General features: G+C 65.0%; 102 protein-coding genes, 1 tRNA gene, 1 pseudogene and 1 riboswitch (2 of these 105 only partly in view). Of the genes and pseudogenes, 31 read left to right on the top strand and 73 right to left on the bottom strand.

Annotated features, from left to right (window positions below; all coding sequences use genetic code 11):
• From ASF09_RS18460 to ASF09_RS18430, 7 genes are all read right to left on the bottom strand, one after another.
• On the bottom strand, window positions 1–1,070 hold the 5' portion of the coding sequence (locus tag ASF09_RS18460) for a helix-turn-helix domain-containing protein (protein ID WP_156359430.1). The gene continues 106 nt to the left of window position 1, outside the view; the window shows 1,070 of its 1,176 coding nt (coding positions 1–1,070); it begins with the start codon at window positions 1,068–1,070; its stop codon lies off the left edge, out of view.
• Between the two features lie 127 nt (window positions 1,071–1,197).
• Complete coding sequence (locus tag ASF09_RS18455) at window positions 1,198–1,713, bottom strand: hypothetical protein (protein ID WP_060527517.1); 516 nt, start codon at window positions 1,711–1,713, stop codon at window positions 1,198–1,200.
• A gap of 125 nt (window positions 1,714–1,838) precedes the next feature.
• Window positions 1,839–2,726 carry an RNA polymerase subunit sigma-70 gene (locus ASF09_RS18450; protein ID WP_056055638.1) on the bottom strand — a complete coding sequence of 296 codons (888 nt, stop codon included), beginning with the start codon at window positions 2,724–2,726 and terminating at the stop codon, window positions 1,839–1,841.
• 113 nt (window positions 2,727–2,839) lie between these two features.
• Window positions 2,840–3,844: a hypothetical protein gene (locus tag ASF09_RS18445; protein WP_060527516.1), complete on the bottom strand. Its 1,005-nt coding sequence runs from the start codon at window positions 3,842–3,844 to the stop codon at window positions 2,840–2,842.
• Entirely contained in the window at window positions 3,841–4,317 is a 477-nt protein-coding gene (locus ASF09_RS18440) for a hypothetical protein (RefSeq protein WP_060527515.1), read from the bottom strand. Before ASF09_RS18440 ends, ASF09_RS18445 begins: the two co-directional genes overlap by 4 nt.
• Window positions 4,314–5,687 carry a flagellar protein export ATPase FliI gene (fliI, locus tag ASF09_RS18435; RefSeq protein WP_060527543.1) on the bottom strand — a complete coding sequence of 458 codons (1,374 nt, stop codon included), beginning with the start codon at window positions 5,685–5,687 and terminating at the stop codon, window positions 4,314–4,316. Before fliI ends, ASF09_RS18440 begins: the two co-directional genes overlap by 4 nt.
• A gap of 10 nt (window positions 5,688–5,697) precedes the next feature.
• Complete coding sequence (locus tag ASF09_RS18430) at window positions 5,698–6,102, bottom strand: flagellar biosynthesis repressor FlbT (RefSeq protein ID WP_056056059.1); 405 nt, start codon at window positions 6,100–6,102, stop codon at window positions 5,698–5,700.
• A 237-nt stretch (window positions 6,103–6,339) separates the two neighbouring features.
• Here ASF09_RS18430 and ASF09_RS18425 point away from each other — a divergent pair, with 237 nt between their 5' ends.
• From ASF09_RS18425 to ASF09_RS18415, 3 genes are read left to right on the top strand one after another with little or no spacing between them, the layout of a single operon-like run.
• Entirely contained in the window at window positions 6,340–7,644 is a 1,305-nt protein-coding gene (locus ASF09_RS18425) for a flagellar hook protein FlgE (RefSeq protein WP_082444457.1), read from the top strand.
• 36 nt (window positions 7,645–7,680) lie between these two features.
• A complete protein-coding gene (gene flgK, locus ASF09_RS18420; protein WP_060527514.1) occupies window positions 7,681–9,774 on the top strand; it encodes a flagellar hook-associated protein FlgK in 2,094 nt (697 codons plus the stop codon).
• Between the two features lie 13 nt (window positions 9,775–9,787).
• Window positions 9,788–10,696, top strand: coding sequence for a flagellin (locus tag ASF09_RS18415; RefSeq protein ID WP_060527513.1), 909 nt, complete (start codon window positions 9,788–9,790; stop codon window positions 10,694–10,696).
• A 580-nt stretch (window positions 10,697–11,276) separates the two neighbouring features.
• Here ASF09_RS18415 and ASF09_RS18410 read toward each other — a convergent pair.
• On the bottom strand, window positions 11,277–12,947 hold the full coding sequence (locus ASF09_RS18410) for a hypothetical protein (RefSeq protein WP_060527512.1): 1,671 nt from the start codon (window positions 12,945–12,947) through the stop codon (window positions 11,277–11,279).
• Window positions 12,948–13,051: 104 nt separating this feature from the next.
• On the bottom strand, window positions 13,052–13,312 hold the full coding sequence (locus tag ASF09_RS18405) for a hypothetical protein (RefSeq protein ID WP_060527511.1): 261 nt from the start codon (window positions 13,310–13,312) through the stop codon (window positions 13,052–13,054).
• A gap of 112 nt (window positions 13,313–13,424) precedes the next feature.
• On the opposite strand from ASF09_RS18405, the gene ASF09_RS18400 reads away from it, so the two are divergent.
• Window positions 13,425–13,838 carry a hypothetical protein gene (locus tag ASF09_RS18400; RefSeq protein ID WP_060527510.1) on the top strand — a complete coding sequence of 138 codons (414 nt, stop codon included), beginning with the start codon at window positions 13,425–13,427 and terminating at the stop codon, window positions 13,836–13,838.
• A 77-nt stretch (window positions 13,839–13,915) separates the two neighbouring features.
• On the opposite strand, the gene ASF09_RS18395 is transcribed toward ASF09_RS18400, so the two are convergent.
• The 6 genes from ASF09_RS18395 to ASF09_RS18370 all read right to left on the bottom strand — a co-directional run bounded on the left by ASF09_RS18395 (window position 13,916) and on the right by ASF09_RS18370 (window position 18,527).
• Window positions 13,916–14,305: a hypothetical protein gene (locus tag ASF09_RS18395; RefSeq protein ID WP_060527509.1), complete on the bottom strand. Its 390-nt coding sequence runs from the start codon at window positions 14,303–14,305 to the stop codon at window positions 13,916–13,918.
• A 284-nt stretch (window positions 14,306–14,589) separates the two neighbouring features.
• Window positions 14,590–15,471, bottom strand: a complete 882-nt coding sequence (locus ASF09_RS18390) for a flagellin (RefSeq protein ID WP_056055662.1) — start codon at window positions 15,469–15,471, stop codon at window positions 14,590–14,592.
• A 170-nt stretch (window positions 15,472–15,641) separates the two neighbouring features.
• Window positions 15,642–16,424: a flagellar basal body L-ring protein FlgH gene (gene flgH / locus ASF09_RS18385; protein ID WP_156359429.1), complete on the bottom strand. Its 783-nt coding sequence runs from the start codon at window positions 16,422–16,424 to the stop codon at window positions 15,642–15,644.
• 67 nt (window positions 16,425–16,491) lie between these two features.
• Window positions 16,492–16,956 carry a flagellar basal body P-ring formation chaperone FlgA gene (gene flgA, locus ASF09_RS18380; RefSeq protein WP_235529888.1) on the bottom strand — a complete coding sequence of 155 codons (465 nt, stop codon included), beginning with the start codon at window positions 16,954–16,956 and terminating at the stop codon, window positions 16,492–16,494.
• On the bottom strand, window positions 16,953–17,741 hold the full coding sequence (gene flgG / locus ASF09_RS18375; protein WP_056055665.1) for a flagellar basal-body rod protein FlgG: 789 nt from the start codon (window positions 17,739–17,741) through the stop codon (window positions 16,953–16,955). Before flgG ends, flgA begins: the two co-directional genes overlap by 4 nt.
• A 42-nt stretch (window positions 17,742–17,783) precedes the next feature.
• Window positions 17,784–18,527, bottom strand: a complete 744-nt coding sequence (locus tag ASF09_RS18370; RefSeq protein WP_056055666.1) for a flagellar hook-basal body complex protein — start codon at window positions 18,525–18,527, stop codon at window positions 17,784–17,786.
• Window positions 18,528–18,620: 93 nt separating this feature from the next.
• Here ASF09_RS18370 and ASF09_RS18365 point away from each other — a divergent pair, with 93 nt between their 5' ends.
• Genes ASF09_RS18365 through ASF09_RS18350 form a run of 4 tightly spaced genes read left to right on the top strand, consistent with a single transcriptional unit; the run spans window position 18,621 to window position 21,218 of the window.
• On the top strand, window positions 18,621–19,253 hold the full coding sequence (locus ASF09_RS18365) for a flagellar basal body-associated FliL family protein (RefSeq protein WP_327196599.1): 633 nt from the start codon (window positions 18,621–18,623) through the stop codon (window positions 19,251–19,253).
• Entirely contained in the window at window positions 19,250–20,272 is a 1,023-nt protein-coding gene (gene fliM / locus ASF09_RS18360; RefSeq protein ID WP_056055669.1) for a flagellar motor switch protein FliM, read from the top strand. The genes ASF09_RS18365 and fliM overlap by 4 nt, the downstream gene beginning before the upstream one ends.
• Window positions 20,269–20,637 (top strand): DUF6468 domain-containing protein, encoded by a 369-nt coding sequence (locus ASF09_RS18355; protein ID WP_060527508.1) that lies wholly within the window; start codon window positions 20,269–20,271, stop codon window positions 20,635–20,637. Before fliM ends, ASF09_RS18355 begins: the two co-directional genes overlap by 4 nt.
• Window positions 20,634–21,218: a MotE family protein gene (locus ASF09_RS18350; protein WP_060527507.1), complete on the top strand. Its 585-nt coding sequence runs from the start codon at window positions 20,634–20,636 to the stop codon at window positions 21,216–21,218. Before ASF09_RS18355 ends, ASF09_RS18350 begins: the two co-directional genes overlap by 4 nt.
• A 95-nt stretch (window positions 21,219–21,313) precedes the next feature.
• On the opposite strand, the gene ASF09_RS18345 is transcribed toward ASF09_RS18350, so the two are convergent.
• From ASF09_RS18345 to ASF09_RS18275, 15 genes are all read right to left on the bottom strand, one after another.
• Window positions 21,314–21,991, bottom strand: coding sequence for a PilZ domain-containing protein (locus ASF09_RS18345; protein WP_060527506.1), 678 nt, complete (start codon window positions 21,989–21,991; stop codon window positions 21,314–21,316).
• 12 nt (window positions 21,992–22,003) lie between these two features.
• Window positions 22,004–22,447 carry a hypothetical protein gene (locus tag ASF09_RS18340; protein ID WP_060527505.1) on the bottom strand — a complete coding sequence of 148 codons (444 nt, stop codon included), beginning with the start codon at window positions 22,445–22,447 and terminating at the stop codon, window positions 22,004–22,006.
• 10 nt (window positions 22,448–22,457) lie between these two features.
• A complete protein-coding gene (locus tag ASF09_RS18335; RefSeq protein WP_056055686.1) occupies window positions 22,458–23,336 on the bottom strand; it encodes a flagellar motor protein MotB in 879 nt (292 codons plus the stop codon).
• 2 nt (window positions 23,337–23,338) lie between these two features.
• Complete coding sequence (locus ASF09_RS18330; RefSeq protein ID WP_200912592.1) at window positions 23,339–23,689, bottom strand: hypothetical protein; 351 nt, start codon at window positions 23,687–23,689, stop codon at window positions 23,339–23,341.
• A gap of 59 nt (window positions 23,690–23,748) precedes the next feature.
• On the bottom strand, window positions 23,749–24,273 hold the full coding sequence (locus ASF09_RS18325; protein WP_056055689.1) for a chemotaxis protein CheD: 525 nt from the start codon (window positions 24,271–24,273) through the stop codon (window positions 23,749–23,751).
• A gap of 5 nt (window positions 24,274–24,278) precedes the next feature.
• Window positions 24,279–24,668, bottom strand: coding sequence for a response regulator (locus ASF09_RS18320; protein WP_056055692.1), 390 nt, complete (start codon window positions 24,666–24,668; stop codon window positions 24,279–24,281).
• Between the two features lie 19 nt (window positions 24,669–24,687).
• On the bottom strand, window positions 24,688–25,704 hold the full coding sequence (locus ASF09_RS18315; protein ID WP_060527504.1) for a protein-glutamate methylesterase/protein-glutamine glutaminase: 1,017 nt from the start codon (window positions 25,702–25,704) through the stop codon (window positions 24,688–24,690).
• Window positions 25,704–26,582 (bottom strand): CheR family methyltransferase, encoded by an 879-nt coding sequence (locus ASF09_RS18310; RefSeq protein ID WP_060527503.1) that lies wholly within the window; start codon window positions 26,580–26,582, stop codon window positions 25,704–25,706. The genes ASF09_RS18315 and ASF09_RS18310 overlap by 1 nt, the downstream gene beginning before the upstream one ends.
• The gene (locus ASF09_RS18305) at window positions 26,579–27,070 is read right to left on the bottom strand and encodes a chemotaxis protein CheW (RefSeq protein WP_056055703.1); all 492 of its coding nucleotides are present in this window, start codon (window positions 27,068–27,070) and stop codon (window positions 26,579–26,581) included. Before ASF09_RS18305 ends, ASF09_RS18310 begins: the two co-directional genes overlap by 4 nt.
• On the bottom strand, window positions 27,067–29,235 hold the full coding sequence (locus ASF09_RS18300) for a chemotaxis protein CheA (RefSeq protein ID WP_060527502.1): 2,169 nt from the start codon (window positions 29,233–29,235) through the stop codon (window positions 27,067–27,069). The genes ASF09_RS18305 and ASF09_RS18300 overlap by 4 nt, the downstream gene beginning before the upstream one ends.
• Entirely contained in the window at window positions 29,232–29,597 is a 366-nt protein-coding gene (locus ASF09_RS18295) for a response regulator (protein ID WP_056055708.1), read from the bottom strand. The genes ASF09_RS18300 and ASF09_RS18295 overlap by 4 nt, the downstream gene beginning before the upstream one ends.
• Entirely contained in the window at window positions 29,594–29,950 is a 357-nt protein-coding gene (locus ASF09_RS18290; RefSeq protein ID WP_082444452.1) for an STAS domain-containing protein, read from the bottom strand. Before ASF09_RS18290 ends, ASF09_RS18295 begins: the two co-directional genes overlap by 4 nt.
• Window positions 29,925–30,809, bottom strand: a complete 885-nt coding sequence (gene motA, locus ASF09_RS18285) for a flagellar motor stator protein MotA (protein ID WP_056055714.1) — start codon at window positions 30,807–30,809, stop codon at window positions 29,925–29,927. Before motA ends, ASF09_RS18290 begins: the two co-directional genes overlap by 26 nt.
• 76 nt (window positions 30,810–30,885) lie before the next feature.
• Window positions 30,886–31,722 (bottom strand): class I SAM-dependent methyltransferase, encoded by an 837-nt coding sequence (locus ASF09_RS18280; RefSeq protein ID WP_060527500.1) that lies wholly within the window; start codon window positions 31,720–31,722, stop codon window positions 30,886–30,888.
• A complete protein-coding gene (locus tag ASF09_RS18275) occupies window positions 31,719–34,136 on the bottom strand; it encodes an HAD family hydrolase (protein WP_060527499.1) in 2,418 nt (805 codons plus the stop codon). The genes ASF09_RS18280 and ASF09_RS18275 overlap by 4 nt, the downstream gene beginning before the upstream one ends.
• Before the next feature lie 155 nt (window positions 34,137–34,291).
• On the opposite strand from ASF09_RS18275, the gene ASF09_RS18270 reads away from it, so the two are divergent.
• Window positions 34,292–34,654 carry a flagellar biosynthesis regulator FlaF gene (locus tag ASF09_RS18270; RefSeq protein WP_404969223.1) on the top strand — a complete coding sequence of 121 codons (363 nt, stop codon included), beginning with the start codon at window positions 34,292–34,294 and terminating at the stop codon, window positions 34,652–34,654.
• A 59-nt stretch (window positions 34,655–34,713) separates the two neighbouring features.
• On the opposite strand, the gene ASF09_RS18265 is transcribed toward ASF09_RS18270, so the two are convergent.
• From ASF09_RS18265 to ASF09_RS18240, 6 genes are all read right to left on the bottom strand, one after another.
• Window positions 34,714–36,135 (bottom strand): efflux transporter outer membrane subunit, encoded by a 1,422-nt coding sequence (locus tag ASF09_RS18265; protein WP_060527498.1) that lies wholly within the window; start codon window positions 36,133–36,135, stop codon window positions 34,714–34,716.
• Complete coding sequence (locus ASF09_RS18260) at window positions 36,128–39,178, bottom strand: efflux RND transporter permease subunit (protein ID WP_060527497.1); 3,051 nt, start codon at window positions 39,176–39,178, stop codon at window positions 36,128–36,130. Before ASF09_RS18260 ends, ASF09_RS18265 begins: the two co-directional genes overlap by 8 nt.
• 3 nt (window positions 39,179–39,181) lie before the next feature.
• Complete coding sequence (locus ASF09_RS18255; protein ID WP_082444448.1) at window positions 39,182–40,333, bottom strand: efflux RND transporter periplasmic adaptor subunit; 1,152 nt, start codon at window positions 40,331–40,333, stop codon at window positions 39,182–39,184.
• Between the two features lie 122 nt (window positions 40,334–40,455).
• A complete protein-coding gene (locus tag ASF09_RS18250; protein WP_060527495.1) occupies window positions 40,456–41,547 on the bottom strand; it encodes an AraC family transcriptional regulator in 1,092 nt (363 codons plus the stop codon).
• Between the two features lie 114 nt (window positions 41,548–41,661).
• A complete protein-coding gene (locus ASF09_RS18245; protein WP_060527494.1) occupies window positions 41,662–42,435 on the bottom strand; it encodes an SDR family NAD(P)-dependent oxidoreductase in 774 nt (257 codons plus the stop codon).
• Entirely contained in the window at window positions 42,432–43,856 is a 1,425-nt protein-coding gene (locus tag ASF09_RS18240) for a coniferyl aldehyde dehydrogenase (RefSeq protein WP_060527493.1), read from the bottom strand. Before ASF09_RS18240 ends, ASF09_RS18245 begins: the two co-directional genes overlap by 4 nt.
• A 165-nt stretch (window positions 43,857–44,021) precedes the next feature.
• Here ASF09_RS18240 and ASF09_RS18235 point away from each other — a divergent pair, with 165 nt between their 5' ends.
• The 6 genes from ASF09_RS18235 (at window position 44,022) to ASF09_RS18210 (ending at window position 53,148) form a co-directional block, all read left to right on the top strand.
• Window positions 44,022–45,257: an amino acid deaminase/aldolase gene (locus ASF09_RS18235; RefSeq protein WP_060527492.1), complete on the top strand. Its 1,236-nt coding sequence runs from the start codon at window positions 44,022–44,024 to the stop codon at window positions 45,255–45,257.
• Between the two features lie 70 nt (window positions 45,258–45,327).
• Window positions 45,328–47,595 (top strand): TonB-dependent receptor, encoded by a 2,268-nt coding sequence (locus tag ASF09_RS18230; RefSeq protein ID WP_060527491.1) that lies wholly within the window; start codon window positions 45,328–45,330, stop codon window positions 47,593–47,595.
• Window positions 47,592–48,758 (top strand): MFS transporter, encoded by a 1,167-nt coding sequence (locus tag ASF09_RS18225; protein ID WP_060527490.1) that lies wholly within the window; start codon window positions 47,592–47,594, stop codon window positions 48,756–48,758. The genes ASF09_RS18230 and ASF09_RS18225 overlap by 4 nt, the downstream gene beginning before the upstream one ends.
• Window positions 48,755–50,026 (top strand): D-arabinono-1,4-lactone oxidase, encoded by a 1,272-nt coding sequence (locus tag ASF09_RS18220; protein ID WP_060527489.1) that lies wholly within the window; start codon window positions 48,755–48,757, stop codon window positions 50,024–50,026. The genes ASF09_RS18225 and ASF09_RS18220 overlap by 4 nt, the downstream gene beginning before the upstream one ends.
• A 100-nt stretch (window positions 50,027–50,126) precedes the next feature.
• Entirely contained in the window at window positions 50,127–50,714 is a 588-nt protein-coding gene (locus tag ASF09_RS18215) for a TetR/AcrR family transcriptional regulator (protein WP_162237259.1), read from the top strand.
• A gap of 310 nt (window positions 50,715–51,024) precedes the next feature.
• On the top strand, window positions 51,025–53,148 hold the full coding sequence (locus tag ASF09_RS18210; protein ID WP_082444445.1) for a TonB-dependent receptor: 2,124 nt from the start codon (window positions 51,025–51,027) through the stop codon (window positions 53,146–53,148).
• Between the two features lie 295 nt (window positions 53,149–53,443).
• Here ASF09_RS18210 and ASF09_RS18205 read toward each other — a convergent pair whose 3' ends face one another.
• Complete coding sequence (locus tag ASF09_RS18205) at window positions 53,444–54,364, bottom strand: NAD(P)/FAD-dependent oxidoreductase (protein WP_060527487.1); 921 nt, start codon at window positions 54,362–54,364, stop codon at window positions 53,444–53,446.
• Between the two features lie 1,795 nt (window positions 54,365–56,159).
• Between ASF09_RS18205 and ASF09_RS19885 the strand changes: the two are divergent.
• A pseudogene (locus tag ASF09_RS19885) lies at window positions 56,160–57,292 on the top strand (IS3 family transposase).
• Window positions 57,293–57,332: 40 nt separating this feature from the next.
• Here ASF09_RS19885 and ASF09_RS18185 read toward each other — a convergent pair.
• From ASF09_RS18185 to ASF09_RS18150, 9 genes are all read right to left on the bottom strand, one after another.
• Window positions 57,333–58,664 carry a hypothetical protein gene (locus ASF09_RS18185; protein WP_060527485.1) on the bottom strand — a complete coding sequence of 444 codons (1,332 nt, stop codon included), beginning with the start codon at window positions 58,662–58,664 and terminating at the stop codon, window positions 57,333–57,335.
• On the bottom strand, window positions 58,661–59,143 hold the full coding sequence (locus ASF09_RS18180; RefSeq protein ID WP_156359426.1) for a hypothetical protein: 483 nt from the start codon (window positions 59,141–59,143) through the stop codon (window positions 58,661–58,663). The genes ASF09_RS18185 and ASF09_RS18180 overlap by 4 nt, the downstream gene beginning before the upstream one ends.
• 659 nt (window positions 59,144–59,802) lie before the next feature.
• Window positions 59,803–61,338: a PIN domain-containing protein gene (locus ASF09_RS18175; RefSeq protein WP_060527483.1), complete on the bottom strand. Its 1,536-nt coding sequence runs from the start codon at window positions 61,336–61,338 to the stop codon at window positions 59,803–59,805.
• Window positions 61,339–61,425: 87 nt separating this feature from the next.
• The gene (locus ASF09_RS18170) at window positions 61,426–62,265 is read right to left on the bottom strand and encodes a RusA family crossover junction endodeoxyribonuclease (RefSeq protein ID WP_060527482.1); all 840 of its coding nucleotides are present in this window, start codon (window positions 62,263–62,265) and stop codon (window positions 61,426–61,428) included.
• Between the two features lie 75 nt (window positions 62,266–62,340).
• Window positions 62,341–63,480, bottom strand: coding sequence for a hypothetical protein (locus tag ASF09_RS18165; protein WP_060527481.1), 1,140 nt, complete (start codon window positions 63,478–63,480; stop codon window positions 62,341–62,343).
• Between the two features lie 209 nt (window positions 63,481–63,689).
• Window positions 63,690–63,839 (bottom strand): hypothetical protein, encoded by a 150-nt coding sequence (locus ASF09_RS20480; protein WP_156359425.1) that lies wholly within the window; start codon window positions 63,837–63,839, stop codon window positions 63,690–63,692.
• Entirely contained in the window at window positions 63,839–64,510 is a 672-nt protein-coding gene (locus ASF09_RS18160) for a hypothetical protein (protein WP_060527480.1), read from the bottom strand. Before ASF09_RS18160 ends, ASF09_RS20480 begins: the two co-directional genes overlap by 1 nt.
• A gap of 572 nt (window positions 64,511–65,082) precedes the next feature.
• Window positions 65,083–66,666 (bottom strand): hypothetical protein, encoded by a 1,584-nt coding sequence (locus tag ASF09_RS18155; protein WP_060527479.1) that lies wholly within the window; start codon window positions 66,664–66,666, stop codon window positions 65,083–65,085.
• Between the two features lie 218 nt (window positions 66,667–66,884).
• Window positions 66,885–71,318, bottom strand: a complete 4,434-nt coding sequence (locus ASF09_RS18150; protein WP_060527478.1) for an NACHT domain-containing protein — start codon at window positions 71,316–71,318, stop codon at window positions 66,885–66,887.
• A gap of 129 nt (window positions 71,319–71,447) precedes the next feature.
• Here ASF09_RS18150 and ASF09_RS18145 point away from each other — a divergent pair, with 129 nt between their 5' ends.
• The 8 genes from ASF09_RS18145 (at window position 71,448) to ASF09_RS18105 (ending at window position 78,230) form a co-directional block, all read left to right on the top strand.
• The gene (locus ASF09_RS18145) at window positions 71,448–72,275 is read left to right on the top strand and encodes an HNH endonuclease signature motif containing protein (protein WP_060527477.1); all 828 of its coding nucleotides are present in this window, start codon (window positions 71,448–71,450) and stop codon (window positions 72,273–72,275) included.
• A gap of 87 nt (window positions 72,276–72,362) precedes the next feature.
• Complete coding sequence (locus ASF09_RS18140; RefSeq protein WP_060527476.1) at window positions 72,363–73,355, top strand: S1 family peptidase; 993 nt, start codon at window positions 72,363–72,365, stop codon at window positions 73,353–73,355.
• 1,098 nt (window positions 73,356–74,453) lie between these two features.
• Window positions 74,454–74,786 (top strand): ArsR/SmtB family transcription factor, encoded by a 333-nt coding sequence (locus ASF09_RS18135; protein ID WP_060527475.1) that lies wholly within the window; start codon window positions 74,454–74,456, stop codon window positions 74,784–74,786.
• Between the two features lie 11 nt (window positions 74,787–74,797).
• Complete coding sequence (gene arsC / locus ASF09_RS18130; RefSeq protein ID WP_235529887.1) at window positions 74,798–75,226, top strand: arsenate reductase (glutaredoxin); 429 nt, start codon at window positions 74,798–74,800, stop codon at window positions 75,224–75,226.
• The gene (locus tag ASF09_RS18125) at window positions 75,226–76,512 is read left to right on the top strand and encodes an arsenic transporter (protein ID WP_060527473.1); all 1,287 of its coding nucleotides are present in this window, start codon (window positions 75,226–75,228) and stop codon (window positions 76,510–76,512) included. Before arsC ends, ASF09_RS18125 begins: the two co-directional genes overlap by 1 nt.
• Window positions 76,509–76,832, top strand: a complete 324-nt coding sequence (locus ASF09_RS18120) for a YnfA family protein (protein ID WP_060527472.1) — start codon at window positions 76,509–76,511, stop codon at window positions 76,830–76,832. Before ASF09_RS18125 ends, ASF09_RS18120 begins: the two co-directional genes overlap by 4 nt.
• The gene (gene arsH / locus ASF09_RS18115) at window positions 76,832–77,590 is read left to right on the top strand and encodes an arsenical resistance protein ArsH (RefSeq protein ID WP_060527471.1); all 759 of its coding nucleotides are present in this window, start codon (window positions 76,832–76,834) and stop codon (window positions 77,588–77,590) included. The genes ASF09_RS18120 and arsH overlap by 1 nt, the downstream gene beginning before the upstream one ends.
• Before the next feature lie 451 nt (window positions 77,591–78,041).
• Window positions 78,042–78,230: a hypothetical protein gene (locus ASF09_RS18105; protein WP_041394287.1), complete on the top strand. Its 189-nt coding sequence runs from the start codon at window positions 78,042–78,044 to the stop codon at window positions 78,228–78,230.
• A gap of 243 nt (window positions 78,231–78,473) precedes the next feature.
• Here the strand turns inward: ASF09_RS18105 and ASF09_RS18100 are convergent, their stop codons facing one another.
• The 6 genes from ASF09_RS18100 to ASF09_RS18080 all read right to left on the bottom strand — a co-directional run bounded on the left by ASF09_RS18100 (window position 78,474) and on the right by ASF09_RS18080 (window position 85,915).
• Complete coding sequence (locus ASF09_RS18100) at window positions 78,474–79,160, bottom strand: ZIP family metal transporter (protein WP_060527469.1); 687 nt, start codon at window positions 79,158–79,160, stop codon at window positions 78,474–78,476.
• 3 nt (window positions 79,161–79,163) lie between these two features.
• Window positions 79,164–82,397: an efflux RND transporter permease subunit gene (locus tag ASF09_RS18095; RefSeq protein ID WP_060527468.1), complete on the bottom strand. Its 3,234-nt coding sequence runs from the start codon at window positions 82,395–82,397 to the stop codon at window positions 79,164–79,166.
• Window positions 82,398–82,400: 3 nt separating this feature from the next.
• Window positions 82,401–83,570, bottom strand: coding sequence for an efflux RND transporter periplasmic adaptor subunit (locus ASF09_RS18090; protein WP_060527467.1), 1,170 nt, complete (start codon window positions 83,568–83,570; stop codon window positions 82,401–82,403).
• The gene (locus ASF09_RS18085; protein WP_060527466.1) at window positions 83,567–84,832 is read right to left on the bottom strand and encodes a TolC family protein; all 1,266 of its coding nucleotides are present in this window, start codon (window positions 84,830–84,832) and stop codon (window positions 83,567–83,569) included. Before ASF09_RS18085 ends, ASF09_RS18090 begins: the two co-directional genes overlap by 4 nt.
• 65 nt (window positions 84,833–84,897) lie before the next feature.
• Window positions 84,898–85,233: a hypothetical protein gene (locus tag ASF09_RS20475; protein WP_156359424.1), complete on the bottom strand. Its 336-nt coding sequence runs from the start codon at window positions 85,231–85,233 to the stop codon at window positions 84,898–84,900.
• A gap of 19 nt (window positions 85,234–85,252) precedes the next feature.
• Window positions 85,253–85,915, bottom strand: a complete 663-nt coding sequence (locus tag ASF09_RS18080) for a cation transporter (protein WP_060527465.1) — start codon at window positions 85,913–85,915, stop codon at window positions 85,253–85,255.
• 69 nt (window positions 85,916–85,984) lie between these two features.
• Here ASF09_RS18080 and ASF09_RS18075 point away from each other — a divergent pair, with 69 nt between their 5' ends.
• Entirely contained in the window at window positions 85,985–86,389 is a 405-nt protein-coding gene (locus ASF09_RS18075) for a MerR family transcriptional regulator (RefSeq protein WP_060527464.1), read from the top strand.
• 185 nt (window positions 86,390–86,574) lie between these two features.
• Here ASF09_RS18075 and ASF09_RS18070 read toward each other — a convergent pair whose 3' ends face one another.
• The 5 genes from ASF09_RS18070 to ASF09_RS18050 form a co-directional block, all read right to left on the bottom strand.
• On the bottom strand, window positions 86,575–87,534 hold the full coding sequence (locus tag ASF09_RS18070) for an IS481 family transposase (protein ID WP_060527537.1): 960 nt from the start codon (window positions 87,532–87,534) through the stop codon (window positions 86,575–86,577).
• 235 nt (window positions 87,535–87,769) lie between these two features.
• Complete coding sequence (locus ASF09_RS18065) at window positions 87,770–88,252, bottom strand: c-type cytochrome (RefSeq protein WP_037529331.1); 483 nt, start codon at window positions 88,250–88,252, stop codon at window positions 87,770–87,772.
• Between the two features lie 12 nt (window positions 88,253–88,264).
• Window positions 88,265–89,500, bottom strand: a complete 1,236-nt coding sequence (locus tag ASF09_RS18060) for a molybdopterin-dependent oxidoreductase (RefSeq protein ID WP_060527463.1) — start codon at window positions 89,498–89,500, stop codon at window positions 88,265–88,267.
• 89 nt (window positions 89,501–89,589) lie between these two features.
• Window positions 89,590–90,741: a TDT family transporter gene (locus tag ASF09_RS18055; protein ID WP_055982116.1), complete on the bottom strand. Its 1,152-nt coding sequence runs from the start codon at window positions 90,739–90,741 to the stop codon at window positions 89,590–89,592.
• Window positions 90,738–91,610 carry a LysR family transcriptional regulator gene (locus tag ASF09_RS18050; protein ID WP_055982119.1) on the bottom strand — a complete coding sequence of 291 codons (873 nt, stop codon included), beginning with the start codon at window positions 91,608–91,610 and terminating at the stop codon, window positions 90,738–90,740. Before ASF09_RS18050 ends, ASF09_RS18055 begins: the two co-directional genes overlap by 4 nt.
• Before the next feature lie 146 nt (window positions 91,611–91,756).
• On the opposite strand from ASF09_RS18050, the gene ASF09_RS18045 reads away from it, so the two are divergent.
• Window positions 91,757–92,824, top strand: a complete 1,068-nt coding sequence (locus tag ASF09_RS18045) for a sulfite oxidase (protein ID WP_060527462.1) — start codon at window positions 91,757–91,759, stop codon at window positions 92,822–92,824.
• Entirely contained in the window at window positions 92,821–93,333 is a 513-nt protein-coding gene (locus ASF09_RS18040) for an MgtC/SapB family protein (protein WP_052149081.1), read from the top strand. The genes ASF09_RS18045 and ASF09_RS18040 overlap by 4 nt, the downstream gene beginning before the upstream one ends.
• A 51-nt stretch (window positions 93,334–93,384) precedes the next feature.
• Here ASF09_RS18040 and ASF09_RS18035 read toward each other — a convergent pair whose 3' ends face one another.
• The 4 genes from ASF09_RS18035 to ASF09_RS18020 are packed head-to-tail and all read right to left on the bottom strand — an operon-like array spanning window position 93,385 to window position 96,487.
• Entirely contained in the window at window positions 93,385–94,155 is a 771-nt protein-coding gene (locus tag ASF09_RS18035; RefSeq protein WP_060527461.1) for an anti-sigma factor family protein, read from the bottom strand.
• A complete protein-coding gene (locus ASF09_RS18030; protein ID WP_060527460.1) occupies window positions 94,152–94,661 on the bottom strand; it encodes an RNA polymerase sigma factor in 510 nt (169 codons plus the stop codon). The genes ASF09_RS18035 and ASF09_RS18030 overlap by 4 nt, the downstream gene beginning before the upstream one ends.
• A gap of 1 nt (window position 94,662) precedes the next feature.
• Window positions 94,663–96,102, bottom strand: a complete 1,440-nt coding sequence (locus ASF09_RS18025) for a YncE family protein (protein ID WP_055982125.1) — start codon at window positions 96,100–96,102, stop codon at window positions 94,663–94,665.
• A 1-nt stretch (window position 96,103) separates the two neighbouring features.
• Window positions 96,104–96,487, bottom strand: coding sequence for a DUF305 domain-containing protein (locus ASF09_RS18020; protein WP_235529886.1), 384 nt, complete (start codon window positions 96,485–96,487; stop codon window positions 96,104–96,106).
• A gap of 146 nt (window positions 96,488–96,633) precedes the next feature.
• Window positions 96,634–96,710: riboswitch (Fluoride riboswitch) on the top strand.
• A gap of 23 nt (window positions 96,711–96,733) precedes the next feature.
• Between ASF09_RS18020 and ASF09_RS18015 the strand changes: the two genes are divergently transcribed.
• The 3 genes from ASF09_RS18015 to ASF09_RS18005 all read left to right on the top strand — a co-directional run bounded on the left by ASF09_RS18015 (window position 96,734) and on the right by ASF09_RS18005 (window position 100,047).
• Window positions 96,734–98,092 carry a voltage-gated chloride channel family protein gene (locus ASF09_RS18015; protein ID WP_060527459.1) on the top strand — a complete coding sequence of 453 codons (1,359 nt, stop codon included), beginning with the start codon at window positions 96,734–96,736 and terminating at the stop codon, window positions 98,090–98,092.
• 26 nt (window positions 98,093–98,118) lie between these two features.
• A complete protein-coding gene (locus ASF09_RS18010; RefSeq protein ID WP_055982130.1) occupies window positions 98,119–98,502 on the top strand; it encodes a DUF190 domain-containing protein in 384 nt (127 codons plus the stop codon).
• Between the two features lie 651 nt (window positions 98,503–99,153).
• Window positions 99,154–100,047 carry a DNA N-6-adenine-methyltransferase gene (locus tag ASF09_RS18005; protein ID WP_082444441.1) on the top strand — a complete coding sequence of 298 codons (894 nt, stop codon included), beginning with the start codon at window positions 99,154–99,156 and terminating at the stop codon, window positions 100,045–100,047.
• Window positions 100,048–100,473: 426 nt separating this feature from the next.
• On the opposite strand, the gene ASF09_RS18000 is transcribed toward ASF09_RS18005, so the two are convergent.
• From ASF09_RS18000 to ASF09_RS17960, 9 genes are all read right to left on the bottom strand, one after another.
• Window positions 100,474–100,995, bottom strand: a complete 522-nt coding sequence (locus ASF09_RS18000; protein ID WP_060527457.1) for a hypothetical protein — start codon at window positions 100,993–100,995, stop codon at window positions 100,474–100,476.
• 31 nt (window positions 100,996–101,026) lie between these two features.
• On the bottom strand, window positions 101,027–101,653 hold the full coding sequence (locus tag ASF09_RS17995) for a MobA/MobL family protein (RefSeq protein WP_235529885.1): 627 nt from the start codon (window positions 101,651–101,653) through the stop codon (window positions 101,027–101,029).
• Between the two features lie 23 nt (window positions 101,654–101,676).
• Complete coding sequence (locus ASF09_RS17990; protein WP_235529884.1) at window positions 101,677–102,246, bottom strand: hypothetical protein; 570 nt, start codon at window positions 102,244–102,246, stop codon at window positions 101,677–101,679.
• Window positions 102,247–102,372: 126 nt separating this feature from the next.
• Entirely contained in the window at window positions 102,373–104,211 is a 1,839-nt protein-coding gene (locus ASF09_RS17985) for a site-specific integrase (protein ID WP_235529883.1), read from the bottom strand.
• A gap of 84 nt (window positions 104,212–104,295) precedes the next feature.
• Window positions 104,296–104,370, bottom strand: a tRNA-Glu gene (locus ASF09_RS17980).
• Between the two features lie 47 nt (window positions 104,371–104,417).
• Complete coding sequence (gene recJ, locus ASF09_RS17975; protein ID WP_060527453.1) at window positions 104,418–106,193, bottom strand: single-stranded-DNA-specific exonuclease RecJ; 1,776 nt, start codon at window positions 106,191–106,193, stop codon at window positions 104,418–104,420.
• Window positions 106,194–106,573: 380 nt separating this feature from the next.
• Complete coding sequence (locus ASF09_RS17970) at window positions 106,574–107,257, bottom strand: prolyl hydroxylase family protein (RefSeq protein WP_060527452.1); 684 nt, start codon at window positions 107,255–107,257, stop codon at window positions 106,574–106,576.
• A 102-nt stretch (window positions 107,258–107,359) separates the two neighbouring features.
• Window positions 107,360–108,313 (bottom strand): RcnB family protein, encoded by a 954-nt coding sequence (locus tag ASF09_RS17965; RefSeq protein WP_082444463.1) that lies wholly within the window; start codon window positions 108,311–108,313, stop codon window positions 107,360–107,362.
• Window positions 108,314–108,710: 397 nt separating this feature from the next.
• The gene (locus ASF09_RS17960) at window positions 108,711–109,256 is read right to left on the bottom strand and encodes a (2Fe-2S)-binding protein (RefSeq protein WP_060527450.1); all 546 of its coding nucleotides are present in this window, start codon (window positions 109,254–109,256) and stop codon (window positions 108,711–108,713) included.
• 103 nt (window positions 109,257–109,359) lie between these two features.
• Here ASF09_RS17960 and ASF09_RS17955 point away from each other — a divergent pair, with 103 nt between their 5' ends.
• Window positions 109,360–110,655, top strand: coding sequence for a sugar MFS transporter (locus ASF09_RS17955; protein ID WP_060527449.1), 1,296 nt, complete (start codon window positions 109,360–109,362; stop codon window positions 110,653–110,655).
• An 80-nt stretch (window positions 110,656–110,735) separates the two neighbouring features.
• On the opposite strand, the gene ASF09_RS17950 is transcribed toward ASF09_RS17955, so the two are convergent.
• The 3 genes from ASF09_RS17950 to ASF09_RS17940 all read right to left on the bottom strand — a co-directional run.
• Window positions 110,736–111,884, bottom strand: coding sequence for a CaiB/BaiF CoA transferase family protein (locus ASF09_RS17950; RefSeq protein ID WP_060527448.1), 1,149 nt, complete (start codon window positions 111,882–111,884; stop codon window positions 110,736–110,738).
• Window positions 111,885–112,011: 127 nt separating this feature from the next.
• Window positions 112,012–113,196: an acyl-CoA dehydrogenase gene (locus ASF09_RS17945; RefSeq protein WP_060527447.1), complete on the bottom strand. Its 1,185-nt coding sequence runs from the start codon at window positions 113,194–113,196 to the stop codon at window positions 112,012–112,014.
• Between the two features lie 67 nt (window positions 113,197–113,263).
• Window positions 113,264–113,550 carry the 3' portion of a hypothetical protein gene (locus ASF09_RS17940; protein WP_060527446.1) on the bottom strand. 34 nt of this gene lie beyond the right edge of the window, so only the last 287 of its 321 coding nucleotides appear in the window; its start codon lies off the right edge, out of view; it ends in the stop codon at window positions 113,264–113,266.

Raw genomic sequence — 113,550 nt, 5'->3', positions numbered from 1 at the left:
GGATCCAGCGAGACCGCCATCAGGCGGTGGCCTTCGCCCGATTTGACGAGTGCGATTCCGCCAGCTTGCGGATAGCGGTCCGGATCGACGATCACCGTCGCGTGTCCGGGCAGTCCGCTGCCGAGCGGGGCGCGGCCGACGCGGAGGCCGAACGCACGCGGCCCGGCGAAACTGGGCAACTCGACGGTGGCGCCGGTCGGCTGCATCGCGATCGCGCCGTCGGGCAGCGGCACGCCGTAGACCGTCGCGAGCCGGACCGAGGCGCCGACCGTCTGACCAGATGGCAATGCACTCCGGACGCTGGCCGGCGCGACAGGCGCGGAAATGCGTTCGGCGTGGGCAAGCTCCTGACGGAGCGCGGCGATGCGTTGCCGGGTCCGTGCCCTGCGATCCTCAGGGTCGCCGATCTCGTGCAGGAACTGGTCGAGCGCACCGCAGGCGTGCATCTGGTCGAGATGCGCGCGCAACGCGGTCTCGTCGGCGACGTGGAAGAACCGGCACAGCGAGGCGATTGTCGGTGCGCCCCAGCGAAGCAGGCCCTTCTGCGCGTTTTCGAGCCGCGACAGGATGACCGGCGCGATCCCGAAGTCGGAATCGATGACTGCGGGCGATAGCGTCGGGTCGCCGGCGCGCGTGGCGCGGATCGCCGCGGCCAGCGCGACCGCGGTCTCCGCTTCGCGCTGGTCGTCGAGCACCGCCGTATCGGCGAACGGGGCAAACCAGGTTTCGAGGTCGAACTGCGGCGATTGCACGTCGATCAGCAGATCTTCGGGCTCGACGTCCAGCGTTCCCGCGATCCGGACGAGTTCGATGGCGCGCGGGAAAACCTCGCCACGCTCGATCTTCGACAGGCGGATATACGGGATTTCGGGGATCGACCCTGCAAAGGCGAGGAGCTTGGGATGGCCGCGCTTCAGGCGATGGTCGCGCACACGATTGGGAAATACGACCGAACGATAGCGGTCGGCGACGATAACGCTTCCGCCGGTTCCGCCATGCGCCAGGACATCGGCAGCCAACGGCTTCGAATGCCCCTTACGCGGCCGATCCTGCCGAGTGAGGACGGTCACTCACGCTGCTCCACTGTTCAATTCCCCTATACGTCATCTTCCTATCAAGAATTACGGATCGATGACAACGGAAACGCAGCGGTATAGGATGTATCAAAGCGGGATATCGGACCGGTCGAGTGTCGGATCAGTTGAGTGGGGCGTAAAGACGGTCGGCGGCCATCAGCGTCCAGATGCTGTCGGGTGCTGGCGGAATGATGGCGACGGCCGTACCGCGCCGATCCGCGGCGGCGATCAGCGCGCTTGCGTCGCGCGGTGGCCGCCCCGTCATCAGGACCACGCCCGTTCCGTCGGTGACGATACAGGAGAAGGCGGCGCCGTGGCGTGCTGTCCGGATCGCGGCCAGTCGAGCGAACAATACGATGGAGGCTCGCTCGAGCGTGGCTACAGCGGGACCGAGAAGATGATCCGGGCGAGCGCATCGCGGATCGCGGTAGGGGACGAGGGTCTCGTCCCATAATGTGAGGACAAGCGCGCCCTCGCTGGTGTGGGCCGGTAGTGCCAGCGTCAACAGGACCGCACCCTGGCACTGCATCAATCCCGATCCGATCAACGCAATATCGCGGGCGGCACGGATCAGCCGTTCGTCGATGTCGGATGGACTGTCGATGGCCAGCAAATCCGTCATATCGTGCACCGGCATCTAAACCTCCCGTAAACCTTGTTCTATTTTAGGAGGGTTTAGGATGCCTGTGGCGCGGACGACACAAACTATCTTGGGCATGCCGAAAAAGCGTGGCCGGCGCGCTGTCGCCGGCCAGCGTCAGATTACAGCGCGACCGACCCGATAGATTCGCGGCGGGGGCGTGCTGGAACGGGCGTCGACAGTGCTGCGGCGAACCGTGGCGTGCGATCCGCCATTTCGGCGATCGCCGCGGTGGCGCGCTTGGCGACCTGGCGAGTCCGCTCGCGGACCGCCTCGTCGTCGATCCGGGCGTCCTGCTCGGCATCCTCGGACAGGCGGCGTTCGATCGCCTCGCGGTGGAGCGCGATCTTGGCCTCCAGTGCGGCGAGGTCCGAAGGATCGATCGGATGGACGGACGAGCGCAGGCGCGGCCCGGCGATCTCGCGTGCACGCTCCGGAGTCGCCTTGCGGGCGCGACGTGCGAGCTGATCGGTGCCGACGTCGCGCAGGTGATCGACGTAATCCTCGATCAGCTTGGTCCGCGTGAGCGTCGCCATGTGCGCGGATGCGCCCGACTCCGTCAGCTCCACCGCATTTTCGTCCATGATCATCGTCTCGAGCGTCATGTCCTCGCCATCGGCGTTCGACATCACGGCATGGAGCGACACGGTCGCGGCCGAGACCTTCTTCGCCGAGGGGCGCTGATCGGTCATCAGGCGGAAGCGGAGGCCCTGGAGCTCACCGCGGAGCTGCCAGTTCACGAAGGTCGTGAACTGCGCCTTGGTCGGGTCATAGCCCTGGATCGCACGGTGCACGCCGATCGCGCAGCACTGCTCGGCGTCCTCCCAATGCGAGACCAGCCCGTATTGGCGGATGAAGTGGCGGATGCGCGGGGCGATGAGCTTCAGGATCCCGGCAAACGCGCGGTCGCCATACACGCGCTGGCGGTTGGTCATCGCTGCGCCATCGGCCGGTGTGTTTTCGATAACGATTGCGACGGCGGCCTCTAGCGCGGCGGTGATCTTAGACATTGGTAGTCCCCAAACCTCGGTCGCTACAGCGCTTCCGAACAATCTCCTTTTGGGGTCAATTAGTTAACATCCTGTATCTCCCATATAGGATGTAATTGGATTGTACGGAATCGTCAGCCGGAAATGTTTGCGAACTGCTGCGGACGGATTTTGCGGTCCATGAAATCGAGCAGCCAGTTGCGATGCGCGACCGTGGCGTCGCCGGTCGAGGCGATTCGACGACTGCTGTCGCCGGCGCCGATCTGGGCATTGAGCAGCGTGTGCGCGCGCGATTCGGACAGCCCGCCATCGCGGACGAACCGCACCGCGTCGCCCAGTCCGAGATGGTGGCCGAGATAGGCGAGGCGTGCGGTTGCACCGACCTCGCCGTGCGCCGAAACGCCTGCACGATCGAGCCCGTCGAGATTGCGCCGGGCGAAGTCGGCGATGCCGTTGATCGCCGCGGTCGGATCGTAGCGCAGCGACAGCACCGTCGCCCGTGCGCTCGCGAGCACCTTGCCGTTGTCGCCGAGCAAGCCATTGGCGCGCGCGAATCCGTTCAGCCAGGTTCCGCCGGTTTCGGCCATGCCTTCCCAGGTCCGGCTGAGGAATTGACCGAGGCCGGCGGCGCTCGATCGTGGATTGCGCGAATAGGTCTGCCAGGTTCCGTCGCGCGCCTTGCCGGCTTCGGCGTCGACGATCGCGGCCAGTGCCGCTGCCGGAATACCGGTGCGCGCCGCTGCGGCCTGCAAGGTCGGCGCGTGCCGGGCATTGCGCCCGAGTCCGTCCACGGCAGCCACCCCCGTATGCGGGGCCGAATCGATTGCAGGACGATGGAGAGCGGGACCCAGGTCGGCCGTTGCAAAGCGGGCGCGAACCTCCGCGGTCCCGGCGACCGGATCTGGCGTCGTCGCAGGAACCTTGGCTTCCGGCATCAGCAGCGCGATCAGCGAATCGAGCGAGGTCGGCGACGATGCGTCGCGTGCGGTCACCGAGGCGGAGTCGTCGTGCGATCCGCTCCCCGATCCGCCGAGCGCGGCCTGCCAGAGATGCTTCGCCATCTCGGCTTGTGCTGCACCATAGATGATCGCGGCCCGGCGATCGCGCGGGACGCTCGCCAGACCTGTCGGATCGATCACGGCGTGGGCATCTTGCTGGTCGGAGCGAGTCGGGCGTTCGCGACATGGGCCGCAAATCTGCGGCCGCGCCGTGACGCGCGACGGGCCGCGGTGAGGTCGTCGAGCATCGCCTGTTCGGCGGCGGCGAGACTGCGGGCCTCGGCCTCGCGGTGCGCGCCGACGGCACCTTCGATCGCGGTGCGCGAGCCATAGACTTCGACCGCCTTGCGACGCAGCGACTCGAGATGCAGGTGCGCGGCGGCACGGTGCTCGGCGAGCTGGCGACGATGGTCGCGGGCGCGGACGAAGTAGCGATCGGTGGTCAGGCGGGGTTCGCCGAACGCGACGAGACCTTCGCGGATCATCGCGTTTTCGACCGCGATATGCGCTTTTTCGATCCGCTCGAGCTCGTCGATCGCAAGGCCGATCGCGGCCCGAACCGCGTCGAGCTTGCGTTCGACGACGCGCAACGCGGTATCGTAAGGCGTCGTCATGCTGCCATCTCCAGCGTGGGTTCAGGGCGCGCGTCCGCCGTCGCTGCAGGCTCGACCGCCAGCAACTCGGCCAGGATCGCGAAGGTCTGTGCGGCGTTCGCCTGATCCTGCTTGCCCTGGGTCAGCAGTGCCTCGATCTGCGGCGCGAGGCGGATCGCCTCGTCGACTTCGGGGCTCGACCCAGGCTTGTACGCGCCCAGCCGGACCATCTCCTCCATGTCGCCATAGGTCGACAGGATGCGGCGCGCGGCGAGGCGGATGTCGTTCTCTTCGGGCGTGTGGCAGCGCGGCAAGGTGCGCGACACCGACTTGAGCAGGTCGATCGCCGGATAGCGGCCGCGCTCGGCGATTTTCCGCGTGATCACGACATGGCCGTCGAGGATACCGCGCACCGCATCCGCCACCGGTTCGTTGTGATCGTCGCCATCGACGAGGACGGTGAACAGACCCGTGATCGTACCCTGACCCGGAAGACCCGGACCCGCGCGTTCGAGCAACCGCGGCAGTTCGGCAAAGACGGTCGGGGTATAGCCCTTGGTCGCGGGCGGTTCGCCCGAGGCCAGACCGATCTCGCGCTGCGCCATCGCGAACCGCGTGACCGAATCCATCAGGCACAACACCTTGAGACCCTGGTCGCGGAAATGCTCGGCGATCGCGAGCGTCGTCCAGGCGGCTTGGCGGCGCATCAGCGCGGGCTCGTCCGAGGTCGCGACGACCACCACGCTGCGCGCGAGACCCGCAGGCCCGAGATCGTCCTCGACGAATTCCTGGACCTCGCGGCCGCGCTCGCCGATCAGCCCGATCACCGCGACGTCGCAGTCGGTCCAGCGTGCCAGCATCGACAGCAACACCGATTTGCCGACGCCCGACCCGGCGAACAACCCGAGCCGCTGGCCTTCGCAGAGCGGCGCGAAGACATCGAGCGCACGCACGCCGGTCTCGACCTTGGCACCGACGCGCGCACGCCCGGCGGCGGGCGGGGGCGTCGCGCGGATCGGCCGCGGTACCAGCCCGGTGGGCAACCCGCCCTTGCCGTCGACCGGGCGGCCGAGGCCATCGACCATCCGGCCGAGCCACGCGGCGCAGGGGCGGATCGCGAACTCACCTGCCGCGACGACCGCGCGGGCGCCCGCCGCGACACCCTGCGGGTCGCCGAACGGCAGGCACAGCGCGCGGCCATTCTCGAGCCCGGTGACTTCGGCATCGATCGTGCCGGTGCGGATGGCGATGCGGATCCGCGAGCCGATCTGCGCGGCGTTGCCAAGCCCGTCGACTTCGATCAGCGCCCCGCGTGCAGCCACGACGGTGCCGTAGCGCTCGTCGAACGGCATCTCCGCCAGGGTGGCGGTCGCCGCCGCAAGGACCTGCATCGTCCGCATCTCAGGCGGCGCGGCCGGCGAGACGATCGAACGCCGCGGTCTCGTAGTCGATCAGCCGGCGGCAGATGCCGAGCGCGCGATAATATTCGGCGGTGGCGACGCAGTGCGCGAATTCGAGGCACAGCATGCGCGCCGCGGCGGTTTCGAACGCCGACAGCAGTTCACCGAGCAGCACGACGATGCGATCCTGATGCGCGTCGCGTGCCGTATCGTCGATATAGGCCATCATACAGGCGAGGTAGAGCCGCCGGGCGGGCGTGGTCGCCTCGTCCGGCGCCATGATCTCGCGACCGCGGAGCAGCGCGACCTGGTTCTCGACGATCAGCTCCACGCGACCGTTGGCGCGCAGCACTGCGCCGTTGACGATCATCTTTTCCCCGTCCCGCAAGGTTATCCGCAACGTCATCCAACCACCCTTCATGTGTCTGGATCGTTATAGGATGGATTAACGAAGTCCGGTCGCGACCCGGCAAGATTTGCCGCCTTGCGAGCCAGGGGCACGTCCCCGCGATGCTGCGTCGCCGGCATCTTCACGAAACCCGCGCGCTCCCGACCGGCGATGCGTGGACGCCCCTATAAAGTGACGAGAAGGGGCGCGTATCCGCCCACCCTGTCGTCGATGTCCGCTTGGAGACGTATTCGCATGAGCCTGTATTCAGCCCTGTTTTCCGGCGTGTCCGGCCTGTCCGCCGAAGCCAGCGCGATGGCCGCGGTCGCGGACAACATCACCAACGTGAACACGGTCGGCTACAAGGCCGTCGAAACCCAGTTCAGCACGCTCGTCGGCGACGGCCGCGCCTCGAACAGCTACACCGCGGGCGGCGTGACCGCGCAGCCCAAGGCGCTGATCTCGAATCAGGGCCTGTTGCAGGCGTCGAGCAACTCGACCGATCTCGGCATCGAGGGGCAGGGCTTCTTCATCACGCGGTCGAGCAGCGACGCGAAAAGCGGCGTGTCGCTGACCCGGTCGGGCTCGTTCTCGCCGGACAAGGACGGCTTCCTCAAGAACACGTCGGGTCAGTATCTGCAGGGCTGGCGGCTCGATACGAAGGGTGCCTACGTCAACACGGGCAGCGTCAATGCGCTCGAACCGATCCGCGTCAGCGATCTGACCGGCACCGCCGCCGCGACCAGCAAGATCCAGATGCGGGCGAATTTCCAGTCGACCACGGCAGCCTATACGGGCGCCTATACCGCGGGCGACATGGCCAACGGCACGGTGGCGGAACCGAGCTTCTCGCGATCGGTCGACGTCTACGACCAGCAGGGCGGCGCCCACCGTGTCGCGCTGAGTGCGATCAAGACCGGCCCGAACAGCTGGAAGGCTGAAATCTACGCGCAGCCCGCAACCGACGTGACCGCGGCAAACGGCCTGCTCGCCAGCGGCGACATCAAGTTCAACGCCGACGGCAGCCTCGACCGGGCGAACAGTTCGCCGGCGCTGTTTTCGTCGGTCACGCCGACCTGGACGAACGCGGCGGGCGCCGATCCGATCGCGCTGTCGCTGGGCACCGACGGCAAGGTCGACGGGCTGACCCAGTTCGGCACCGAGTCTTCGTTGGTATCCTCGTCGGTCGATGGCGGCATCCTCGGCAACGTGGCGTCGGTGTCGGTGTCGAACCAGGGTGTCGTCAGCGCGACCTTCGACGACGGCCGCACGCGGGCGATCTTCCAGCTGCCGGTCGCAACGGTGCCCAATCCGAACGGCCTGACGCGCATCAGCGGCAACGGCTATAGCGCCTCCAGCGTGTCGGGCGCCTATGCGATCAACGCACCGGGGTCGCTCGGCGCGGGCAACATCAAGGGCTTCGCTCTGGAGGCCTCGACCGCCGACCTGGCGCAGGAGTTCACCAACATGATCCGCTTCCAGCGTGCCTACAGCGCGTCGTCGAAGATCATCACGACGGTCGACGACATGCTCCAGGAAGCAAGCAACCTGAAGCGATAAGCCCGACTAGCACCCGGCTCAACAAAGGTACTGCGCGTGTCGCTCAGCGAAATCCTGTCTTCCGCCCTGTCCGGCCTGAACGCCACGCAGGCGGCCATGCGGACGGTGTCCAACAACATCGCCAATGTGAACACCGCGGGATACGCACGCGAAAAGGTGTCGCTGACGACCGGGGTCACCGCGGGTCGGGTCTCCGGCGTCGTGGTGGGCGAGCCGAGCCGCGTCGCCGACAAGTATCTGGAGACCACCGTCTATGCGCGATCGGGCGATGCCGGTCGCGCCGAAGTGGTCTCCACCTATCTCGATCGGTTGCAGTCGGTGCTGGGTGCGTCGGATTCGGATTCGGGCATCTCCGCGCGGCTGAATGCGGTCGCATCGGCGGCGACCGCGATGACCGGCAGCGCGGGCGGTCCGCAGACCAGCGCGGCGTTCGTCGGATCAGTTGCCGATGCGGTCGGTACGATTCAGCAACTCGGCACCGACGTCTCGGCGATCCGGTCGGACGTCGAAGGCGAGGTCGGCTATTCGGTCGACCGCGCCAACACGTTGCTGCGCAATATCTACGACTTGAACGATTCGGTCGCGCGGCTCGAGGGGCTGGGGCGGAGTTCGGCCGGCGTCGCCGACCAGCGCACCAGCGCGATCCAGGAATTGAGCGGACTCATCGGCGTGAACGCGCGCGAACAGTCCGATGGTCGCGTGACGATCGAAACGACCACCGGCGTCCAGCTGGTCGATCGGCGGCTGCGTCAATTGTCCTATGCGGACAGTGGTGCCGGATCCTCGCAGCCGATCTATGCGCCGATCGAGGTGCGGTTCGCCGCCGCCGACGGATCGCCCGGCGCCACGACCGGCGAGAAGATCGACAGCCCGTCGATCGGTGGCAAGCTCGGTGGTCTGCTCGATCTGCGCGATCATCAGCTTCCGGGGTTTTCGGATCAGGTCGCCGACGTGTTCGCGGGGATGGCGCAGGTGCTCAACACCGCGTCGAACGCGGGCACCGCAGTGCCGCCGCCGGCGACGCTGGAGGGGCGCGCGACGGCGTTGACCGGCAGCGACCGGCTCGGCTTCACCGGCGCGGCGACGTTCGCGGTGACCAAGAGCGACGGTACGCTGGTGGTCAAGACCAAAATCGATTTCTCCGCACTCGGGGCGAACGCAACCGTCGACGACGCGGTCGCGGCGATCAATGCGGGCCTGGGTAGCGCGGGTACCGCGAGCTTCGTCAGCGGCAAGCTGACGATCGCGGCGAGCGCGAGCGGTAACGGCGCCGCGATCGGCCAGGATGCGACCAGCCCGAGCGCCCGCGCGGGGATCGGGTTTTCGCAATATTTCGGCCTGAACGACATCGTCCGCAGCGACACGGCGATGCTCGCGCCGTCGGGCTTCAAGTCGGGCGACGCGCATGGTTTCGCCGCGGGCCAGTCCGCCGACCTCGCATTGCGCGATACATCCGGGCGGGTGCTGGCACGGTATACGCTGGGCGCGACCGGCTCGACCTTCGGCGATCTCGTCACCAATCTGAATGCGAGCCCGCTGGCCGGCTATGGCAGCTTCGCGATGGACGATGCGGGGCGGATCCGGTTCTCGCCGACCGCCAGCAACGCAGGGGCTGCCTTGTCGGTGGTTTCGGATACGACCGATCGCGCGGGTACCGGCCGCAGCCTGTCCGAGATCACCGGGCTGGGCGGTGCGACCGCGAGCCTTGCTGGTGCCGAGGTGCGCCGCGATATCGTCGCCGATCCGAGCCGCCTTCCGCTCGCCCGTCTCCAGGACGTCGCGGTCGGGGCGAAGGCACTCGGCGCGGGCGATCGTCGCGGCGCCTCGGGGTTTGCCGATGCCACCGAAGCGGTCGTCGATCTCGGCAGGAACGGCATGACGTCGGTGTCGCGGCTGACCGCGAGCGTGCTCGGCAATGCCGCCACCGCCGCGTCGCGCGCGCAGACGATGCAGACGACGACGACGACGCGCCGCGACGACGCGGTCGCCAGCCGCGACAATTTTTCGGGCGTCAGCATCGACGAGGAACTCGGCCAGATGGTCGTGCTCCAGAACAGCTATTCGGCCGCAGCCCGCGTGATGAGCACCGCCTCGGCGATGTACGACACGCTGCTGGCCATGGTGAGATAAGAAAGATGAACCGATGATCCGCGTCGCCACCCTTCCGTTCCAAAACACCCTGTCGCAGGCCATCCAGCGTGCGCAGAGCAAGCTGGCCGCGACCCAGACCCAGCTCAACACTGGCAAGAAGGCGTCGACTTTGGCGGGGCTTGGCACCGATGCCGCGCGGACTCTGTCGGCACGTACCGTACTCGCCCGCCAGGAATCGCAATCGGCATCGGCGACGCGGCTCGGGACGACCTTGTCGTTGTACGATGCCAACATCACGTCGATCGATACCGGCGCGACCGATCTCCGCCAGAGCATCCTGACCGCGATCGGCACCGGGAGCGGGGCGGGGCTCCAGGCCTCGATCGACAGCGCATTCGGGCAGTTCCGGACCGCGCTGAATGCGACCGACGGCAGCGGACCGCTGTTCGGTGGCTCGCAGACCGGCGACGTGCCGTTCAAGCCCGCGACGCTTGCCGACACGATCGGTGCCACCCCCGCGACCGCGTTCGCCAACGATCTGGTCCGCGCCTCGGCGCGCGTCGCCGAAGGCACCGACCTGACGTACGGCGTCGTCGCCAGTGATCTTGGCAGCACGATGCTTGCGGCGTTCCGGACGTTGGCGGAGGCGGGGACGATCGGCGACAAGATGACCGCGGCGCAAAAGGATGCGCTCGGCACCGCGGTCAACCAGATCGCGACCGCGCTGACCGGTGTGCGTGCCGTCAATGCCGAGAATGGCCGCAAGCAGTCGCAGGTCGAGACGCTGGCGACGCGCGGCGAAGAGCGCGCGACGCTGCTCAAGGATTCGATCTCGCGCGTCGAGGACGCCGATTTCGGCCAGATCTCGACCGATCTCGCGCAGCAGCAGAGCGTCCTGAAGGCGAGCTATTCGGTGTTCGGCCAGCTGACCAGCATGAGCCTGGTCGACTATCTCAAATAGGGCGGCGCGACGGTTAGAGACTGAATGCCGATCCTCCCCCTGGCGGGGGAGGTGCAGGCGTCAGCCTGACGGAGGGGGAGGCACGCGGCGACCATCGTTTCGCGTGCCGCCCCCTCCGTCGCCTTTCGGCGCCACCCCCTTAGCGGGGGAGGATACTGAGGCGGTCGACATTCAGATCGAAGCGCCAGATCAGTTCTTTTCTCCGTCGTGCCGGACACTTCGGCTTTGCTCAGGAGAGCCTGGTTCCAGCATCTAGGGTACGGCATCCTCGATAGGCTGGAGGTTGCGGAACGGTGAGCTGCGAAACCAGTCGGTGATGATACTCTGAAGCAGATAGCCGTCATTCCCGCGCAGGTGGGAACCCATACCGGCAAACCTCGCGATGAAATCGCCGACGCCCGAGCATATGGATCCCCGCCTCCGCGGGGATGACGATGGTCACACGTCGGATGGGGATAAGCGCAGAACCAGTCCGGGGTGACGGAATGATTTCACGGCCGGCATGCGCCCTCACACGCTAAATATCGATCCGTCTTGGTATGACGTGGCGGCCGGGTTCCGCTTTAACGGGCCTTCCGTATCAGCCCGCCTTCGTCGGATGGCTCATCGCCGCGCTGCCTTGATCGAGCAGGTCGCCGAATGCGCCGGCGGGGCTGGCGGCTGGGAGGGCGGCCATCGCGTTGCTGAGCGTCGCCGGATCGATCGAGCCCGACTGCGCGGTCAGCGTCGCGAACGCCGAGCCGGTCGGCAGCGTTTCGAACGCGCGGCCATACCGGCTGCGCAGCGCGGCGAGTTCGGATTCGCGGCCGAGCATCGCGAGCGCGATCGCCTGGCGCAGGACGATCGCCTGACCGACTTCGCTCAACGCGCTACGACCGGCACCGGGCAGCGATTTCGGCAAGGCCTGCTCGCCGACCGCGGCAAGACGCGCCCAGTCGTGCGCGCGCCAATATAGCTCGGCGGTCAGCGCACCGCCGCCCGGCACATCCTCGACAGTCGCCAGCGCCTCGGCGGATTTGCCGAGCAGTTGCAGCGCGGCGGCTTCGACCCGGCGTCGGTCGGCCAGGGTATCGGGCGGATAGGCGAGGATGTCGGTACCGCGCAGCGTGCGGATCGCGGCGTCGGGTGTGCCGGCGAGGATCTGCAGGCTCGCGATGCGGACGGTCAGCGGACCGCGCTCGACGTCGCTGGCCTGCGTGTCGAGGCGGTGGTCGAGCAGATCGGCGGCGCGACCGTAAAGCCCCGCGGCCTGCAGCCTGTTCACGAGGTTTTCGACGAGCTGGTTGCCGACCGGGCCGGCGGGCGCGATGTCGCGATAGTCCCAGAACATCCCGGCGGCCTGGACCAGCGACAGCGCCGAGCCGGGCGCGAGCGCCTGCGCCAGCTGCGTCTGGAGCTGCGCGACGAGCGGGCCGGAGGCCGCGCCGAGATCGAAATAGCGGAACAGCGTCGCGCCGCTCGCGAGCATGCGACCGGTATCGTGCGTGGCGGTCGCGAGGCGGACCGACAGCTCGAGCGCGCGGCGTTCGATCCGGTCGCCGCGCCAGGTGAACAGCAGCATCTCGAGCTGGCGGGTCGCTTCGCCGACCGGCAGCGTGTGCGACGCGACGCCGTTCTCGATCGTCGCCAGCCGGGCATCGGCCTGCTCGACGTCATCGCCGCTCAGAATGACGCGGTCGAGACGAAGTCGCGCCGGCTGCATCTGGCCGAGCAGCGCATAGGCCTTGCCGCGGAGCAGATTGGCGGCGGGATCGTCGTCGGGCACCGCGTTCAGCCACGCCATTGCGGGTGAGGCGCGGCCCAGGTCCAGCGCCGCACTCCCCGCGGCGATGACGAACGGGCGGCGGGCAGCCGACGTCCGGCCCGTGAGCGCGGGCATGGCGCAGCGCAACTGGCCAAGCGCCTCAGCTGCGCGATACGAGTCCGCGAGCGTCCGCATCCGCCAGAGACAGGCTTCCGAATCGCCGAGCAGCGTGTCGTCGCCGAGCATCGTCAGGGCTTCGCTGGTGTGCCGCGCCATCGCGGCTGCAACGCCGCGCGCGCGCATCCACGCGGGGACGAGCGCCAGATCGGGATCGTCGGCGCGCATCACGTCGAGCACGCCGATCGCCTCCGCTGCCAAGCCGCGCGCGATCAGGCTGGTCGCATAGTCCCATCGCAGCGACTGCCGCGTGGCGGGCGTCGCCGCGGCGAGCGAAGCCCAGGTGGCATCGTCGCCCTTGGCCGACCAGGCGGCGGCGCCTGCCGGCAAGGGCCGCTCGGCTAGCGCTGCTGCGAAACCAGGCAAACGTGCGGGGGCGAGAGTCGTTCTGGGAGGCGCGCTGACGAGCGCGGCGGCTCCGATCAGGAGACCGATCACGCGAAGAACACCGCGACGGCCGCACCACCGGCACCACATCCCAGCACGAACAACAGCGCCAGGATCATGCCGGCACGGCTGGACATCGCCGACGACAGCGCGCCGGATGTCGCGACGGGCACCGGGGCCGGCGACGCGGCGACTGATCCTGCTGCGGTGCCGTCGATGACGATCGGCGGCGTGTCGCCGCGACGCCGGGACTGCTCGCCGCTGGCGTCGAGCAGTCGGACCTTCCCGGGTTTCTGATCTTGGCTCATGGCGTAAACGTCCCTTATCTTCATCCAATTATAGGATGTCGGAGCTACCGAGGGGCGTCGTCCCGCGCGAAACATGCTGTTGGCGGGCTATGCGTTGCGAGTAGGAATTTCGATGGCTGCGTTCCGTTCCCTTCTGCACATCGCTGCGGCCGCCGTGGCGATCGTCGCGGCAACCGGCGCGTCGGCGTCGGAAGGCGAGTCGCAGCCGGCGATGGATGCGACGTTCGTGGCGATGCCCGAGCTGGTCGTGCCGATCATCGACGGCGATCGCGCGGATGGCCGGCTCAAGATCAAGATCGTGCTGAGGGCGGCGGACGTCACGGCAGCGGCGCGCCTCAAGGCCGCGATTCCGAGCCTTCGCGAGAGCGCGCTGGCGTCGGCGAGCGAGTTCGCGCGGCTTCGCGCCTCGCCCTACAAGCCGGTCGATGTCGCGCGATTGGCGCAGGACATGACGCGTGTGCTGCGCGGGCGGAACCCCGATGTCGCAAGCGTGCTGGTGGTCGAAGTATCGGCCCGCCCCGCCTGAGCCGTTCGGCGTAGGCGGGCGGTCGAAATTGGGGTCTAAGCCGGGGCCCGAGCCGAGGCCGGGGGCCGGGGGCCGGGTTACTCGGCGATACGGACGGCGCGGGAAAGCTCCGCTGCGACCCGTGTATTCCAGGTACGCAGGAACGGCGGCGGCCGGACGGCGCCGATCGCCACGGTGGCGGCCCGCGGTTTGATCTCGGCGGTCGGTACGGAAATTGCCGGTACGGAAATTGCGGCGCCAACCGAGTCGCAGCTCAGCGTGACGAGTTCGCATCCCGCCACCGATGGTTGCAGCAGGAGCAGCAGGCACTCCGCGATTTCGGGATCCTCGCGCGGGCCGATCATCTCGACGACGGTCTCGGGCGTCATGTCCGGATAGGTCATCGCCTTGGTCGCCGCGGAGTCCCACAGCGCCGACGCGTCGTCGATGTTCAGCTGGCACCGCAGCTCATATAGCGCGTTGCTCACGATCGATCCGATCCGTAAGCCGGATGCCTGTATTGTACCGTCACGTTTGAACCCTTGCTTGTACGCGTATGTCACTAGAAATACTCGATGTTGTTCGAGATATGGGGCAAAATGGGTTCGACGGAAATTAGGTAGTTATACGTAATACGATTTTAATGTCGGGTTGTGACGTTCGGGTAACACAATGAAACGTTACGAAAAAAACCGGGACCGACTTTCGCCGATCCCGGTTCCCGGTAGCCCGCCGACGGTTTGGGGGTGCCGACGAGGCGCCCGCTCCCGTTTTACCGGAAGAGCGACGTGATGGTCTGCGGCGCCTGGTTGGCGATCGACAGAGCCTGCACGCCAAGCTGCTGCTTGACCTGCAATGCCTGAAGCTTCGCCGATTCCTTGGCCAGATCCGCATCGACGAGATTGCCGATGCCGCTTTCGATGGTGTCCGACAGCTTGCTGGTGAACGTCGTCTGGGCGTCGATCTTGCGCGATGCCGAACCCAGATCGCTGAGCTTGCCGTTAAGCGACTTGCTCAGTGTATCGAGGGTATCGACCATCTTCTTGGACGTTGCCGAATCGGTCAGCTCCGAGTTCTGGCCGAGGGTGCCGGTACCGGCGCCGGTCGACTGAGTCTCGGTCGTCGCCAGATCCAGACCCTGGTTGGCAATCGACAACGTGTCGGGGGTGTACGACGTGCCGCTGCCCGTTGCGGTATTCGACAGCGACTGAAGTGCGCTGACTGCGCCACCGCTGCTCTTCAGCAGGTTGGTGCCGTTGAACTCGGACGAGTTGACGATCGTGGTGATCTGATCGCGAAGGGCCTTGAAGTCCTTGTTGTAAGCAGAGCGCGTATCGGTCGAGATGCCGTCATCCGACGCCTGCTTGGCAAGCGTCTTCATTTGGTTGACCACGTCCGAGATCTGCTCCGCCCCTGCGACAGCCACGTCGGTAACGCTCTTCGCCCGGCTGAGCGACGAGCTGACCGCCTTCAGACCGCCCAGATCGCCACGAAGGCCCTGTGCGATGGTGAAAGCTGCCGAATCGTCCTTGGTCGAGCTGACGTTCAGGCCGCTGTTGATGCGGTTCTGAACGGTGGCGAGACCCTTGCTGGTCGCGTTGAGAGCCTGGAGGGCTGCCATTGCGCCAGAGTTGGTGTTGACGGACAATGCCATGATGATTTCCTTCTGGAATAAATACGCTGGCTTCTGCCGACGTGGACCGGTTCGCCGATCCTCGACAGCCTCGGTGCGAGGCCGGTTCTTTATTCTGGGAAGAAATTCGGGAGTTCGGTCGGGCTTGTCGGAAATTTGGTGGTTAACGAAAGGTTAGCCACCGCGGGGGTTCAGAACGGGAACAGCGCGTCGTAGATCTGCTGGCCCCAGCGGGCCTGCTGCGCACTGCTGAGCTGGCCACGGCCGCCATAGCTGATCTGGGCCTCGGCGATCTGGGTATGGCGAATACTGTCGTCGCGGGCGATATCCTGCGGACGCACGATGCCCGTCACGATCAGTTCGCGCAGTTCGTAGTTCACGCGGATCTGCTGTCGGCCGCGGATCACCAGATTGCCGTTGGGCAGCACATCGGTGACCATCGCCGACATCGTCATGTTGATCGTCTCGCTGCGGCTGATGTTGCCGCTGCCGTTGAACTTCGACGCGGAATCGCCCGCCACCAGCTTGGCCGGATCGACCGACCCCGGCAGGATTTTCGCGAGCGGAGCCTGAAGCCCGAGCAACGCCGACAGGCCGGCGGATTCGGACCCGCCCTGGCTGCGCGCGGTGGTGTTGCCGACCACCGCCTTGTCGGCGACGTTGATCCGTACCGTCAGGATATCGCCGGCGCGCGAGGCGCGCTGATCGCCGAGGAACGCGCCCGCGCCGGCGCGGAACAGCGAGGCGTTGGGGGCGGAAGTCGCCGCCGCTGCCGTCCGTCCGCCGATCATGCGCGGCGTCGAGCGGCCGAGCGAATCCTCGATCGGCGGACTGTCGACCGGCAGCGCCTCGGTAAAGGTCGGCGCCTTGCCGACTTCCTTGAGGCGTCCGACCGCGCCGCAACCGGACAGCGTCGTGACCGCGAGCGTCAGCCCGGCAAGCGTCAGCACGGGTTTCAGAATAGGGGAAAACATGGAGGTCTCCGGAAGAAAGCTCGGCAGGAAAGGAGAGCGGATCAGGGCAACCGATCAGGGCCGCCGATCAGGGCAGGGGGACGTGCACGGCCCCGGAGCCCTCGACGGTGGCGTCGAACGTGCGGTTGGTCGATTGCGCGACGACGCGGACGAGATCGCCCATCCCGCCGGCCGACAGCGCGCGGCCGGTGGTCGCGATGACGAGCCCGCGACTGCGCAGGTTGATCGTCACCGGATCGCCGCGTCGGACGAGCCGCGGCGCGACCACGTCGCCCGCGCGCACTACCGCGCCGGCAACCAGGTTCCGCGCAGCCTCGCGGCCAGCGGCGACATCGGGTGCGATCGCACCGATCGCGTAGCCGGGGGGGCGGGGCTGCGCCTCGAAGTCGGTGGCGGCGAGGATGTCGCCGCGCGCGACGGCGTGCGACAGGACCGAGGTCGCGACCGGCTCGGCCGCGGCCATGACCGGAACCGCGAGGCCGAAGCCGGCGAGCGCGACGATCGTCGCGGTGCGGAAGCGCATAGCGATCATCGCATCTGGCTGGACGTCGCCAGCATCTCGTCCGCGGTCTTCACGACGCGGCTGTTCATCTCATACGCACGCTGCGCGGTGATCAGCGCGGTGATCTCCGAGACCGGGTTGACGTTCGAAGCCTCGACGAAGCCCTGCATGGTCGTGCCGAAGCCCGGATCGCCCGGCGCGGCGATCGTCGCGGTGCCCGAGGCCGAGGTCTCGGTGAAGACGTTGCCGCCCTGCGCCTCGAGACCGGCTTCGTTGATGAACGTTGCGAGCTGGAGCTGGCCGACGGTCTGCATCTCGGCGGCACCGGCGACCTTGATCTGGACCAGCCCGGTCTTCGAGATCGCGACGTCGACCGCGTCGGCCGGGATCGTGATCCCCGGCTCGACCGCGTTGCCGTCGGCGGTCACCAGTTCGCCCTGGTCGGACAGCTGGAAAGACCCGTCGCGCGTGTAGCCGGTCTCGCCACTTGGCAATCGCATCTGGAAATAGCCGCGGCCCTGGATCGCGACGTCGTAGCGGTTGCTGGTCTGGTTCGGTGCACCCTGTTCGGTGATCCGGTAGACGCTGCCGGTCTTCACGCCCGAGCCGATCTGGATCCCGGTCGGGATCTTCGCGGTGCCGCTGCTGTCGGTCGAGGAGCCGGCGCGCGTTTCCTGCTGATAGAGCAGGTCCTGGAACGCCGCGCGCTGGCGCTTGAACCCGGTGGTGTTCATGTTGGCGATGTTGTTCGAGATGACGTCGACGTTGGTCTGCTGTGCCAGCATCCCGGTGCTGGCGATCGAAAGAGTGCGCATCGCGTGGTCCTTTGCTGAAATTGGCGTTGATTAAGGGGAAGGTCAGCCAAGCTTCGACAGGCGGTCGATCGCGCGTTTGCGCATGTCGTCCATGTCCTGCGAGATCTTCATGCTGGTCTGGTAGGCGCGCAGGATGTCGACCATCGAGGTGGTCTCGACGATCGGCTCGACGTTCGATCCCTCGATACCGCCGGTCCGCAGCTTGGTTTCGTTGGCGGCCAGTTCGCGACCCCCGGTGGCGGTCATCAGGCCGTCGCCGCGCGGGGTGACGCCGCGTTCGTCGTCGAACACGGTCACCGCGATCCGGCCGACCGGGCCGGCCTTGCCCATGACCGAGCCATCGTTGCCGATCGAGAGCGTCGGCAGATCCTCGGGCGTGACCGCGATCGGCTTGCCGCCCTCGCCGAGAATACGCTGGCCGCCCGCATTGGTCAGCTCGCCGGCCTCGTTGACCTTGACGAAGCCCGCGCGCGTGAAGGCGGTGCCGCCGTCGGGGGCCTCGACCGAGAGATAGCCGGGGCCGTCGATCATCAGGTCGAGCGGGTTGCCGGTCGACTGGAACGCGCCGGCGCTGGTGTCGTGCATCGCGCCCATGTCGAGCACGAACGAGGTCGTCCGCGTGATGTCGGGCGTGCTCTCCTTCTGCTGCTCGACGAATTCGCGGAACACCGGGCGTTCGCGCTTGAAGCCGGCGGTGCTCATGTTCGCCATGTTGTTGGCGGCGACGTCCAGGCGGCGACGCAGCGCCTGCTCCTGGCTCAGCAATATAAAGGAGGAGATGTCCATCGGGGCCTGGTCCAAATTTTCCGCATTATCGGCGCCGGTAGGCAAATTCTGCCTGCCGTCTCTCCTATAATAGGTTGGTACGAGGGGTGCCGGTTGGCGCTTCCCCTCGAAATCGCGAGCACCGGCAGCGCCGGGACCAAGGGGACGACGATCGTGGCGACTAAGGAAACGGCGCAGGACATCGGTGACGACACCGATGGCAATGCGGGGGAGGGTGACGCCGTCGCCGCGGCAACCAAACCCAAGCGCGGCAAGAAGAAGATGATCGTGCTCGCAGCGGTCGGCGGCGTGCTGCTGCTCGGCGGTGGCGGCGCGGGCTATATGATGCTCGGCGGCAAGCCGGCGGCGGCGCATGATGGCGCGGCAGCCGAGACCGAAACTGCCGACAGCGAGGGTTCGGGCGAAGGCGCCGGGCATGAGGCGGCAGCGCCGCTCGATGTCCCGCCGATGCTGGTCAATTTGCGCTCGGCCGACGGTGCTCCGCATTTCCTCAAGGTCCACGTCATGCTCGTCCCCGGTGCGAAATCGAACGTCGAGGCGCTGAAGGCCGACCTGCCGGTGCTGCTCGACGCGTATCAGCCGTTTTTGCGCGAACTGCGCCCCGAGGACCTGTCCGGGTCCGCGGCGGTGTTCCGGATCAAGGAAGAATTGCTGATCCGTGCGCGCACGACGATCGGCGCAGACAAGGTGAAGGACGTCCTCGTGCAGGATCTGGTGCAGCAATGAGCGACGATTTCGAAGACCTCGAAGACTTTTCGCTGCCCGATCCGCCGACCGCGGAGCTTGGCGGCGCGGCGTTCGACCAGGCCGGCATCGACGCGCTGTTCGGCACGTCCGGCGGCCCCGAGAAACCCCGCAGCGGCCTCAAGGCGGTCATCGAATCCGACGTCATCAGCTATGAACGGCTGCCGATGCTGGAGGTCGTGTACGACCGGCTGGTCCGTACCTTCGCGACGTCGATGCGCAACCTGACCTCGGACGCGATCGACGTCAGCCTTGAGGACATGAGCTCGATCCGGTTCGGCGATTTCGTCAACCGGCTTGCGCTGCCAGCGATGATCGGCGTGTTCCGCGTCGAGGAGTGGCGCAACTACGGCCTCATCACGGTCGAGCCAAGCCTGATCTATTCGGTGGTCGATGCGCTGCTCGGCGGACGCCAGAGCGGCAACCGATCGATGATCGACGGGCGCGCGTTCACGGGAATCGAAGTCGGGCTGGTGTCGCGGATGCTCGAACTCGCGCTCGCCGATCTCAGTGCGGCGCTGCAACCGATCGTCGCGACGACGATGAAGCTCGAGCGGATCGAGACCAGCCCGCGCTTCGCCTCGATCGCCGGGCCGACCAACATCTGTACCGCCGCCACGCTGCGGGTCGACATGGACGGCCGCGGCGGCTGTTTCAGCGTGCTGCTGCCGTATGCAACGATCGAGTCGGTCCGCTACCGGTTCGGCCAGCGCTTCATGGGCGATACCGATGGCCCGGAAAACGTCTGGGGCGCGCACATGGCCGCCGAACTGCGCAAGACCGAGGTCGCGGTCGACGTGGTGCTCGGCGAGGCGACGATGAGCCTGGGCGATGTCCGGTCGCTGCAAGTCGGCCGGACGATCGCGCTCGGCACGCGGCCCGACGATCTGCTCGGGATCCAGGTCGGCGGGGTTTCGCTCGGCAGCGCGCAGATCGGCCAACGTCGCAACAATATCGCGGTCCGTCTCGCGACCGATATCGTCAGGGGAGCAGGCGCATGAATTTTTCGACGGTCGCGAACATCGCGACGATCATCCTGTGCGCCGCGGTGCTGGTGCAGAGCGTGCGGATGATGCGGTCGCTGAAGGCGGTGCGCGGTGGCGCGATCGCCGATGTGGTCGAGGCGCTCGACCGCTCGACCGGGCAGGCGCGCATGGTTCTGTCCGAACTGCGCGATGCGCTGGGCGAATGCGCGCACAGCGCGCGCGCGGTGTCCGACGGCAAGGCGATCGCCGACGAACTGACCGTGATGATCGGGATCGCCAACGCGTCCGCCGATCGCATGGCGGACGCCGCCGATGCGGCACGTCGGCAGCAGGCCGGGGACTATAGCGGCGCCGATCACAACGCAGGGGGCTGGGCATGATCGGGCGTCCTTCGTTGTTGATGCTGACCGCGGCGTCGGCGGCGGTGGCGATGGTCGGCAACGCCGTCGGGCTGGCGGCGATGCCGAGCGGCGCGCAGGCGGCGGGATCGCCGGCGAGTTCGCGACTGGGCGTCGCGATCGCCGACGATCTCGGCGCGCGCGACCAGGCGGCGGTGCGGCGTGGTCGCGCGCTCGACATGCGCGAGCAGGCGGTCCGCGCGACCGAGGCGCGGCTCAAGGCGGATGCCGGCAACCGACCGGATGCGGCGGCGGCAGCACCTGCCCAACCGAGTTCGCCGGGCTCGCCAGCCGGAGCGACGCCGCCGACGGATCAATATGACGATCTGGCGCGGATCTATCAGGCGATGAAGCCCGCCTCCGCGGCACTGGTCCTCGAACAGCTCGATCTCGACGTGCAGATGCGGGTCGCGCAACGCATGCGCGAGCGCTCGACCGCAATGGTGCTGGCGGCGATGACGCCGCGCGGCGCAGCGGCGCTGACGATGGCGCTGGCGCGGCGCGATGCCCGGCGTCCGCCGAGCGCGGTCAGGCCTGCGGGGGCGGCGTTGTCGAAGCGCTGAACCGCAGCGGCAGACGGATGACACGAAAAAGGGGAGCGTACCGGACCGGTACGCTCCCCTTTTTTACGGGCGGCGGGTTGTCGCTCGGTCGCGTGTCAGATTTCGGCGCGGTCGGAGGCGAAGCGAACCGATCGGTCGGTCTGCCACGCCGATACCTCGGCGAACGACAGCATCTCCAGGAAGGCGAAGCCGACGCTCTCACCGTTCGACCAGCGCATCCGCGCACGACGCGGTGAGAGGCCCGGGATCGTGATCCGGACTTCGCTGTCGCGGGGCAGCGGGCTGGCGATCAGAATCCGGCATCCCGATTGCGACAGGTCGCACAGCACCGAGGCCGACAGCGTGCCCAGATGCCAGAGCACGGTGGGGCAGTTGGCGGCGATGCGCGGCGTACGGGCGATGATCGCCGAGGTATCCGGGACCGTGCCGAGTACCGCATCGATCACGATCGGGCCGTCGAGCTGCAACCCGGCGCGTCCATCGCGCGCCCAGGCGACCCGCGCGTCGACCGCTTGCAGGTTACGCAGTTCGACGCGGACGCGATCGTCCTCGGCCAGGACGGTCGAGCATTCGATCATCATCCCCGTCTGCGACAGGTTGCGGACGCGACAGACGTGATCGATCCCCGCGGCCTCGAGACGCGCGACGAGGAGGATCGTCATCAGCCGCGTCTCGCGCCGTCCGAACGTGCCACCGGCGGGTTCGGCATGGGGAAGTCTCGACGCGCCGGTTGCGTGGACCGGGCTCGACGTTTCGGGAGGCGGAACGATCATGACCTGTGTCCTTCAGGACGGTTCGGCACGCGTGATCGCGGCGCGGCGTACGATGCCTGGGCCGAAAGCCTCGGGGGCGGCGGTCATCACGACCTTACGCAACGCGCCAATGTCGGGCAGCATCCCGTCGGGACCGGCGGCGAGCGGCGTGCGGTAGGTCCGCAGGTTGATCGCGTGAAGCAGCAACGGCAGCCGTGCGGCGACCAACGCGCCGTCGTCGACCGACACCTGCAATTCGACATCGAACGAGACATAGCCCGCCAGGCGACCATCGCCGAACACCAGAGGGGCAACGATCTTCTCCGCCTTGACGAACGTCAGGTCCGGAACCGAAGTCTCGTGCGCGTCCGCCTTGCCGTGAGACGGCCCGAGTATCGCCCGCGTCGCGAATGCGGCACCGCCGCCGACGCCCGTACCGGCAATCAGAACGGCGAGCGGGAACAGGATCTTTTTCATCGCAAGGGTCCTAGAACCGGAAGCTGGCGTCGCTCGGCAGGGAGGCGGCGGCCCCCTTGACGACGATCGTGATACGGCGGTTTTCGGGTCGGGTCGGCTGGTCGGGATAGACCGGGCGGGTGTCCGCCATCGCCACCATCTCGGCGAACCGGCCGGGGGCGAGCCCCGCGCCGATCATCGCCGAGCGCGCGGCGATCGCGCGTTCGCCCGACAATCGCCAGCTCGAATCGTCGCTGCCGCTACCGTCGCCGTCGGTGTGCCCCTCGATCGCGATCTGCGCGTCCGAACGGGCGAGCTTGCCCGCGACGCGCGCCATCATGTCTCTGGCGTACGGGTTGAGCGTCGCGGTGCCGACCTTGAACATCGATCGCTTGGCGGTATCCATCAGGCTGATGCGCAGGCCGTCGCGGTCGTCCTCGACGCGCATCGCCTTGTGGCCGTCTTCGGCGGGCGGCAGGCTGTCGATCGCAACGCGGAGTTCCTGTGCGAGGACGCGCAGCGACGCGTCGGGAATATTCGCGGTACCGCCGCGCGCGGTGCCGGCGGTCGCGGCATTGGCGCTCGGCTGGCCGGTCGGCGTGCCGGTCGCGCTGGCCTGGCTACGGCTGCCATGACCGCCCGCGCCCGGCATCGAGCCGATCCCGCTGGCCGAGGCGGTCGCATCCGACGTCTGCGACATTGCGGTGGCGGCGGGCGAGAAATATTCCGCCAGCCCCTTCAGGCGTTGCTTGTCCGGATTGCTGATCAGCCAGAGCAGCATGAAGAACGCCATCATCGCAGTCACGAAATCGGCATAGGCGACCTTCCATGCGCCGCCGTGATGCGCGGCGGCGGTCTTCTTGATCTTGCGGATGATGATCGGGCGGGTGTTGGCACCGGCGACGGCCATGGTCAGGCGGCCTGCGCTTCGAGTGCGTGCGCGACCGGGGTATGCGCGGTGGGGGCGTGCGGCATCGCCGCGAGCGCCAGCGCGGCGTGGAGCCGGCCCTGGATCGCGCTCAAGCGGACCGGCGCGATCGCGGCGTCGGGGGTGATGCCACCCGCGACGCGGTCGAGCACAGCGGCGCTTTCGTCGGCGCTCTGCACGATCAGGTCGAACACCTGAAGCTGGTCGATGTGCCGCATGACGAAATCCTCGTCGCCGACCAGCGTCTCGGCGAGTTGCTCGACGAGCGCACTGACGCGACGCAGCTCGCTCGCCAGAGCGATGTGCAGGGCCGCATGGGAAGGGGACTGGATCATGATGCGCGCACTCTGGTTGTCTGGCGGGGTGGGTGGGGAAGTCCGAACGATTCCGGACGTCAGAAGAGTTCGAGTTCGCCTTCGGACTCGGGCATCGGCGGACGGACGATCGGACGGACCGGCACGGCTTCGGCGACGCAGGTCGACCGTGCCTTGCCCTCGAACGGCAGGAACTCGATCTTCCGCGCGCAGACGCCGCCGACATCGACATGACCGATCGCGAAGCCCTCGGTCTCGATGAAGCGCCGCGCGAACGCGGCGTTGTCCTGGCCGATCCCGCCGAGCCCGGCGATGATCTTGGCGCCGCCATAGATGTGCGCGCGCAGTCGCGACCGCATCGCGCCCTTCTTCATCATCGCGTTGATCAGCAGTTCCATCGCGTGGACGCCGTAGCGCTGCCGGTCCTGGATCCCGACGGCATGACCCGCTTCCGGCTCGCCGAGCAGGAAATGGTTCATGCCGCCGACCCGCGCCTTGGCATCGTACAGGCACACCGCGATGCACGAGCCGAGCAACGTCGTCAGCATCGTGTCCGGCTCGGCCATCGCCATGTGGTCGCCCTGGATAAGGGGGATCCTGCGCATGCCGATCAGGCCAACGCGCCGAAGACGCGCTCGATCTTTTCCTTCAGCGCGGCCGGGGCGAACGGCTTGACGAGATAGTTGTTCACGCCGAGCGCCGCGGCCTTCTGGACGATCTCGCGATCGGACGAGCCGGTGAGCATGATGAACACCGTCTTGCCGATCACCGGATCGTTGCGCACTTCCTCGAGGAACTGCAGACCGTCCATGTCGGGCATGTTGTAGTCCGAGATGATGAGATGCACGCGGTCGCTCCTGACCGCCGCGAGCGCTTCGGGCGCACCGCCCTTGTCGCGCACGTCGCGAAATCCCAGGTCCTGAAGGGACCGGCGGATCATCGCGCGCATACTGGCCTGATCGTCCACGACCATGACCTTGATTTGAGATGCAGCCGGCATCGTCTTCCAATCCCTGTGTTTACTTGCCGCACGCCGCGAGGATCGCCTCGGGCAGTGCAGACAGACTCAATTCACGCTCGACCGCGCCAAGTTCGACCGCCGACCGCGGCATGCCGTAGACGACGCAGGTGTCCTTCGACTGGCCGAAGGTCCGCGCGCCCGCCTGGCGCATTTGCAGCAGCCCCTCGGCACCGTCGGATCCCATCCCGGTCAGGATCACCCCGACCGCCTGGGCGCCGCGTTTGGCGACCGACCGGAAGAGGATGTCGACCGACGGACGATGGCCGCTGACGAGATCGTCGGCCTTGAGGCGAACGACCCCCTTGGCACCACCGACGAGCTCCATGTGTCGCGGCCCACCAGGTGCAATATAGGCGGTTCCGGGCATCAACGGGCTTCCGTCGACCGCTTCGCGCACCGTAATCCGACATTCGCGGTCGAGCCGTTCGGCGAAACTCGCGGTGAACGTGCCGGGCATGTGCTGGACGATCAGGATCGGCGGGCAACCGGGCGGTAGTGCCGCGAGCAGCGAGAACAGCGCCTCGACGCCGCCGGTCGATGCCCCGATCGCGATCACCACGTCGTCGCGCGACTGCACCGTCATTTTCGCGGGACGGACGGTCGGCGTGACGCGGACCGCAGACCGCGCGGCGGCCTTGACCGTCGCACGCAGCAGCGCCGCATCGCGCGCCAGCTCCTCGGGATTGCCCGACGGCTTGGCGATGCAGTCCACCGCGCCCAGCCGCAGCGCCTCGATCGTCACCGCCGCACCCTGCGCGGTCAGCGTCGAGCACATGACGACCGGCATCGGCCGCAACCGCATGATGCGTTCGAGGAACGACAGGCCGTCCATCCCCGGCATCTCGATGTCGAGCGTGATGACGTCGGGTTCGAGATCCTTGATCATCTGTCGCGCGATGCTCGGCTCGGGGGCCATGCCGACCACCTCGATCTCGGGATCGGCGGATAGCACGCGGTTGAGCGCGGCGCGGATTGCGGCGCTGTCGTCGACGATCAGCGTACGGATGCGCCGCATTATTGTCCCCCCTGCTTGACGTAGATGGTCTGGCCGCAGCTCTGCATGATCTGCGCGGCGGACCCGAACAGTCGTTCCGAATGGCCGATGTACAGATGGCCACCGGGGACGAGCAGGTCGACCAGCCGTTCCTCGAGCTCCGCCTTCGCGCGATCGTCGAAATAGATCATCACGTTGCGGCAGAAGATCGCGTCGTAACGCTGGCGCATCGGCCAGGCGTCGAACAGGTTGAGCACGCGCGCCTGGACCAGCGCGCGCGCCTCCGCGGCGATCTCGAACTCGCCACCGGGAGCAGGCTTGACCCATGCCGACCGATAGTCGGCGGGGATCGCTGCGACGGTCTGCTCCGCATAGGTCGCGCGGCGGACGCTTTCGACGACGTGCGGTGCAAGGTCGGTCGCCAGCAGCTTCAGGTCGGCGTCGCGCAGCCATCCGGCCGCCGAGCGGTCGCGCCCGAGCAGGCACATCGCGATCGAATACACTTCCTCGCCGCTCGAACAGCCCGCCGACCAGATCCGAACCGGAGCGGTACGCACGCGCTGTTTGAGCGTCGGGATGACGACGTTGCGGAAATGCTCGAAATGATGGTTTTCACGGAAGAAATGCGTGTGGTTGGTGGTCAGCGCGACGACCATCGCCGCGCGTTCCTCCTTGTTGGTCTGAACCAGACGCACATAGTCGCGGAAATTGGCGAGACCGTGCATCCGCAGGCGACGCGACAAGCGGCCGTGGACCAGCGTCTTCTTGATATCGGTCAGGTGGATCCGCGCGTCGCTCTGCATGATCGTCGCGATCGCGGCGAACTCGGCGGCGGCGAGCGGCGGACCGCTCCCCGAACCGGCGACGTCGGCTCCACCTGGCAGGGTGGCAGTGGTCACGCCGCGATATCCATCTGCCGGGTCAGACCGAGCGCCTCGAGATCGAGCAGCAGGACCATGATGTCGCCGGCGGCGCCCTGTGCTTCGGACGCGCGGGTCTGCGTCTTGACCAGACCGGCAATCACGCTGGGTTCGCCGATCTCGACGTCGGGCGCGGGGCGGATCTCGTTGGCGTCGATCAGGACGATGTCCGACACTTCGTCGACCAGGAACCCGGCCTGCTTGCCGGCGATGCTGACGACCAGGATGCACGACCGCGAGTGAATCGCGCTCGGCTCCCATCCGAGGCGCTCGGCGAGGCCGATCACGGGGACGACGGTCCCGCGCAGGTTGGTGACGCCCTTGATATAGTCGGGCACGCCGGGAAGCGGGGTCGGCTCGTCCCATTCGCGGATCTCGATCAGCGACGACATGTCGATCCCGAAGATCTGCGTGCCGAGCGAGAAGGTGACGATCTTGCGTTCACCCGGGGCGTTGGTCGTGGTCATGCGGCGAGTCCTTTGGTGATGTGGCGAACGGAGGAAGACGGACCGACGAGCGCTTCGATGTCGAGGATCAGCGCGATCGAGCCGTCGCCGAGGATCGTTGCGCCGCCGAGCCCGCGGATCGGATGCAGGTTCTGCTCGAGGCTCTTGATGACGACCTCGCGGCGGTCGTCGATCGTGTCGACCATCAGCCCGACATGGCCGGCGGTCTCGCTCTCGACGATGATCACCAGCGATTCCTCGGGCGAGCGGGCGTCGTTGTCGGCGAACCCGAAGGTGCGGGTGAGACGGCGGACGGGAACGTAGTTGCCGCGCAGTTCGATCACCTCGCCGGTGGTCGTGGTCGGGCGGACCTGGCCGGGTTCGGGCTGGACCGTCTCGACGACGTTGGCGAGCGGCAGCACGAAGCGCTGGCCGGCGAGCCGCACGATCATCCCCTCGAGGATGGCGAGCGTCAGCGGCAGCACCATCGTGAAAGTGGTGCCCTTGCCGGGCACCGAGCTGATCTCGACGCGGCCGCCGAGCGCCTCGACGTTCGAGCGGACCACGTCCATGCCGACGCCGCGACCCGAGATGTTCGAGATCGTCTCCGCGGTGGAGAATCCGGGTGCGCAGATCAGCTGGTCGATCTCCTCGTCGGACAGGACCGCGTCGGCGGCGACGATGCCCTTCTCGACCGCCTTGGCGCGGACGCGGACCCGGTCGATCCCGGCGCCGTCGTCGGCGACCCGGACGAAGATCCGCGCGCCCTTCTGTTCGGCGGACAGGCGGATCGTGCCCTCGGGGGGCTTGCCGCACGCAATCCGGTCGGCCGGGCTCTCGATGCCGTGGTCGACCGCGTTGCGGATCATGTGGGTCAGCGGATCGCCGATCTTCTCGATCACGCCCTTGTCGACTTCGGTCATCTCGCCGGTCGTCTCGAGCGTCACGAGCTTGCCGGTTTCGGTGGCGAGATCGCGCAGCATGCGCGGCACGCGGCTGAACGACTGCTTGATCGGCTGCGCGCGCAGCGACATCACCGTGTCCTGGATCTCGCGCGTCAGGCGCGAGAGCTGCGGCAGTTCGACGCGTTCCTGGTCCTTCGGGCTCAGGCGATCGGCGAGGATCGAGCCACGGATGACGAGTTCGCCAACCAGGTTGAGCAGCATGTCGAGCTTGGTCAGTTCGACGCGGATCGTCTGCGACGCAGGCTCGACGCGCGGCGCCTCCGGGCTGACCGGTGCGGCCATTTTGACAGCAACCGGAGCGGCGGGCGGCGCGATGCTGGCGATCGACACGACCGGCGCGGCGAGCGGCGGCGCCTGCGTCACCGGAGCGGGTGCTGCAGGGGCGACACTGTCACCGCGGACGATCGTGACGACCGAGTCCGGATCGACGAAATCGAAGCAGTCGGTGATCGCCGATTCCTCGATCGCCGCGGGTACGCTGACGGTCCAGCCGATATAGCTGTGCTCAGGGTCCATGTCGCGGAGCGAGGGCAGACGCGTCAGGTCCGCGCCGATCACCGAGCCGCCGAGCAGTTCGAGTTCGCGGATGATCAGCATCGGCTCGCCGCCGTTGGAAAGCGCGGCGTTGGACGGCAGGAACGTCACCGTCCAGGGCGCGGCGACGTCGGGGGCGCTGTCGAAGTCGTCGAGCGAGACACCGACGGGCTCGAACCCGAACGGATCGAACGATTCGATCGCGCCGGCGATCGGCACGAAGCCGAACGGATCGGCATCGACCTCTACGGGAGCAGCGGCGGGGGCGGGGGCGGCGACAGGCGCCGTCGCATCCGGTGCGCCGCCGTTCTTGAGAACCTCGTCGAGCGCCTCCAGGGCTGCGGCGTCGTTCGGGAGGCCGCGCGTGCCCTGTGCGGCTGCGACGTGATCCGACAGGATATCGAACGCGGTCAGCATGACGCCGGTGACGCCGGGGGTCGGCGCGATGCGGCCGGCGCGAACCTCGTCGAGGACGTTCTCGAACCGGTGCGAGAACGCGGTCAGCGCGGCGTGGCCGAATGCGCCGGCACCACCCTTGATCGAATGGACCGCGCGGAACACGCCCGCGATCACGCCGGCCGACACGTCGCCCGCGTTCATCGCGGACAGGCCGGTCTCGGCGGTCGTCAGACCTTCGGCGCATTCCTCGAAGAAGATCGCCTGGATATCGTCGAGATCATCGCTCATGGACATACCCGGCGGATCGCCGTCCCCAGCTTGGCGGCGTCGAACGGCTTGGTGATCCAGCCGGTCGCGCCGGCGCCGCGTGCGCGGGCCTTTTTCTCGTCGGAGAATTCGGTCGACAGGACCAGGATCGGCAGGCCGCGGAATTCGGGCACCGCACGAACCGCCTCGATCAGCTCGAACCCGTCCATCTCCGGCATGTTGATGTCGGTGATCAGCAGGTCTGGCTTGACCTCGTGCATCCGCTCCAGACCGTGGCGGCCGTCATTGGCCGCCTCGATCGTGAAGCCCTGCGCGGTCAACGACGCTTTCAGGAGCATCCGCATGCTCGCCGAGTCGTCGACGGTAAGGATGGTCTTGCTCACGAATGGATTTCCTTCTGGTTGTCGAGACCGATGGCGTCGGCCAGTCGGCAGGCCGTCACGCGCTCCACGAATGCGGGGCTGGGCGCGGCGATGGTGAAGCTGTGGCCGTTGGCGATCGCATCGGCATGCGCGGCGACCAGCAACTGCAGCGTCGCGTGGCCGATGCTCTCGACACCCGAAGCGTCGATCACGATGTCGCCGTCGAAATCCGCCGCGAGGACCAGGCGTACCCCGATGTCCTGCGCGTGCACCGTGGTGCACTGGCCGGGAAGTATCAGCGTACGATCCTCTGGGGGTTTCGCGTCTGCGGTGGCGGCGAGTGCCATGTCAGGCGGTGAGAGCGTTGAAATCATTTTTCGCCTCCTCGAGGGCGGTTTCTAACTGTTGGAAGGTCGGTGCCTTCGTCGATGGTGTCATGCGGCGGGCGATCTCGATCGCGACCTGCGTCGGCAGCCCCTGCGCGTGCGCGACGATCGCGCTCTTGACGATCAGGAACGGCTTGGCGTCGGCGTCGATCGTCTCGTGCAATTTCGCGGCGAGCGGACCGACCAGGCAATAAGCGAGCATCACGCCGAGGAAGGTGCCGACCAGCGCGCCGCCGATCATCGCGCCGAGCACGTCGGTCGGCTGGTCGATCGATCCCATCGTCTTGATGACGCCGAGCACCGCGGCGACGATGCCGATCGCGGGCAGGCCGTCGGCCATTAGCTGAAGCGCATGCTGCGGCGCCAGCTCCTCATGGTGATGGTTCTCGATGTCGTTATCCATCGCCTCGGCGATCTGGTGCGGATCCTCGAAGCTGACCGTCATCATCCGCAGATAGTCGCAGATGAACGCCACCAGATGATGGTCCGCGAGGATGCGCGGATAGCGGCTGAAGATCGGACTTTCCGCCGGCGTATCCAGATGCGGCTCGATCCCGATCGCGCCGCTCCGCTTGAACGTCGACAGCAGTCCGAACAACAGGGTCAGCAGGTCGCGATAATCGCTCTCGGTCCAGCGTCCGCCCTTGAAGGTGCGGAGCAGACCTTTGCCGGCCTGCTTCACCGTCGGCACCGAGTTGGAGACGATGAACGCGCCGATCGCCGCGCCGCCGATCGCGACCAGCTCGTGCGGCAGCGCGTGCATCACGATATCCATCTTGCCGCCGGACCAGATGAAACTGCCGAACACGCATGCGAGGATGATGATGAAACCTATACCATTTACCATGGTCCGCGACCGTTCCTTCGTACCGGGTTTATGTTGTTATAGGAGGGCCGCAGGGCCTTCGGTCCGGCGCGCGGCATTAAGCGGCGACCGGATGGTCGCGCGTCATGTGGCCGTCCTGCCAATCGATTACCGCGAGGTAGTTGCGCAGGCGGCTTTCCTCGATCCGGGCGAGCAACGCATTGTCGTGCAGGGGTAACAGCAGCGCCGCGACCGCCTCACTCCAGGGTGCGTCGGCGGCGAACACGACGCCCAGGCCGAACACCGCGGGAAGATAGGCGAAGGCCAGCGCGCGACCGTCGGTGGTGGCGTCGGCGACGAAATCCTCGACCGCGGTCAGGACGCCGTTGCGCGGGCCGCCGGCCTGCAATGCGAACGCGAACTGGCCCATGCCGCGAAACCCGCGACCGGGGGTCAGGTCGTCGCGGTCGAGCAACGCGCCCGCGGTGTAGCTGTGCGGATGGCGGTGCTCGGCGGGAATGCGGTCGGGCGCGTAATACATGTCGCGGCGCGCGCACGGCCAGCCGACGTCGTGGAGGAAGGCGAGCAACGGTCTGCCGTCGCGGCGTCCGATCCGGTCGATCTCGGCGAGTTCGCGCGAGACGGTGTGGTAGTTGTGATCGCCGTCGATCAGCCACGCATCGATCCCCGCCAGCCCGGGCACCGCGTCGAGGCTCGGCTGCGCGATATGACGGACGCAGGGCGTGGCGGCGGCCCAGGCGGCGAAGCCGGGCGCGGGGGAGGGGTCGATGCTCGTCAGATGCCCGTCGATCGGCGCGAGGTGATCGGCAAGCCGGTGCGACATGCCGCCGAACTCCGCACCGATCTCGGCAACGTCGCGCGCGTCCGCGGCGGTCAGACACGCGAGGATGGTCGCGGAGAATTCGGCCATCGAATGGATCAGCAACTCGCTCATGCCACGGCTCCTGCGAGGACTGGGGCGTGCTGGTCGGTGCGCGGCGCGACGGGATCGCGCGGCACGAGCGGACGGAAGACGATCGCCAGCATCATCGGGACGGTTTCGCTGCGGGGCGTGAGCGGCGGCGGCGGGACCATCAGGAACGCGTCGGGGTCGGTGCACTGGAACAGATGCGGGGCGACCTGTTCGAGCCCTTCGCACGACGGCATCGCGGGGATCGCCCGGGCGCTGGCCCTGGCGTCGCCGACGAGGAACGCCTCGACCGGGAGAAAATGCGCGGACTCGATCTGCAGCCATTCATGCTCGCGACCGAACTGCACGCCGACCGTGTAGCGGCATGCACCGACCGGGATCGCCGCGACATGATAGCCGTCGTGCGTCGGCGTCGCGCGCACGCTGTCCGCGAACGCATCCTGCCCGTCGACCATCAGCACCGGGATATCGATCCCGGAATCGCAGAAGTCGGCATAGCGCAGATCGAGTCCGAAGCGGCGCTGCGCGAGGTAGGCGAGGCTGGTCGGCAGGCCTTGACCACGCAGTTCGGCGGGCAGGTACATCCGGTCGCTGTTCTTGAGATAGAACAACCCGCGTTCGCGCAGGCCGCGGCTGGCGGTCGCCGGATCGAACAGCGTGATCATGTGATCGGTACCGAGATTGGCGTCATGTTCGAAGCGGGCGAACAGCGCGATCTCGTGCGGGAGCGGCAAAAACAGCAGCCGGGCCAGCGCGGCGACCGCCGCCGGTTGCGTCGTCGTGGCCGCGTCGCGATCATGGCGGCGGATCGTCGCCGACCGTTCCGCCTGCGCAAACACGACGCAGCCCGCCTGGACGCGTTCGCGCGCCTCGCTCTGCTGGCCCTTGATGCCGGGCATGCCGCGGACCGCTGCGCCATCCGCATAGTCGATCACCGACCCCTGCGACGCGGTGCAGAGCTGTTCGACAACGGCGATCGATCCGATCAGCGCGTCGAGCACGCCCTGGTCGTAGGTCGTCGCATCGATCATGCCGCATTTGTCGAGCCCGCTCGGCAAGGTCTCCGCGAGCAGCAGGTAGCGGCCGGCGACATGCACCCCGAACGCGTCGGACAGCACGGCCTCGATATTGTTCTGGACGCTGCCGTTATAGCCGAGGTCGACGAGCATCAGCGTATCGCCGGGCGCGGGATCGACGAGGGCGCGGATATAGGCGATCAACCGGTCGGCGAACGCGCGTCCACGCTGTGCGATGCGCTCGGCCCAGGGCGCCGCGCCGATCGTTTCGGCGAGCGAATAGGCGCCGTTCTTGGTCGCGGCGTCGGCGACCAGCACGTCGGCTTCGTCCGCGTCGATCAGCAGCTGGCGGAGAAAATCCTTGCCCGATCCGTCGCCGATCTCGTCGACCACGAACCGTCGCGCGGCGCCGTCGCGGCCGAGCCCCGCGGCGATCGCGGTGAAGCGGCTGATCTCGACCGCGTGCGTGGCGCGATCGGGAAATGCTGCGTCGAACACGAGCCGCGGTAGGAAGCCGTCGCGCATCAGGAACAGCAGATGCGTGGTGCCGCCGCGCTCGGCCTGGTTCGCGTCCGCTTCGGTCGCGATCCAGTGCGCGAACGGCGTCATGATCGGGCCCAACGTGGCGAACCCGAGCGCCGCCGCGGGATCTTCGATCGCGGGCTCACCGAGCGCCACCGCAGCACGGTGCGGCTGGAAGATCGCATCCGTGTCCGGCCCGGCGACGAGCGTGGCGACGCTCCGCTCGAGCCGGTGACGCTGTACCGCGGTCTCGGTGAACTGGACCAGATGCAGCGCGCGCAGGCCGTGACGGGCCGCGGACACCGCGTCCGCGACCGGGTTGTCGCCGATGTGCAGGATGCGGTCGGCGAGGACCGTGGTTTGGCGCAGGACGGTGTCGAACAGCGCTTCGGCCTTGGCGCTGCGATGCTCGCACGAGCAGAATATCCGGTCGATCAGGTCCGCGACCTCGTCGCCCGCCGCGGCGCGGATCAGCGTTTCGAGCTGATCGCGTTCGAGATAGGTATCGCTGACGATCATCACCTTCAGCCCGCGCCGCTTGGCCTCGCGCATCAGCGCCACCGTCGGCGCGAACGCGTAGCAATGCTGCGCCTCGACCAGGATCTCGTGGTTCACATAGCGCTCGCGCGTGGCGGTATCGGCGTCGGGGAGTAGCGCCGCGTAGATTTCGCGCAGCGTGACTTCGCCCGAGCGGCGATGCTCCAGCAATCGCGCTTTCCGCGCGACGGCTTCGGCACGGATCCGCTGGTCGGACGACACGCCGTCCAGCAGTGCGAAGATGTCCGCGGGCCTGTGGGTATCGCGCCACAACAGCGTATCAAAACAATCGAGCGACAGCATCGACAGTCCGCGATGGCCATCCAGGGCGTGCGGCAACTGGTGAGGCAGGATGGTCTGCATGGACGGGCTTTCCGGCTAAATGGCGTCCCGTAGTGCCGCCCGCAGCGGACCTGTGTGGAACCCCGCAGTGGGACATGACCATCTTATAGGACGCAACCGGCACCGCCGGCCGCTGCTGCGTCCTAGAATAGGGGAAAGACCGAACGGAGCAGCCGATGTCCACGTCCCCGATGTCCCTCAACGCGTACCAGCGCACGCGCACGATTACCGAGAGCCCGCGCGCGACCGAATGCCGGCTGATGCGCCAGATCACCGGCGAGATGATCGCCGCGCGCGATGCCGGCGTGGTCGGCGTGCCGCTGACCGCGATCCTGTTCCGCAACCGCGAGGTCTGGAACGCCTTCTCGACGGCGTGCGCGGCGCGCGGCAACCGCCTGCCCGATTCCCTGCGTGCCTCGATCGTATCGCTCGGCCTGTGGGTCGATCGCTTCACGAGCACGGTCGTGGCCGGTCGCGACGACATCGACGGGCTGATCGACGTGAACCGTGCGATCATCCAGGGGCTCGAGCAGGACTGACGCGGTCGATCGTCGCATATCCGAATGCGACGATCGGGTGGCGATGCCCGGCATCGGGCCTAGCCGCCGAGCGCGCGGTGGAGCTGGATGTGCGCGAGCGCCGACGCGACGCGCTGGCGAACGACCGCGAGCTCTGCCGACAATGCCGCTTGGCGCGTGTCGAGCAGGGGCAGTGCGCCGATATCGCCGCGGGCGTAACGGGCCTCGACCATGGCGACCGTTTGGCGCCGCGACGCCAGATCGCGATCGTAGAGCGTGGCGCGTTCGGTTGCGGCGCACGTCGCGGACAGCGCGTCGTCGACTTCGCGCCAGGCGTTGAGGACGGTCTGGCGGTAGGCGATCGCGGCGCTGCGGTCTTCGGACCGCCGCAGGTCGAGTTGCCGTTGCAAGCGTCCGCCGGAGAAGATCGGCAGCGACAGGCTTGGTCCGATGCTCGTGCTGCGCGCGTTCCAGCCGAAATCGGCCAGGTTCAGCACGTCGATGTCGAACAGTCCGGTCAGGCTGATCTTCGGATAGAAATCGGCCTGCGCGACGCCGATCTGCGCGGTCGCCGCATGAAGCCGCGCTTCGGCCTCGACGATATCGGGGCGGGTCCGCGCGACCTCGGAGGGCAGACGCGCCGCTACCGACGGGAGCGGCCTGAGCGGTGCCAAGGTGGCGCGGTCGAACGGGACGGTATCCGGTGTGGCGCCTACCAGGATCGCCAGCGCGCGCTGCGTCGTGGCCGCCTGATGGTCGAGCTCGACGATATCGCCGTGCAGCGCACGCAACTTCTCCTCGGTCGCCGCGCGATCGATCGGTGTCGCGAGACCGCGGTCGAGCAGCGCGCGTGCGATCGCGGCGTTGCGCTCGGCGAGCCCCACGCCGTCCTGCGCGATGCGGCGTTCCTCCCACAGGCCGCGGAGCTGGACATAGGTACGCGCCACCTCTGCCTCGACCGACAGGCGTACGCCGCGCGCGGCGGCTTCGGTGGCTGCGACCGACGCCTCAGCCGCCTCGGCCTGGCGACGATGACCGCCCCAGAGGTCGAGCTCCCAGCTCGCGCCGACCCCGACGCTGTAGAGATCGAAGTCGACGCCCTTGGGCGGGGCGGTCGTCGGGGTGACGCCGAGCAGCGTCTGCGTCACCGAGGCGATCCCCGCGGTGCCAACCCGCTCGCGGCTGTAGCCCGCCTGACCCTCGACCTGCGGCGCCCCGGCGGCGCGGGCCTGCCCCCGTTCGATCCGCGCGGCGGTGATCCGTTCGATCGCTGCCGCGATGTCGAGGTTGTCCGCGCCGGCGCGCGCCTCCAGCGCGTCGAGTACCGGATCGTCGAAGCTGCGCCACCAGCGCGCATCGGTGCTTGCCGATACCGGGGTCGCCCCCTGCCAGACCGGCGGCAGGATCGGCGCGGGGGGCGTGAAGTTCGGGCCGACCGTGCAGCCTGCCAGCGCGGCGGCGAACAGCAGCGGCAATGCCCGCGTGATTTTCGGATCATGCATCGTGGTGGTCCTGCTGCGGAAGGCTGGATGTGCGGTCGAACGCGAGCGCGTAGAGCGCGGGCAGGGCGACCAGCGTGAGGATCGTCGCGCCGATCAGCCCGCCGATCATCACGATCGCCATCGGCCCCCAGAAGATGTTGAAGCACAGCGGGATGAACGCGAGCACCGCCGCCAGCGCGGTCAGCACGACCGGACGCGAGCGGCCGATCGTCGCGGCCCGGATCGCGGCATGCAGGTCCATGCCGTCTGCCTGATTGTGCGTCACCTGATCGACCAGGATGATCGAGTTGCGCATGATCATCCCCGCCAGCGCGATCAGTCCGAGCAACGCGACGAAGCCGAACGGCGCGCCCGTTACGACCAGCGCGGTGACCGCGCCGATCAGCCCGAGCGGTGCGGTCGCGAGCACCAGCAAGGTGCGGCCGATGCTCTGCAACTGGATCATCAGCAGCACGAGCATCAGCGCGAAGGTGACCGGCAGCAGCGCATAGATCGCGTCGTTCGCCTTGGCCGACAACTCGCTGTCGCCGCCATCCTCGATCCGGTATCCGGCGGGCAGCGATGTCGCGATCGCGGCGACGCGCGCGGCGGCGGCGTCGACGACTTCGGACGCCTGCACGTCGCCGGTCATGTCGGCCTGCACGGTCATGCAGAGTTCGCCGTTGCGCGTCCATAGGATCGGCTGCTCGGTGGTCGCGCCGATCCGCGCTACCTGGCCGAGCGGGACCGGACCGCCCGGCGTGCTGACCGCCATGTCAGCAAGCCGCCCCGGATCGGTGCGATCTGCCGCCGTGCCGCGCACGACGATGCCGATCCGCTTAGTCCCGCGGAGGACGTCGCCCGCCGGCTGACCCGACATCATGGTCGCGACGTCACCCGCCAGCCGCGCGCGATCGAGCCCGAGCCGCGCGACCCGCTCGGCGTCGAGATCGAGCCGCATCGCTACCGACGGCGTCCCCCAGTCCGCCTGGACCGCGGTCGTGCCCGAGGTCGTCCGGAGCACTGCCTCCAGCCGTGCGGCGATGGTCCGCAACATTTCGGGATCGGGGCCGATCACGCGGTATTGGACGGGAAAGCCCGCGCTCGGCCCGAGCGACAGGCGGCGGATGTGGAGCTTGGCCTCGGGGGACGCGTGGTTCGCCAGCAGCTGCGCGATGACGCGTTCGCGCGCGTGAAGGTCGGTCGCGACCAGCACCATCGTCGCGGTCGCCGGGTCGGGCAGCGAGGGGCCGTAAGGCAGATAGAAGCGTGGCGAGCCCTGGCCGACATAGCTGTCAGCCTGCGCGATATCGCGATCCTTGGCGATGCTCGCCTCGATCCGCTTCACCGCTGCCGAGGTTGCCGCGAGCGAGGACCCTGGGCGCAGGCTGACGTCGACGATGATCTCGGGGCGGTCCGATACGGGAAAGAATTGCTGGCGGACCAGCATCGCGCCCGCGAGACTCGCTATCAACAGCGCCGCGGTCACCGCGACCACCGTCTTGCGCCGCGCCATGCACGCATCGACGACGCTGCGCAGTCGCCGATAGACCGGCGTGTCGTACATCGCGTCGGCGTCGTGATGCGCGTGCGCCTCGGGGAGCAGCCGCACACCCAGATACGGCGTGAACACGACCGCGACGACCCAGCTGACCAGCAATGCCGACCCGGTCACCCAGAATATCCCGCCGGCATATTCGCTGGTGGTCGATTGCGCGAACCCGACCGGCAGGAAGCCGACGATCGTCAGCAGCGTGCCGGTCAGCATCGGGAACGCGGTGTGCGTCCACGCATACGCAGCGGCATCGGCCCGGCTCGCGCCCTGTTCGAGCTGGACGACCATCGCCTCGACGCTGATGATCGCGTCGTCGACCAGCAGCCCGAGCGACAGAATCAGCGCGCCGAGCGAGATCCGCTCGAGTCCGATCCCGCTCGCCCCCATGAACAGCGCGACGATCGCCAGCGTCAGCGGGACGGACAGCGCGACGACCACGCCGGTCCGCCAGCCGAGCGTCACGAACGCGACCAGCAGGACCACCGTCAGCGCGCAGAAGAACTTGATGAGGAACGCGTTCACCGCCTCGCGGATGTTCTGGCTCTGGTCCTCGACCTGGGTCATCGTGACGCCGGCGGGCAGCGTGTGGCCGAACGTGGCAGCGACCTGCGACAATTGCTTGCCGAAACCCAGCCCGTCGGCACCCGGCGCCATCGCGATCGCCAGCACGACCGCAGGCTTCGCCGCATGGCGGACCAGGCCGTCGGGCGGATCTGCATAGCCGTTGCTGACCGTGCCGACGTCGCCGACGCGGATCGTGCCGTCCGCGCCGGGAATGGCGGTGGTCTCGACCGTATCGACGCCGTCGACCGTACCGCCAATCCGGACGGGGACGCGCATCGAGCGCTCGACCGCGCCAGCGGGTGCGACGCTGCTGCGCTTTGCCAGCGCCTGCACGACGGCGTCCGGCGACAGCCCCAGTGCGGCGAGCCGGCGCGAGTCGACATCGACGAATAGCCGGCGCGGTACCTCGCCGGTGATCTGCACCTTGCCCGCGCCGGGGATGCGAAGCATCGCGTCGCGCGCCTGTTCGGCCAGCGCCACCAGCCGCGCATTGTCCGCACCGGTCAGCGTGAAGACATAGCCGTAGACGTCGGCATAGTCGTCATCGGCGGCAACCGTCGCCCCCGCGGGAAGCCCCGGCTCGAGATCCTTCAGCTGCTTGCGGACCTGTTGCCAGATCACCGGCACGCGGTCCTTCGGCGCGCTGTCCTTCAGCGAAACGCGGATCGCGCAGCGACCGTCGACGCAGTAGGTCTGGAGGAAATCGAGGTCTTCGGTCGCCCGCAGCCGGCGTTCGATCGGGTCCGCGACCTGCGCGCGCATCGGCGCCGGCGACGCACCAGGCCACGACGCCGCGACGATCATTTCCTTCAGCGTGAAGGTCGGATCCTCGTCGCGCCCTAGCGCGAAGAACTGCGCGGCGCCGGCCGCGAACAGCAGCGCGATCAGGAAGCCGACGAGCGCGGGGTGACGGATCGCCCAGCGCGACAGGTTGAAGCGGGCCATCGCTCAGTTGCCGCCCGCGACGAGGCCGGCCATGACGACGCGCTGCCCTTCCGACAGCGTGTCGCCACCGCTTGCGACGATCTGCTGGCCATCGGACAGGCCCGAGACGATCGCGTCGTCGCCGCGCAGTTCGACCAGATGCACCGGCTGGCGGTGGACACGGTCGCCAACGCCGTTGCCGCGCCCATCGCGGCCCTTGTCGCCGACGCTCGACAGCGACCAGACGTGCGGCTGGTTGCCCCGTGCGCCGAGCGCGGTCAGCGGCACGCGGATCGTCGCCTTCGGATCGGCCATCCGCAGCGTGAGCGTTGCCGAGCTGTTGAATGGGATCTGCGAGACGTCGCCGAGCACGCTGAACCGCGCGGTCCGCAACCGCAGCGCGCCGTCTGCCGCCGGTCCGACCAGTCTCAGCCGAGCCTCAGCGATCGTGTCGGGCGCGGACCAGAAGCTCGCATCCGCCATCGTCCCGCTGGCAACCTGCACGCGCTCGGGCAGGCGAACCTCGATTTCGGGACCGCCCGCGGCCAGCCTGACGACGGTGCTGCCGGCTTCGACGACGGTCCCCGATTCGACCGCCCGTTCGGTCACCACCCCGTCTTCTGGGGCGATCAGCACCGCGTCGGCGAGCGTCGCTCGGCTGTGGTCGAACGCCGCGCGCGCCGCATCGCGCTTCGCCGCAGCGGCGCTGGCCGCCAGCGCGCGGTCGCGGACCTCTGCTGCCGACAACGCGCCGATCCCGTCGAGCCCGGTGGCACGTCGTGCCGCGTCGCCCGCGCGGACCGCCTCGGCGGTCGCGGCGGCGAGGTCGGCGCGTGCCTGTCCGGTATCGGCGATCGCCTCGGCGTGCGAAAGGCGGGCGAGGACCTGCCCGGCGCGGACGTGATCGCCGACCTGGACGTTCAGCGCGAGGACGCGGCCACCGGTCTTGAACCCGAGCGCGATTTCGCGGCGCGGGCGCAGGACGCCGTCGAATGTCGCGGTCTGTCCGCCCGCGTGATGGATGGTGACCACGTCGACCAGCGTGGCGTCCGATCTGGGCGATACGACCGGCTCGGAAGAACAGCCGGCGCAGGCGAGGAGGGTCAGACCGGCAGTAATTAGCCTAGTCGGCAGCTTGCTCGGCAGCCCGGTCGGGGCAGTGGAAATCATCGGCATCGTCGCGTCCCGTTGTGAACGCGGTCGCCCTGCCGATTCGGGTCGATCCTGGCCTGCCGATCCTCGAAACCGACCAGTCGATTTCGAAAACGACCGGTCCCGACGCCTGTGAGCCGGCTTCGCTAGCCTTCGAGGTGCCGCCGTCGAAACGCGCTGGGGGTTTCGCCGAGTCGTTCCTTGAACACCCGGTTGAACATCACGAGGCTGCCGAATCCCGCATCCATCGCGATCGTCAGGATTGGCACGTCGGCCTGCGAGGGGTCGGCAAGCGCGCTGCGCACTTCGGCGATCCGGTGTTCGTTGAGGTAGTCGCTGACGTTGCGATAGCCGAGCCCGCCATTGATATGCCGCCGCACGCGGTATTCGGGCGTCTCGACGCGCGCGGCGATCATCCCGATCGTCAGGTCGGGATCGCGGTAGGCGCGGTCTTGCGTCATCATCGCCGCCAGGCTCTGGCCGAGGCCGACGTCGAGGGGTTCGGGCGCTGCGACGGCTGGAACTTCGCCGACCACCGGGGCGGCATCCGCGCTCAGGAAAACCTCGGGGTGGCGCAATCCGAACAGCAGCGCGCTGATCACGAACGTGCCCATGAACAGCCCGGCGGCGGCGGTCATTCCAGACACGGCCAGTTCGCCGGTCGCGCGACCGACGATCTCGCTGCCCAGCAGCCACAGGATGATGAGCCCGATCGACACCACGAAGATCGTTCGCGCCTGCCGCCGCGCCTCGACCAGATCGCCCTGCCGATTCCGCCATGCGAGCCACTGCGCATGGATCGCAAACGCCATTCCCCCCAGATAGACCGCGATATCGAGCCCACGGATCGGCGCGGCCAGTCCGCGCCCCTGCAGGCTGACATACAGCGTGCATCCCAGGAACGCCGCGGCCAGCGCCATATCGATCGGTTTGGGCCTGAACGCATCGTCGAACCAGGCGCGCGCGAACAGCCAGAACAGGGGAATCGCGGCGCTCGAACTCAGATCGAGCAGCGGATCGAACGCGGTCGGCGCATGCGGCAACCCCGCCAACGTACCGACCACCGTACACAGCGTTAGCGCCAAGCCGAACCGGCTCGGCAACGACGCCGGCGACCGCGCGAACACCACCGCCGCCAGCATCAGCAAGCCGATCGCACCGCCGCGAAACAGGAGATCGAGCTGGGGAATCACGGTCGACGATACCGGGTCATGCTGGCCATCAGCGGCGACAACCATGCCGTTGCCGGTATGTCCAGTCCTACCGGTTGCGGCCGTTTGCGGACGGAGACGCGCGCACGCGGGGTCGCCGCCGGGTCGGGCCGGCTAGGTAACGCAAAACCCGGCTGCGTGTCATGTCCGTGCCGCGCGCAGGCGCCGACGAAGCAGCATCGTCACGATCGCCTGGGGAAGGACGGTGGCCATGCGGACAAGCCAGCTTATCGAAGCCGGAAAGCGATAGTCGCTTCGCTCGGTGCGGAGCGCGCGGACGACATGCGCGACGCCGCGTTGCTCGGATATCTCGAACGGCGAAGGCATGGCATGCGCCTGCGTTCGCGCCGTGGCGACGAAGCCGGGATAGATGCTGACGAATCGGATGCCGTGATCGGCGAACTCGACGCGGCACGTGTCCATCAGCAGCCGCATCGCGCCTTTGGCGGCAGAATACGGCCCTTGCAGCGGCACGCCCATCAAGCCGGCCAGCGAATTGGTATGCGCGACCATGCCGGAACCTTGGCGCATCATATGGTGAAGCACCGGAAAGAGGTAGTTGACGCAGACGTCGTAATTGCTCCGCATATAGTCTTTGACCGCGCCGACGCCGATCGTCCGCAGGTCAAGATCGGGGGCGCCGCCGACGTTCATTAGCAGCAGGTCGATGCGACCGAACCGGGCGATCGTCGCCTCGACGACCGCCGCGGCTTCGTCTTCGCGCAGTGCGTCGGCGGGGTGGATCATGCAGACACCGCGGTCGAGCGCGATCTCCGCTGCGAGGCTTTTCAGTTCGCCCGCCCGTCGCGCGGTCGCGACGATCGTTGCGCCTTCCGCGGCTAGCCGTCGCGCGACACCGCGGCCCATGCCGCTCGACGCGCCGACGATCAGCACGACCTTGCCCGCGAAGATCACCGGCCGTCGCCGAGCGGCTTCAGCCCGGCCACCAGCCGCATCGTCAGCCGCGCGGCGGTGCCCCAGGGCGGGCCAATCCGTTCGAACATGTTGATCGGCCCGGCCTTGTGCACCGCGCGAGCGTGACTGAACCGGAGGAAGCCGTCGCGGCCGTGATAGGCGCCCATGCCGCTGGCGCCGATGCCGCCGAACGGCAGGCTGTGCTGCGCGACATGGAGCAGCGTGCCGTTGATCGTCACGCCGCCCGAGGTCGCGCCATCGAGGATCCTCCGCTGCATCGCCGCGCCGTCCGCAAAGCAGTACAGCGCGAGCGGTCGTGGGCGCGCGCGGACGAAGGCCAGCGCCGCATCGAGCGTGTCATAGGGTTTCACCGGCAGCACCGGGCCGAAGATCTCCTCGCGCATCAGCGTGCAGTCGTCGGGCGCGCCGAGCACCACCGTCGGCGCGATCCGGTGCCCGGTCGGGGCCGGCGCCGGGTGGGTTAGGATCTCCGCACCACCGCGCCGCGCCTCCTCGATCGCGTCGGTCAGCCGCTGGTGGTGCCGCGCGTCGATGATGTTGCTGTAGTCGCCATTGCGTTCGATCGTCCGGTAGCGGTGCACGGCGGCGGACAGCACGCCGTCCGCGAACCGGCGTGCCGAGGCGGCCGGCACCAGTGCGTAATCGGGGGCGACGCAGGTCTGGCCGGCATTGAGATAGCGACCGAAGGCGATCGACCTGGCGGCGCGGTCGATCGCGAAATCGGGGGCGACGATCGCCGGTGACTTGCCGCCAAGCTCCAGCGTCACCGGCGTCAGATGATCGGCGGCGGCGCGCAGGATATGACGCCCGACATCGGTCGATCCGGTGAAGACGAGGTGATCGAGCGGCAGTCCCGACAAGGCCTGCGACACCGCGACGCCGCCCTGCACGACCGTCAGGCGATCGGCGTCGAACCGGTCCGCCACGAGGCGTGCCAGCAGGGCGGCGAACGCCGGGGAGGCTTCGGACGGCTTGACGATCACGCGGTTGCCTGCCGCCAGCGCATCGATCGCCGGTCCCAGCGTCAGGAACAACGGATAGTTCCAGGGCGCGATCACGCCGATCACGCCGAGCGGCTCGTAGCGGACCCACGCGGTGCCCGGTTGCAGACTGAGGTCGACGCGACGCGGCGAGTCGCGCATCCATGTCTTCAGGCGTGCACGGCTGTGGCCGATCGCGGTGATCAGCGGCACGATCTCGAGGATGTCGGTTTCGGTCTTCGACCGCCCGCCGAAATCGTCGGAGATCGCCTCAATCAACGCGGCGCGTCCCTCGATGAGCAGGTCGTGCAGCGAATCGAGCAGCGCCTGACGGATCGACGCACTGGCCGCAACGTCGTCGCGGGAGGCGCGATGTTGGCGATCGAACGCGGTGCGCACCGCCTGCACTTCGGGAGTCATGGCAATCCTTTCATGGCGTCTCGACGACTTCCTTCGATCGTATGGCGAACACCGCTACCTAACAAGAGCGATGATCATATTTAGGTGTAGCTATCTATATTAAGGTTGATAGGATGATCACATCGACTCGCCAAAGAGGTCGATGACACGAGGGAGAGGATTGCTATGGACGACCGCGACAGGTTCGCGCCGGCAGCGGCTGGTGCGCCGACGTCCGATCCTTATCGGCGCTATGCGAATGCGCTGGGCACGGTGCGTCTGCCCGCAGCGTTCGTCGATCTCGACGCGCTCGACCGCAATGGCGACCGTCTGTGCATGCGGGCGCGCGGCATGCCCGTTCGGCTCGTCACCAAGTCGATCCGGTCGGTGGGCGTGCTTCGCTATCTGCTCGACCGGTTCCCCTATCTGCAAGGGTTGCTGTGTTTTTCGCCGGCGGAGGCAGCCTGGCTTGCATCGCAAGGGTTCGACGATCTCGTCGTCGCCTATCCTACGGTCGAGCCGAGCGAGATCGCGCGCGTCGCGGCGGCGGTGCAGGGCGGCGCGTCGATCACGCTTATGGTCGACGATGCCGCGCAGCTCGACGTCATCGATCGCTGTGCGGCGGCGGCGGGAACCTCGCTCGCGGTCGCGATCGACATGGATGCCTCGACCAGTTTCCCCGGCCTGCGCTTCGGCGTCTATCGGTCGCCGGTCGCGACCGCGAAGGCGGCGCTCGCGCTGGCCGACGCCATCGCCCGGCGACGCCATCTGCGGCTCGACGGCGTGATGGGCTATGAGGGCCAAATCGCCGGGCTCAACGACGCGGTGCCCGGCCAGCGGGTGCGCAACCGCATCATCCGGACGCTCAAGGCGCGCTCGATCCGCGACGTGCACCGGCGGCGCGGCGCGATCGTTGCGGCACTGACGGCGGCGGGGCATCGCCTGCGGTTCGTCAATGGCGGCGGCACCGGCAGCTTCGAAAGCACCGCGCGCGATCCGAGCGTCACCGAGCTGGCGGCGGGGTCGGGCTTCTACCTGCCGGGGCTGTTCGACCATTATGCGGTCACGTTGGGCGAGCCCGCGGCGGGCTTCGCACTGCCGGTGACGCGGCGCCCGGCACCCGGGATCGTGACCTGTGCGGGCGGTGGCTATCCCGCGTCCGGTCCGATCGGCCCCGACCGTCTTCCCAAGCCGTGGCTGCCGACCGGCGCCACGTTGATCGACAACGAGGGCGGCGGCGAGGTGCAGACACCGGTGCGGCTCGGCACCGCCGACGCGCTGCCGCTCGGTGCGCCGGTCTTTTTCCGTCATGCCAAGGCGGGGGAGCTGTGCGAGCGGTTCGACACGCTGCTGCTCGTTCGCGGCGATGACATCGTCGACCGCGTCGCGACGTATCGCGGCGACGGGCAATGCTTCTTCTGACCTGCAACGACAGGCGGGCCGTCGACCGGACCCGCGAGGACCGACGCCAACGCAAAAAAAGGGGATGACGATGAAACGGTCTATCTTGCACCATAGTGTGGTCCTCATCGCGCTCGTCCTATCGGCGGAGGCGCAAGCGCAGCAGGCCGCGACCGGCCAGCCTTCCAAGCCTCCGCCGACGGCTGGGGACGGCGATATCGTCGTGACGGCCCAGCGCCGGTCCGAACGCCTCCAGGACGTGCCGATCGCGGTCACCGCGATCACCGGCGACGACCTGCGCGAACGCCGGATCGCCGACGTGCTCGACCTGTCGGGACGTGTTCCCGGCCTTCAAATCCGCTCGGCGGACAATGGCGCCAACCCGCGCATCTTCATCCGCGGCGTCGGCCTCAACGACTTCAACCCGGCGACGGCGAGCGCGGTCGGCATCTACGTCAACGGCGTCTACGTCGCCTCGACGCTGGCGCAGCGCGACGCGTTCTTCGATCTGGGCCAGGTCGAGGTACTGCGCGGCCCGCAGGGAACGCTGTACGGCCGCAACACCACCGGCGGCGCGATCAACGTCACCACGCGCCAGCCGGGCAACACGCCCGAAGCCGACCTGTCGCTCGATTACGGCCGGTTCAACGCGGTGACGCTGCAGGGCGGGATCAGCGCGCCGGTCGCGACCGACCTGGCGGCGGTTCGCATCGCCGGTCTGTATCAGCGCGACGACGGGTATATGCGCAACACGCTGACCAGCAACCGCGGCAACAACGTCGACCGCTGGGCCTTGCGCAGCAGCGTCCATCTGACGCCGTCGAGCACGGTGACCGACGATCTCACTGTCAATGCCAGCCGTTCGACCGGTGGATCGCTCCAGGCCTATGCGCGCACGCTGATCCCGCAGACCGCGGCGGCGACGGGTGCCGATGGCTTGTGCACGCCCGCTTTCTACACCTCGGGCCAGTGCACCAACATCCTGGGTTACGCCAACACCAGCCGCAATCTGTACGAAGGGGCCTATCGCTTCGAAGGGCGCGACCGGGTCAGCCTGTTCGGCACCGGCAACACGCTGTCGATCGATCTCGGGCCGGTCAGCCTGATCGCGGTGACCGGGTTCCAGCATGCCAGCCGCAACGATCAGGAGGATACCGACGCCAGCCCGGTACCGGTCGTCGCCGCGTCCTACATCACCCGGCAGGACACGGTCAGCCAGGAGCTTCGCGTGCAGTCCAACGGCCACGACCGGATGCGCTATGTCGCCGGCGTGTATTATGCGCATGACCTGATCCGCAACGCGTCGTCGCTCGACGTGCTGCCGGTATTGCGCGCGCCGACGCCCGACAATCCGAGCGGGGTCGACCTCGTCGCGGGGATCGGCGACTTCGCGTGGCCGTCGCGGCAGGTGACGAACAGCTATGCCGGCTTCGGGCAGCTCGATTTCGACCTTACGCCGCGGCTGACGCTGACCGGCGGGCTGCGCTATTCCGCCGATCGCAAGCGTTTCGACTATCGCGCGGAGGCCGCCGGCGGAACGATCCCGTTGTTTACCTATGCCGACGCCAAGACGTTCGGCTCGTGGTCGGGGCGCGCCGGGCTGCAATATCGCTTCAGCGACGCCGCCAACGTCTATGCGAGCTACAATCGCGGCACCAAGAGCGGCGGCTTCTTCAGCGGCTTCGCGCAGGCCCCCTCGCTGATCGGACCCTACAAGGACGAGACGGTCGACGCCTATGAAGTCGGTGCCAAGACGCAGTGGCTCGACCGACGGTTGGGGCTCAACGTGTCGGCCTTCTATTACGATTACGAGGATTTGCAGGTCTACACGTCGGTGGTCCAGGGGCTGATCACCACGCAGCTCTTCACCAACGCCTCGGCCGCGCGGATCTACGGTGCCGAACTCGAACTGACCGCGCGACCGGTCGATGGCCTCAACCTCAGCGCGTCGACCTCGTTGCTCAGCGCGACGTATCGCGACTTCATCTCGCAGGGTGCCGACTATTCAGGCAACCGACTGCCCTCGGCGCCCAAGGTCAGCATGCAGGGAAGCGCCGAGTATCGCAAACCGATCGGGACCGGCGCGATCGTCGCACGCGCGGATGTCTCCTATCGCAGCAAGGTGTTCTTCGACACGTCCAACGACGCGCGGCTGACCGATCGCGCGCGCGCCTTCGTCGACGGGCGGATCGGCTGGCAGTTCGCCAAGGATCGCTACGAGGTCGCGCTGTGGGTCCGCAACGTCTTCGACGTACCGGTCATCTCGGACATCACGCCATTGCCTGCGCTGGGCTTCGATGCGGTCGTCGTCGGACGGCCGCGGACCTTTGGTCTGTCGTTGCGGGCGAACTATCGATGATCGCGCCGAATACGGCCCGTTCGGCCTATATCGCTGCGTTCGTCGTCGGCGTGTACGGCGTCCTCATGGCGGGCCTTGCCCCGTTGCTGCTCGGCACGCTGGTCGCGGAGGGGCATCTGACCGCGGCGCAGCTCGGGCTCGCCGCCACCGCCGAGCTGGTGACGATGGGGCTCGCTGCGGGCGCTGCGGGGTTCCTGACCGAACGCGTCGCGCCGCGCATGCTCGCCTTGGCCAGCGTGGTGGCGATCATCGTGCTCGACGTCGCGACCGCCAGCGCGACCGGCGGCACGGTAATCCTGCTGCGCGCGCTGGCCGGCGCGCCTAGCGGCATGCTGGTCGGCATCGTCACCGCGATGATCGTCCGATCGGCGCAACCCGCGCGCCAGGCCGGGATGTATCTGACGATCCAGACGGTCGCACAGCTGGCCTGCGCGGCGTTGATCAGCGGCCTGGTCGCACAGCATCACGGCGCGGCAACGGGGTTCTTCGCGATCGCCGCGCTCGGCGTGCCGGTCGCGATCGTCGCGATGGGGACGCCGGTGCGGCTGGCGCCGTTCGCGGCAAACCACGGCATGGGACTGCCCGATATCCGGGGGTGGCTCGCGCTCGCGGCTGCGTTCTGCTTCTTCGCCGGCATCCTCGGCATCTGGATCTATATCGAGCCGCTCGCGCATCAGGCCGGACTTTCGTCCGGCACCGGCGGCCTTGCGGTGGTGCTCGCGCTTGCCGGACAGGTCGCGGGCGGTGTCCTGGGCGCGGCCACGGTCCAGCGCTGGCCGTGCCGCGTCATGCTGATCGGCGCGACCGCGGCGCTGATCGTCGCAGCGGCGATATTCGCGACGTTGCCCGGTCAGACCGTATTCCTGGCGACCGCGATCGGCTTCGGGATGCTGTGGGCATTCGCGAGCCCGTATTTCACCCGGCTGCTGATCGATGTCGACCCGACGCACCGTGCCGCGATGCTCGGGTCGGCGGCCCTGCTGCTGGGGTGCGCGACCGGTCCGAGCGTCGCGGCGCTGAGCGTCAGCGATGGCGATGTCCGTGGTTGCCTCACGCTCGGCACCGGGCTGCTCATCGTCACCGGCGGCATCGTGCTGCTGCTTCCCCTACTCCGGCGCGTGGGGTCCCCTGCGTTTGCCGTGCAATCGAAAGACCGATCATGACCGAGTGGACCAACTGGTCGGGCAGCGTCGTCGCGCGCCCCGCCACGATCGCGCGTCCGCGTGGGCTCGACGAACTGGCCAAGGTCGTCACGGGGGCGCGGCAGCTGCGGATGGTCGGGGCCGGCCATTCCTTCATGCCGCTGTGCCAGACCGAGGGTACGCTGCTGTCGCTCGCCGATCTCGAAGGCGGGATCGAAGTCGCCGCCGATCGCCGGTCGGTCTGGGCCCCCGCGGGCTGGAGCCTCGCACGACTGACCGACGCGCTTTGGGCGGAGGGGCTGTCGCTCTACAACCAGGGCGACGTCAATCCGCAGTCGCTCGCGGGCGCCGCCGGCACCGGCACGCACGGGACCGGCGAGACGCTCGGCAGCATCTCGACGCAGGTGACCGGCGTCCGCCTGATGCGCGCCGACGGCACGCTCGTCACCTGCGACGCGCAGACCGAGCCCGCGCTGTTCCAGGCGCAGCGCCTTGGTCTCGGCCTGCTCGGCGTCGTGGTCGCGATGCGGCTCGCGGTGCTGCCCGCCTATCACCTCGAGGAACGCGTCGAACGCTGGCCGCTCGACACGGTGCTCGACCGGTTCGACGAACTGACCGCGGCGTCGCGGCATATGGAGTTCTGGGTGTTTCCCTACGCCGACTACGTGATCCTCAAGCGGCTGCATCCGGTCGAACCCGAAGGTCCCTATCGCCATGCCAACGACGTCAACGAGGGGGCTTTCCGCCTGGCGTGCAACATCTCGCGCCGCGTGCCGGGACTCATCCCCAAGCTGCAGCGCGGGATGATGCAGGCGATCGGGGGGCCCAAACGGCGTGTCGGCCCGGCCTATCGAATTTTCGCGCAGGAGCGGACGGTGCGCTTCGAGGAGATGGAATACGAGGTGCCGCGTGCCGACGGGCTGGCGACGCTGCGCGAGGCGCTCCGCTATGTCCGTCAGGCACGGCTGCCGCTCGCCTTCCCGTTCGAGGTCCGTACCGTCGCTGCCGACAATATCTGGCTGAGCCCGTTCCACGCCGGGCCGTGCCTGTCGATCTCGGTGCATCAATATGCCGGCATGCCGTGGCAGAAGGCGTTCGCGGCGCTCGAGACGATATTGCGCGATGCCGGCGGTCGTCCGCATTGGGCGAAGCGTCACACGCTCGATTCCACGGCGGCGCATGCGCTGTATCCCCGGCTGTCCGACTTCCTGACCGTGCGTCGCGACGTCGATCCGGAGGGCAAGTTCGTCAATCGCTTCTTCGACCAGCTGTTCGCGATCGGCGGGTGAGGGAGCGATCGGTCAACGCCGGTTTGCGTTTGGCAACGGGGTGAGCCAGAGCGGCGGCGTTATGGTCGAACCCCGCCGTCTACCCATGCAGGAGCGCAGCATGCGCCGCCGCGAGGCGATCCTCGTCGCGGCGCAGGACCTGCTCGTCACCGAAAACCCCGAGGACCTCGCGATGCGCGAAGTCGCGCGCCGCGCCGAGATCTCGATCGGCTCGCTCTATCAATATTTCCCGTCGAAGCCGGCGATCCTGCGCGCGCTGGTACTGCGCAACCTCGACAAGGTCGGCGCGCTGCTGCGGACCGAGGTGCATGCGCTGCTCGAGGATCATGGCGGGCGCCCGACGATCGCCCAGGCGGTCGACCGGATCATCGACGCGTATGTCAGCCATTACCGCAGCCATCCCGAGGCGATCGCGGTGTGGGCCGGCGCGCAGGCCGATCTCGAACTGCGTCGGCTCGACGTGATCGATACGCGCGCGACCGCCGATTTCATGGTCGCGCCGATGATGATCCTGCTGTCGTCGTCCGACCGCGACAAGATCCTGTCAGCGGCGTTGCTTATCACCGAGCTCGCCGGCCATGCGATACGGCTGGCGATCGCGCTCGAACCGCCGCTGACCGACCGGATCGTCGCGCAATTCAAGACGATGGTGATCGCCGTCCTCGAAGCCAATCGCGAGTTGAATTAGGGCTGCGAACTACCAGCTTGCCACATACGGCGCGTGCGGGATCGAGTTTGGTCGCGCCGCCCTGCGAGGGGCGCTCCGTGAAATGGCGATGTCGTCGAGCAGGCGAAGTCGCGCCGGTCGTTCGCGCTCCGGTCACGGACAGCGCCAACCCTGCCAACCTGGGCGCGCAGGCTTCCGCACACCACCCTCATCATTCTTCATGATCGCGTCACCATAGTTTCATCTTGCGCCACTCTCTCCGCCGTTTATGAGACGATGTATCGTAACGCGAAAGCCTGAGAGCTTTGCGTTTCTGCATGAGATTGGAACAATGGTGGTCAGGGCAGTGTCGAACGCCGCGCAGTATTCGGAGCGAACGCGCTCGTCACGCCGGAGCCGCGTCGCGCGTGCCGCTCTCTGCGCGATGGCCTGTTCGGGGACGCCGGCGTTTGCGCAGGATGCGGGGCAGGGGCGAGGTCCGACGGTGGACGACATCGTCGTGCTCGGCCAGCGTCGCCTCGATCGCACCAGCGGATCGGACATCGTCACCGAGCGGATGTCGCAGGCCAGCATCGCGCTCGATCGCAGTATTCTGGACGACTACGGCGTGCGCCGCCTGGCCGACGCCCTGGAGCTGGTCAGCGGTATCTCGCAGCAGAACAATCTCGGCGGCCTGCGTGACAATTACGCGATCCGCGGTTTCCTCGGCACGCCCGACACGGGGGCCGAGTATTTCGTCGACGGCTTCCTCGCCAATCGTGGCTTCGGACCGCCGCGGGACCCCGCCAACGTCGAGCGGATCGAGGTGCTCAAGGGGCCGGTGGGTGCCGTGTTCGGATCGGTCGATCCGGCGGGTGTGATCAACGTGGTCACCAAGAAGCCGCGATTTCGGAACGGCGGCAACCTGACGGCGAGCGGGGGCTCGTTCGGCACCTATCGGCTCGAAGGCGATGTCGAATCGGCGCTGTCCTCGACGTTCGCGATCCGCCTGGTCGGCGCGATCGAGAACAGCGACGGCTTTCGCGATCATGTCGATCTCCGGCGGCGCCTGTTCGCACCATCGGTAAGCTGGCGGCCGATGGACGGCACCACGCTGACGTACCAGGGCGAATATATTCAATTCCGCGCGCCGTTCGACCGCGGCATCCCGGCGATCAACGGGAATAGCGAGGCCGTCCCGCGCGATCGCTTTCTCGGAGAACCCGGCGACGGGCGCGTATCCTCCAGCAATTGGCGACACGAACTGACGCTGGAGCAAAGTCTGGGCGGGAGCTGGACCTTCGTCGGCGGCACGGCCTATCGCGACGCTCGAATCCGGGGCTTCTCCAGCGAAGCGTCGACGCTGCTGGCGGATGGAACGGTTCGCCGTCAGCGCCGCCTTCGCGACTGGAACCTGACAGACTGGTCGGGGCGGGCGGAAATCCGTGGCACCGTCACGGCCTTCGGTACGCATCGACCAAGCGTGGGCGTGACGCTCTACGATCTCGACTTCGACACGTTCCAGACGCGCTTCCGGCCGACCGCTGCCCGGCCTTACCCGATCGCCGTCTTCGACCCGGTCTACGGGGGCGTCGCCGGGCCGCTGACGCCGTTCACCGCGACCAATGAACGCCGGAAAGCCGTTGCCGTCTACGGTCAGGATATGTGGGACCTGACCGACTCGCTTAGCGTGGTCGGAGGCCTGCGCTACGAGCACCTCGACCAGCGCATCGACAATCGACTGTCCGGGCAGCTGAGCCGTCTGGAACGTGATCCGGTCGAGTTTCGCGCGGGCATTCGCTACCGTCCCGATCCCCGGTTCGCCTTCCATGCGAACTGGGGCGAGGGCTCGCGCGCCAACTCGAGCGTCGGACGACTGGGCGACGCGTTCGCGCCCGAAACCGGCCGTGGCTACGAAGTCGGCGCCAAGCTGGTCCTGGCATCGCTGCGGGTTGGGGCCAGCTGGTTCGATGTTTCCAAGCGCAACATCCTCGCGACCGACCCGGCCGACGTGAACTTCCTCGCGACGGTGGGACGGATCAGGTCGCGCGGCGTCGAACTCGATGGCGAAGTCGATCTGGCGCCACGCGTGCGGCTGATCGGGAACTACGCCTTCACCGACGCTGCTGCCCGCGATCCCGCATTCCCCAGCGCCGACGTGCTCAATGTGCCGCGCCACGCCGGCACGCTGCAACTGTTCGCGACGGTTCCTCTCGCCGCCCGCGAGCTCGCTCTGAGTGCGGGCGGGACCTATGTCGGCGCGCGTGCCGCGGCGCTCGATGGCGGCAACCTGCGACTGCCAAGCTATGTGAAGGCCAAGGCGAGCATCGCGTATCCCCTGACCAAAAGGCTGACCGCCCGCGTCGAGGTCGACAACATCCTCGACCAGACCTACGCGCAGAGCAGTTACAGCGCGCTGTGGATTTCACCTGGGGCGCCTCGATCGGTCCTGTTCTCGCTGGCGGCACGGCTTTGAGAGCTGGCCAGCGTTAATCGCTCGAGAACAGCAGCCGCGCTTGGCTGACGATAGATTCCAGTTGTGCGCCGCCTGTTAGATCGCGTCCGCGGTCAGGTTTGCGCCGATCCACGCCGTCACGTCGGGGACCGGAATGGCAAGCGCTCCAAAGTCGCTGTCTCCCGAATTGATCGTATTTGGAACGCCAGCGGAGCTTGCCTGCTATCCGAACGCATCCGGGCCGTCATCCAGGCTTTGACTAGTCATGAATTAACGACCCAACCATTCGGCAGCCGCATCGGTTTTCAAGGACAAGTCATCTCGCAGGTCCGACGAACGCCGCGAGTTGTTGCCCGGACAGCCAGGCGGCTTCGATCCGCGGACCGAGCAGCCAGTCGCCGCAGGCGCCCAGCCGGATCTCCGCGTTCCAGAACGCACCGCGCGCCGACGTCCCAGTCTTCGCATACCGCCAGCGGTGGACACTGGTCGCGATGATGGTGGGGGACCCGGCGCCGATGTGATCCGCGAACGCCGCGAGAAGCGCCTGCGCGATCATGTCCGGCTCGTCTTCGAGGTGCGCACGCGACCAGCCGGCACTGGCCTGTAGCACCCAGGCCTCCGGTCCGGTCCGTCCCGGCTTGGCCGAGTTGCGGACGGCGGTTCCGATGATCCCGATATCCGCAAGTCGATCGCAAGCGGTCGGCACCGGGCCATCGAACGCTGCCATGACGGTCCAGCACGGATCGGAAACCGCGGCGCGAGCCGCATCGGCCAACGCACCGTCATGGTCCGCGACCAGGGGCGGGACCTGCTCCGCCGGCACCGCGACGATCGCCGCGTCGAACCGCTCGTCGCCGATCCGCCATCCACCGTCATGGCAGAGACCGGCGATGGCGGTGTTCCATCGAACATCGCACTCGGCCGCCATCGCGCGGATCGGTGCGTTCATCGCGGGTGTTCCGACCCACGCGTCGGGCCCTGCGGGCGACCAGCGCGCGACGTGGCCGCCGTGCGCCCAGCGGTCGACCTGCGCCACGAACGCGGGATCGCGCGCCGTCAGATATTGCGCGCCGTGATCGAACGCCGCCTCGCCCAGCGGTGTATCAACCCGGCGCGTCGACATCCTGCCACCCGGCCCGCGGCCCTTGTCGAACAGGACCGGGTCATGACCCTGGCCGCGTAGCGCGTGCGCGCAGGACAGGCCTGCCATTCCCGCACCGATGATTCCGATCCGCATGATACCCCCGTGCCGGCATGCAGCAACCGAACGTGCCGCTGACCGGACACCCTCAAACGCGATGCGTGTCGATTGGAGCCGGACGAGTGCATATTTTCGGTGATGTACCAGGCCACCGGCCAGACTATGTTGCCTTGGCCTCGGACCCTTAGCCTTAAACATCGCCGCGACCGAAGATGATCTGGTTCCGCGCGACAGGGTCGAACAGGGGTAAAGAAACGGCGGGCTGCCACCGCTCACCGCATCGAGCGTGCCACTCCGGTGTAGGTGAAGGATGACTGCGGCGACATTGTTCGTCACCTGTTCGAGCCGGCTTACGCTCGCACCGCTAGCCGCTCCGACGATCAGCGTCGCGAACCCATCGCGGATTACGAGAAGCTTTATCCATCATCCGCAGCGGACTGCGCCTACCTAGCAGAAGGCGTATTTGGCCAACATAGTCTGGGAAATGAAACCATGAGACACGCTCGTTTCATCCACTAGTCGTTGCTTGAAAAAGCGCCAATGGTGACCCCTACGGGAGGGTTCTCCGACTAGAGAAACCCGCGGAAATCCGTGCTTTCTCTTCGTGGAGATTAGCCGTTCTGTGCCAGTTTCCTGTCCCAGCGCGGTCGATCGATAAGCGTGATGTAGGGTGACGGCTTGCAAATTGGAACACTGATACGCGTGGCCGGTGTGATGAATTTGCTGAGCGCAGTTTGCCATTTTGCTGGTACCCGTCAGCTGGCTCAAGCAATCCGCCAGCGCGAGCCGCGGCGAGGCGTGACTGTGCTGGGTCTCCGATCGGTGTTGTTGCACGCTAGTCCCGGCCGATCTTTAGTATCGGCTTATCGGCACGCCGTCTGCGGATGATCTTGACCGCTAGATCCGCGGTCGAGTGATGAATGCGCTCGGCATCGATGAACAAGTTTTCAGATGGTGGGGCCGTCTCACGAAATCAGTATCGTAGCGTCCAATCGAATCGAAGCGCCAAACTTCTGGGACGCGAGCCATAGTCTCCAATCGCCATGAGGGTAGATTATGAGGGCAGTCAGGGTAGAGGGGGCGGCGCTGCTGACGAGGCAAACACTAATCACCGCAAGCAGGGCGTCTACCGTCTTCAAGAGACGGCGAACCAGCGCCTCATGGGGGGTAGTTGTCCGCGCGAGCGTTTCAATTTTTTGCCGGAATATCGGTATATGAAAGAGCGGATCACCCTCTGGCTATGGCCCATCACGGCGTTCTCCGGCGTGTCATGATTCACAAACTGTCTGATAGCGGTCGGCATGGTGATTATGGTTAGCAGAAACTGCTCAGAACGCGTCACGGGGTCACAAACCGCTCTGGTACGTTAGGCATTGATAGGTATTTCGAGACTTGCAAGGAGACTGACCGAACAGCTGGGACAAGCGCGTTTGGGCGCTGTTTCATTATTCTTCGGAGCTTGGGTCAGGCCTCATTAAAATATCACTCGCCTTCCGGAGCACGCATTTCGGCGCGTGGAGGACCCCGAAGCCGTCAGGCGAAGGCACGTCAGAGCGGCGTCCGAAAACGCCGTTACCCGCCATCCGCGGGCGCTGGTCCAGAGGCCAGCCGTCGGCGCAGCCGAAAAGCATGTAAAAGTCGGGCTTCCCCCCACTTTTACGGTATTGCGCCCAACTTTCTGTTAGGTTCGAAGAAGCGTCTTCGGATTTCATTTGTTAGGAGAAAAATGGGAGCGTGTTAGGGTCAATACGCTTCCTTGTTAGGCTCGGAATTGAATTGCCCCTAGATTTCTGGAAGCCTTCAATCCTGATTTTGAGGGCAGGAGGCGACGATGGGGAGGCCCAATTTCAGCGATGAGTTCAAGGGTGACGCGGTGGTGCAGATCACGGAGCGGGGTTACCCGGTAGCGGAGGTTTCGCAGCGCCCCGGCGTCAGCCCGCACTCGCTGTATGCGTGGAAGAAGCAGTTTGCGAAGGTGGCGTCGGGCGATGCCAATAAGGACGCCAAGATCCGCCAGCTGAAGCGCGAGTTGACTCGGGTGACCGAGGACCGAGACATCTTAAAAGGAGCCACCGCGTATTTTCGCCAGGCATGCCAAGTAAGATTCGCCTTTGTCGCGGAGCATCAGAACCAGTTTGGCGTCCGCGCAATGTGCCGCTGCCTGGCGATCCAGCCCAGCGGTTTCTATGCCTGGCGCAAAGCGCCGCTGAGCCGCTGAGCGCAAGAAGATGCTCGGCAGATTGCATTGATCCGGCAGGCCTGGAGCGACAGCGGCAAGGTTTATGGGTATCGCAAGTTGCACGACGATCTGCTCGATCAGGGCGAGGCCTGTTGTCCCCATCGCGTTGCCCGCCTGACCATTAAGGCGCAGATCGGCTACAAGCGGCGTCCAGGCAGGTCAGGAGGAAGGCCTTCGGCCGTTGCTGCCAACACTTTGGATCGCCAGTTCGACGTGCCGCAGGGCTAACAGAGCCTGGGTGACGGACATCACTTATATCCGCACGATGGAGGGCTTCGCCTATCTGGCGGTCGTACTCGACCTCTACTCCCGTCGCGTGGTGGGATGGTCGTTGCAAAGTAGTCAGACAACCGAATGTAGTTTTGCAGGCCCTGCACATGGCGGTCTGGCGGCGTAAGCCGAAGAACCGCGTGCTGATCCATTCGGATCAGGGTTCGCAGTTCACCAGTATAGACTGGTCTGCCTTCACCCGGGCCCACAATCTGGAACACTCCATGAGTTGGCGGGGAAACTGCCACGCTAACGCCGTCCCTAAGAGCTTCTTCAATCTTTTTAAGCGTGAGCGCATCCGGTGACGCACCTATAAAACGCGCGAAGAAGCCCGGCGGGACGTGTTCGATTACATCGAGATATTTTACAACCCGATCCGTAAGCATGTCAGGAACGGGGTGCTGTCGCCCGTCGAGTTCGAACGGCAGCAGGCTTTGACGGCTCAAGGCGTCTAGAAAACTAGGGGCTATTCACCTGGTAACCACGAGTAATAGGTCAATCGATATCAAAGGCCGAGATGCCCTCGTTGGCCATAGCTCGTATCCATAGGTCTGCATTGGGGTCCTGTCCGAACACTGTGGCACCCAGCGGACCCCATAGCTCTCGCGCTCGCCACTGTTCGGGCGGCTGTAAGCTGTAAAAACAAGCGGCGATTTCAAAAAAACTATAGTGTTCTAGTGGCGTATCAGGTGGCGGTGGTCCGCTATGAAGGACGAAATTGGTGATACTTTTAAACAGTGCAGATGCGACGTGATCAGCGCGTTCCACACCTACAATTTGTGGCCAGCGGATCATCGACCTTGCCCATGGGAGGACGCGGGACAATCTATGCTTTGACGGCACATTCCGAGCCAAGGATGGCATGAGAAACGCCGCTAGTTTGAGTTGCCTTTCAAGGGTTTGCGGATCAGCCGATTTCCAATCGAAATTCAGATAAGCTGTCGCCTCCGTTATATCGTCATCAATATGACTATACTCGATCCGATCGGCCATTTTACTTAGTAAATTATTGATCATAATGTCCGAAGAATTTGCCAGCGGGCCGCCCGCTCTCTCGAATGAGGCGATGCTTTCTTTGACAATGTCTAGCTTGGCCTGCTCACGGTCCGCAAAAAACGCTTCGATATTAGTAGCGGTAGGAAGAGTGGTGTTGATCTCGTCGTTCGTTCGCTCTGCGACGGACCTAGAGGCAAAATCCTTCACGACACCGGCTACTGCTTGCCCGATCGCCGCCAGGAAAGATTCGTCGTTGGCCAGTGCATCGATCCTGCGCTGATCGGATTTGGGCAGGCGATCCACCGCCATCATCACCGGCCATGCAGGGCCTAGGGCGAGCTTGGAAGCGGTCGCCTTCTTTAGCTCTCTGATTAGAAGAGTGACAATCAGAATGCTCAACTCGCTCCGCTTGGCGAGACTGGGTGTCGACGACGCGGTAGAAGTATTCGCTGTGTTGCGAGAGTCCGCGAGCATCCGCTGCAGGAAGACTCCAGGGCTACCTTTTGTCTTCCCGGCCCCAGCATACGTCACGGGTTTGAACGCCGCAAAGCCGCCCGCTGCAGCTTCAATCCAGGCTTCGGCTACCGGCTCTGACCCAACGAGGGCGGAGGCAAGCGCGGATATGAGCTGAGCTCGTCCGAATGATGGATCACCTTCCAATTTAGCTTTGGTGCCAGCGCTCAATCTTCCTTCATCGGTGACCAGTCCCTTTGCGATGCGTAGCGACATGTCTTCAGCGCTGATTACTAATCTGCCGTTACTGTCGCGCAATTCCAGCAATCGCGTCAGAAGGGAAAGGTGCTCAGGCGTAAGCAATTGATCCAAACTCACGCCGCCTCTCCCGTGTCTCGACGGGCGCGCAAGATTTCGGCGATTGCCTGCAGTTGATCATCCGTCGCCGTTGCCCAATGATGGCGAGAGATTCGATGTTCGGAGTAGAGCCTATTTATGGCTTGAACTGTTTCGGGATAGACGTTGTTTTTTTCGAAATATTCGCGATCCTCCTTAATTTGTCTCTTAAGTTCTTCGGTGCGAGCTAGCTCGGCCGTGGCCATATTGAGCTTGAGAGCGGTCTCGATTACTTGTGGCATGTCGGCGACGAGAAGCTTGCGGTATTCAAGAATTTGCTTGTTCAACGTGGTCGCGCGCTCGTCGGGGTAGGTCGTGCGTAGATTAGCATTCTGGAGGCGGCGACGTGCGTTGTCCCAGGTGGGACCACGCCTTAGACCTGCTCGCTCCTCAAGGAGTTGCGCAACTACATTGCCGAACCCCTCGTGGTCATCTTTGAAATTGGTGGCAATCGCGGCCACCAACTTATCTGAAAGGTTTAACGAATCAGACAGCCACGACTGAGGGCCTGCCACAGACGGTTCTGTCGGCAGATTGTTAGTCTCATCGCGAGTGCGTGAGACGAACTCGTCGCATGACGACGAGGGCATCTCGGACCGGTGGGAGGCGCACTCTGCCGCACCAACGGGATCTTTAGTATACGTCATCGATTTCTCGCAGTCGCCGCTGACCGATCCCCGCCTTTACGTTTCGACGCGAAGGCGGAGATCAGCCAGCGCTAGTTCCCAAATGCGTCGATTCGACAATGTGAAAGCACACACCGTGCCACTAATGTGTTTTCCCGGTAGGTTTACGTCAAGAGGTAATTGATCGCGGGTTACCCGACTGCTCCCAGGGTAATTCTGGTGGAAACCGGAATGGCTGCTTTCGGGCGTTGGACCGTGGTGAACCGCCGCTCGTTTAGAAAGCGGCACAGGGGGACCCTCACTTCAAGGGGCGGTCTCTCGGTCCAAGTAGATGAAGAAACAGGGGGCAGGTCACCGCGCGCACGCTGCCGCGCCATCTGGTCGCCGCTGGGGGCCATCGCAAGCACATGGATCGCTATTTACAGTTTCCCACGTCGCGACTGTATCAGCTAATACGCGGCGTACTCGTGTTCATGTAGAAATCCTCGTTCACGCTAGAGCCGGCCATGGCCGCCAACGGCTCGCGCCAGCACCGCAATAAGCGATTGAGCCCGTACCAGCGTATCGCCGTCGGTCACCGTAATACGCACTGGCAGGCGAACAAGTGCGGGATCGGAAAGGTTCGAGGCATGGACCGAGAGTTCGATTGCCCCTGAACAGGGTTCCAATCCATCGGGACTAATCGCCAGCTTGGATACCACTTCATCCTGACCGTGGCGCCACGAAGCACATTCCAGTTGCATTTGGTCCACCCAGCCATCGCGGCCCTCGCGCCAGTAGAAGGCATCGCTGTCACGCGGCTTTGGCGCGGAGAACGTCGGCAGATGAAGCGGGTGGTGGACCATGCGACCGATCGCATCCGCGCCAAATGCCGATCGCCGGCCGAGTGCGCCCATCGTTCGCGTTCGGCCCCGCGGCGGATTTGGTGGCAACGGCAATGCATAAGGGGCTGTAACTGGCGCCGATTTATCGCCATCATCGTCCTCCCCAGCAGGCACATCCTCATCCCTGATGGCAAAGTTCCCCCTGCCGACCATACTCAACAATGTATCCTGCGCCGGGCGCGTGCCCTTATTAGCAGCGACCGCAAGCACCCATGGCGGCTCGGAGCGCGCCTGAAGCGTGTTGTGCAACGAGCCGAGCGCGGTGCGCACTTCCTCAAGCCAGTCGGGATATTTCTGGGTCCGATAGTCCTCGATTTCTTCCTCTGTTGCTGGCTCGTAGACCGTGCGGGGTTGGAGCGACGCGAGATGGCCGAAGCGCTGCGTCGCGCCAATCCCTCGCAACGCATCGGTCGCGCGCGGCTTCAGGGGTTCAAATGAACTCGCCGGCGGGCAGAAATTCGCCACTTCCGTCATCAGCGCATCGGTCTCAATGGAGGTGAGTGCCGGCCAACGAACGATCTCCGCTTCGAACGTAGAGAGAACCGCGCCATCCATTCCGACGAAGGACAGCGCCACCTGCGGTTCGGCGGCCTTGAGCCGTCGGTTTTCAGCCGCAAGCCGAAGATTTTCCTTCGACGCCTCATCGGGTTCAGCGTCGCGAAGCCAATCATCGTCGATCAGCAGGACCGGCAAACCGAACTCCTCGGCGGTCGTGGCGCAGATTGTGTCGTCGGTCAGAAGCAGGATGTCCTGCCCATCGGCTTGCAGGTGCAGCGCATAATTAATCAGCGCTTGGTCGGCATGACCTAGGTCCAGACCGTCAACAACAGCGGTGGTGACCTTGCGCAGTTCGACCCGCTTGGTGACAGCGGGTCCTGATCGCCGCACCATTGCTGTGCGGTCAGGCTCTTTCAGCAACCCCCGGACATCGCTGCTGAGGGCCCGCGCGACCTTGTTGGGTCGGCCCGTCTGGACCTTGAGCTTATCCAGCTCGCGAATAACCGGCGGGATGAGCACGATCTCGATCGGATCCCGGCCTAGGACGTGCCAAGGCTGGTCGACCAGCGAGCGGCCGTGCACGAGCACGTTGGCGTCCGGAACAACCCGGAGCAGTTCGCCTTCTATTCGATCCGGTGAGTCGTCCATTGCAACAATATAGGGGCAACAGGTCAAAGGTGAACGCCTTTACCGCAGGGGCGCGATGCCCTTGGCGTTACAAACTTCGGCCGCGACTCAGCCGAAACTGGCGAGCACGGCAATGAATTTGTCGTGCGCGGCGCGCGCGTCTTTCAGTATTTTCTCGATTGCGGCGAACGCTTCGCCATTCTCAGCAAGCCATCGCTGCCGTTCGGCTTGCCAGGCGCGACGGCCGTGCATCTCAAACCCATCCTCGATCCGACTGCGATGGAAGCCGCGGGCAATTGACGTGACATAGCGGCCCTGTTGATAGGCCCGCAGCCGGTCGGCACCCCCTTTCCGCAACTCGGCGCGCGCGCGCGTTTTGGTCGAACTCATCAGCTCCATGATCGAGAGTCCGGCATAATGGTTGAAGTCCGAGGTCGGGGCCGCACCGCCCTCGCTCCACAGCCGTCGGCCATGCGGGTACCACAGGCCGTCTGGCATCTCGTAAAACACCTGCGGTTTTAGCACGAATTCGTCGGGCGAGCCCTTTGTTTCCACGGTGAAGGATGGGCTGCCATATCCATCGATCCAATGGATCGCGAGCGACTGGACCTGGGTATCGTCGATCATGATCCCGTTGGGTCCCTTGAGACCGTCTAGGATCGACTTGGCGTAATTATCGAGATCCGCGGTCTCGTCGGTCTCGAGGACCGTCTGGACATCAACATGCAGCGTGATCGAGAGGTGAATCTCGTTTGAATAAAGCCACTGGTTGGTGAGTTCGGCCTGGATCGCTGCCCTGAAATCGCCGCGCTGCGCCGCGCCATTGCCATACGGCACCGGTGCGAAATCGAACCGGTGCTGCCATTCTCCGAACATCGGGTTGAGGCCTACATTCGCGCCCGCGCGTTCGCGCCGCAACTGTCCATCAAACGGCATCTCGTCGGTCATCCGCGCAGTCCTTCAATCTAGTTGGCTGGGTGGGCCGACGCAGCAGCTGCCCACGTGGCCGGTAGGGACCACTGGTCAACGGCCCGTTCGAATCCGCAGCGCGTCCGGTCCCTGGGTTTCGGCGAGTGCGATCAGCTGCCGAAATCCCTGGTCGTTAGCGAGCATATCCATGCACAGCTTCGCCATGAATGACGGGCGAAGCCCTTCCGCCAGCAGCGGCGCCCAGCTGAAATGTGCGATTTCCCCCGCGCGAACGGCATTGTAATGCGCGCCGAAATGCTCGCCGTAGAAGGTCGCCAGAATGTTGGCGGCGCGATCGACCGGCGCCGGATGCGAAGGCGTGGCTTCGGGGAAGGCAAGCTCGAGAATCTCGAAGAATTCGCAAATCGACGAGATGCGGTTTTTCTCGGTGGCAATGGCGATCTGGCGGTCGAGCTCAGGATCCGAAGGCGGCGGCAGGTCGGCGATCGAGCGCTTGATGACGAGTGCGAACCCGAACATATCGGCAAGATATTCCGATCGATGGACATCCGATCCAAAGCTTTCGTGCAGGCCTTTGGCAAGCGTGCCCTTGAGCATGAAATCGGAGAGCAGATGGCCGATCTCATGCGCGACGATGAAGGTCTCCTGGATGTTGAGCATGACGTTGACCACCGCTGCTCGATCATAATTGAGCATGAGCAACGGCCCGCGCGGTTCGCCCTCGCGGAAGTTTGTAACGATTTCATCGCGCATGGCTCGCAGCAGCTCGGGCGTCAGCGCTTCGGCAGGATAGCGATTGCAATATTCAATCACGCTTGGGTCGCGCTCGACAAAGATGAATTTCTTGATCTTGTTGAGGAACGTCATCAGCGAGGTGGTGACGATCACGACGTAATTGCCGTCGCCCGAAAAATAGACGGCGCCTTCGATCGCGAAAGATGGAACGCCACGCACACGGACATGGTCCGCGCAAAATTCCTGCAGCGCCTTGGGGGCATGAGCGAGCAGATCGGCATAAAAGCCGTGCACCAGCTCGACCAGACCGTCGCCGCGATTGACTTGGTCAAGGCGAGTCGGATCGACCGGGACACCGTAGCGGGCATGGCGCGCCAGCATCAGGTCACGCACCCCCATCGAATCGGTATCGTCGATGAGCACGGGTGCAAATTGCGCGGCAATCCTGTCGGCGAACGCGTCGGCCGCTTCAAAGTCCGATTCAGATTCAGCCGGCATAGGTGGATCCGTTCTGCGTGTGATAAGCAGCACCGCGGAGCTCGGATGGGGCAGGGCAAGACGCAGGCACCAGCCTAGAATGACCGACGTCACCACACGGCACAACCGGGGGATTGCTGGCGCGGGGTCGGAGCCTGAGCCAAGCCGCGCGGTCAGTCTGGCTGAATCGTTTTCCCCGGCAAGCTAGGGCTGTCCAGCGAGATCGCGCTTCAGTCGCTGAAAACCGAGGCGAATACACCCGGCACCTCGGCCATCGCCTGGAAGTGATCGACTTTGCTTGGCTCGCCAAAGGTCTCCTCAACAGAGGCGGCATAGGCCTCCCAGTCCGTTAGCACAGAGTGACGGACGGTCGGCGGCATCAGCCGTTGCCGAGCTGCAGATGGTCCGCGTCGCTGACTTTGATCTTTTCGATCAGTTGATAGGTGTCGCCACCCGCACCCTTAATCATGCCAATGATTTCGAGCCTTTTAAGCGCATTGCTCAACTTGGCCTGCGTGAAACCGGCATTGCCGTAGATCGCTTCGACATCGCCGATCCGCTGGGAGAGTGATTTGGCATCGACGAGGCGGAACGAGTTCTCCACGCGCGACTCTCGCCAAGCCAGATCGAGGGTGGTGGCTTCATCGAGGCTGAGCGAACTGACGAGCGGTTTCAATCGACCAGTCAGCGCCAGCAGGATGGCCAGCAGGGCACTAGCGCCCGCCCAAGCCGGCAAGGTTCCGGCGGCGACCAGCCCAGCGAGCGTCGACCCGCTGGTTAGAATCGTGCCGCCCAGCCCCGCCGCGCCGAGCCGGTCGCGTGTTAGGTTGCCGAGCTTGACGCTGTAGAACCGCTGCTCCTTGAACTTCATATAGCCGAAGCCCATCCGGCCTTCGCCGCCCGAGCTGACATATTCTTCGGTCCGTTCGGTCCGGATTGTCAAAAGCGCCGCGACTCCCGCTCTGAGGGGATCCAGCTGCGCGTCATCGAGGCCGGCAGCGTTGATCTCCGCATATTCAGTCAGCAGCAATGTCAGGTCGTCGTGATTCATCGCGTTCCTCCCGCCCCCGGTCTAACCGTAGATGCGACTAGGGAAAACGGTTGCTGATCCCGCAGCTGCTCCATGGCGCCGGGTCAAGGACCATCGGCCGGGATGTCGGGCGCAGCCGACAGGCTGCCGTTGGTGTCGGTGAGTGCTCGTCCCGTGAGAGCAGAAGCTCCGCCAGGATCGCAAAGGCGACTGAACCACCTCAACGTCCCTATGCACGGAACGGGTACGTACCATTTTAATCTTGTGAGCGAACTTCCGGCTTCGAGCAGCGATCGGCGAAGTCGGAGCGCCCGCAACTGGGTCGTCGCGCTTCGCCAATCTGATGGCGGGTGTCGACCAACTCAAGACGTACGGCTTAGTTGATCCGGACGTCGGATGGTGCTGTGACCTGCCATTGCGCTCGCGCAAAGCCGACGAATGGCTTGGTTAGCGGGGTCTTGCCGGTTGCCGTTCCAGCGGCGACAACGATTTTGGCTCGCGTGGCAATGCCCTGGCGCAGAACGGCCGCCTGCAGCCGAGCAACCGCACTGAGCGGATGAGTTGCGGTGGTTGGCGGCCGCGCTGCAGTAGCGTCATTCAGGTAAGAGTTCGATTAGATTTGGTCCGAAGACGCTGTCGATGCCGGTATATCGACGGGCGTCGCGTACGAATTTGGCGATCGCCTTATCGTCGTTCCTGATTTTGCGGGTGAGTTCGAGATGCATCGGCCCGGTCACCCATGAGATCGCATCAATTTCCACAGCCGTAGTTGCGCGGGTGCGGGCTGCGAAGGCGATGAGATGGTCCCCCATTGCGACCTTGTTCACGTATAGAAGTTCGTAGCTGCTATCGGGCGTGGCGCATGTCGGCAGCGGGCTGGTGAAGGTGAACCCCGAGAGTTTGTCAGGGTCAAGTTTCATCGTCCGGATGGTCTTAAGGTCGGGAGCGGCCGCCAGCAGCTCGTCAGATGTTAGTTTCGTGCCCGGCGCCTGTGCGGCCGCCAAGACCCATTCCGCCGCCTCGGCCAGATCCGCCATGCGATCATGGCGATCGGCCTCCGCCAAATCCGGCGTTGGATCCGTGCCACCCTCGAGTGGTGGCGGGCCGCCGGGCTTTTTGGTCTTGATCTCTATGACGAGAGCATCGCGGATGCACCAGGCGCCGAAGCGGTAAAATGTTGCCCAATCGGCCGCTGGTGCTCGGAGGTTGGCGAAGTCTTCCATCGCCGCGAAGAGAAGTCCGCCACCCTCATTTCCGTTCACATCGACACGGATCCTGAGCAGGCCGGTGCGGCACTCGAAGATAATCCGTTCGGGACCGGTAACAGTGCCAGGAACTCGAAAAAACTCTCCTTTCATCTCGAGCTTTTTGCCGTCCGGGCGGGTCGCGATGATCATGCAGCGGTCGGTCGGCCTTGGTGCGACTTTAAGTGTTTCCCAAGCGCTGTCCTTCTCGGGAGGCGGAAACGGAGATTCGATTGTGATATCGAACCGATTTTCAACCTGAGCGATATCCGCGACCTGAAGCGATCCAAGTCCAAGGAAGCCGTCGATCAGTTCGTCTTGGGTATTGGCTGTGACCGTCGTGCGAAACTGAATGCCCCCCTTTTTATAGCCAAGGCGCGCCAGTTGGCGCCGCTTCATGGTGGCATATGCGGCCATACCCTCTGGGCTGCAGGCTTCCATAGCGCACTTGAGAGCCGCGCCGGTAACAGAGGGAAGAAGCTTTCCCCATTTCGTGGTCGTAGGTTCGAACGTAACCTCGCTCGGCCGCTTCCCTTCGAAACGTGCTTGGCGCAGACGTTTGAGGACCTCGAAAAGAAACGGCCCTTCGACATGGATGATGTGGGCCTTGATGATCTCTAAAGTCGGATCATCGACCTCAAACACGATGATGAAAGCGGGCCGTGCGTCCTTGGCGATATATTCGAACGTGCTCAGGTTGATCGATATCGTGCCGTTGCCCGACCAGACGGTCTTGGCCTGAATGTGACATGCAAGCGGCTCGGGCCGGCTGTCGGCAGGAGCTGTCTCGTCGAGTGGCCACGTCACCACCGAGTCCCAACCGACGCGATCGCGATCGGGACTATTTGGTTTTAGGCGGGCGTCGAGCAGAAGCTCTGCGAGCCTCTTCTCTCCCTTGGCGCCAAGTTCATCGGAATCTAGTGGGCGAGTCATCGAGCCGATCTATCCACGCGTGCGAAACTTCCGCAAGTCCTCGAATCCACGTCTGAAGTTGCAGCCGCTTAATATCTGTGTACGCTGCCGAATAGGATCTTGGCGGGAGAAAGGGCGATCGGTGAGCAGATGGCCTGATTTGATCGCGGCCCGATGTCGAACCTACATCTCGTGCCATTTCTCCTCTAGCGTAGCGTGATGGTGAAGAAGCTCTCCCGCTATTTTTGGCCGCCCTTGCCTTCAAGGGCGGCGCGACCGGGCAGCTTCTCCTCCTCGAGCGGCCAGGGCATGCCCTTTGCAACATCCGGATGCCGGGGCTCGGTGTCGATTGCGCCATAGTCGCGACGGAGTTCCTCGATATGCTCGAGGCAGTCCCTTGCCAGCGGACTCTGCGGTGACCCGTCTCTCATGATCGCGAAGAGCTGGCGGCGCAGTGATGCAAGATCGACCGGCAAGATCTCTTGGCTGCCAGTCATCCGCTCGGATGTCCGGTAGGAGAGAGCGCAGTTGCGCAGCGCCTCGGCGAGTACCCCGTCGAACGACCGTCCCCAGCTCGCGTAGCATTCGACCAAGAAGGGGACATTGTCTGGATCGTGCATCCTGGCGATCGCATGATCATAGACGCTGCGGGCCACGCCTTGACTGGACCGGTAGCGGGCGAGACACACATCGCGCAAGGTTGGGTTCCCTGCTAGCTTGCCGGCGAGCTTGTCGCCAAGGGACCAGATCGCATGGCTGTCGGCGTTGCGCACGATACTGCCGGCCTCGAGCAAGTCGCAGAATGCCGAGAACGCGCTTCTTTCCGGGCGGTGGAGCACCGCGGCCTGCCAGGTGAAGTTCTGCTTGAGTGCAGGAAGCCGCTCGGCGAGATCGACCAGGCCGGTATCGCCGACGCCGGTCGGCGCCCAGCGCAATGCCTCGCACACTGCCTCGATATTACGGTCACGCAGAAGAGCCGGTTCCAGAGCCGCAATGGCGTCGAACAATGCGTCGGGCCGGTCCGAGAAAGGAAACAGGGCGAGCCAACGCCCCAAGTCGCTATGGTCATTGTCCAACAGCCAGCGCTCGCCTTCCGCCTGCTTGAGGAACGCCGCGAGACCAAGCCGGATCGGCTCTTTAGGAAGCGTCACTCCCGCCATCGCCAAGGCTGCCATAGCGTCGCGCTTGGCGAGGGGCGAAACTTCGGTGTCCCGCAGGAGCCCCCGTATTGCAGGATGATCGGCATGGGGCATGCCAAGCATGACCTTTAACAGATAGAGCGCTTGTTCGCGATCCGCGACCGACGCTCGCTCACCGGTCAAGCGTGAGATTGCATCGAACAGGGCCGCGGCCTCGGGTCCGGGCGATGGTTGGCCCTTCCCCGTGGCACTCGCTGCGAGCGTTGAAAAATCGGGCCAAGGCTGTCCGAATTTCTTCTCGGCCTCGTCGGTCCGATGCGCGAAGATCCGGCGCAGCGCCATCGCCGCGTCAGCACCGAAGCGCGGCGATACCAGATAGTGTGAGAGGATGCACACTACCCGTTGGCCGCCGATGGCGACGAAGGCCCGCGAGAATTGCAAGCCGAAGGCCATTGAGAGATCGTTGCCATGGTTATAGCGCGACGGCCGCCCCCGGAACTGCTCCCAATCTCGCCGATACCGTTCGAGATCCTCGACCAACAACGCCTCGAGCGTCACGAGCAACTCCTTGCGAGGTACCCGCTCGATCGCGACAGCGAGTGCCGCTACCTGAGATCGGGTCGCGACGGGATTTCCGAGCAGGGCTTGTGCCCAGCCCTCGATCAAGGCGACCATCTGGAGCGCCTGCTCCTCGGTGAGAGCTAGCGGACGCACGTCCACGCCGCCGTGGTGTCGATTGATGATCTCGACGATGTCGTGGATATGCTGAGGATCCGTCTCCGCGGAGAAGGCGGTAAGGCCATCGACTAGCGAGGCGACCGGGGATGCTGTGGCCCGCTCGACCGCGGCCCAATAGGCTTTGCGCCTTTGCTCTTTCTCCTCGGTAAGCGCCTCGCGACCGGCGAGCGCTTGGCCGATCAACTTTGTCACGGTGCCAGTACCCGCGAGGCGCGCCGCGGCCTTTGCGCCCTCGTCGTCCGGCGGGCTGTTCAACACCCGTTCGATCAACAACCCGTCATCGACCGGAGTCGTCCCCAAGAGCAGCGTCTCTGCCCGGAAGGGTAAGGGAAGACCTCCCTCCATCCGGTCCACCATCGCGTCGGCCACTTCTTTGGGCCAGCGCGCCGCGAGGCGATCGGTCAAATGGTAGATACGCTCCGCACCGACCGGAAAAGCGGGGTGGGCAAGGATCTCCCGCACCCGGCCGGCATCTGTATCTCCTGCCTGTTCCAAAAGCGCATGTAGAAGGGCCACCGGATCGGTCAGGGCTGAACGCTGAGCCGCGTTAATGGTTTTGAGACGGGCAACGACTTCGGGGTCGTCTATTCCGTCCCAATAGCCTCGGCCACCGGCCAAGTCCCAGACCTCGCTACCCGAGGCTCGCAGAAGGCGAACGGCATGACGGCTGGCCGAGCGGAATTCGAGCGCCGAGAAGGTCTGTAGGCGGACGTCGGGGTCCGGGTCGCTTTCCGCGACTAAGGTAGCAAGTTCGATGCCTTCCATGCCGCCGTTGCTGGCCAGCTCCTGGAGGATGTGCGACCTCACTTCGGGTAGGGCTTGCGCGATACGGTGCGCCGCGTCCTCCCCCAGCACCGAGGGTCGAAAACCGTTGCCTGCGCGAAGCGTCCGCAAATGGATCTGGCTATTCTGGTCCGTTATGAGCGGCCAGACAAAGTCGGCGAATTCCGGCCTGCCCGTCGTGATCATGAAATCGACGGCACGGTCGACCATGCCCGAAGCATGCCAAGCGGCCGCGAAATCCCTGATGGCAGGTCCCGCCATCGACCAGAATGCCTCCGGCGCCCGCGCGATGATCTCACCCGCGAGATCGGGGTCGAGCCGCAGAGCTTCGTTCACGAGCAGCGCCAGAAGCTGCAAGGCGTCGGCACTAGCGGAGGCGCTGATCCGCTCGACGGCGAACAACAGGGTCTCGTCCCAATGGCGCCAGTTCATGACAGTGCCGCGTAGCCAAGTTAGCGCTGCCTCATCTCCATCGGCGGCTGATCGGATTGTCGCCTCTACGTCGCGCGAGGCGAACCATTCCTGGATCTGCTGGTGCTGAAACTGGAACATCATGCCGTCACCTAGCCGTTCCAGAAGATGCAGGTCGCTGAGAATCTCGAGCGCCCTACCAGGCTTGGGCGCGGCGCCAATCTGTCCTTCCCGCAACAGCGCTTGGCCGGTTTTTGACACGATCGATCTCGCCCGCTCGGCCTCAAACAACACCCGCTGATCTTCCCGCATTGCGCGCGCCAACGCCTCGAGATAGCGAAACGCCATATCCTCCAGCTCTTCACGCAGGCTGTCGGCCCGGGCATCGTCTCGCGCTTGAGCACGAACATAACCCTCGAGTATCTCGTTCTTCGACCGCGGCAAAACAGCGCCGATCGCCCGGTCAAGTAGCGCAGTCAAGAAAAGCGGGATTGCAACGAGGTCGCGCAGACCTGCGACTCGCCATGCGGCGTCGAGCACGGCAACGCCTTCCTCACCGCGCATGCGCCGCACTGCTTCCAGTTGCTCGTCCTCACGTAGCGCCTCGATCTGGAATACCGGACCTTCGACGGGGCGGTCAGTGTGGGCGCGGGTGGCAACGACCAGCACCAGCAGCGGATATTCCCGGCGCAATTGCTGGAGCTGCAGTTTCAGCCGAAGCCGCTGCTTGGGATCGAGCTCGTTCCAGCCGTCCAGCAGCAGCACCAGCCGCCCTTCCGCGGCCAGTAGGCGTAGAGCGTCCAAGTCGAGATGCGCAAAGGGCGCGCGCGCGGTCAGCGACAGCAGGAGGGCTGCCTGCTGGGCGCCCCATTGCGCGAGCGGCACATAGATCGCCACCCGCCTACCGGCATCGAGTATGGTGCCGGCGAGCTGAATCATGGTCGTCGACTTTCCGGTCCCGGGCGCCGACGCGATGATGACATCGGTTGCGATCTCCAGCACGGCAGCAAAATTCGGGACCGCCGAATCCTCCTCGTCCACCCGCGAGGATCGAACCGACAGGTCGATTGGGGATGCCGGCCAGGTCCGAAGCGCCTTGAAGTCGGTGACATCGCGAAGCGCAGCCTTCCGCCAACTATCGACCGCGTCGTCGATCGGTGGCCCCTTTGTCGCGAGCGCGTCTTTCAGGACAAGGTAATCGTGCGCGATGATCTCCGGCTGGTATCTGATCGCCTTATCCAGATCGAGCGGCCTGCGGCCAAGTTGCTCGAACGATCGGGCCTCCGCGTCACGCTTCCAGTCCCGAAGCTTGGCTACGGTGAAATGAGTCGGGTCTGTGTCGATCCGGGTATGGCAATTAGCGCACAGCCAAAGGCCATTCTGCTCCGATGCCCGATCGATGGTGTCGATGTCGGGATCAAACCGTGGGCCGCCAGCAGCCGCCGCAGTGATATGGGCGGCGACACCGATATTGACGACGCCGTCGCCCTCGGCCCGGGCGCCCAAGGTGAAGGCCCGGCAATCCGGGCAAGAGCAGATATACGCCGCGCGCTTTGCGAGGTTCGTCTTGGTCGTCTGGGAAAAGGAATCTCTCACCGCCATGGAGACCGCATATCAGCGGTTGGACGCGACGCCGAGCGGTAAGGCAGGCAATCAAACGGACGGACGGACATTGAAGCCCGGCACAGTCGCCGCTACCCCTGTAAGCGAACGCAAAGCCGAGGTCGGTCCTTGTCGAAAGAGCCTTATGATCGCGCCAGGCCCCACGTACCGGCAGACGTTCGGCGTCTCGTCCTGGTCGAGGCTGGCCACGCCTGCGCGCTGAGGGTCTGTGGCGAGACAACCTATGTCGAGCTTCACCACATCGACGAAAACCGGGAGAACAATGATCCCGCGAATCTCATCGCGCTGTGCGACATGCATCACAAAATGGCACATGATGGGAAGATCGATCGCAAGTCGCTCCGTCTTTACAAGGAGCGGCTTTCCGCAAGCCGGGAATCGGAAATTGTCGAGCGGCTCACGCGGTTGGAGACACAGTCCGAGATTGCTAGGTCGAACCTTCCGGTCGCTCAAAGCAGTGCCGAGCAGCCGACCGACGCCGGCATTCACAAGATCGCGGCCCGGCGCTGGCAGGTCCAGGCATTCGCGCTGAGCCAAGTGGCGATCACCAGATATGAGAAAGAGGCCGGAGTCTATTTCGAGCGACACGTCGAGCTTGTGGCAGGCGAGAAGCGCCTAGTTCTCGACGGACTCAAGCAATTCCAGGACGATCAGGCCGATATCGTCGTCGACTTCGTCTATGTCAGGAAGGCGTATTTGGATGCGCCCGCTTATGGGAATTGGCTGCAGGAAAAGCTTGAAGTCTATGAGTTGATGACCGGCCGGCGAGCCAGCGGCGTGCTGCTGGCCGTGGTTGGGAAGGACGCCATGTTAGAGGAAGCGGCGATCCCGGAAATTCGCTCGAGTGTGCGCGATGTCGAGGACGTGACGCTTCGAGTCTATTCCTGCGGCCAGCTTGGCTTTCACCCCGGGCCGATCAGTGCCTCTTTGTTTTGACCGTTCTCATCTGCCAGAAGGGGTTGCCCATGGAGCGGCAGCAGCCAAGGCTGCACTGGCCTCCTTTACGCGTCCCGGAGCCTGCGGATGAGGCATGATCCGCTCCGGCCGGCGATCGACGAGGCGGTTCCGATCGTCGAGAGGCGCTTCTCGCTGTTGTTCAGCGACACGCCGGCTGCGCTTGAGCTGGTGAGAGCGGGACTGAAGTTCAAAGGCGCCAAGGACATCGAGGGCCCGCTGGGCCTGTTCTCGAAGATGAACATGTTCTCCGAGGAGTTGCTCGAGGCGATGGTTTCGGGCGGGGAATCCTACAAGCCCGCCGCCGTCGCCTTCATCTGGGAGCGCCTGGTTGCCGCGCGGCTGGTTCGCAGGTCTTTCGGCTCAAGCTGGCGCGCCGTCGTCGACCACCAGCTCGACCTTATCCGTATCCTCGGGCACTTACGCGACGATACGTTTCGCAACCTCTTTTCAGCCCCGGGCGAGCTTGCCGGGCGCTACGCTTCCGCCCTGCTGGCGGTCGACGTGAGGAAGGCGGATGGCGCAGAGGCGCGAGGATCCGGTTTTTTAATCGAGCAGGACGAGCGGCCCTGGCTCGTGACTTGCCGTCACAACGTCGATCCGGCTGACGAGGTAGTGGACGTCAGAATTTCGGATGTGAAGGGCGCTCCGATGGCCATAGAGGCTCCAATCCTCTCGCCTGACCATGACATCGCCCTTTACCGCGTCGCCGGTCCAGTCGGGCCGGCGTTCAGGTTTACCACCGATGTGGCGATGTTCGATGAAGTCTTCACTCTGGGCTATCCAAGCATTCCAGGAGCGCAATCCCTCGTGGTGGGGCATCGCGGCGAAGTGAACGGCTTGGCCGATCTTTATCTCCAGCAGACGCCCGCGCTGCTCATCTCGAACCTCGTCGCGCCGGGCAGCAGCGGTTGCCCGGTGCTGCTCGGGGACGGACATTGCGTCGGAATGACCATGCGATGGCTCGAGGGTCAGTATGACAACGAGAGGCTGCGCTACTCGGCCGCGCTGCCGGCCTCGGTAATAGTCGATTTCATAAAGGCGATCGCCGGGCGCGGCTAATAGTAGAGCCTTCGAGATCAGAGTAGAGGCAGGACGCGTCAGCCCAGCTTCCGCGTATGCAGCCGCCTGACCGGTCTTATGGGTCGCGTCCGCTCCTGACGATAGCTGCCATTTGCTACAGTCGCGGCGAATGGCAGCAAAGTCCCAATTCTCACCATTTCCTCCATCGCTGGTCGAGGTGTCGGGCGAATATGAATGGACGTCCGAAGTTAGGGAGCCCGAAACGACCGCTGAATGTCGTGTTGTGGGTCACGAAGGCGCGGCAGCTGGCGACCAACTCAAGCCGTTCGTAAAGCGAGTTACGAACGGCGGCTCCGGACGGAACCCGTCATTCGACGAGGCCAACAGGATGATCGGCGCTCNCGGAGTTGCGGCCCCGAAGTTGCGGAGCCGAAATCGAAAACTGAATGAATGTCCGAACCCGGGGAGCCGCTCGGGCAGCCTGAATGTCTGCAGATGGGTCACGGAGGCGCGGCAGCTGGCGACCAACTCAAGCCGTTCGTAAAGCGAGTTACGAACGGCGGCTCCGGACGGAACCCGTCATTCGACGAGGCCAACAGGATGATCGGCGCTCGCCCATATTTGCGATAGAGCGCGACTGGTAACTGGTCTTGAACGCCGCCATTCCTGAGGTCACTTGGCACCAGCATCAGGCCGACTGGCGATGGGTCATTGCCGACGGGCAGCTATCGGGCACCTCTGTGCGGATAGCTGACGTACGTGGCCTTTCCTGCACATTGTTTTCCGAACCGGTTGATGAACATTGGCCCGCGGCAAGGGCCGGCTCGGGCCGGTCGTATGCCAATGGTTCGGAAAACGGCCGTTTTCTGCACACCGCTGNCGCGGTCCGCGCGCTCTAGAGCAATGTAGCGCGTCGCCGTACGTGGCCTTTCCTGCACATTGTTTTCCGAACCGGTTGATGAACATTGGCCCGCGGCAAGGGCCGGCTCGGGCCGGTCGTATGCCAATGGTTCGGAAAACGGCCGTTTTCTGCACACCGCTGTCATCAGCCGATTCTCAAAAGGGATCGTAAATTGAGAAGGTTGGCCTCGGAAATCTCGAACTAGCCAAGTCTGACATATCCTCTATGCTGGATATATGGAAAACGATTCGGCCATTGCTGCACTTAGCGCTCTCGCACAAGGGACACGCCTCGACGTGTTTCGCCTACTGGTCCGGCACGAACCAGATGGAATGGCAGCGGGCGAAATCGCCCGTCAGCTCGACGTCCCGCAAAACACTATGTCAGCGCACCTTGGCATTCTCGCGCGTGCCGGCATCGTCCGTTTCGAACGACATAGCCGCTCGATCGTCTACCGCGCCGATCTGGACGGGCTGCGCGCACTGACCCTGTTCCTCGTCAAAGACTGCTGCGCCGGCTCACCCGAACTATGTGCGCCACTCCTAGCCGAACTCACCCCATGCTGCTGAAAGGACGTCCCGTGGCCGTCGATATCGTGATCTATCACAACCCCGAATGCGGCACGTCGCGCAACACGCTGGCGATGATCCGCAATGCCGGCATCGAGCCGCATGTGGTCGAATATCTGAAGACACCGCCTGCGCGCGCGCTGCTGGTCGAGCTGATCGATCGCGCCGGGATCACGCCCCGCGATCTGCTGCGTGAGAAGGGGACTCCTTATGCGGAGTTGGGCCTGGGCGACACGTCGCTGTCCGACGAAGCGCTGGTGGACGCGATGATGGCGCATCCGGTCCTGATCAACCGGCCGCTCGTCGTCTCGCCGCTTGGCGTGAAACTGTGTCGTCCGTCCGAAGCGGTCCTCGATCTACTGCCGGAGTCGCAACAGGGTGCGTTTGCCAAGGAGGACGGCGAACAGGTCGTGGACGCCTCGGGCCAGCGCGTCGCCTGATGTTGCTCGCGCTCGCTATCTTCGTCGCCACGATCGCGCTCGTCATCTGGCAACCGAAGGGCCTTGGCATCGGGTGGAGCGCGATGGGCGGCGCGGCGATCGCGCTGCTCGTCGGGGTCGTCTCGCTCTCCGACGTGCCGGTGGTGTGGGGCATCGTCTGGAACGCGACCGCGACGTTCGTCGCGATCATCATCGTCAGCCTGTTGCTCGATGAAGCCGGGTTCTTCGAATGGGCGGCGCTCCACGTCGCGCGCTGGGGCGGGGGGCATGGTCGCCGACTGTTCGTGCTGATCGTGCTGCTCGGCGCGGCGGTATCGGCGTTGTTCGCCAATGATGGCGCGGCCCTGATCCTGACGCCGATCGTCATCGCGATGCTGCGTGCCCTGGGATACAAGGACAAGGCGACGCTGGCGTTCGTCATGGCAGCGGGGTTCATCGCTGATACCGCCAGTCTGCCGCTGATCGTCTCCAACCTCGTCAACATTGTGTCGGCCGACTTCTTCCGGATCGGCTTTGCCGATTATGCCTCGGTGATGGTGCCGGTCGATCTGGCGTCGATCGCCGCGACGCTGATAGCGCTGCTGCTATTCTTCCGCCGTGACATACCGGCGAATTACGATGTGGCGCAACTCCGCACGCCCGGTGATGCGATCCGCGACCGTGCCACGTTCAAGGCGGGCTGGGTCGTTCTTGCTCTACTGCTTGCCGGCTTCTTTCTGCTCGAACCCATCGGCGTACCGGTCAGCGCCGTTGCCGCTGTGGGCGCGGTCCTCCTGCTTATCATCGCCTCGCGCGGCCACGTCATCCAGACGCGCAAGGTGCTGGCCGGTGCCCCGTGGCAGGTCGTGATCTTTTCGCTCGGCATGTACCTGGTCGTCTACGGCCTGCGGAATGCTGGCCTGACCGATCACCTTGCCAGCCTGCTCGATCGCACTGCGCAAGGCGGCGTGTGGGGCGCGGCGTTCGGGACCGGGATCATCGCCGCGCTGCTGTCGTCGGTGATGAACAACATGCCGACCGTACTTGTGGGGGCGCTGTCGATCGACGCGACCCACGCCACGGGCGCGATCAAGGAAGCGATGATCTACGCCAACGTAATTGGGTGCGACCTCGGACCGAAGATCACGCCGATAGGCTCGCTCGCAACACTGCTCTGGCTGCATGTCCTCGGGCAAAAGGGCATTCGGATCGGCTGGGGCTATTACTTCAAGGTTGGCGCGACGCTAACGATTCCGGTGCTGCTGGTAACACTTGCGGCACTCGCGATCAGGATCAGCATGGTATGACGGCGCTCGTGTATCTGGCCGCGGCACTTGCGGAAATCGCAGGCTGCTTTGCCTTTTGGGCATGGTTCCGGCTGGATAAATCGCCCCTGTGGCTGGTTCCGGGCGTGGTCTCACTTATGCTGTTCGCCTGGCTGCTGACACGCGTGGATAGCTACGCAGCGGGGCGGGCTTATGCTGCCTATGGCGGCGTCTATATCTGCGCATCGTTGATCTGGCTGTGGGCTGTCGAAGGGGTAAGGCCCGATCGCTGGGACGCGGGTGGAGCCGCACTGTGCCTGATCGGCACCTGCATCATTCTGCTAGGCCCAAGGACCGCCTGATGCCGCTCCGTATTCTCGCCGATCCTGATAATCTGCCCGCGCTCGATCGGCGCTATGCGCTCGATCGTCCTGCCCTTGGGCTGGGTGCTGGCGATCCACCTCCGCGCATCCTGTTGCTCTATGGCTCTTTGCGGGAGCGGTCCTTTTCGCGGCTGTGCGTCGAGGAAGCTGCTCGCCTGCTGCAATTCTTCGGCTGCGAAACGCGGATCTTCGATCCTTCGACGTTGCCGCTGCCCGATCAGGTGACGGGGGACGATCACCCGGCCGTCCACGAGTTGCGCGAACTGTCGATGTGGTCGGAGGGGCATGTGTGGTGCAGCCCTGAACGACACGGCCAGATTACCGGCATCATGAAGCTGCAAGTCGATCACCTGCCGCTGTCGATGGGCGGGATGCGCCCGACGCAGGGCCGCACGCTCGCCGTCATGCAAGTGTCGGCCGGGTCGCAGTCGTTCAACAGCGTGAACACGCTGCGCGTCCTCGGCCGCTGGATGCGAATGGTGACGATCCCCAACCAATCCAGCGTCGCGAAGGCGTTTGCCGAGTTCGAAGAAAACGATCGAATGAAGCCGTCGGCCTACTATGATCGGATCGTGGACGTGATGGAAGAATTGGTACGCTTCACTGTCCTGCTACGCCCGCACACCGCCCAATTGGTCGATCGCTATTCCGAGCGAAAGGAGGCAGGCGTGCCGATCGATAGCGCCACGGACCTTTCGAGCATCGCAACCTCGCCAACGTACCGGAAAGGCGAGTAAAGTCCGCTTAGTGTGGCAAACCGCTCCTGCGGCATTGTACATGACTGAGGGTGCTTCTAGATGCATCCAATGAAACGCCGGGCTCGCCCATTCTCCAAGATATTGCATTCCATGGCGTTTTTCGTCCTGGCAGTGATGCTGCTGGTCCGGCTTGGCCCGCTCTGCGAGACGATGGCGATGGCTGCGCCTCCGGCTGCGTCCGCGATGATGGACTGTGCCAGCAAATCAGCAGGCGCTCCCATCAAAAAGGCCCCTGCGTCGACCTGCGCCATACCGTGCGTTGCTGTTGCCGGCGAAACCGTCGAGCATGTCGGGCTGGTTCCGTCCGCCCGTCTATCGCCTTGGCCGGCCCCACAGACCGGCCTTTTGGGCATGGCATACGCTCCGGCCACACCCCCTCCGCAAACCGTGTGACGTCGAACACCATCACACGTAAATTTCGGAGAATATCATGACCAAGTTCAAGCTCATCAGCGCTGCCTTCGCCCTCACCCTGTCGACTGGCGCATTCGCCGCTGTCGCCAATTGCTGCGCCGACATGGCGTGCTGCAAGGACGGTGCGGACTGCTGCAAGGATGGCGCAAAAGCCAAGGCTGCTGACTGCTGCGATCATGCTAAGGGCGGCATGAAGCACGGCTAAAGGATGGATAGGGGCGGGCAACCGCCCCTATTTTCTAGTCTACGTCTACTCGGCGCGGCACGCCGTCCCGCCACGGTCGCTGCGTCGAGCGGAGAGTTACCCTCAGGGTTGAGGCTCTTCCCCGAACCGCATCCATCGTTCGTCCCATCTCGCGCGCGATTACCGCCAGCGTCTGCCTGGCCTCGATACGCCGACGAAGCTCGGCGTCATCATCATCGGTCCAGGACGTTCCACGTCGAGCGGTCAGCCCAATACCTCCTCAATCAGGAGCAATCCCAGAAACCCGATGAAGAACATCGCGCTGATAAGCGGGGTGTCAGGCTTCTCGTGCGCCTCGACCAATAGCTCCTCCGTCACGAGGTAGAGCAGCGCCATCAGACCGAAACTGAGAAACCCGGCGATGACGACGGCCGGAAACGTCGCAACGGGCGTCGCTATCGCCGCACCGATCGGCAGCAACAACGCGATCCCCATCGTAATCCCGATGATACGTGCCTTGGACTTGATCGTCTCACCCAACTCGGTCGTCACGGTCAGTCCGAGAAACAGCACCTCCAGCGTCAACGCGATCGTCAGCAACACGCCGGCCTTCCCGCCAGCGACGAACGCCAGCCCGAGAACAAGCCCGTCGATCAGGATATCGACTGCAACTGCCCCGAGCATAGCGATCGGTCCACTGGCGCGACCCTCAAGAGCTTTGAGTGACAGCATCACGACTATGCCAAGCGCGCCGCCTGTGAATGTCGCGATTGGTGAACCTTCGTGCATCACCTGGGGCAGGATCTCGGCTGCCGCTGCGGCGAACACGACGCCTGCCGCCAAGTGCTGCATAGCGCTTACGAAGGCATCGCTTGGCCGTCTCGATACCGCGAATAGCGAGCCGATCAGTACGGCGACGACGGGAATGAGCGTAAAGGCAACGGCCTGCATAGCTTAAGCCCTCACGCTATCATGAACCAAAGGCGGCAGTTCGATGTGTCCCCCTGATGGGGCTGGCAGCTCGAGCCGTCCGAAACGAGCGTAGAGCGTGGGCAGCACGAACAAGGTGAGCAAGGTTGCAGATATCAGGCCACCAATCACGACGGTCGCCAGCGGCTTTTGCACCTCGGCTCCAGCCCCATGCCCAAGTGCCATCGGCACGAAGCCAAGCGACGCAACGAGCGCCGTCATCGCAACCGGCCGGAGCCGCGCCAAAGCGCCTTGATGCGCCGCTACCGCACGATCCATGCCTTGCCGCATCAGATCATGGATGGACGACACCATGACCAGCCCGTTGAGGACCGCGACACCTGATAGCGCGATGAAGCCGACTGCCGCGGAAATGGAGAACGGCATACCTCTTAGCACCAGCGCAAGGATGCCTCCGACCAGCGCCAGCGGAACGCCGGTGAACACGATCAGCGCATCCCTGACGGAGCCAAGCGCGCCGTAGAGCAGGAACATGATGACCACGAAGCAGATCGGCACCACAACGCTGAGCCGATCGCGGGCGGATGCCAGGTTCTCGAACTGACCGCCCCATTCGAGGTACGTGCCGGGCGGCAATTTCACCTGAGCGTCGATGGCTGACCGGGCATCGGCCACGACACCGGCCACGTCTCGATCGCGCACGTTGGCCTGCACCACGACACGCCGCTTGCCGTTCTCGCGACTGATCTGGTTGGGACCATCGACCACGGCGATATCCGCCACAGTCGATAACGGTACGAAGCCGCCACTGCCGGTCGGTACCGGGACCTGAGCAACCGCCGTCAGATCGGATCGTGAGCTTTCCGCCATCCGGATTACGACGGGGAAGCGACGATCGCCTTCAAAGATCACGCCAGCCTGTCGGCCGCCAATGGCTGCGGCAACCGTGTCCTGCACGTCACCCGCCGTCACGCCGACGCGGGACATGGCAGTGCGGTTCGGCCGGATATCGAGCATCGGCAAGCCTTCGGTTTGCTCAACCCGCACGTCTGCTGCACCCCGCGTCTTTCGCAGGATGCCGGCGATCCGATCTGCGGTCGCGTTCATCTCGCCAAAGTCGTCGCCAAAGACCTTGATGGCGATATCGCCGCGCACGCCTGCAATCAGCTCGTTGAACCGCATCTGGATCGGCTGAGTGATCTCATAGGCGTTGCCCGGCAGGGTGGAGAGGCGCTTTTCCAGCCGCTCCACCAGCTCTTCCTTGGACAGGCCGGGGTCAGGCCACTCCTGCTTCGGCTTCAAGATGACGAAGGTGTCGGTCGCGTTAGGCGGCATCGGGTCCGATGCGATTTCGGACGTGCCGGTACGCGAGAAGGCGAAGCGGACCTCAGGGGCCTTGGCGAGTGCCTTTTCCACCTGGAATTGCATCGCCTGGCTCTGATCGACCGATGTGCCCGGGATGCGGACCGCCTGCACGAGGATGTTGCCCTCATCGAGCTGCGGCAAGAACTCCTGCCCCAATGTCGTGAAAGCGGCACCGGCAAGCGCCAACGCGCCGATCGCGACGCCGATGGTGAGGGTGGGCCGGCGCATTGCCGCATCGAGTCCCGGCTCATAGCGCTGCCGGAGGAACGTGACGACGCGGCTTTCCTTTTCCTCAACCCGCTTGCTGAGCCAGATCGCAATCGCTGCCGGTATAAATGTCAGCGACAGGATGAAGGCGAACACCAGAGCGATGATGACTGTCAGCGCCATCGGCTCGAACATCTTGCCTTCGACACCCGTGAAGGTGAGCAACGGCGCATAGACAAGGATGATGATAGCCTGCCCGTACACCGATGGCCGGATCATCTCGCGCGCCGATGCCGCGACAATCCCGAGACGTTGCTCGATCGTCAGCACGTCACCCCGACCATGCTGCGCCTCGCCCAAACGCCGTAATGCATTCTCCACGATAATGACTGCGCCATCCACGATCAGACCAAAGTCGAGCGCGCCAAGGCTCATAAGATTGGCCGAAACGCCCGCCTTCAACATGCCGATGCTGGTCAGCAGCATCGTGATCGGAATGACGCAGGCCGCGATCAGCGCCGCGCGGAAATTGCCAAGCAGCGCAAACAGAACGACGATCACCAGCACCGCACCTTCGGCAAGGTTGCGGGCAACCGTCGAAATCGTGGAGTTCACCAGCTCGGTCCGGTTCATAACCGGCTTCACGACAACATCGACCGGCAACGAGCGGCCGATCTGCGTCAGCCGTTCGGCAACGCCCGTCGACACCGTGCGGCTATTCTCCCCGATCCGCATGACTGCGGTCCCGACGACAACCTCATGACCGTTTTCCGATGCCGATCCCATGCGTAGCGCCTGCCCGGTGCGAACGGTCGCAATCTGGTTGAGCAGTATTGGAACGCTCTCGCGGGTGGCAACGACGGTACGGGCCAGCTCGTCGGCGTTGCGGACACGCCCATCCGATCGAACCGCCAACCCTTCGCCGTTGCGGTTGACCACGCCAGCACCCGCGCTGGTATTGCTGCGCTGAAGAGCGGTGGTGAGATCCTGAAGCGTCAGCCGCATTGCCGCCATGCGCTGTATGTCCGGAACGACGAGATATTCCTTGGTGTAGCCACCAAGGGAGTCGACACCAGCAAGCCCGGCCGTGCTTTTCAGCTGCGGCGTGACGATCCAGTCCTGCACCGTGCGCAGGTAGGTCGCCTTGTCGGCGTCGCTGACGAGGTGATCCCCCTCGGGGGTGATATAGCTGGCATCGCGTTGCAGGCCGGGTTCGCCGTTGCGGTGATGGACCTGATCCAGTTCGCGGTATTCGACGGTCCACATGAAGATATCGCCCAGGCCTGTGGCGATCGGCCCCATCTCGGGATTCACGCCTTCCGGAAGGTCTTCCTCTGCGGTTCGCAGGCGTTCCGCGACCTGCGCCCGCGCAAAGTAGATATCGGTCTTTTCACCGAAAACTGCTGTGATCTGGGCAAAGCCATTGCGGCTTAGCGAGCGGGTATATTCAAGGCCGGGAATGCCCGCGAGCGCGGTTTCGACCGTGAACGCAACCTGCTTCTCGATCTGATCGGGGGAGAGGGCAGGAGCAACGACATTGATCTGCACCTGGTTGTTGGTGATGTCGGGTACGGCGTCGATCGGAAGCTGACGCAGCGCGCCAATCCCGAGCAATGCAGCCGCGATGGTGAGAAGCAGGACGAGCCAGCGCTTCTCGACGGAGAGGGTGACGATGCGACCGATCATGGCTCAGTCCTCATCCCCGCCCGCACCCTTGCCGAGTTCGGCCTTGAGCGTGAAGCTGTTTGTGGAAGCGATGCGCTCTGATCCCGTAAGGCCCGCCGTTACGGTGACCTGTCCGCCGTTGGTGCGACCAAGCGTCACCGGAATTGCCCGGAAACCTGTCGCAGTGCGGACGAACACAAACGACTTGTCCTCGATCATCTGCACTGCGGCCGATGGCACGGCGACGGTGCGGTCCCCGGTCGCAGGAACGAGGATCGATACGTTGACCGTCTCACCAACGCGCCATGTGCTGCCGGCGTTGTCGAGGGTGGCAATCACCGGCACCAATCGGGTCGTCTCGTCCAGAATGGGGGATACGAACGTGACGCGCCCCTTCTGACGCCGCCCCGGTGCCGTCACTTCGACACGCACGCCGGGTTTCACCCGGCCGGCATCGGTGGGGACGAGTGAGGTGGTGACAGTGACCTTCGACAGGTTCGCGACGCGGAACAGCTCTGCATCGGCCGCGACCGCCTGCCCGAGTGTAGCGGATCTCGCGATGACCTGGCCGGCGATGGGCGAGCGAACCGCGATGCGGTTGAGCGCACCGCCTCCGCTGCCCGTCGCCGACAACTGCTGCTGCGCGAGGCGAAGCGCAATGCTGGCCTCCGTCGCGGCCGTCCGCGCTGCGACTAGATCCTGTTCCGGCGAAACGCGTTCGGCGAACAGGCGCTGTTCGCGGCGAAGGTTCGATTGGGCGAGTGCGGAACGCGCGCGCGCGGCTTCTACCTCGGCTTTCAGTGATGCCGCTTCCCGGCTCTCGATGATAGCCAGCGGGTCGCCCCGGCTGACTGACTGCCCGAGATTGCGGGTGAGGGAAACAAGCCGACCGCCTACGGAGGTGGATACAACCTGCACCCCTTGAGGATCACCCTCGATCGTTGCCGATAGCTCGATCGCTCCGGCCACGCCGCCTACTGTGGGCCGTGTGACCTCTATCCCCGCATCCGCGATCTGCTGCGCGGACAGGGTGACGATATCCTTCGGACCCTCCTTCGCTTCGCCGGCCTCGGCACCTTCGGTCTTTTCGGCTCCGGCTTTCTCACCGGCCTCGCTGTTGCCACCCCCGCCGCACCCGGCAAGGAGGATAGCCAGGGTCACAGGCGCGAGCGCCCGTATGATGATCTTCGTCATTGATTGGTTTCCTCGGTCGAGGGCGCTGCGGCAACAAGCCGTTCGAGGCGTGCCTTGGCGTCGTGATAGGTGGCGAGCGCATCGATCGCGGCGGTTCGTGTTTCGGACAGGGTACGTTCGGCATCGAGCAAATCGAGCTGACCGAACTTGCCCTCCCGGTAGCCGATCCGGGCAATCCGAGCGGCTTCGCTTGCTGATGCCAATGCCGGCCCGCTCGCGTTGCGAGCGGTCGTTGCGGCATTCGCGACGTTCGCCTGTGCGCTTGCGATATCCTGCGCGGTATCCAGCTCGGCCACGCGACGTAGCGCCTGCGCCTGATCGGTCTGCGCCCGCGCCTGCGCCACTGCCGCCCTGCCGTTGTTGAACAGCGGGAACGGGATCGACAGCCCGAACACTGCTGCCACGTCGTTCGTAGCCTCAAGCCGGCGTGCGCTGGCGCTGAGTGTCACGTCGGGAATGCGCTGCGACCTGGCAAGCCGCACCTGTGCCTCTGCCGTTGTCACGTCCGCGCGTGTGGCCGCCAACGCCAGCGTCCCGGTGGTCTCGATCGGCCGCGCTGGACCAAGGCCCTCGACACGGCCGAACCACGCCAAGTCCAACGGTCCCGTGAGGGGTTGGCCGATCCGTCGGGCAAGATTGCTACGCGCGACCTCAGCAAGCCGCTCTGCGCGCTCCACAGCCGTCTCCGCGTTGATCCGCAATACATCGGCGCGCTGCTGTTCGAGCGGTGATGCCCGACCCGCCTGAACGCGGACGCCGGCTGCGCGCGATGCCTCGCGCGCGATGCCGGCCTGCTCGCGCGCGGTCACAAGCCGACGCTCCGCTGCTGTCGCCTCGATGTAGAGCTGCGTGACGGCAAGCCGTAGATCAGCCTCAGCCAACGCCGTGCCTATCCGCGCTCGATTACCAATCGCATCCGCGACGGCGATCCGTGCCGATCGTTTGCCACCCAGTTCGATCGGTAGTGCCAGGCCTGCCGTTGTCTCGGCGCTGCGAAGGCCGCGATATTGACCGCTACCGGCAATGTTCTCGGTCTCGGCGACGATCGACGGGTTAGGGCGGTAGCCGGCAACCGTGCGGCCTGCCTCTGCTGCCCGGACGCCTGCTGTGGCAGCCTCAAGGCTGGGGGCGGTCGCTCCGGCAAGTGAAAGCGCCTGATCAAGGGTGAGAGGGGGACTGGTCGATGTGGGATCGGCTGACTGCGCCTGCGCGATCGACGCGCACGACGCCACGGCCAATAAGGCCGCAATAAAACGGTGCATGGGTAATGGACTCCTGACGAACCTTGGGCGTCCGCACGGGCTTTCCCGGCGGGATTAGGCGTTGGTCAGGCTTGGGGAGGGCGTAGGGCTGGGTCCGACGCTACCGGGGCCTTGGGCGCATTGCGCCACACCGATGCCGTCATACGAACGCTGCTGGCTGGTCCGGTTGAATCGGACGCGATCGGCACGCCGACATGATGGCCGTGGCAACCGCCATGATGGTGAGGATACGCCTTGTCGGCGTCTGCCGGCACTTGGTCGGCATCGCCGTCGCAATGATCGAGGGAGCTGACCGCTGTGGTATCAACGCACGTCACGCCTTCGGTCGCGTGCGCAACTGATCCAAGCCCGAGCATAAGCACGAGCATGAAACTGAGGAACAGGGCGGAAAGGCGGTGCATCGGCCCGCGCCTTAGCAGCTTACCGACTGCCATGTAACGACCGCTGGTAAGTAGCGGGGGCGGGTGAGGGCTCGCTACGCATTTCGGCGCGTGCCTGCCGCATGATCTGAACACCGCCCGATATTCCCAACACAGCCATCAAGGCGGCGACGGCAAGATCAGGCCACGCGCTGTTGAGGCCGAACACCCCGCCTGCGGCCAGCACGACGGCGATGTTGCCGATCGCGTCGTTACGCGAGCAAATCCATACCGACCTCATGTTCGCATCACCGCTTCGGAAGCGGTACAGCATGACCGCGACGACAAGGTTCGCGATCAACGCTGCTATGCCGACCACGCCCATAATTTCGGCATGGGGCGTTGCGTCGTGGAGCGCCCCCCATCCCGCCGCGAACAGGACATAGACGCCTAGCAAAGCAAGCGTCGCCCCCTTCAACATCGCAGCGCGTGCGCGCCAGGCTATCGCCATTCCGGCAACGCCAAGACTGATTGCATAGTTCGCGGTATCGCCAAAAAAGTCGAGCGCGTCGGCTTGCAGCGCCTTCGATCCACCCGTGATGCCGGCAAGTATCTCGATAACGAACATGCCACCATTGATGGCGAGTGCGATCCATAGCGCCCGGCGCCATTTGGGGTCGTTGAAAGTACCCGCCTTGTCGGACGCGCAGCTTGTGCAGGCCATGTTCGCCACCTCGATAGAATCGATCTGACAGCCTATATGCACCCTCTAGTCGCTAGAGGGTCAAGCGCTATGTCTGAAAAACTGACGATCGGAAAACTGGCCGGTGCCACCGGCACGAAGGTCGAGACGATCCGCTATTATGAGCAGATTGGCTTGCTGCCCGCGCCTGAACGATCAGCGGGGAACTACCGGACCTATGAGGACGCGCATCTACGCCGCCTGTCCTTCATTCGGCGTGCGCGCGATCTTGGCTTCTCGATCGACCAGGTACGCGAGTTGATGGGGCTTGCCGATCGGCGCGATCAGTCCTGCATCGCGGTTGATGTTGTCGCTAACCAACACCGCGACGCGATTAGACGTAAGATTGCGGACCTGACTGCGCTTGCTGGTGAACTCGACGCGCTGATAGATTCCTGTAGCCGCAACACCGTCGCCGACTGCCGGATCATCGAAGCGCTTGCTCCTTCCGCGTAGCGCCTAGCGACTGACCAACTCTCAAAAGCGATGGTAAACTGAGAATCGCCTCAGGACTTCGCGGATAGAGCAGACAGATGGGTCTTCATCGTTGGAAAAGTTATGGGGCGGCGCACTGCTGTAGATTACGAAACCGCCCGCACCATACCTCCTCCGGGCGACGCGATATTCGCCCATGCATATGGCTAGGTGTTTAGTCCCGGCATCTGGTGGATCGGATCGATGATGAACCTATCGGGCTCTGACGTCCAGATTTTGGCGATGTATTCGTAAGGCGTGAGGCCACTTAGCGTCTTGAGCCGGCGGGCGAAATTGTAGGCTGCCATGAAGTCGGCGAGGTGCACCCGCAACTGCTCGTGGCTCTCGTAGTGAAAGCGTTTGACGGTCGCTTCCTTAATCGTGCGGTTCATCCGTTCGACCTGACCGTTGGTCCAAGGATGGTTCGGCTTGGTAAGCCGGTGCTCGATGTCATTGGCTTCGCAGATCATGTCGAAGCGCATCTGCCGCGACCAGGCGGTGTTCCGGTTACGCGGCTGCTCGGCGAACTGGATGCCGTTGTCGGTCAGGATCGTGTGGATACGGTAGGGCACAGCCTTCAGCAGGTGTTCCAAGAACTCCCACGCCGTTCGCCTGTCAGCCTTGTCGACGAGATGGGTGACCGCGAACTTACTCGTGCGGTCGATGCCGACGAACAGGTAGAGCTTGCCTTCGGCTGTCTGAACCTCGGCGATATCCATGTGAAAGAAGCCGATCGGGTAGCGCTTGAAGCGCTGTCGATTAGGCTTGTCGCCCTCGATATCTGGCAGACGGGATATGCCGTGCCGCTGCAGGCAGCGGTGCAGCGCTGAGCGTGTCAGATGCGGGATCGATGGCTGCAACGCATAGAGGCAATCGTCGAGCGGCAGGAGTGTGTGGCGCCGGAATGCGACGACCGCGGCCTCCTCGGCTTCGGTCAAGGTCGTGGAGTGAGGGGCCTTCGGCCCGGTCTTTAAATCCTCAACCGTCGCTCGCTTACGCCACTTCGCCACCGTCTTCGGGTTGATCCCGAGCTCCCGGCTCAGCGTCGAGAGCGAAGCTTGCGATCGCTGTATTGCTGCTCTGACGGCGTGCGTGGTCGTGGCGCTCCCGTGACGTACCTGTCCCAGGCTGCTGCCTTCCATTCTAACGAAAGGATCGCACCATCAAACCGTGGGATCAAACACCTAGACTACGCACGACTTTCGCCAGCATCAGTGGAATGACGCTGATGTTCGCCGTCACTCATCTGAGCGCCTTGCCAATCCATTGAGCAGAACTGATCGATACCCACCGTTTAAGCATTCAATCACCGTCAATATGTCTCATAAAGGATGGTATTTTGGGATTATGGAAGTGGCTCGGTTAGCCGGTTCCACCTGAAACATCGGGAGCCACCTTGGGGTCGGGGTCCTGCGCCTTGCCGGTTGCGGGTGCCGCCTTCTGATGCGGCATGGCGGTGAGATAGGCGACGATTGCGTCGACGTCCTTCTCGGCCACCGGCGCCTTATACACCTCGCGCATCTTGGTGACGGTCGCCTTCCACTGAGCCGCCGATAGCGCAGGCTGGGTCAGCGCCATACTGGCCGAGTGGCATGAGGTGCAGTTGGCGTTGATGACGTCGGCGTGCGGACCATCGGGATAGCTCGCGTCGTCGACCGGCAGGTCGACGCTGGTCGAGGTAAGCGAGAAGCCGCGGGCCGACACGCTGACGGGGGGCGCCGGCTCGGACGTCTCGGAGATCGGGGCAGACGCCTTGCGGCTGCTCGGCGCACCTATCGAGATGAGGATGATACCGGTCAGGCCGATCAGGCCAGCGGCCATGATGCCGGGAGACGGGGTCTTCATGCTACTCGCTCCTCAGGCCGCAATGATGGTGGTGGTTTCGATGTTGCCGCGCATGAACCCGCCGGGGTTCCAGATCGGCTTCATCGGCTGGGCGACACCGTTGGCGTTCCAGCAGCGCACCATGATGGGGTTGGGACCGCGCCTAAGCGGCACGCGACCATCCCAGCGCCGGAAGCTATACTTGCCCTCGTCCGCTCCGAGCGTCGTCCTGTACCAAGTGCGGCCACCATCGGATGAGACATCGACCTTGGCGACGCCGCAGTCGCCGCCCATCGCGATCCCGCCAACCGGGATGGACGCTTCATAGGCGATCGCCTGGCCATCCGGCAGGCTGGTCATCCAGCTGCGCGGGATCATGCGATTGATCGGCACGGTCGGGAAGTCCTTGGCACCGGGCGCGACATTCGCGCCGGGTGTAGCCGGTATCTTGTAGGCCTTGGCCATCCAATACTGGTCGTCAGGGCCGGGCAGTACCTCGATCGCGTTCAGCATCTTGACCCAGTAGGTCGAATACCAGCCCGGGACGATCAGCCGGCAGGGAAAGCCGTTGAGGAGCGGCAGCTGCTCGCCGTTCATGCCGAAGGCGATCATCACTTCGCCGTCGCGGGCATGGTCGATGTCGAGCGCCTTCTCGAAGTCAGGGGCGCCCGTCACAACCGGCTGATCGAGCGCGCCGAAGCGCACCTGTACCGCGCCTGCCTTGACCCCCGCGAGGTCCAGCACGTCGCGCAGGCGCACGCCGAGCCAATTGGCATTGCCCATCGCGCCGTTGCCCCATTGCGCGCCGGCGACACGCGGCTGGAACAACCCACGGCTGTTGCCCGAGCACTGATTGACCGCTGCCATCTCGACGCGCGGCAGGCGCAGCAGTTGGGCAAGGCTGATCGACAGCGGTCTGTTGACGTGGCCGAAGACCTTGAGGCGAAAGCTCTCGACGTCGATCGAGGTCGGGATGTCGGCCCAGTGCCAGCGGACGAAGAACTGGTCGTTGGGCGTGAACACCGACTTGTCGAACACGTCCATCGGCGTCTCCAACAGCGGAGGATGGATGCGTTGGAGGATCATGCTGCCCTTGCCAGGAAAGGCGCTGGTCATCGGCCGCTCGGCATTGCCGCCAGGCAGCTTCAGGTCGACGAGCTGCTGCGCCAGCGCAGGTGCTGCGGCAAGGCCGGCGGTGCCGAGCGCCGTACGCCTGAGAAAGCGGCGACGGCTGGTTTCACTCGCCAGCGCGGCGTCAAAATTGTCCATGACAAGGCTCTCCTGTGGCCAGCCACGCTGGCGGATCGAAGGGGCGTTCTGCAAGTGATCGGACCGACTGATCCGATCATCAGGGTGGATCAGTTCGGGGTAGCGATGCAGGGCGAGACGAACAGGTTGCCGCGCCATGCTCCGGCGAGCGTCTTGGCACCGACCAGCAGCCACATCGCCGCGAGCGCGATCGTCAGCACCGTGCCGACGATACCGAAGAAGCCGAGGTTCAGCGTCGTACCGAGGCGGAAGGTGGCGACGGTGTAGACGCCGAGCGGGAAGGTATAGCCCCACCAGCCAAGGTTGAATGGGACGCCGGCGCGCCAGTAGCGGATGGTGATGAGCGTCGCGAGCGCCAGCCACCACAGGCCGAAACCCCACAGGCAGAGCCCGGCGACGACGCCGATCCCTTGCGCGACGGTACCGACACCGACCAGCCCGTGCGCCGCGAGGATCGCCGGCGCATCCGCCCCAAGCACCAGCATACCCAGCGCCCCGGTGCCGATCGGCCCCAGCGCGAGCCAGGAGGATGCCGCCATGCTCTCGTGCGGGAGCTTGTGGAGCGCCATGCGCAGGATCAGAATAGCGAGGATGCCAAACGCGACCGGCACCGAATAGGCCCACAGCACATACGAGGTCGCGAGCGTCACGATCTGCGCGTGGGGATCGGTCAGATGCGGAGCGAGTAGCCCGCCGCTGGCACCCGCCACTTCCGCTGCGACGACCGGCAGCAGCCATACCGCGGTCATGCCGTCCAGGCTGTGCTCGTGGCGGGTAAACATCAGGTAGGGGATCAACACGCCGCAGGCGAGCGACATGGCGACGTCGATCCACCACAGGACGTGTGCGACCGGCACGATGCCGTTACCGAATCGCGCGATCCCGAAGGCGAGACATCCGTTGATGATCGTCGCCAGGCCCATCGGGATGGTCCCGATGAACATCGACACGGTGTTGTGGCCGAAGATGCGCCGTGCCTCATGCCCGAACATCGCCCAGCGCGCGCCATAGAGACCGGCGAACAGGATGAAGAGCGCGATGTTGAAGAACCACAACACCTCGCCAATCGGTTTGAGCGCGGGGCCGATGCCGGGCACCTGCGGCAGCGCGAGAGCGAGGATGCCGGTGCCCATGGTCGCGGCAAACCAGTTGGGTGTGAACTGGCGGATCATCTCGCGCGGGTGATCGAGCCTGCTTAGCGGCTTGAGGCCGGTCAGGGCCGAAGGTGCGTCGGCAGTCATGCGACCTGCTCCTTGATGAGGTCCGTCAGCGCGTCGGCCGCGCGGGTGCGATAGCGTTCCTTGTGGCGCAGCGCGTGGAAGGCGCGATCGGGTAACTCAAGCGCCAGCTCGACCAGATCGCCGGCCTTGAGCGCGCGTGCGACGACCAATCGCGACAACACAGCGACGCCGGCACCGGCCTCGACCGCGGTACGCACCGCCTCGTTGGACGGCAGCGTCATCGCTACCGTCAGCTGGGCCGGATCAAACCCGCGCGTTCGCAGCACGTCCTCGAAGGTCGAGCGCGTGCCCGAACCCTGCTCGCGGACGATCCAGCGTGCAGCGCGAAGCCAGTCCTCGTCGACACGCTCGGCGTCCCTGCGTCCGACCAGCACCATCGGATCGCGTCCGACTTCCCAATGCGCCAGCGCTGGTTCGTCCACTTCGCCTTCAACGAAACCGAGTTCCGCCGCTCCGCTAAGGACCTGCGCTGCCGCGCCTTCGGTGTTGTCGATCGCCAGCTCGACCGCGATCTGCGGGTGGCGCTCGTGGAAGGCGGCAAGCCTTGCGGGCAACCAGTAGCTTGCGATCGTCTGGCTGGCGACGATCCGCAACGAACCACGGGCAAGCCCGGCATAGTCCGCCAGCATCGTCTCGGCATGCGCTGCCCGCCCCAGCACCGCGCGCGCTTCCTCCAGAAAGCCGCGGCCCGCTTCGGTCAGCTGGATGCCACGCCCGACGCGGTGAAACAGAGGAACCCCGTAGCGCGCTTCGAGGGCCGCGACCGCGCCGGAGGCAGCGGACTGCGTGACGTTCAGCACCTCTGCTGCCTTGGTGACGTGTTCGCGCTCGGCGACACCGACGAAGATTCTGAGCTGCTCCAGGGTCATGCAGCTTGTATCGCGGAAACTGATCGATACGACCAACCGTTTGATCTGTTTGTTCCAATCTGGATATCGGAACGATTGTTAATCCTTCGTCTGCGATAGTCTTGAAGGCTTGAAGCGATCCGCGCGCTTGCGGCGTTGGTTCGTCCATGACTGATATGATCGAGCGCAAATCCGATCCCTACAACGCCGAGCCGACGCCCGGCGCGCTGATCGAGCGGTTCCTGACGCCGCAGGCGCTGTTCTACGTGCGCAGCCATGGTGCAGTGCCCGATCTGCCTGCCGATCACCGGATCGAAGTGAGCGGGACGGGCATGGCGAGCCGCTCCTTCTCGGTGGAGGAACTGAAAAGCGCGTTGGCCACGCGGACGGTGACGGCAGTTCTCCAGTGCGCCGGCAACCGGCGCACGGATCTCCAGCAGGTCGCTAAAACGTCCGGCGACCCCTGGGACGTGGGCGCGATCGGCAATGCGGAATGGACCGGCGTACGACTGTCCGACGTACTGGATGCCGTCGGTGCGCCGAATGCGTCCGACCTGTTCGTGGCGTTCACCGGCGCGGACGAGGTGGACGTCGAAGGCGAGGAAGCATTGTTCGGGGTCTCGATCGCCATGGACAAGGCGCGGCAACCCGACGTCCTCATTGCCTGGGCGATGAACGGCGAGCCGCTGACGCCCGAACACGGCGCACCGATCCGCATGGTGGTGCCGGGCTATGCCGGGGTGCGGAGCGCCAAATGGCTGACACGGATCGAGGTGCGCGAGACGCCATCCGACGCACCGATCCAGGCGCACGACTACAAGCTCTTTCCTGCCGATGTGACGAGCGACACCGTCGACTGGAGCCAGGGTCTGACCATCAATGCCATGCCGCTCAACGCCGCGATCTGCGTGCCCGGCTCTGGCGAAAGCCTGCCGGCCGGGGAGGTGCGGATCGAGGGCTATGCCATCGCCTATGATCGCCGCGTCTCTCGGGTCGAAGTGTCGGTAAACGGTGGTCGCGACTGGCAACAGGCGACGTTCACCGATGATCCGGAGGCGCACTGGGGTTGGCGGCGCTGGACCCTCGACGCCACGCTCGCCAAGGGGCGCCAGCACCTTGTCGTGCGCGCCTTTGACGAGACTGGACAGGGTCAGCCCGAGCGGCCGGATACGGTGTGGAACTTCGCCGGCTATCTGTGCACCGCCTGGCATCATGTGCACGTGCTGGTCGAATGATCGAAGCATCAGCGGCATCGGACCTCGGCTTCTGGATCGATGCGATCGGGCGGCTGGTGGTGGCGACCGCGGCTGGGATGGTGCTCGGCTGGGAACGCTCGCGCGAGAACCGGCAGATCATGGGATTGCGAACGCTGGGTCTGGTCGGTCTGGCGAGCTGCATCGCCGTGCAGGCGATCGTGCACAGTGGCTTGCCGAACGTAAACGCCGATGCCGCAGGACGGGCGATGCAGGGCATTCTGTCCGGCGTCGGCTTCATCGGTGCCGGCGCGGTGCTGCGGGTCGGCCAGGGTCAGGAAGTGCATGGATTGGCGACCGCCGCGTGCATCTGGGTCACGGCCACGATCGGCGCGGCAGCAGGGTTGGCGGTGTGGCCGCTCATCATCGGCGGGTTGAGCCTTGCGATGCTCGTACTGTTCGCGGGCGCTCCGCTCGAACGTCGCATTCGCGAGCGGGCCAGGCTGACTCCGGCAGAGGCCGACCGGAAGGATGCCGAGCGCAAGCCGTGATCCCGCTGGTCCGCCCAGTGCCTGTCGGCGCTAAGAAGCGGCCAGGCGCTATCAGGAGACAAGCCCCGCATCGGCCTGGCGCCGGACCTCATCGGCGATCGGATGCAGCTCGGCAGCGGGGCGCTCGCCCACTACACTATAGCCGATCCCGTCGACAGCCCATGTGACCCGGCCCATGGTCCCGCTGGACGTGCTGGTCATGCTTGCGCTCTTGTCGATTTGCATAGGCCTCGTCAGCACCGCGAGCTTTGACGCTTGCGGTCCATCGTAGAGGAGAAGAGCCGCAGGGCCGTGGGGCGTCGCGACCAATCGCCCCCCGCCATAGCGGTAACCGGCTGTGCTGAGGTCCGGGATGGTCACGCGCTCACCCAATCGGGCGGAGGTCCACCGGATCAGCATGGCGCGCTGGTCGGGGCCGATTTCCGCCGGTCGTATCCGGTCGGCGGCATAGACACGGAAATTGTCACTCGCCTCGTTGGCCAGCGCCGCGATGCCCGCGCGGGGTTCGCCGCTCCAACGCGCACTCGACCAGCCCCCGCCAAACCCGACCGCCAGCAGAAGCGACGCGGCGATGGCGAGTTGCCAACGCGGTTGGCGTTGCCGTCCCCTGATGGCTGCGACGCGCATCGTCGCCGGGATCGGTTCCTCCGCGATGGGAGCGAAAAGCGATGCAAGGGCTCGCGCCTGCTCCGCCTGCTCCCGCAAACGGGCATGCACGTCCGGCTGGCCTTCAAGGTAAGCGTCGACCAGACGCTGCCGCTCGGGCGACAGCCTGCCATCGATCCACGCGGCCAGATCGTCCTCTCCGATCGGGCTGGTCATCGAATACTCCTTAATCGTGGCCGTTCACCATCCCGGAGGAGCGTCGCCAGACGGTCGCGCCCCCGCGATATGCGCGACATCACCGTTCCCAGCGGCACACCGACGACGGCAGCGACTTCCCCATATGACAGACCTTCGACGGAAATGAGGAGCAGCACCGTCCGCTGCTCCTCGGGCAACGCATCAAGTGCGCGCAACAGGTCTCGGTGGTGCAGGCCTGCGTCCTGATCGGCCGGGCGACCGAGCGCAACGTCGTCCACGAGGTGGAGCGGAACCGCCGTACCTCGCCGGACATGCTGCCGCTTATGATCGACCAACAGATTATGCAGGATTGCATAGACCCAGGGGCGAACCTCCGTCCCGCGTCGTTGCCGCCAGCGCCCGACCGCGCGCTCAAGGCAATCCTGCACCAGGTCATCCGCCATCGCCTGATCGCGCAACCACGACCGGGCATAACGGCGCAGACCGGGGACCAGGGGCTCGATCGCGGCGGCAAGCGGGTCCATCTCAGTCGCGCTGCACCTGCACGATGCGGCCCGGTGCGCCATTCACTACCTCGGCGACCGCCAGAAAGCGCCGGGGGGCCGCTGCACTGCCCTGAACGATCTGCCGGATCGGACCCGATGCGTTGACGATCGCCGCACCTGCCGGATTGCTCATGAAGTTCGCAAGCGGCTCTACCGCACCGCTGCCGTCCGCGTTGGCGGTGAGCACGAGCATGTAAGGCTTCTTGGGCTGCAAACCGGTAACGGCACTCTGCACGACCTGAATGATGCCCTGGTCGAAGAGGGTAATGCTGCTTGCCGCACCATTGCCGCCAACCGGCCCCATGTTCAGATGCACTGCCTTGCCTGCCGTACCGAGCGGTTGGAGATTGTCGGTGCCGGGGCCTGTCGGAACAGCGTTCGGCACATAGGCGATCGCCTGCGGTGCCTGTCCGACCGGCACGGTGGCAACGACCTTGTTGCCGGCGGTGTCGATCGCGGCAAGTTCATCGGCATTCTCCAGCCCGACATAGATGCGCCGGCCGTCGCCCGATGGCCAGACGCCGTGCGGCATCTTGCCGACCGGGATGGTGGCGACAAGCGCGAAGTCGGACGTGCGGAACACCTTCACCGCGTTTTCCCCGCCCACCGTGACATAGGCGAACTGTCCCTTGACCGTGCGGGCGAAGTTGACGTGATTGGTGATCGGTCCGGTATCCAGCACCTTGAGGATCGCGAAAGGCGGCTTGGCATCGAATGCGACCGTCTTGCCGATGTCCTTCAGCGTGAACCAAACCTGCTTGCCGTCCGGCGTCGCGGCGATGTTGGGACAGAACGGACTCGGCTGCGCCACCTGTCCGACCTGCGCGTGGGTCGAGACATCGAACACGGCCAGCACCGGATTGAATGAGGAACAGACATAGCCGTATCGGCCATCGGGAGAGAAGATCGTCATGCCCGGACCACCGGGCGTCTTGATGCGACCGGTCTCCTTGTACGTCGTGGGGTCGAGCACGGCGATGTAATCCTCGCCGCGTACCGTGACCCACACCTCCTTGCCGTCCGGCGTGAAGAACGCCTCATGCGGACTGCGCCCGACATAGGTCGTGTGCTTGACGGTGTTGGTGGCGGTGTCGATCCACGACACGGCGTTGGATCCGATCGACACGACCGCCAGTGTTTTCCCGTCCGGCGAGAAGCCGAGGCCGTGAACCAGCACCTGCCCCTTGTAGAGCGGGGAAAAATTCATCGGCTGCGGATCGCCGAGCTTGATGACGCCGAGCAACCTGTTGTCGGCCGGGTCCGTTACCGACACCGTGTTGGAGAATTGTTCGGATGCATAGACGCGGTCGCGGTGGCTGACAGGCACGTCCTTGGCGTTCCACGGCGCCTGCTGAGCCATGGCAATGCCCGGTGCGGCGCTCATCAGCAAGGCGGCCGAGAGCAGGAAGGTCCGGATCATGTCAGTGCTCCATATGGCTGTGGTGGTCGCCGCCCTGCGTCGGGGCTGGCGTCGAAGGGGGTAGCGGCTGACCGATCGCCAACTTCATGGCGGCGATCTCCTGCTGCTGATCGATGATGATCTCCTGCGCGATGCGCTTGAGCTGCTCGTTATGGCCGTAGCGCAGCTCTGCCACCGCCATATCAATGGCGCCTTGGTGATGCGGAAGCATCATCGCGACGAAATCGCGGTCGACGTCGCCGGACGGCTTGACCATCATGCCCGCCATCATCCGGTCCATCGCGGCAGATACCATGCTGGCGTAGCCATCGGCGGGGGCGGCCGCGACTGCGCCGGTGAGCATGGCCGAAGCAGTCAGACCCAGCATCCAATTTCGTCTACGCATAAGCCTCCTGCGGATCAGTCTCGAAAGGGTAGACGACGCCCGTCGGGGTTTATTCCATGGGTGAGCCAATTATTGATCCTCAGCAAAACAATCGTCTCATCGTGACCCTGCCGTTGGTTGACCAGGTCGCCGTCGGACAGCATATGCTCGGGCACGGCGATGGATTTCCGCCGGGCCATTCGGCCGAACCGCCCTCGCAAGGGCCGATGATTCCTACCAGGCGCCGTAAGGCAGCAAGGAGGAATCGTGCGCGCGACATTTCGCAATCTCTACGACCAGTTCAACATGGCAGCGTTCATTCGCGATCGCCGCACCCATGCCATGTCGGTGCTGCGGTGGGCTTTGATCCTGGTCCCGATGGCCGCAACGGTGGGAACGCTCTGCGCAGCCTTCCTGTGGAGCCTCGATGCCGTAACCCGGATTCGCTTCGCCTTTCCCTGGCTGCTCTACCTGCTGCCGATCGGCGGGTTCGTGGTCGGACTGCTCTACCATCTGACAGGGCGCTCGGTCGAAGGTGGCAACAATCTTATCGTCGAGCAGATCCACGAACCGGGGGGCGGCGTGCCGCTGCGCATGGCCCCGCTCATTTTCTTCGGCACGGTCGTGACACATCTGTTTGGTGGATCGGCGGGGCGCGAAGGCACCGCCGTGCAATTGGGCGGCAGTCTTTCCGGCGGGTTCGGGCGCGCCCTCAAGCTGGATACGCAAGCAACGCGCATCCTGCTGATGACCGGGATCGCGGCAGGGTTCGGCGCAGTGTTCGGGACGCCGATTGCGGGAGCGGTCTTCGCGCTGGAGGTGCTGGCGATTGGCCGGGTCGAGTATCGCGCGCTGGTGCCGTGCCTGGTCGCGGCACTGGTCGGCGACTGGACCTGTCTTGCCTGGGGCATTCACCACGGTATCTACCAGGTCGATGCGACAGTGCCGGTCGACGCTCTAATCGTCATCAAGGCTGGCGTCGCGGGCGTCGTATTCGGGTTGGTCGGACTAGCTTTTGCGGAGGCCAATCATGCGTTTGGCGGATGGCTGACGCTCATGGTGCCTTATGGCCCACTACGACCCGTCATCGGTGGCGTGGCCGTGATCGCACTGGTCTGGCTGTTCGGAACGCGCGACTATCTCGGCCTTGGCACGCTCGCCGCGACATCGGACGGCCTGACCATCGCCAGCTTCTTTGGTCCCGACACCCATCCATGGAGCTGGGCGCTGAAGCTGCTCTTTACCGTCGTGACCCTGAGCGCTGGCTTCAAGGGCGGAGAGGTGACGCCGCTGTTCTTCATTGGCGCGGCGCTCGGCAATGCGCTCGCGCCCATGTTCGGAGTGCCGACGGGGGTCTTCGCGGCGATCGGCTTCGTTGCGCTGTTCGCGGGTGCTGCCAACACGCCGCTTGCCTGCACGTTCATGGGGATCGAATTGTTCGGGGCGGCCTATGCTGTGCCGATCGCGGTCGCATGCTTCGTCGCCTACCTTTGCTCGGGTCATAACGGCATTTATCTGTCGCAGCGCGTCGCAGTCCCCAAGGTGCCTGCTGCGCACCTCACACCCGATACGACCCTGCGTGATGCCCGCACGCACCGTGCTTCCCGCCGTCGCTCGCGCGTCTGATCCTGCTTCCTATCGAAAGGCCCATTATGCCTGATCGTTTCACCGTCCAGCACCGCGAGGTTGGAATGCTGCGCATCTATTTGAAGCCGTCTGACAAGGTCGGCCCACGTCGCTTCTGGGGTGCGAAACCTTTTTATCGCGAGCTGATCCGCACCGCGAAGGCGGACGGCATCATCAACGCCGTCGCGCAGAACATGCATTACGGCTTCAGCAATCGCGGCCCAATCCGGGAAAATGGATCGGAGATTGCCGATCCGCATCTGACTATCTGCGTCGAGCTGGTCGGCGAACGTGACCAGCTCAACATTTTCTGTCGCCGGCATGGCGATCTGCTCGGCAACAAGGTGATAGTTTACAAACAATTGGAGCATTGGACGATCACGCGCGAAACTGAGCGAACCAGAGCCTGATCGGCGTTCCCATAATGGAACGTTGACCGGGAAACCTGAACCGTCGATCCGACTGACAGCCGCAGACGGGTGCGCTTTCTCAAAATCTGTTCCCAATTTGAAATTCTCAAAATTGCGAATTTTTACGGCAAACTGGGAAAGCTCCGATCGCTCTTGGGCAGATATGGGGTGACGTCTATACCCAAACCTGAAGCCGGGTGCTGATGTACACAACACCCTCAGCAGCATCGTCCGCATATGTTCAACAAACGGACGTTTTCTGGACAGAGGCAGCCGTTGGCCGTGCTTCTTATAAAAGCGTGTTTACAGTCGCTTAGTGCAACAGGTGTTCAACAACTGGACCGGGCGAACATGCGCATTGCCGCTCTACCAGAGCTTCTACCGCAAGCGTCTGCTTTCGTCGGGAGCTGCCGTTCCCGGCGGGCACATCCGATGACCGCTTTGTCCCAACTCAAGCCGTTCGACCGGTATGAACCAACGGCCGAAGTTGGGAAGCCGGAAAGAGCCCGCCAGTGTCGACTATTGGGTCTTAGCGCCCCCGGGCGTTCGGGATAAATCGCGCCATTTCGATGCGTCTGCAAAAAAACCGATCGCTAGAGCACACAACTATGATAACCATGGGGAATATATGACCTCAAAGGAGATCAGATATTGCTCGAAGAATTGCGGGATGCGAGGCGGTCGTCTGGCTGGTCGCAGAGAACTTTGGCCAATCGCCTTGGCGTCGATGCCCAGACAATCAAGCGGATGGAGAATGGCGTTGGTTCGTTAGCAACGTTGGTTGCGGCGATGTCAGCATTAGATTTTCGCCTGACGGGCGTGGGGCCTGGAAAGAGCCTGCCAGAACAATTGGGCGCCCGTCGGCATGAACGGTGCTTGTCGCTTGAAAAGACTGCAACCAAGGCGGGGTTGTCCCGCAAGACAATTGTCAGTCTGGAACGGGGTAACGGGTCAATCGCCAGCGCTTTGCGATTGCTGGCGGTGTTGGCGCCCAACGCCCGCCGCCGCGCACCCGAGCGGTCATACTGGGGGCAGGGCGAAAAGGACGCCCGGGATAGCCGCTTTACACCGTCAGACTTCATGGACAGCATTTATGCAGCGTTTGGTGCGATTGATCTGGACCCCTGCGCCAACTTGCTCAGTCCAGTCGTTGCCCGACGCTGCATCCTGCTGAGCGAAGGTGGGGACGGGCTTGTCGACGAATGGTCGGGCGACGTTGTGTTCGTTAATCCGCCATTCTCAGCGTTACTCAAATGGCTGCGTCGCGCTCATGACCAATGGTGCGCTGGGAACGTCAAGACGGTTGTCTGCCTCGTTCCGGTCAGAACGGATTCTTCTTGGTTTCAGGAAACGTTGGTTTCTGACGCGGAGATCTATTTATTGAAGGGCCGCGTGCGATTTCTTAATGCGGAAGGCAAAGGTCAGCATACTCCGTTTTCACTCATGATTTTGACATTGGGGGCGTCTATCGAGAACAAGGCGTCTTTAGCAGGTCTGATTCCCGGGCGCTGGATGACCCTGGCCGATCCTGTCGGAGGTTCCTGAAACAAGCGGTCCGGATATCAGTCCAATATCAGTGACTGAATATGCGGTCGTTGATAGCTGATGCGATTGGTTCTCTGCATAGTCGATCGCGTCGTCATCCGTTCGCCAGAGATTGAGCGATACGCTGATCATTCGGTCACTCCGCGAATTACGGTATTCGACGTGGCAAGCATTTGGTCGTGCGCAGCATCATGCCTTTGATCCTCTGGAGTGCCGCGCATCGAGCGCGCGCTGCTCGCGACGGTCATCGGCCTGTCAGCGGGTTGCGTCTTGTGCGAGCAGATCGCCCGGTCAAGCCAGCGATCCGGTAGGTCATCCAACTGCTGGGCAAGTCACGCCCCGATTGCCCTGCAAGTATCAGCAGAATGAACGCTCCGGCAACGCAGTTATTAATCCGTAGTATCTGCCGGGTCGAATAGCTTCGCATCATGCTGACCCCCGCCGAATCAGCCTCGCCGCGCGGTCCAGCCCCGCCAGGCGCTGGGTTTCGTCCAACCAAGGGACAGGTTCCGCCACAAGGTAATGAGCAGCGAGCCGGAATGCTGATGCATGATCCGCTTTCGCGGTATTCGCAGCCGGCACTAACCAGACCGTCCGACCGTCGCTTGACCAAGGCAGAAGCGGAACGTGCCAGTTCACCTTGCCGCTTCTCCATCTGCCGATGGCGAAGGTTGGAGGGGACCAAGGCTCGCTCTCATCGGCGATGATCAACGCGTCGGAACGTGTATCTTTCAGCGTGCGCTGCATCGCCGCCGCGCACAGCGCCAGGCTACCGCCTGCGACGGTAACGAGAAGGTCGGTGGCCTTGTTTTCCATGCATGCCGCAAGCGGCAAGCTATAGTCGTGCGGCACTTGCTTGAGCGACCATCCGGCGTGACGGGCGAGTATCTGTGCGACGCGTGATGCAGCGGCCCGGCCGAGCAGCGGCCAGTTCGGGTTTTCGATCATGTAGATTTCCCGGTTGGGAAGGCACCCGCGTTCAGCGGCGCGCGCTCCAGTGAGTGAGGAAGAGGTCGCGGATGAGCGGATGCGCTTTGTCTGTAGTCAGCGCGCCGACCTGTTCGGCGAGACCAATCGAGGTTAGCCGCCGCGGCACCACAAGCACGTGCACATGCGGCAGGTTGGCGGATGCAGCCCGTCCGGGATCATGAAGGACAATGAGAGCTGCGACGTCGAATGCTTCAACGATATGCTCGCGGACAAAGCCGCGCACCTCGTCGAGCATCACATGTAGCCTCGCGACCGGATATGTGACGGTGAAGTACGACAAGAGCGCGTTGACCTTTTCCGGCCGTTCCAGGTCGACTGCCCGCATGAGGGTCTCCGGATCGCTGAATCGATCGCACGCTGGCGCGGGCAGGAGGACTTCCGTCCAGGCCGCGGTCGGCACCCATGGCGGTGTGCCAACCGATGCAGCTACCATCACCTTGGCCTGAGCGAACGCTGTCGCGCTGTTAATGTGGCCGCGGAACTCCGGGCGCAGGCAACCGAACATCACGCGCGGATACGGCGCATCCGCAGCGTCGCCGACCAGCATCAGATGCGTATGAGGGTTGGCAGAATTAGGGACACAGTCCTGGTTGAGCGTGACGCTGGCACGCGTCACGCTCGCGGAACCTTTCGTACGCATCAGCAGTCCACCTGCGGAAAGATTTCTGCGGCGATCTCGGCAGTAGCGCGGTAAATGCCGGCGCCGCGCTCGCGGACAGTTGAATAGGGCGGCACCATTTCGAGGATCAGTCCGTCCGCCGTCAGGCGGATTGCTGCCCCGAACAGCTCGGGCACCAGCCAGAGCGCGCCGTCGACGTGTCGATAAAGATCGAGATCGACGAGATCGAACAGGGCAAGACCGCCGCCGGCAAGCGTCACTTCAACGGTGATGGGAAACACGTCGGCCGAGCGGCAGGAGCGAACCAGCACCACGTCGCGTGACTGCACCTGCGCCATCGCACGCGTGCGGGAGCGGAAGTGGGGAGCATCCAAACAAGTGAACGAAAGGACGACGTCGGAGCTTTCGACGCTCACCGTGTCAGCGGGCATTCCGCCACCAACCTGCCGCATGACGCTCGGCAGCGGGCCGAACTCGGCCAGAAAGTAGTTGCACAGCACGCTAGCGACGGAGCGAGAGCGGTTCATCTTGGATTTAATCACGAGGGTATTCCAGAGCTTGGTGGGTCGCGGACCGATCGGTCCGGACAAGCTCCTTCAGACTTTTTCATTCGTCTTCAGGGCTCAATCAGCCCCTCTCCAAACTCCTGATCCTTATTATAATTTGAACTATCTACCGCATGAAATGAGCGTTCGCTCGTCGCGGCCCTCCTGCGGCTACGTTGAACTTGGTCGTTGAACGCCTACAACATGAGATAGAGTAAGAGACTTTTCCCAGTCTTGATCGGCGGTGGCGGCGGTGAGCGCGGTCCAATCAATAAATGTCCAGTCGATTCGATGCAAAGTTGCATATAAAACTGGCAGCCTGACGCCATTTCCATACTTTCCACCGACGCTGGTCGGGGCATGTCCACAAATCTGGTCTACTATCCTTTCTGTAATACCGGCTTCCAATGCAAAATCTTTGAAGCCATGTCTAAGGCTGTGAAAAGTGAGCCGTTCATCCCTGGAAACGTGCGCGTCGATGTAGCGGTTTGCGGCGCGCGATGCCTCTTTTGTTCGCTTTTCGAATTGATTTAAGGTTAGATCTGGGAAGAGACGTGTATGACCCAGTTTCGCAAGAGCGACACGATATGTGTTGAACCCTAGGTCTACTAATCGATCGTGAATGGGCGCCAACCTGCGGGAACCCTCCGTTTTTATTGCTTTTGCGTCATCGTGCCCAGGCTCAAGCGTGTAATCATCGATATCAATGTATGTCACGCTCCCGCTGATCCTCACGTCGGCGAGGGCCGCTTGACCGACCTCTTCCAATCGGGCGCCAGTGGTGAGGGCTATCAGGAACAGCCAGTAAAGCGTCAGGTCGCTGACATGGTTTTTCATGCGCCAGCTTGCGGGTGCCAAAAAGAGGGTGCTGGACAGAAGCTGCTTTAGTTCGTCCTCCTCGAAAGGGCGGCGCTTGCGGATACTCTTGGAATACCCGCTGATCGCGACGTCGCGTCCCTCGTTGCTCTTGATCCAACGTTGCTCTGCGGCATGGCTTAGCAACGCTTGGATGCCTCCAACCCTTTTTTTCAGCGTTGGCGCGCTGACTCGGCCGTCGGTGACCGACGCATGCTTGGCCACACGCTCGGTGAATGGTAATTCGCGGTCCTTCCTCGGCATTGATTTCGGCAGCTTGAGAGCTTCGTCGCGGTAGTTCAGAAGGTCGTTCTTGACGATCTCCGACACCGGGATGTCGCCAACGAAATCGATGAAGTCGAGGGCTGCCCGCTCATATTCGTGTGCTGTCTGAGCCTTGGGGGCAGTATCCTCCTTCCATGCCTCGAACAGTTCCAGAAGCCGCATCTCGGGTTTGAGGCGGGATTGCGCACTCTGCGGCTTGCGGGCTTGCGAGGGGCCGACGGGCAGCCGATCGAGATATTCGCTAATATACTCCGCCGTGCCGTCGGGCAGGTCATCGATCGCACGGCCATGATGACGAGCAACTTGGGTCAAGATCCGTTTTATCTCGATGTCGCGAGCGCCGGTGCTGAACCTGTGGTCCGGATAGCGCCAGATCTCACCAGGCGCCCGGTCGGTAAGATGGCGGAGGGTTCCGCGATGACCACGGAATAGGGCTGCGTTACCTGATAACCGCCACCACTCCTCGTCATCGGATATATTCACTTGGCTACATCCGCCTGGAGTGGCGTTCCACAGCCCGCGGTCGACCTCTAGCCTGCATAAGAGCAACCGTTCTGGCCCGTCGAGCCCACCTTCGTCCAAGGGAGGTCCTTGAAAATAGGAACTCACGAGTTCGACTGCCTGGTCGCGTTTTGACGGGCGTGGGTCGCCGCTCTCGGCGAAGCGTTTGCGGGCTTCCTCGAACCTCTCTTCCAACTCCGCGTTCGCGCCGGCGAAAAGGACGGCTGCCCGCGAAAAGTCCCTTGTTCGCAAAGATACTTTCCACATCGCCTTCCCCTCGAAAGCAGGGCGCAGCTTTGTCGGGATCTCACGACGTAGGTAATAGAAGCCCGTGCTCGGGTGTTTCCACGGTTGAGCCATGTGTGCCATTCTCGCGCTCTCTGTGCCAAGGCGCTGTACCAGAAACTATCTAAGAATGGCTAATTCACGCATTTGTGCGCCATGCAGCGCCAATGGTGACCCCTACGGGAATCGAACCCGTGCTTCAGCCGTGAAAGGGCCGCGTCCTAACCGCTAGACGAAGGGGCCTGCGTGGTTGGAGGCGCCTAAAAGGAAGCCGCCGATGCGTCAACCCCTCAATCGGCCCAGGCGGCGTCTTCGACGTGTAATTCCGCCGACGGTCGGGAGGACCAGTCGTCGATCTTCGCGCGACCGGCGAGCCAGAGCTTGCGGTGGGGGGCGGCGCCGAGCAGCGCCTGACCAAGTGCGCTCTCGGCCGAGCGGAAGGCCATTGCCTTGATGCTGCGGCCGTCGTCGCCCGCGACGATCGTGCGGACGTGGCCGTTGCCGACGACGTCCGCCTTTATCACGCGGACCGGGCCCATCGCGACGCGCGGCGCTGGCCAGCCCATGCCGTAGGGGCCGCCGGCTTCCATCGATTCGACGAGGCCGGGGTTGACGCCGCCCGCTGCCAGCACCGCGTCCAGCAGGAGCGCGCGGTCACCGTTCGAGCGTTCGACAGCGGCGGCGAGGCGTTCTTCGAGGAAGTCGGTGAAGGCGGGGATCGCGGCTTCGGCGATCGTCAGGCCTGCGGCCATCGCATGGCCTCCGCCCGCCACGAGCAGGCCGTGTTCGCGCGCAGCCATCACAGCGGCGCCGAGGTCGACGCCCGGGATCGAGCGGCCGGAGCCCTTGCCGATGCCGTTCTCGTCGATCGCGATGACGATCGCGGGGCGGCCTAGCTTCTCCTTGAGGCGACCGGCGACGATGCCGATCACGCCGGGGTGCCAGCCATGGCCGGCGACCACGGCGACCGCACGGTCGCGGCTGGAGAGCAGGTCGGCGGCCTCTTGAACGGCGGCTTCGATCGCGCGGCGTTCTTCGTTGAGGCGGTCGAGTTCGGTGGCGATCTGGCGCGCTTCGTCGGGGTCCTGCGTGGTCAGCAGGCGGACGCCGAGGTCTGCGCGACCTACCCGGCCGCCGGCGTTGATGCGCGGGCCGAGCGCGAAGCCCAGGTCCGTGCAGGTCGGGTTGCGGGTCAGGCGCGACGCCTCGATCAGCGCGGCGACGCCGATATTCTTGCGCGCGCCCATGACCTTGAGGCCTTGCGACACGAACGCGCGGTTGAGGCCGCGGAGCTGTGCGACGTCGGCGACGGTGCCGAGCGCGACGATGTCGAGCAGGTCGATCAGTTTCGGCTCGGCGCGGTCCTTGAAGAAGCCGCGCGCGCGGAGCGTGCGGACGAGCGCGGCGGCGGCGAGGAAGCACATGCCGACCGCGGCGAGGTGGCCGTGCGCGGCGCCTTCGGTCTCGTCGAGGCGGTTGGGGTTAACCAGTGCGAGCGCGTGCGGGAGCGCGGTCGAGCATTTGTGGTGGTCGATGACGATCACGTCGACTGCCGCGTCGCGGGCGGCGTCGAGCGCGTCGAACGCCTGCGCGCCGCAATCGACCGTGACGATCAGCGTGGCGCCTTCGCCGGCGAGGCGGACGAGCGCTTCGCCCGACGGGCCGTAGCCTTCGAGCAGGCGGTCGGGGATGTAGGGGCGGGCCTCGATGCCGAGGTCGCGTAGGACGAGCACCATCAGCGCGGCGGAGGTGGCGCCGTCGACGTCGTAATCGCCGAAGATCGCGACCTGTTCGCCGGCTTGCACGGCGTCGGCGAGGCGCTCGGCGGCGCGGTCCATGTCGCGGAAGATCGACGGGTCGGGCATGAATGCGCGGATCGACGGCGTGCGGTGCGCGTCGAGCGCGTCGCGGGGGCAGCCTCGGGCGAGGAGGAGCTGGGTGACGAGGTCGTCGCCCGAACCGCCCCCGAAACCGTCACCCCCGAAACCGTCCCGGCCGTCTGCCGCGAGTGCGCGCCAGCGCCAGGGTTGGCCGAGGATGGACGAGGTTACGCCGAGAACTGTCATGCCTTGGACGTAGTGGCTGTGGAGGGATTGTCGAGCGGCGAGGGGGCTGAACGCGCGCTCGCCGTCTACTAGGCCGTCATCCTGACGAAAGTCAGGACCTAGAGTAACGGCGCGAACACGTGTGGCTCTGGATCCTGACTTTCGTCAGGATGACGGTGGCATGGCCTTGGATGTGTCCAACTCCCTCCGTTTGTGCTGAGTAGCGACCGAGTAGCTTCGTAGAAGCGTACCGAGGGCGCGTATCGAAGCATGGGTTCCGTGTGCCAACCTGTCCTTCGATACGCCGTCTCGATACGCTGCTGAGGCAGCTACTCGACGGCTACTCAGGACGAACGGAAGGGGGGACGCGATCGCGCACGAGACGCAACGGTCAGCGCCCCTCACTTGATCCACGGCCGCTCGCGAAACCACTTCGTCACGATGTACTTCACGCCCTCCACCACCGGCATGCCCTCGTGCAGCGTCAGCCCGTTGGGCGTCCCGTCCGGGTTCATGTTGTTCCACGCGAGCAGCATGCCGCGCTTCGGCGCGATCTTCACGCCGGCCTGCGGGAACCACGTCGCGCCGCCCTCGGGAACGTCGTTGAGGAACACCATCGCGGTCCAGGTGCGCTGGCCGCCTTGCTCCTGCATCTTGGCCCAATAGCTTTCGGACTCGTGGAAATAATCATGGTGCGCGCGGAATTGCTGGCCGGGGGCGTAGCGCTGGCCCTGCATCGTCTCGCCGTGCAGCAGGTCGATGCCAAGCAACATGGCGATCGCCTCGTCGGTCGGCTGCACGTCGGGCGACCAGCGGTCCATGTCGCAGCTCTCGCTGGTCCGGAAATTGCTGTTCGGGCGATCGGAGAGCAAGGTCGACGGCCGCCGCTTGGAATCGATCACCGCGATCAGCCGCTTGCACGTCGCGGGATCGAGGAACTTGTCCTGATAATAGAACTGCACGGTGTCCATCGCGATGCGCTGCACCGCGGGATTGGCGTCGAGGCGCGCGGCGACCTGCGATCCGAAGGCTTGGCGAAGTGCCGCGGCCGGATCGACCCTCTTGGCTTTTGAAAAGATACCCACGCCGCAGAATTTGGCGAAGCGCCTTCAAAACGCAAGAGCCCCGCGGCGATCAAAATCACCGCGGGGCTCTCCCCTGTTACTGCGTGACGGGCAGGCCGGAACCTACCAGAAGATGTCGTACACCGTGTCGACCACGCGGCCGCTGTCGAGATCGACCAGCAACGCGTCGTTGTAATAGCGCACCCAGCGATACGGGCCGTAGGCTTCGGGCAGGCGGTAGGTGTACGGGTCCTGGATCCAGTAATTCTGGTTGTAGAGGATCCGGTTCAGCGAGAAGCCGACGTTGAAGCGACGGTAGCCAGACCCCCAGCCGCTCGGTGCATAATAGCGCGGGAGGCGGTAGGCGCCGCGGTTCGACGCGCGGTAGTTGCTCCAGGCATAGCGGTTGTCGTTCCGCCAGCCACGGTTCCATGCGCCGCCCTGGTTGTAACGGCCCTGGTTGTAGCCGCCCCGGCCATAGCCCTGGACGTTGCCATAGGCGCGGTTGGGTTGGCGGTTTTGATAGCCGTCGCGACCGCCGTTGCGCCAGTCGCCCCGGTTGTCGCCCCGTCCGTCATTGCGTCCGTCGTTGCGCCAGTCGCCGCGTCCGTTGCGATCGAATTGGCCGCGATCCGCCTGCTGGGTGCCGCGGTCGAAGCCGGGGCGATCTTGCCCTCGGTTCCAGTCAGGGCGGTTCTGGCCAGCTTGCGCGTCGGGACGAGCCTGACCGTTCCAGCCCTGGCCGTTTCCGCGCTGGCCATTCCAATCGGGACGTCCTTGACCGTCGGGGCGGTCGCCGCGGACTTGCGGCTGCGTGCCGAGATCGGCGCGCTGCGGGCGTTGGGCCTGGTCAGGCGTGGCGGGGCGGTCGGGACGCTGCTGCTGGAAAGCCTGGCCGTCCGGACGTGGGCCACGATCGCCGCGATCCGGACGCTGGCCACGATCCTGACGCGGGCCATCATTGCGGCGGTCACCGCGGTCCTGATCGACCTGCTGGGCGGTGGCGGTCGTTGCCATCATGGTCGCCGGCACCAACGCGGAGGCCGCCATCAAGAGTTTGAGAAACTTGCCCGTCATCGCCGTCGTCCTCGACTGCCGGCGCACGAGCCGGCTCCTATGATGGGTCGGGTCTAGGATTTCCGCTATGTGGAGAGGCTGAATGCGTTCGTCAGCGATCAGACAGGTTTAGGTCGGATACGTCGCTACGTCTTTGAAGCATCCACCCCGGCGAAGGCGGGGGTCCAATTGGGGCGGCGAGTAACAAGGCGCGCGACCAATTACCTTGGACGTTCCAATTGGGCCCCGGCCTTCGCCGGGGTGGTGCAGCAGGGGTAGCGGCGGTTATGCTGGCGACGGTTGGGTGGGCGGCCTAACCAACGCACACATCGCGCTCTTACTTGTTCTCCCGCGAAGGCGGGAGCCCAGACTGGACTCCCGCCTTCGCGGGAGAACATGCTTGGCATTGAAGCGCGCGCTACCGCGCCGGCGGCGGCACCAGTGCTGGCACCAGCCGCGCCGAGTCGGCCGGATCGATCCCCGGTCGCGGCCCGGCGGGGATCACCTCTTCCCCGCGCATCGCGCGCCCGGCGCGCTGGATCGCCTCGACCACGCGCGGATACACCCCGCACCGACACAGGTTGGTGATCTGCTCGCGGATCAGCGCTTCGCTCGGGTCTGCATTGCGTTTCAGCAACGCGGCCGCCGCCATGATCATCCCGGGAATGCAGAACCCGCATTGCGGCACCGACTCCGCGATAAACGCCAGCTGTACCGGGTGGTTACGCTCACGCGACAGCCCCTCGATCGTCGTGACGTACGCCCCCTCGATCGAGCCGATCGGCACGCGGCAACTCGGCATCGCGCGCCCATCGATATCGACCGTGCACGCGCCGCACTGCCCGGTGCCGCAGCCATATTTCGTCCCCGTGAGGTTCGACGCATCGCGCAGCGCCCACAGCAGCGGCGTAGCATTGTCGAGCTTGTATTCGATCGGCTCGTTGTTGACGGTGAAGCGGCTCATGCCGTCGTCCTAGCCTGACGGGACGGATCGCACCACGCGGCATTGCCACGCGTCGCCACCCCGGCTTATGTCGCGCGGAAATACCGCGAGAGGGCGCAATACGATGCACGTCGATACCAAATCCACCGCAGCAGCCGGAGGCGACGCCAGCCACGGCTACGACGCGCCCGACCTGCGCGTGTTCGTGTTTGCGCTGTTCTTCATCTTTGGCGGCATCACCTCGCTGAACGACATCATCATCCCCAAGATGAAGGAGCTGTTTACGCTCGACCACGCGACCGCGATGCTGGTCCAGTCGGCGTTCTTCCTCGCCTATGCGCTGTTCTCGATCCCCGCCGCCGCGATCGTCCGCAAAGCCGGCTACATGCGGACTGCGTCGATCGGGCTCGTGACGATGACCGCAGGCTGCCTGTTGTTCATCCCCGCCGCAGGGCAGGCGAGCTTCGGCATGTTCCTGTTCGCGCTGTTCGTGCTCGGCGCAGGCATCACCGTGGTGCAGGTCGTCGCCAACCCGCTGATCTCGGCGCTCGGCCATCCCAAGTCCGCCTCGAGCCGGCTGACGTTCGCGCAGGCGTTCAACTCGCTCGGCACCACCATCTTTCCGTATGTCGGCTCCGCGCTGATCCTCGGCGGGCTGGCGACGGTCGACTCCTCGACGCTCACCGGCGCCGCGCTCGACGCGTACCGGACGGAGTCGTCGCGGACCGTCGTGCACACCTATATCGGCCTCGCGATCGCGCTGCTGATCGTCGCGGCGGTGGTGTGGACCCGTCGCAACCGGCTCAACGAGGAGCAGGACCAGACTGGCAGCATCTTCCACGCGTTCACGCTGCTGAAGCGCCCGCGCTTCGCGATGGGGACGGCGTGCATCTTCCTGTACGTCGGCGCCGAAGTCGCGGTCGGCTCGCTGATCGTGAACTATCTCATGCAGCCGAGCGTGATGGGCCTGAGCGACGTCGCGGCGGGCAAGCATGTGCCGTTCTACTGGGGCGGCGCGCTGGTCGGCCGGTTCATCGGCGCGTACGTGCTGAACAAGGTGTCGCCCGGCAAGGTGCTCGCGGGCGTCGCGACGGGCACGCTGGCGCTGATCCTGATCTCGGCGAACACCGAGGGCGCAGTGTCGGGCTGGGCGCTGCTGGCGATCGGCCTGATGAACGCGGTGATGTTCCCGACGATCTTCAGCCTCGCGTCCGAAGGTCTCGGCAAGCGTGCGGCGGAAGGCTCGGGCGTGATCGCCACGGCGATCGTCGGCGGCGCGATCGTCCCGTATCTGACGGGCATGCTGGCGGACAAGTCGGGCAGCCTGCACTTCGCGCTGCTGCTCCCGGCGATCTGCTACGCGCTGATCCTGGCATACGGGCTTTACGCACGGAAGCCGGTGGCGGAGGTCGCGGCCTAACCCCCATCCGTCATCCTGGGCTCGACCCAGGATCCAGAGCCACGCATGTCTGCGCTAGTGGCTCTGGGTCCTGACTTTCGTCAGGATGACGGACGTGGCAGCATCGGTGCCGCCCGCCCAGTCGCGAGATCGGCCTCGGAAAACCGGATTGGCGTACGCAGCCCCGGAACCAGAGACCCATCCGGCCGCGCGACTTCGATCGCCATCCCCCGGGCGATAACCTGCGGATCATCGAAAGCCTGCGCGACCGTATTGATCGGCCCGGCAGGCACCCCGACCGCCTCCAGCCGCGCCAGCAACTCGAGCTTAGGCACCAGAGACGTCGCCGCCTCGATCCCCGCGAACAAGATGTCCGTGAACGCCAACCGCCCGGCATTGGTCGCGAACCGCGGATCGTCGCGCATCTCGGGCAACCCCATCGCATCGCAGAACCGCCGGAACTGCCCGTCATTCCCGACCGCCAGGATGAACCACCCATCCGCGCACGGAAACACCGCATAGGGACACACGTTCATATGCGCATTCCCGACCCGCGTCGGCGACACGCCGCTCGCGAACCAATTCATCGCCTGGTTGGCGAGCACCCCGGTCATCGTATCGAGCAGCGCCATGTCGATCTGCTGACCCCGGCCAGTCCGCTCGCGCATCGCCAGCGCCGCCTGGATCGCGATCACCGCATACAGCCCGGTCATGATGTCCGCGAACGCCACGCCGATCTTCTGCGGCGCGCCGTCCGGTTCGCCGGTCAGGTCCATGATCCCGCTCATGCCCTGGACGATGAAGTCGTAACCCGCGCGAGGAGCATAGGGCCCGTCCTGCCCGAACCCGGTGATCGAGCAATATACCAGCCGCGGGTTGATCGCGGATAGGGTGGCATAGTCGAGCCCGTATTTGGCGAGCCCGCCCACCTTGAAGTTCTCGATCACGACGTCGGTATCGGCGATCAGGTCGCGGACGACAGCCTGGCCTTCAGGCGTGGTAAAGTCGGCAACGACCGACCGCTTCCCGCGGTTGGCGGCATGGAAATACGCTGCATCACGCGTGCCGTCAGGGTTGTCGATGAACGGCGGCCCCCAGGTTCGCGTGTCGTCACCGGCCGGGCTCTCGATCTTGACCACCTCGGCACCGAGATCGGCAAGAACCTGTCCCGCCCAAGGACCCGCAAGGATCCGGGCAAGTTCGACTACCTTCAAACCGGCGAGGGGGGAGGGTTTGCGTTCCTCCGTCATAACACCACCCCGGCGAAGGCCGGGGCCCAATTGGAAAGGCCGGAGTAACAACGCGCAGCGTCAGCCAATACGCGTTCCCCAATTGGGCCCCGGCCTTCGCCGGGGTGGTAGGACGTAGGGGTTGAACTCAAAACGCAGCGATACCCGTGATCGCCCGCCCGAGGATCAACGCATGTACGTCATGCGCACCCTCATACGTGTTGACCGTCTCCAGGTTCATCAGGTGGCGCATCACCTGATACTCCCCCGAAATTCCATTCCCGCCATGCATGTCGCGAGACATGCGCGCGATATCGAGCGCCTTGCCGACGTTATTCCGCTTCACGATCGAGACCATTTCCGGCGCGAACCGGCCCTCGTCCATCAACCGCCCGACGCGCAAGCTCGCCTGCAACCCGAGCGCGATCTCGGTTTCCATATCCGCCAGCTTCTTCTGGAAAAGCTGCCGCCCCGCCAGCGGCGTCCCGAACTGGTTGCGGTCGAGGCCATATTGCCGCGCCGCATGGAAACAGAACTCCGCTGCGCCTAACGCACCCCAGGAAATCCCGTAACGCGCGCGATTGAGGCAGCCGAACGGCCCCTTCAAGCCCTGCACGTCGGGCAGCAGCGCGTTGTCACCGACCTCGACCTCGTCCATCATCACCATGCCCGTGATCGACGCGCGCAACGACAGCTTGCCCTCGATCTTGGGCGTCTCCAGTCCCTTCATCCCGCGCTCCAGGATAAAGCCGCGGATGCCCCCGCCATGCTCGTCGGACTTCGCCCAGATCACGAACACGTCCGCGATCGGAGAGTTCGAGATCCACGTCTTCGCGCCCGAGATTACATAACCGTTGGCCGTCTTCTTCGCCCGCGTCGTCATCCCACCGGGATCGGAGCCGGCATCAGGTTCGGTCAGCCCAAAACAGCCGATCCACTCACCGGTCGCAAGCTTGGGCAGGTATTTGCGCTTCTGCTCTTCGGAGCCGAACGCGTTGATCGGGTACATCACGAGGCTAGATTGCACCGACATCATCGAGCGATACCCCGAGTCGATCCGCTCTACCTCGCGCGCGACCAGCCCGTACGCGACGTACGATGCACCGACGCCGCCATATTCCTCGGGGATGGTCGGTCCGAGCAAGCCGAGTGCACCCATCTCGCGGAAAATCGCAGGGTCGGTATGCTCGTGCTGGAACGCGTCGATAATCCGCGGCGCGAGCTTGTCGTCGGCATAGGCCTTCGCGCTGTCGCGGATCATCCGCTCGTCCTCGCTCAACTGATCGTCGAGCAGGAACGGATCCGCCCAGTCGAACTTGCCCATCCCGGCCATATGAATCTCCTTCGTCGACCGCCGACTTCGTGGTTCGGCCAGCGAAAGTCCACCCCTGTCGAGACGTTTACGCGTCGATCAGCGTCAGCACCGCGATCGTCACATGCTCGCGGTCGCCGATCGACTCGATGCGGTCGACCACCAGATCGGCGACGATATGCCCGCGCATCGCAAACTCCGCCTCGGGCAGCCGGTCGATCCAGTCTCGAAGACCGGGTACGGGAGCGGCCGCGATCGTCAGCCGGTGCTGCGTGCCGACGAACGTAGCGCTCGCCCAAGGCGTACACGCGATCGACTCGACGTGCATCGTCAGGCCTACCGCAGTCGCCTGACTGCGGAGCGCGCGGATCAACA

Source organism: Sphingomonas sp. Leaf242 (assembly GCF_001422045.1).
Taxonomy (GTDB): Bacteria; Pseudomonadota; Alphaproteobacteria; order Sphingomonadales; family Sphingomonadaceae; genus Sphingomonas.
This window is presented reverse-complemented; position numbering and strand designations above follow the sequence as displayed.

What these genes read in the sequence shown, in the direction of transcription:
- ASF09_RS18080 (WP_060527465.1), bottom strand. Translation starts at nt 85,915, where the DNA reads ATGGCCTGCACAAGCTGCGCGTCCGACAAGGCGGGTACTTTCAACGAC.
- ASF09_RS18265 (WP_060527498.1), bottom strand. Translation starts at nt 36,135, where the DNA reads ATGCATGATCCGAAAATCACGCGGGCATTGCCGCTGCTGTTCGCCGCC.
- ASF09_RS18400 (WP_060527510.1), top strand. Translation starts at nt 13,425, where the DNA reads ATGGCTGCGTTCCGTTCCCTTCTGCACATCGCTGCGGCCGCCGTGGCG.
- ASF09_RS18065 (WP_037529331.1), bottom strand. Translation starts at nt 88,252, where the DNA reads ATGAAGACCCCGTCTCCCGGCATCATGGCCGCTGGCCTGATCGGCCTG.
- ASF09_RS18300 (WP_060527502.1), bottom strand. Translation starts at nt 29,235, where the DNA reads ATGAGCGATGATCTCGACGATATCCAGGCGATCTTCTTCGAGGAATGC.
- ASF09_RS18320 (WP_056055692.1), bottom strand. Translation starts at nt 24,668, where the DNA reads ATGCCGGCTGCATCTCAAATCAAGGTCATGGTCGTGGACGATCAGGCC.
- ASF09_RS18215 (WP_162237259.1), top strand. Translation starts at nt 50,127, where the DNA reads ATGCGCCGCCGCGAGGCGATCCTCGTCGCGGCGCAGGACCTGCTCGTC.
- ASF09_RS18330 (WP_200912592.1), bottom strand. Translation starts at nt 23,689, where the DNA reads ATGATCCAGTCCCCTTCCCATGCGGCCCTGCACATCGCTCTGGCGAGC.
- ASF09_RS18350 (WP_060527507.1), top strand. Translation starts at nt 20,634, where the DNA reads ATGATCGGGCGTCCTTCGTTGTTGATGCTGACCGCGGCGTCGGCGGCG.
- ASF09_RS18230 (WP_060527491.1), top strand. Translation starts at nt 45,328, where the DNA reads ATGAAACGGTCTATCTTGCACCATAGTGTGGTCCTCATCGCGCTCGTC.
- flgG (WP_056055665.1), bottom strand. Translation starts at nt 17,741, where the DNA reads ATGCGCACTCTTTCGATCGCCAGCACCGGGATGCTGGCACAGCAGACC.
- fliI (WP_060527543.1), bottom strand. Translation starts at nt 5,687, where the DNA reads ATGCAGGTCCTTGCGGCGGCGACCGCCACCCTGGCGGAGATGCCGTTC.
- ASF09_RS18100 (WP_060527469.1), bottom strand. Translation starts at nt 79,160, where the DNA reads ATGCAGGCCGTTGCCTTTACGCTCATTCCCGTCGTCGCCGTACTGATC.
- ASF09_RS18075 (WP_060527464.1), top strand. Translation starts at nt 85,985, where the DNA reads ATGTCTGAAAAACTGACGATCGGAAAACTGGCCGGTGCCACCGGCACG.
- ASF09_RS18040 (WP_052149081.1), top strand. Translation starts at nt 92,821, where the DNA reads ATGATCGAAGCATCAGCGGCATCGGACCTCGGCTTCTGGATCGATGCG.
- ASF09_RS18415 (WP_060527513.1), top strand. Translation starts at nt 9,788, where the DNA reads ATGATCCGCGTCGCCACCCTTCCGTTCCAAAACACCCTGTCGCAGGCC.
- ASF09_RS18135 (WP_060527475.1), top strand. Translation starts at nt 74,454, where the DNA reads ATGGAAAACGATTCGGCCATTGCTGCACTTAGCGCTCTCGCACAAGGG.
- ASF09_RS18165 (WP_060527481.1), bottom strand. Translation starts at nt 63,480, where the DNA reads ATGCCGGCTGAATCTGAATCGGACTTTGAAGCGGCCGACGCGTTCGCC.
- ASF09_RS18000 (WP_060527457.1), bottom strand. Translation starts at nt 100,995, where the DNA reads ATGATCGAAAACCCGAACTGGCCGCTGCTCGGCCGGGCCGCTGCATCA.
- ASF09_RS18270 (WP_404969223.1), top strand. Translation starts at nt 34,292, where the DNA reads ATGTCCACGTCCCCGATGTCCCTCAACGCGTACCAGCGCACGCGCACG.
- ASF09_RS18430 (WP_056056059.1), bottom strand. Translation starts at nt 6,102, where the DNA reads ATGACGTTGCGGATAACCTTGCGGGACGGGGAAAAGATGATCGTCAAC.
- ASF09_RS18050 (WP_055982119.1), bottom strand. Translation starts at nt 91,610, where the DNA reads ATGACCCTGGAGCAGCTCAGAATCTTCGTCGGTGTCGCCGAGCGCGAA.
- ASF09_RS18085 (WP_060527466.1), bottom strand. Translation starts at nt 84,832, where the DNA reads ATGCACCGTTTTATTGCGGCCTTATTGGCCGTGGCGTCGTGCGCGTCG.
- ASF09_RS18220 (WP_060527489.1), top strand. Translation starts at nt 48,755, where the DNA reads ATGACCGAGTGGACCAACTGGTCGGGCAGCGTCGTCGCGCGCCCCGCC.
- ASF09_RS18315 (WP_060527504.1), bottom strand. Translation starts at nt 25,704, where the DNA reads ATGCGGCGCATCCGTACGCTGATCGTCGACGACAGCGCCGCAATCCGC.
- ASF09_RS18390 (WP_056055662.1), bottom strand. Translation starts at nt 15,471, where the DNA reads ATGGCATTGTCCGTCAACACCAACTCTGGCGCAATGGCAGCCCTCCAG.
- ASF09_RS18160 (WP_060527480.1), bottom strand. Translation starts at nt 64,510, where the DNA reads ATGAATCACGACGACCTGACATTGCTGCTGACTGAATATGCGGAGATC.
- ASF09_RS18060 (WP_060527463.1), bottom strand. Translation starts at nt 89,500, where the DNA reads ATGGACAATTTTGACGCCGCGCTGGCGAGTGAAACCAGCCGTCGCCGC.
- ASF09_RS17965 (WP_082444463.1), bottom strand. Translation starts at nt 108,313, where the DNA reads ATGACGGGCAAGTTTCTCAAACTCTTGATGGCGGCCTCCGCGTTGGTG.
- ASF09_RS18235 (WP_060527492.1), top strand. Translation starts at nt 44,022, where the DNA reads ATGGACGACCGCGACAGGTTCGCGCCGGCAGCGGCTGGTGCGCCGACG.
- ASF09_RS18240 (WP_060527493.1), bottom strand. Translation starts at nt 43,856, where the DNA reads ATGACTCCCGAAGTGCAGGCGGTGCGCACCGCGTTCGATCGCCAACAT.
- ASF09_RS18275 (WP_060527499.1), bottom strand. Translation starts at nt 34,136, where the DNA reads ATGCAGACCATCCTGCCTCACCAGTTGCCGCACGCCCTGGATGGCCAT.
- ASF09_RS18425 (WP_082444457.1), top strand. Translation starts at nt 6,340, where the DNA reads ATGAGCCTGTATTCAGCCCTGTTTTCCGGCGTGTCCGGCCTGTCCGCC.
- ASF09_RS17945 (WP_060527447.1), bottom strand. Translation starts at nt 113,196, where the DNA reads ATGGCCGGGATGGGCAAGTTCGACTGGGCGGATCCGTTCCTGCTCGAC.
- arsH (WP_060527471.1), top strand. Translation starts at nt 76,832, where the DNA reads ATGCCGCTCCGTATTCTCGCCGATCCTGATAATCTGCCCGCGCTCGAT.
- ASF09_RS18120 (WP_060527472.1), top strand. Translation starts at nt 76,509, where the DNA reads ATGACGGCGCTCGTGTATCTGGCCGCGGCACTTGCGGAAATCGCAGGC.
- ASF09_RS20480 (WP_156359425.1), bottom strand. Translation starts at nt 63,839, where the DNA reads ATGCCGCCGACCGTCCGTCACTCTGTGCTAACGGACTGGGAGGCCTAT.
- ASF09_RS18340 (WP_060527505.1), bottom strand. Translation starts at nt 22,447, where the DNA reads ATGAAAAAGATCCTGTTCCCGCTCGCCGTTCTGATTGCCGGTACGGGC.
- ASF09_RS18405 (WP_060527511.1), bottom strand. Translation starts at nt 13,312, where the DNA reads ATGAGCCAAGATCAGAAACCCGGGAAGGTCCGACTGCTCGACGCCAGC.
- ASF09_RS18280 (WP_060527500.1), bottom strand. Translation starts at nt 31,722, where the DNA reads ATGAGCGAGTTGCTGATCCATTCGATGGCCGAATTCTCCGCGACCATC.
- ASF09_RS18345 (WP_060527506.1), bottom strand. Translation starts at nt 21,991, where the DNA reads ATGATCGTTCCGCCTCCCGAAACGTCGAGCCCGGTCCACGCAACCGGC.
- ASF09_RS18355 (WP_060527508.1), top strand. Translation starts at nt 20,269, where the DNA reads ATGAATTTTTCGACGGTCGCGAACATCGCGACGATCATCCTGTGCGCC.
- ASF09_RS18440 (WP_060527515.1), bottom strand. Translation starts at nt 4,317, where the DNA reads ATGACGACGCCTTACGATACCGCGTTGCGCGTCGTCGAACGCAAGCTC.
- ASF09_RS18450 (WP_056055638.1), bottom strand. Translation starts at nt 2,726, where the DNA reads ATGTCTAAGATCACCGCCGCGCTAGAGGCCGCCGTCGCAATCGTTATC.
- ASF09_RS18090 (WP_060527467.1), bottom strand. Translation starts at nt 83,570, where the DNA reads ATGACGAAGATCATCATACGGGCGCTCGCGCCTGTGACCCTGGCTATC.
- ASF09_RS18020 (WP_235529886.1), bottom strand. Translation starts at nt 96,487, where the DNA reads ATGCGTAGACGAAATTGGATGCTGGGTCTGACTGCTTCGGCCATGCTC.
- motA (WP_056055714.1), bottom strand. Translation starts at nt 30,809, where the DNA reads ATGGTAAATGGTATAGGTTTCATCATCATCCTCGCATGCGTGTTCGGC.
- ASF09_RS17985 (WP_235529883.1), bottom strand. Translation starts at nt 104,211, where the DNA reads ATGGCACACATGGCTCAACCGTGGAAACACCCGAGCACGGGCTTCTAT.
- ASF09_RS18035 (WP_060527461.1), bottom strand. Translation starts at nt 94,155, where the DNA reads ATGACCAGCCCGATCGGAGAGGACGATCTGGCCGCGTGGATCGATGGC.
- ASF09_RS18225 (WP_060527490.1), top strand. Translation starts at nt 47,592, where the DNA reads ATGATCGCGCCGAATACGGCCCGTTCGGCCTATATCGCTGCGTTCGTC.
- ASF09_RS18125 (WP_060527473.1), top strand. Translation starts at nt 75,226, where the DNA reads ATGTTGCTCGCGCTCGCTATCTTCGTCGCCACGATCGCGCTCGTCATC.
- ASF09_RS18260 (WP_060527497.1), bottom strand. Translation starts at nt 39,178, where the DNA reads ATGGCCCGCTTCAACCTGTCGCGCTGGGCGATCCGTCACCCCGCGCTC.
- ASF09_RS17950 (WP_060527448.1), bottom strand. Translation starts at nt 111,884, where the DNA reads ATGACGGAGGAACGCAAACCCTCCCCCCTCGCCGGTTTGAAGGTAGTC.
- ASF09_RS18175 (WP_060527483.1), bottom strand. Translation starts at nt 61,338, where the DNA reads ATGGACGACTCACCGGATCGAATAGAAGGCGAACTGCTCCGGGTTGTT.
- ASF09_RS17955 (WP_060527449.1), top strand. Translation starts at nt 109,360, where the DNA reads ATGCACGTCGATACCAAATCCACCGCAGCAGCCGGAGGCGACGCCAGC.
- ASF09_RS18045 (WP_060527462.1), top strand. Translation starts at nt 91,757, where the DNA reads ATGACTGATATGATCGAGCGCAAATCCGATCCCTACAACGCCGAGCCG.
- flgH (WP_156359429.1), bottom strand. Translation starts at nt 16,424, where the DNA reads ATGTTTTCCCCTATTCTGAAACCCGTGCTGACGCTTGCCGGGCTGACG.
- flgA (WP_235529888.1), bottom strand. Translation starts at nt 16,956, where the DNA reads ATGATCGCTATGCGCTTCCGCACCGCGACGATCGTCGCGCTCGCCGGC.
- ASF09_RS18325 (WP_056055689.1), bottom strand. Translation starts at nt 24,273, where the DNA reads ATGCGCAGGATCCCCCTTATCCAGGGCGACCACATGGCGATGGCCGAG.
- ASF09_RS18170 (WP_060527482.1), bottom strand. Translation starts at nt 62,265, where the DNA reads ATGACCGACGAGATGCCGTTTGATGGACAGTTGCGGCGCGAACGCGCG.
- ASF09_RS18250 (WP_060527495.1), bottom strand. Translation starts at nt 41,547, where the DNA reads ATGGTTGTCGCCGCTGATGGCCAGCATGACCCGGTATCGTCGACCGTG.
- ASF09_RS18290 (WP_082444452.1), bottom strand. Translation starts at nt 29,950, where the DNA reads ATGATTTCAACGCTCTCACCGCCTGACATGGCACTCGCCGCCACCGCA.
- ASF09_RS18155 (WP_060527479.1), bottom strand. Translation starts at nt 66,666, where the DNA reads ATGACTCGCCCACTAGATTCCGATGAACTTGGCGCCAAGGGAGAGAAG.
- ASF09_RS18095 (WP_060527468.1), bottom strand. Translation starts at nt 82,397, where the DNA reads ATGATCGGTCGCATCGTCACCCTCTCCGTCGAGAAGCGCTGGCTCGTC.
- ASF09_RS18030 (WP_060527460.1), bottom strand. Translation starts at nt 94,661, where the DNA reads ATGGACCCGCTTGCCGCCGCGATCGAGCCCCTGGTCCCCGGTCTGCGC.
- ASF09_RS18150 (WP_060527478.1), bottom strand. Translation starts at nt 71,318, where the DNA reads ATGGCGGTGAGAGATTCCTTTTCCCAGACGACCAAGACGAACCTCGCA.
- fliM (WP_056055669.1), top strand. Translation starts at nt 19,250, where the DNA reads ATGAGCGACGATTTCGAAGACCTCGAAGACTTTTCGCTGCCCGATCCG.
- ASF09_RS18255 (WP_082444448.1), bottom strand. Translation starts at nt 40,333, where the DNA reads ATGCCGATGATTTCCACTGCCCCGACCGGGCTGCCGAGCAAGCTGCCG.
- ASF09_RS18055 (WP_055982116.1), bottom strand. Translation starts at nt 90,741, where the DNA reads ATGACTGCCGACGCACCTTCGGCCCTGACCGGCCTCAAGCCGCTAAGC.
- ASF09_RS18335 (WP_056055686.1), bottom strand. Translation starts at nt 23,336, where the DNA reads ATGGCCGTCGCCGGTGCCAACACCCGCCCGATCATCATCCGCAAGATC.
- ASF09_RS18370 (WP_056055666.1), bottom strand. Translation starts at nt 18,527, where the DNA reads ATGGACATCTCCTCCTTTATATTGCTGAGCCAGGAGCAGGCGCTGCGT.
- ASF09_RS18455 (WP_060527517.1), bottom strand. Translation starts at nt 1,713, where the DNA reads ATGCCGGTGCACGATATGACGGATTTGCTGGCCATCGACAGTCCATCC.
- ASF09_RS18105 (WP_041394287.1), top strand. Translation starts at nt 78,042, where the DNA reads ATGACCAAGTTCAAGCTCATCAGCGCTGCCTTCGCCCTCACCCTGTCG.
- ASF09_RS18205 (WP_060527487.1), bottom strand. Translation starts at nt 54,364, where the DNA reads ATGCGGATCGGAATCATCGGTGCGGGAATGGCAGGCCTGTCCTGCGCG.
- ASF09_RS18210 (WP_082444445.1), top strand. Translation starts at nt 51,025, where the DNA reads ATGGTGGTCAGGGCAGTGTCGAACGCCGCGCAGTATTCGGAGCGAACG.
- ASF09_RS18010 (WP_055982130.1), top strand. Translation starts at nt 98,119, where the DNA reads ATGCCTGATCGTTTCACCGTCCAGCACCGCGAGGTTGGAATGCTGCGC.
- recJ (WP_060527453.1), bottom strand. Translation starts at nt 106,193, where the DNA reads ATGACAGTTCTCGGCGTAACCTCGTCCATCCTCGGCCAACCCTGGCGC.
- ASF09_RS18140 (WP_060527476.1), top strand. Translation starts at nt 72,363, where the DNA reads ATGAGGCATGATCCGCTCCGGCCGGCGATCGACGAGGCGGTTCCGATC.
- ASF09_RS20475 (WP_156359424.1), bottom strand. Translation starts at nt 85,233, where the DNA reads ATGCACCGCCTTTCCGCCCTGTTCCTCAGTTTCATGCTCGTGCTTATG.
- ASF09_RS18025 (WP_055982125.1), bottom strand. Translation starts at nt 96,102, where the DNA reads ATGATCCGGACCTTCCTGCTCTCGGCCGCCTTGCTGATGAGCGCCGCA.
- ASF09_RS18305 (WP_056055703.1), bottom strand. Translation starts at nt 27,070, where the DNA reads ATGACCACGACCAACGCCCCGGGTGAACGCAAGATCGTCACCTTCTCG.
- ASF09_RS17960 (WP_060527450.1), bottom strand. Translation starts at nt 109,256, where the DNA reads ATGAGCCGCTTCACCGTCAACAACGAGCCGATCGAATACAAGCTCGAC.